Origin of the sequence: Streptomyces sp. NBC_00158 (assembly GCF_045160885.1) — a bacterium.
Taxonomy (GTDB): Bacteria; Actinomycetota; Actinomycetes; order Streptomycetales; family Streptomycetaceae; genus Streptomyces.
The window spans coordinates 3,913,785-4,026,668 of sequence record NZ_CP108161.1; the positions used below are offsets into that span (position 1 = coordinate 3,913,785).

Annotated in this window: 102 protein-coding genes and 2 tRNA genes (2 of these 104 running past the window's edge); 56 read left to right on the top strand and 48 right to left on the bottom strand. The window is 72.7% G+C overall.

Going from position 1 to position 112,884, the window contains the following annotated elements:
* The 3 genes in view from OG553_RS18080 to OG553_RS18090 are tightly spaced (at most 10 nt apart) and all read right to left on the bottom strand, a layout consistent with a single transcriptional unit that may run on beyond the window.
* A protein-coding gene (locus OG553_RS18080; protein ID WP_405979970.1) for a sensor histidine kinase crosses the window boundary here: on the bottom strand, positions 1–1,028 show its 5' portion. 289 nt of this gene lie to the left of the window's left edge; only the first 1,028 of its 1,317 coding nucleotides appear in the window; it begins with the start codon at positions 1,026–1,028; its stop codon lies beyond the left edge, outside the window.
* 10 nt (positions 1,029–1,038) lie between these two features.
* The gene (locus OG553_RS18085; protein WP_405979971.1) at positions 1,039–2,226 is read right to left on the bottom strand and encodes an acyltransferase; all 1,188 of its coding nucleotides are present in this window, start codon (positions 2,224–2,226) and stop codon (positions 1,039–1,041) included.
* Positions 2,219–3,148, bottom strand: coding sequence for an alpha/beta hydrolase (locus OG553_RS18090; protein WP_405979972.1), 930 nt, complete (start codon positions 3,146–3,148; stop codon positions 2,219–2,221). Before OG553_RS18090 ends, OG553_RS18085 begins: the two co-directional genes overlap by 8 nt.
* A gap of 226 nt (positions 3,149–3,374) precedes the next feature.
* Here OG553_RS18090 and OG553_RS18095 point away from each other — a divergent pair, with 226 nt between their 5' ends.
* Positions 3,375–3,854, top strand: coding sequence for an HIT family protein (locus OG553_RS18095; protein WP_405979973.1), 480 nt, complete (start codon positions 3,375–3,377; stop codon positions 3,852–3,854).
* A gap of 25 nt (positions 3,855–3,879) precedes the next feature.
* Here OG553_RS18095 and OG553_RS18100 read toward each other — a convergent pair whose 3' ends face one another.
* From OG553_RS18100 to OG553_RS18120, 5 genes are all read right to left on the bottom strand, one after another.
* Positions 3,880–4,539: a LysE family translocator gene (locus OG553_RS18100; protein WP_405979974.1), complete on the bottom strand. Its 660-nt coding sequence runs from the start codon at positions 4,537–4,539 to the stop codon at positions 3,880–3,882.
* A 5-nt stretch (positions 4,540–4,544) separates the two neighbouring features.
* Positions 4,545–4,946, bottom strand: coding sequence for a nuclear transport factor 2 family protein (locus tag OG553_RS18105; protein WP_405979975.1), 402 nt, complete (start codon positions 4,944–4,946; stop codon positions 4,545–4,547).
* Positions 4,947–5,027: 81 nt separating this feature from the next.
* Positions 5,028–6,665 (bottom strand): serine/threonine-protein kinase, encoded by a 1,638-nt coding sequence (locus tag OG553_RS18110; protein ID WP_405979976.1) that lies wholly within the window; start codon positions 6,663–6,665, stop codon positions 5,028–5,030.
* Between the two features lie 315 nt (positions 6,666–6,980).
* The gene (locus OG553_RS18115; protein WP_405979977.1) at positions 6,981–7,469 is read right to left on the bottom strand and encodes a MarR family winged helix-turn-helix transcriptional regulator; all 489 of its coding nucleotides are present in this window, start codon (positions 7,467–7,469) and stop codon (positions 6,981–6,983) included.
* Positions 7,462–8,091, bottom strand: a complete 630-nt coding sequence (locus OG553_RS18120; protein ID WP_405979978.1) for a DJ-1/PfpI family protein — start codon at positions 8,089–8,091, stop codon at positions 7,462–7,464. Before OG553_RS18120 ends, OG553_RS18115 begins: the two co-directional genes overlap by 8 nt.
* Positions 8,092–8,257: 166 nt before the next feature.
* Here OG553_RS18120 and OG553_RS18125 point away from each other — a divergent pair, with 166 nt between their 5' ends.
* The 3 genes from OG553_RS18125 (at position 8,258) to OG553_RS18135 (ending at position 11,141) form a co-directional block, all read left to right on the top strand.
* Positions 8,258–9,610, top strand: a complete 1,353-nt coding sequence (locus tag OG553_RS18125) for an aspartate aminotransferase family protein (protein ID WP_405979979.1) — start codon at positions 8,258–8,260, stop codon at positions 9,608–9,610.
* Between the two features lie 108 nt (positions 9,611–9,718).
* Positions 9,719–10,390: a GntR family transcriptional regulator gene (locus OG553_RS18130; RefSeq protein WP_405979980.1), complete on the top strand. Its 672-nt coding sequence runs from the start codon at positions 9,719–9,721 to the stop codon at positions 10,388–10,390.
* Between the two features lie 100 nt (positions 10,391–10,490).
* The gene (locus tag OG553_RS18135; protein WP_405979981.1) at positions 10,491–11,141 is read left to right on the top strand and encodes a hypothetical protein; all 651 of its coding nucleotides are present in this window, start codon (positions 10,491–10,493) and stop codon (positions 11,139–11,141) included.
* 137 nt (positions 11,142–11,278) lie between these two features.
* On the opposite strand, the gene OG553_RS18140 is transcribed toward OG553_RS18135, so the two are convergent.
* Positions 11,279–12,004 carry an SLATT domain-containing protein gene (locus OG553_RS18140; RefSeq protein WP_405979982.1) on the bottom strand — a complete coding sequence of 242 codons (726 nt, stop codon included), beginning with the start codon at positions 12,002–12,004 and terminating at the stop codon, positions 11,279–11,281.
* Between the two features lie 274 nt (positions 12,005–12,278).
* Between OG553_RS18140 and OG553_RS18145 the strand changes: the two genes are divergently transcribed.
* The 7 genes from OG553_RS18145 (at position 12,279) to OG553_RS18175 (ending at position 18,647) form a co-directional block, all read left to right on the top strand.
* On the top strand, positions 12,279–12,623 hold the full coding sequence (locus OG553_RS18145; RefSeq protein ID WP_405979983.1) for a YbaB/EbfC family nucleoid-associated protein: 345 nt from the start codon (positions 12,279–12,281) through the stop codon (positions 12,621–12,623).
* A gap of 64 nt (positions 12,624–12,687) precedes the next feature.
* Positions 12,688–13,287: a recombination mediator RecR gene (recR, locus tag OG553_RS18150; RefSeq protein WP_405979984.1), complete on the top strand. Its 600-nt coding sequence runs from the start codon at positions 12,688–12,690 to the stop codon at positions 13,285–13,287.
* Complete coding sequence (locus OG553_RS18155; protein ID WP_405979985.1) at positions 13,280–13,927, top strand: DUF5063 domain-containing protein; 648 nt, start codon at positions 13,280–13,282, stop codon at positions 13,925–13,927. The genes recR and OG553_RS18155 overlap by 8 nt, the downstream gene beginning before the upstream one ends.
* A 176-nt stretch (positions 13,928–14,103) precedes the next feature.
* Positions 14,104–15,384, top strand: coding sequence for an aspartate kinase (locus OG553_RS18160; protein WP_007264986.1), 1,281 nt, complete (start codon positions 14,104–14,106; stop codon positions 15,382–15,384).
* Positions 15,381–16,457 (top strand): aspartate-semialdehyde dehydrogenase, encoded by a 1,077-nt coding sequence (locus tag OG553_RS18165; RefSeq protein WP_405979986.1) that lies wholly within the window; start codon positions 15,381–15,383, stop codon positions 16,455–16,457. The genes OG553_RS18160 and OG553_RS18165 overlap by 4 nt, the downstream gene beginning before the upstream one ends.
* A 403-nt stretch (positions 16,458–16,860) precedes the next feature.
* Positions 16,861–17,469 carry a SigE family RNA polymerase sigma factor gene (locus OG553_RS18170; protein ID WP_405983067.1) on the top strand — a complete coding sequence of 203 codons (609 nt, stop codon included), beginning with the start codon at positions 16,861–16,863 and terminating at the stop codon, positions 17,467–17,469.
* A complete protein-coding gene (locus OG553_RS18175; protein WP_405979987.1) occupies positions 17,466–18,647 on the top strand; it encodes a hypothetical protein in 1,182 nt (393 codons plus the stop codon). The genes OG553_RS18170 and OG553_RS18175 overlap by 4 nt, the downstream gene beginning before the upstream one ends.
* Here OG553_RS18175 and OG553_RS18180 read toward each other — a convergent pair.
* Together OG553_RS18180 and OG553_RS18185 are read right to left on the bottom strand one after the other, a co-directional pair.
* Entirely contained in the window at positions 18,625–19,446 is an 822-nt protein-coding gene (locus tag OG553_RS18180) for an SURF1 family protein (RefSeq protein ID WP_405979988.1), read from the bottom strand. The genes OG553_RS18175 and OG553_RS18180 overlap by 23 nt on opposite strands.
* A 43-nt stretch (positions 19,447–19,489) precedes the next feature.
* A complete protein-coding gene (locus OG553_RS18185; protein ID WP_405979989.1) occupies positions 19,490–21,334 on the bottom strand; it encodes a prolyl oligopeptidase family serine peptidase in 1,845 nt (614 codons plus the stop codon).
* 100 nt (positions 21,335–21,434) lie between these two features.
* Between OG553_RS18185 and OG553_RS18190 the strand changes: the two genes are divergently transcribed.
* The 3 genes from OG553_RS18190 to OG553_RS18200 all read left to right on the top strand — a co-directional run bounded on the left by OG553_RS18190 (position 21,435) and on the right by OG553_RS18200 (position 23,661).
* Positions 21,435–21,602, top strand: coding sequence for a hypothetical protein (locus OG553_RS18190; RefSeq protein ID WP_164720908.1), 168 nt, complete (start codon positions 21,435–21,437; stop codon positions 21,600–21,602).
* 153 nt (positions 21,603–21,755) lie between these two features.
* The gene (codA, locus tag OG553_RS18195; protein WP_405979990.1) at positions 21,756–23,057 is read left to right on the top strand and encodes a cytosine deaminase; all 1,302 of its coding nucleotides are present in this window, start codon (positions 21,756–21,758) and stop codon (positions 23,055–23,057) included.
* A 10-nt stretch (positions 23,058–23,067) separates the two neighbouring features.
* Positions 23,068–23,661, top strand: coding sequence for an HD domain-containing protein (locus OG553_RS18200; RefSeq protein ID WP_405979991.1), 594 nt, complete (start codon positions 23,068–23,070; stop codon positions 23,659–23,661).
* A 77-nt stretch (positions 23,662–23,738) separates the two neighbouring features.
* Here OG553_RS18200 and OG553_RS18205 read toward each other — a convergent pair whose 3' ends face one another.
* A complete protein-coding gene (locus tag OG553_RS18205) occupies positions 23,739–24,389 on the bottom strand; it encodes a WHG domain-containing protein (protein ID WP_405979992.1) in 651 nt (216 codons plus the stop codon).
* A gap of 101 nt (positions 24,390–24,490) precedes the next feature.
* On the opposite strand from OG553_RS18205, the gene OG553_RS18210 reads away from it, so the two are divergent.
* Positions 24,491–25,327 carry an alpha/beta fold hydrolase gene (locus OG553_RS18210; protein WP_405979993.1) on the top strand — a complete coding sequence of 279 codons (837 nt, stop codon included), beginning with the start codon at positions 24,491–24,493 and terminating at the stop codon, positions 25,325–25,327.
* Here the strand turns inward: OG553_RS18210 and OG553_RS18215 are convergent.
* The 15 genes from OG553_RS18215 to OG553_RS18285 all read right to left on the bottom strand — a co-directional run bounded on the left by OG553_RS18215 (position 25,319) and on the right by OG553_RS18285 (position 41,382).
* The gene (locus OG553_RS18215) at positions 25,319–26,638 is read right to left on the bottom strand and encodes a chloride channel protein (RefSeq protein ID WP_405979994.1); all 1,320 of its coding nucleotides are present in this window, start codon (positions 26,636–26,638) and stop codon (positions 25,319–25,321) included. The genes OG553_RS18210 and OG553_RS18215 overlap by 9 nt on opposite strands.
* Entirely contained in the window at positions 26,635–27,159 is a 525-nt protein-coding gene (locus tag OG553_RS18220) for a potassium channel family protein (RefSeq protein WP_405979995.1), read from the bottom strand. Before OG553_RS18220 ends, OG553_RS18215 begins: the two co-directional genes overlap by 4 nt.
* Positions 27,160–27,321: 162 nt before the next feature.
* On the bottom strand, positions 27,322–27,765 hold the full coding sequence (locus OG553_RS18225; protein WP_405979996.1) for a luciferase family protein: 444 nt from the start codon (positions 27,763–27,765) through the stop codon (positions 27,322–27,324).
* A 221-nt stretch (positions 27,766–27,986) separates the two neighbouring features.
* Positions 27,987–28,238 carry a hypothetical protein gene (locus OG553_RS18230; protein ID WP_405979997.1) on the bottom strand — a complete coding sequence of 84 codons (252 nt, stop codon included), beginning with the start codon at positions 28,236–28,238 and terminating at the stop codon, positions 27,987–27,989.
* A gap of 12 nt (positions 28,239–28,250) precedes the next feature.
* On the bottom strand, positions 28,251–29,417 hold the full coding sequence (locus OG553_RS18235; protein ID WP_405979998.1) for a hypothetical protein: 1,167 nt from the start codon (positions 29,415–29,417) through the stop codon (positions 28,251–28,253).
* A 337-nt stretch (positions 29,418–29,754) separates the two neighbouring features.
* Positions 29,755–30,372: a hypothetical protein gene (locus tag OG553_RS18240; RefSeq protein ID WP_405979999.1), complete on the bottom strand. Its 618-nt coding sequence runs from the start codon at positions 30,370–30,372 to the stop codon at positions 29,755–29,757.
* On the bottom strand, positions 30,369–31,424 hold the full coding sequence (locus tag OG553_RS18245) for a hypothetical protein (protein WP_405980000.1): 1,056 nt from the start codon (positions 31,422–31,424) through the stop codon (positions 30,369–30,371). Before OG553_RS18245 ends, OG553_RS18240 begins: the two co-directional genes overlap by 4 nt.
* Positions 31,421–32,047, bottom strand: a complete 627-nt coding sequence (locus OG553_RS18250) for a hypothetical protein (RefSeq protein ID WP_405980001.1) — start codon at positions 32,045–32,047, stop codon at positions 31,421–31,423. Before OG553_RS18250 ends, OG553_RS18245 begins: the two co-directional genes overlap by 4 nt.
* A 29-nt stretch (positions 32,048–32,076) precedes the next feature.
* Positions 32,077–32,700 carry a hypothetical protein gene (locus OG553_RS18255; RefSeq protein WP_405980002.1) on the bottom strand — a complete coding sequence of 208 codons (624 nt, stop codon included), beginning with the start codon at positions 32,698–32,700 and terminating at the stop codon, positions 32,077–32,079.
* 12 nt (positions 32,701–32,712) lie between these two features.
* Positions 32,713–35,049: a hypothetical protein gene (locus OG553_RS18260; protein ID WP_405980003.1), complete on the bottom strand. Its 2,337-nt coding sequence runs from the start codon at positions 35,047–35,049 to the stop codon at positions 32,713–32,715.
* Positions 35,050–35,106: 57 nt separating this feature from the next.
* Positions 35,107–35,649, bottom strand: a complete 543-nt coding sequence (locus OG553_RS18265) for a hypothetical protein (protein WP_405980004.1) — start codon at positions 35,647–35,649, stop codon at positions 35,107–35,109.
* 48 nt (positions 35,650–35,697) lie between these two features.
* Positions 35,698–38,694 (bottom strand): ATP-binding protein, encoded by a 2,997-nt coding sequence (locus OG553_RS18270; RefSeq protein WP_405980005.1) that lies wholly within the window; start codon positions 38,692–38,694, stop codon positions 35,698–35,700.
* Between the two features lie 7 nt (positions 38,695–38,701).
* Positions 38,702–39,256: a hypothetical protein gene (locus OG553_RS18275; protein WP_405980006.1), complete on the bottom strand. Its 555-nt coding sequence runs from the start codon at positions 39,254–39,256 to the stop codon at positions 38,702–38,704.
* A gap of 106 nt (positions 39,257–39,362) precedes the next feature.
* Positions 39,363–39,623, bottom strand: coding sequence for a hypothetical protein (locus OG553_RS18280; protein ID WP_405980007.1), 261 nt, complete (start codon positions 39,621–39,623; stop codon positions 39,363–39,365).
* An 82-nt stretch (positions 39,624–39,705) separates the two neighbouring features.
* A complete protein-coding gene (locus OG553_RS18285) occupies positions 39,706–41,382 on the bottom strand; it encodes a conjugal transfer protein (RefSeq protein WP_405980008.1) in 1,677 nt (558 codons plus the stop codon).
* A 272-nt stretch (positions 41,383–41,654) separates the two neighbouring features.
* Here OG553_RS18285 and OG553_RS18290 point away from each other — a divergent pair, with 272 nt between their 5' ends.
* The 7 genes from OG553_RS18290 (at position 41,655) to OG553_RS18320 (ending at position 49,327) form a co-directional block, all read left to right on the top strand.
* Positions 41,655–42,110, top strand: coding sequence for a hypothetical protein (locus OG553_RS18290; protein ID WP_405980009.1), 456 nt, complete (start codon positions 41,655–41,657; stop codon positions 42,108–42,110).
* A gap of 40 nt (positions 42,111–42,150) precedes the next feature.
* The gene (locus OG553_RS18295; protein WP_405980010.1) at positions 42,151–42,786 is read left to right on the top strand and encodes a hypothetical protein; all 636 of its coding nucleotides are present in this window, start codon (positions 42,151–42,153) and stop codon (positions 42,784–42,786) included.
* A complete protein-coding gene (locus OG553_RS18300) occupies positions 42,783–44,126 on the top strand; it encodes a hypothetical protein (RefSeq protein ID WP_405980011.1) in 1,344 nt (447 codons plus the stop codon). The genes OG553_RS18295 and OG553_RS18300 overlap by 4 nt, the downstream gene beginning before the upstream one ends.
* Positions 44,123–44,512 (top strand): DUF4913 domain-containing protein, encoded by a 390-nt coding sequence (locus tag OG553_RS18305; RefSeq protein WP_405980012.1) that lies wholly within the window; start codon positions 44,123–44,125, stop codon positions 44,510–44,512. The genes OG553_RS18300 and OG553_RS18305 overlap by 4 nt, the downstream gene beginning before the upstream one ends.
* Before the next feature lie 192 nt (positions 44,513–44,704).
* Positions 44,705–45,445, top strand: coding sequence for a hypothetical protein (locus OG553_RS18310; RefSeq protein ID WP_405980013.1), 741 nt, complete (start codon positions 44,705–44,707; stop codon positions 45,443–45,445).
* A gap of 7 nt (positions 45,446–45,452) precedes the next feature.
* A complete protein-coding gene (locus OG553_RS18315) occupies positions 45,453–47,507 on the top strand; it encodes a peptidoglycan DD-metalloendopeptidase family protein (protein ID WP_405980014.1) in 2,055 nt (684 codons plus the stop codon).
* 86 nt (positions 47,508–47,593) lie between these two features.
* Positions 47,594–49,327 (top strand): type IV secretory system conjugative DNA transfer family protein, encoded by a 1,734-nt coding sequence (locus OG553_RS18320; protein WP_405980015.1) that lies wholly within the window; start codon positions 47,594–47,596, stop codon positions 49,325–49,327.
* A 283-nt stretch (positions 49,328–49,610) separates the two neighbouring features.
* Here OG553_RS18320 and OG553_RS18325 read toward each other — a convergent pair.
* Together OG553_RS18325 and OG553_RS18330 are read right to left on the bottom strand one after the other, a co-directional pair.
* Positions 49,611–49,684: transfer RNA gene (locus OG553_RS18325), tRNA-Pro, on the bottom strand.
* A gap of 102 nt (positions 49,685–49,786) precedes the next feature.
* Positions 49,787–50,725: a metallophosphoesterase gene (locus OG553_RS18330; RefSeq protein ID WP_405980016.1), complete on the bottom strand. Its 939-nt coding sequence runs from the start codon at positions 50,723–50,725 to the stop codon at positions 49,787–49,789.
* A 68-nt stretch (positions 50,726–50,793) separates the two neighbouring features.
* Here OG553_RS18330 and OG553_RS18335 point away from each other — a divergent pair, with 68 nt between their 5' ends.
* The gene (locus OG553_RS18335; RefSeq protein WP_405980017.1) at positions 50,794–51,255 is read left to right on the top strand and encodes a GatB/YqeY domain-containing protein; all 462 of its coding nucleotides are present in this window, start codon (positions 50,794–50,796) and stop codon (positions 51,253–51,255) included.
* A 96-nt stretch (positions 51,256–51,351) separates the two neighbouring features.
* Here OG553_RS18335 and OG553_RS18340 read toward each other — a convergent pair whose 3' ends face one another.
* Entirely contained in the window at positions 51,352–53,721 is a 2,370-nt protein-coding gene (locus OG553_RS18340) for a transglycosylase domain-containing protein (RefSeq protein ID WP_405980018.1), read from the bottom strand.
* 397 nt (positions 53,722–54,118) lie between these two features.
* Between OG553_RS18340 and OG553_RS18345 the strand changes: the two genes are divergently transcribed.
* Entirely contained in the window at positions 54,119–54,469 is a 351-nt protein-coding gene (locus OG553_RS18345) for a WhiB family transcriptional regulator (RefSeq protein ID WP_030228569.1), read from the top strand.
* 38 nt (positions 54,470–54,507) lie between these two features.
* Here the strand turns inward: OG553_RS18345 and OG553_RS18350 are convergent, their stop codons facing one another.
* Both OG553_RS18350 and OG553_RS18355 read right to left on the bottom strand, forming a co-directional pair.
* Positions 54,508–55,833: an ArsA family ATPase gene (locus OG553_RS18350; protein ID WP_405983068.1), complete on the bottom strand. Its 1,326-nt coding sequence runs from the start codon at positions 55,831–55,833 to the stop codon at positions 54,508–54,510.
* Positions 55,834–55,850: 17 nt separating this feature from the next.
* Positions 55,851–56,837: an ArsA family ATPase gene (locus tag OG553_RS18355; RefSeq protein ID WP_405980019.1), complete on the bottom strand. Its 987-nt coding sequence runs from the start codon at positions 56,835–56,837 to the stop codon at positions 55,851–55,853.
* A gap of 46 nt (positions 56,838–56,883) precedes the next feature.
* Between OG553_RS18355 and OG553_RS18360 the strand changes: the two genes are divergently transcribed.
* From OG553_RS18360 to OG553_RS18380, 5 genes are all read left to right on the top strand, one after another.
* Positions 56,884–57,045, top strand: a complete 162-nt coding sequence (locus OG553_RS18360; protein WP_007264966.1) for a DUF4177 domain-containing protein — start codon at positions 56,884–56,886, stop codon at positions 57,043–57,045.
* Positions 57,042–57,512, top strand: coding sequence for a RidA family protein (locus OG553_RS18365; RefSeq protein ID WP_405980020.1), 471 nt, complete (start codon positions 57,042–57,044; stop codon positions 57,510–57,512). The genes OG553_RS18360 and OG553_RS18365 overlap by 4 nt, the downstream gene beginning before the upstream one ends.
* A 464-nt stretch (positions 57,513–57,976) precedes the next feature.
* Positions 57,977–58,885 carry an NUDIX hydrolase gene (locus OG553_RS18370; protein WP_405980021.1) on the top strand — a complete coding sequence of 303 codons (909 nt, stop codon included), beginning with the start codon at positions 57,977–57,979 and terminating at the stop codon, positions 58,883–58,885.
* A complete protein-coding gene (locus OG553_RS18375; RefSeq protein WP_405980022.1) occupies positions 58,882–59,727 on the top strand; it encodes an MBL fold metallo-hydrolase in 846 nt (281 codons plus the stop codon). Before OG553_RS18370 ends, OG553_RS18375 begins: the two co-directional genes overlap by 4 nt.
* Positions 59,724–60,038 (top strand): hypothetical protein, encoded by a 315-nt coding sequence (locus tag OG553_RS18380; protein ID WP_405980023.1) that lies wholly within the window; start codon positions 59,724–59,726, stop codon positions 60,036–60,038. Before OG553_RS18375 ends, OG553_RS18380 begins: the two co-directional genes overlap by 4 nt.
* On the opposite strand, the gene OG553_RS18385 is transcribed toward OG553_RS18380, so the two are convergent.
* Positions 60,035–60,838, bottom strand: a complete 804-nt coding sequence (locus OG553_RS18385; protein ID WP_405980024.1) for a nucleotidyltransferase domain-containing protein — start codon at positions 60,836–60,838, stop codon at positions 60,035–60,037. The genes OG553_RS18380 and OG553_RS18385 overlap by 4 nt on opposite strands.
* A gap of 154 nt (positions 60,839–60,992) precedes the next feature.
* The gene (locus OG553_RS18390; protein WP_007264960.1) at positions 60,993–61,667 is read right to left on the bottom strand and encodes a Crp/Fnr family transcriptional regulator; all 675 of its coding nucleotides are present in this window, start codon (positions 61,665–61,667) and stop codon (positions 60,993–60,995) included.
* Between the two features lie 358 nt (positions 61,668–62,025).
* Between OG553_RS18390 and nth the strand changes: the two genes are divergently transcribed.
* From nth to OG553_RS18405, 3 genes are all read left to right on the top strand, one after another.
* Positions 62,026–62,781 (top strand): endonuclease III, encoded by a 756-nt coding sequence (gene nth / locus OG553_RS18395; protein WP_405983069.1) that lies wholly within the window; start codon positions 62,026–62,028, stop codon positions 62,779–62,781.
* Positions 62,782–62,966: 185 nt separating this feature from the next.
* Positions 62,967–63,683 carry an NUDIX hydrolase gene (locus tag OG553_RS18400; RefSeq protein ID WP_405980025.1) on the top strand — a complete coding sequence of 239 codons (717 nt, stop codon included), beginning with the start codon at positions 62,967–62,969 and terminating at the stop codon, positions 63,681–63,683.
* A gap of 13 nt (positions 63,684–63,696) precedes the next feature.
* Entirely contained in the window at positions 63,697–64,899 is a 1,203-nt protein-coding gene (locus OG553_RS18405; protein ID WP_405983070.1) for a MarP family serine protease, read from the top strand.
* Between the two features lie 399 nt (positions 64,900–65,298).
* Here OG553_RS18405 and OG553_RS18410 read toward each other — a convergent pair whose 3' ends face one another.
* From OG553_RS18410 to OG553_RS18430, 5 genes are all read right to left on the bottom strand, one after another.
* A complete protein-coding gene (locus tag OG553_RS18410; protein ID WP_405980026.1) occupies positions 65,299–66,258 on the bottom strand; it encodes an alpha/beta fold hydrolase in 960 nt (319 codons plus the stop codon).
* On the bottom strand, positions 66,255–66,713 hold the full coding sequence (locus OG553_RS18415) for a phage holin family protein (RefSeq protein WP_007264954.1): 459 nt from the start codon (positions 66,711–66,713) through the stop codon (positions 66,255–66,257). The genes OG553_RS18410 and OG553_RS18415 overlap by 4 nt, the downstream gene beginning before the upstream one ends.
* Positions 66,714–66,767: 54 nt before the next feature.
* Entirely contained in the window at positions 66,768–68,213 is a 1,446-nt protein-coding gene (gene nhaA, locus OG553_RS18420; protein WP_405980027.1) for a Na+/H+ antiporter NhaA, read from the bottom strand.
* 228 nt (positions 68,214–68,441) lie between these two features.
* Positions 68,442–70,397 (bottom strand): acetate--CoA ligase, encoded by a 1,956-nt coding sequence (gene acs / locus OG553_RS18425; protein ID WP_405980028.1) that lies wholly within the window; start codon positions 70,395–70,397, stop codon positions 68,442–68,444.
* A gap of 289 nt (positions 70,398–70,686) precedes the next feature.
* Positions 70,687–73,287 (bottom strand): SulP family inorganic anion transporter, encoded by a 2,601-nt coding sequence (locus tag OG553_RS18430; protein WP_405980029.1) that lies wholly within the window; start codon positions 73,285–73,287, stop codon positions 70,687–70,689.
* Between the two features lie 235 nt (positions 73,288–73,522).
* On the opposite strand from OG553_RS18430, the gene OG553_RS18435 reads away from it, so the two are divergent.
* On the top strand, positions 73,523–74,833 hold the full coding sequence (locus OG553_RS18435; protein WP_405980030.1) for a hypothetical protein: 1,311 nt from the start codon (positions 73,523–73,525) through the stop codon (positions 74,831–74,833).
* Here the strand turns inward: OG553_RS18435 and OG553_RS18440 are convergent.
* Positions 74,790–75,803: an ATP-binding protein gene (locus tag OG553_RS18440; RefSeq protein ID WP_405980031.1), complete on the bottom strand. Its 1,014-nt coding sequence runs from the start codon at positions 75,801–75,803 to the stop codon at positions 74,790–74,792. The genes OG553_RS18435 and OG553_RS18440 overlap by 44 nt on opposite strands.
* Positions 75,804–75,912: 109 nt before the next feature.
* Here OG553_RS18440 and OG553_RS18445 point away from each other — a divergent pair, with 109 nt between their 5' ends.
* A complete protein-coding gene (locus tag OG553_RS18445; protein ID WP_405980032.1) occupies positions 75,913–76,749 on the top strand; it encodes an oxidoreductase in 837 nt (278 codons plus the stop codon).
* A 400-nt stretch (positions 76,750–77,149) separates the two neighbouring features.
* Here the strand turns inward: OG553_RS18445 and OG553_RS18450 are convergent, their stop codons facing one another.
* The gene (locus OG553_RS18450; RefSeq protein WP_405980033.1) at positions 77,150–78,019 is read right to left on the bottom strand and encodes an HAD family hydrolase; all 870 of its coding nucleotides are present in this window, start codon (positions 78,017–78,019) and stop codon (positions 77,150–77,152) included.
* 488 nt (positions 78,020–78,507) lie between these two features.
* Here OG553_RS18450 and ssd point away from each other — a divergent pair, with 488 nt between their 5' ends.
* The 7 genes from ssd to OG553_RS18485 all read left to right on the top strand — a co-directional run bounded on the left by ssd (position 78,508) and on the right by OG553_RS18485 (position 83,646).
* Positions 78,508–79,635, top strand: a complete 1,128-nt coding sequence (ssd, locus tag OG553_RS18455; protein ID WP_405983071.1) for a septum site-determining protein Ssd — start codon at positions 78,508–78,510, stop codon at positions 79,633–79,635.
* Positions 79,632–80,780, top strand: coding sequence for a TadA family conjugal transfer-associated ATPase (locus tag OG553_RS18460; protein ID WP_405980034.1), 1,149 nt, complete (start codon positions 79,632–79,634; stop codon positions 80,778–80,780). The genes ssd and OG553_RS18460 overlap by 4 nt, the downstream gene beginning before the upstream one ends.
* Entirely contained in the window at positions 80,777–81,661 is an 885-nt protein-coding gene (locus OG553_RS18465) for a type II secretion system F family protein (RefSeq protein ID WP_405980035.1), read from the top strand. Before OG553_RS18460 ends, OG553_RS18465 begins: the two co-directional genes overlap by 4 nt.
* Positions 81,661–82,437, top strand: coding sequence for a type II secretion system F family protein (locus OG553_RS18470; RefSeq protein ID WP_405980036.1), 777 nt, complete (start codon positions 81,661–81,663; stop codon positions 82,435–82,437). The genes OG553_RS18465 and OG553_RS18470 overlap by 1 nt, the downstream gene beginning before the upstream one ends.
* 72 nt (positions 82,438–82,509) lie before the next feature.
* A complete protein-coding gene (locus OG553_RS18475; protein WP_405980037.1) occupies positions 82,510–82,707 on the top strand; it encodes a DUF4244 domain-containing protein in 198 nt (65 codons plus the stop codon).
* A complete protein-coding gene (locus tag OG553_RS18480) occupies positions 82,694–83,086 on the top strand; it encodes a TadE family type IV pilus minor pilin (protein WP_405980038.1) in 393 nt (130 codons plus the stop codon). The genes OG553_RS18475 and OG553_RS18480 overlap by 14 nt, the downstream gene beginning before the upstream one ends.
* Positions 83,083–83,646 (top strand): Rv3654c family TadE-like protein, encoded by a 564-nt coding sequence (locus OG553_RS18485; protein ID WP_405980039.1) that lies wholly within the window; start codon positions 83,083–83,085, stop codon positions 83,644–83,646. The genes OG553_RS18480 and OG553_RS18485 overlap by 4 nt, the downstream gene beginning before the upstream one ends.
* On the opposite strand, the gene OG553_RS18490 is transcribed toward OG553_RS18485, so the two are convergent.
* Positions 83,618–86,065: a DEAD/DEAH box helicase gene (locus OG553_RS18490; RefSeq protein ID WP_405980040.1), complete on the bottom strand. Its 2,448-nt coding sequence runs from the start codon at positions 86,063–86,065 to the stop codon at positions 83,618–83,620. The two genes, OG553_RS18485 and OG553_RS18490, sit on opposite strands and share 29 nt — an antisense overlap.
* Positions 86,066–86,147: 82 nt before the next feature.
* Here OG553_RS18490 and bldG point away from each other — a divergent pair, with 82 nt between their 5' ends.
* From bldG to OG553_RS18545, 11 genes are all read left to right on the top strand, one after another.
* On the top strand, positions 86,148–86,489 hold the full coding sequence (gene bldG / locus OG553_RS18495) for an anti-sigma factor antagonist BldG (protein WP_007264942.1): 342 nt from the start codon (positions 86,148–86,150) through the stop codon (positions 86,487–86,489).
* 104 nt (positions 86,490–86,593) lie between these two features.
* Positions 86,594–87,034 (top strand): ATP-binding protein, encoded by a 441-nt coding sequence (locus tag OG553_RS18500; protein WP_405980041.1) that lies wholly within the window; start codon positions 86,594–86,596, stop codon positions 87,032–87,034.
* A gap of 287 nt (positions 87,035–87,321) precedes the next feature.
* Positions 87,322–89,724: a sodium-translocating pyrophosphatase gene (locus OG553_RS18505; protein ID WP_405980042.1), complete on the top strand. Its 2,403-nt coding sequence runs from the start codon at positions 87,322–87,324 to the stop codon at positions 89,722–89,724.
* 173 nt (positions 89,725–89,897) lie between these two features.
* Complete coding sequence (locus OG553_RS18510) at positions 89,898–90,458, top strand: small secreted protein (RefSeq protein ID WP_405980043.1); 561 nt, start codon at positions 89,898–89,900, stop codon at positions 90,456–90,458.
* A 134-nt stretch (positions 90,459–90,592) separates the two neighbouring features.
* Positions 90,593–92,107 (top strand): methyltransferase, encoded by a 1,515-nt coding sequence (locus tag OG553_RS18515; protein ID WP_405980044.1) that lies wholly within the window; start codon positions 90,593–90,595, stop codon positions 92,105–92,107.
* A gap of 125 nt (positions 92,108–92,232) precedes the next feature.
* Positions 92,233–92,430, top strand: coding sequence for a hypothetical protein (locus OG553_RS18520; RefSeq protein ID WP_405980045.1), 198 nt, complete (start codon positions 92,233–92,235; stop codon positions 92,428–92,430).
* A 276-nt stretch (positions 92,431–92,706) separates the two neighbouring features.
* Entirely contained in the window at positions 92,707–95,535 is a 2,829-nt protein-coding gene (gene topA / locus OG553_RS18525; RefSeq protein WP_405980046.1) for a type I DNA topoisomerase, read from the top strand.
* A 226-nt stretch (positions 95,536–95,761) separates the two neighbouring features.
* Positions 95,762–99,046, top strand: a complete 3,285-nt coding sequence (gene tmk / locus OG553_RS18530) for a dTMP kinase (RefSeq protein ID WP_405980047.1) — start codon at positions 95,762–95,764, stop codon at positions 99,044–99,046.
* 104 nt (positions 99,047–99,150) lie between these two features.
* Positions 99,151–100,362 (top strand): DNA polymerase III subunit delta', encoded by a 1,212-nt coding sequence (locus OG553_RS18535; RefSeq protein WP_405980048.1) that lies wholly within the window; start codon positions 99,151–99,153, stop codon positions 100,360–100,362.
* A 226-nt stretch (positions 100,363–100,588) separates the two neighbouring features.
* On the top strand, positions 100,589–102,121 hold the full coding sequence (locus OG553_RS18540) for an alpha/beta hydrolase (protein ID WP_405980049.1): 1,533 nt from the start codon (positions 100,589–100,591) through the stop codon (positions 102,119–102,121).
* 104 nt (positions 102,122–102,225) lie between these two features.
* Positions 102,226–102,299 (top strand) — tRNA-Thr (locus tag OG553_RS18545).
* A 178-nt stretch (positions 102,300–102,477) separates the two neighbouring features.
* Here the strand turns inward: OG553_RS18545 and OG553_RS18550 are convergent.
* The 6 genes from OG553_RS18550 to OG553_RS18575 all read right to left on the bottom strand — a co-directional run bounded on the left by OG553_RS18550 (position 102,478) and on the right by OG553_RS18575 (position 109,856).
* Entirely contained in the window at positions 102,478–103,200 is a 723-nt protein-coding gene (locus OG553_RS18550) for a hypothetical protein (RefSeq protein ID WP_405980050.1), read from the bottom strand.
* Between the two features lie 282 nt (positions 103,201–103,482).
* A complete protein-coding gene (locus tag OG553_RS18555; RefSeq protein WP_405980051.1) occupies positions 103,483–104,142 on the bottom strand; it encodes a hypothetical protein in 660 nt (219 codons plus the stop codon).
* A gap of 35 nt (positions 104,143–104,177) precedes the next feature.
* Positions 104,178–105,830 (bottom strand): MFS transporter, encoded by a 1,653-nt coding sequence (locus OG553_RS18560; RefSeq protein ID WP_405980052.1) that lies wholly within the window; start codon positions 105,828–105,830, stop codon positions 104,178–104,180.
* A 270-nt stretch (positions 105,831–106,100) separates the two neighbouring features.
* Positions 106,101–107,393, bottom strand: a complete 1,293-nt coding sequence (gene serS / locus OG553_RS18565; protein ID WP_405980053.1) for a serine--tRNA ligase — start codon at positions 107,391–107,393, stop codon at positions 106,101–106,103.
* Entirely contained in the window at positions 107,386–109,179 is a 1,794-nt protein-coding gene (locus tag OG553_RS18570; protein ID WP_405980054.1) for a hypothetical protein, read from the bottom strand. Before OG553_RS18570 ends, serS begins: the two co-directional genes overlap by 8 nt.
* The gene (locus tag OG553_RS18575; protein WP_405980055.1) at positions 109,176–109,856 is read right to left on the bottom strand and encodes an ATP-binding cassette domain-containing protein; all 681 of its coding nucleotides are present in this window, start codon (positions 109,854–109,856) and stop codon (positions 109,176–109,178) included. The genes OG553_RS18570 and OG553_RS18575 overlap by 4 nt, the downstream gene beginning before the upstream one ends.
* Positions 109,857–110,050: 194 nt before the next feature.
* On the opposite strand from OG553_RS18575, the gene OG553_RS18580 reads away from it, so the two are divergent.
* The 4 genes from OG553_RS18580 to OG553_RS18595 form a co-directional block, all read left to right on the top strand.
* A complete protein-coding gene (locus OG553_RS18580; RefSeq protein WP_405980056.1) occupies positions 110,051–111,262 on the top strand; it encodes a serine hydrolase domain-containing protein in 1,212 nt (403 codons plus the stop codon).
* Between the two features lie 76 nt (positions 111,263–111,338).
* Complete coding sequence (locus tag OG553_RS18585) at positions 111,339–111,857, top strand: GNAT family N-acetyltransferase (protein ID WP_405980057.1); 519 nt, start codon at positions 111,339–111,341, stop codon at positions 111,855–111,857.
* Between the two features lie 56 nt (positions 111,858–111,913).
* Positions 111,914–112,435: a SigE family RNA polymerase sigma factor gene (locus OG553_RS18590; protein ID WP_405980058.1), complete on the top strand. Its 522-nt coding sequence runs from the start codon at positions 111,914–111,916 to the stop codon at positions 112,433–112,435.
* Positions 112,436–112,528: 93 nt separating this feature from the next.
* On the top strand, positions 112,529–112,884 hold the beginning of the coding sequence (locus OG553_RS18595) for a hypothetical protein (RefSeq protein ID WP_405980059.1). Its footprint extends 889 nt past the window's final position; only the first 356 of its 1,245 coding nucleotides appear in the window; it begins with the start codon at positions 112,529–112,531; its stop codon lies off the right edge, out of view.

Below are 112,884 nucleotides of genomic sequence, written 5' to 3' on the forward strand. Positions count from 1 at the left end.
TGCACGATCCGGTAGGCGGTGAGCTCCACGCCCGGAGTCAGCGCCCGCCGCACGCCCGCGGTCTCGGTGGTGACGTCCAGCCCGGCCCCGCGCACGTTGTCCACGAGGGCGTCCAGCTCGGCGAGGGTGGGCTGCGGGTGGTGCGGGTTGGCCGGGTCGTCGGCGTGCTCGGACCGCAGCACGCCCAGGACGCGCCGCAGTTCGGTGAGGGCCTCCAGGGCGTTCTGCCGGATGCCCGCGAGGTTCTCCTTCAGCTCCGGGGACGGGTTCTCCACCAGGTGCGGGGCCACCTGCGCCTGGATGGAGATCACCGACATGTGGTGGGCGACGACGTCGTGCAGCTCGCGCGCGATCCGGCTGCGCTCCTCCAGCAGCGTCCGCCGCGCCCGCTCCTCCTCCGTCAGGGTCTCCTGCGCGACGAGCTGGCCGCGGGCCAGCCGCGTCGCCCGCAGCGCGTAACCGAGGAGGCCGGCGAAGCCGAAGACGAGGAGCGCGCCGACCGCGCTGCTCTGGCTGTGCTCCGGTTTGAAGAGCATCTCGGCGGCCCCGGTGCAGGCGACGGAGACGGCGACGACCGCGGCCGTCACCTTCGGCGGCACGCGCAGGGCCACCAGGAGCACCAGCGGGGCGAACGCGAACGGCCCGATGGGCGTCCACGGCCAGGTCTGGCCCTGCCCGACGTGGCCGTGGATCGCGGCGGCGATGAAGCCGTACGTCACCAGGCCGAGCCACCAGGCGGCGACCGGCCGGAACATCGCGGCCACGATGGAGAAGCCGGTGAAGAGGCACAGCACGATGACGCTCGGATCACGCACGTGGTAGTGGTCCTGGATCTGCGTGGACGTCAGGAACCCGAAGAGGACCGCCACGTACACGACCAGGGCGTGCGGCAGCCGGTTCAGCCAGCGCGGCCGCTTCATCGGGGGGAGGGGATCCCGCCCGAAGGCGAACAGCTGCCGGGCCACACCGCGCGCTGCGGGGCCGTTCTGGACGGGGCCCTCGGCCCGGGTTTCTCTCTGCTCGCTCACGTCGGCCACCCTAGGCATGGGACAACTCCCGTACGGATCCCCGACGCCGCTCGCGGAGGGCGCCGGAGGCATCCCGGGGCCGGGGAGCCCGCTCATAGGTGTGGAAGGCGGCCCAGCAGACGGCCAGCGCGGCCGCGAACACCGGCAGCCACAGCAGACGGGCGGCTATCCAGCCCGCACCGCCGGGCTCGGTGTGCAGACCGGGCAGGTCGGAGGAGACCAGCAGCCCCAGAGCGGTCACGGACATCATCGCGGTCTGGTGCCACAGGAAGACCGTCATCGCGGACAGGTTCATCAGGGCGACCTTCGCCCAGGTGCGGGGCCGGCGCATGGCCCGCGCCAGCGGCCCGCGCGCCAGCAGCGCCAGCCCGCACTGGGCCAGCCCGAAGGCGACGGCGGCCAGCGTCGGCGGGTTCAGGTTGGAGACGGCCGCCCCCGGCACCCCCACCATCGACGCCGGGTACCCGCCCCACAGGACCAGCGCGGCCGCACCGGCCGCGCCCCCGCCCAGCAGGAGCAGGGCCGGCCGCCGCCGGGCGAACGCACCCCGCGCCCAGGCCGCGCCCAGCGTGTAGGGGACGAGCCAGCCCGCCGCGACGTTGACCCAGCCGATCCACTCGGGACCGCCGAAGCCGAACCGCCACACGTCGACCCCCGCCACCACCAGCGCGGGCCACAGCGGGCTCAGCCGCACCACCAGCGGGGTGGCGGCCGTCAGCGCGGCGAACACCAGCAGGAACCACAGCGGCGACCACACCAGCCGGAGCAGGGTCCGGACGGTGTCCAGCCCGGCGCCGCCCAGCAGCAGTCCGCCCGCCACGACCGCCCACAGCGCGAGCACCGCCGCCACCGGGCGGAACAGCCGCCCCAGCCGCAGCCGGACCCAGCTCCCGTACGAGACCCCGCGCGCCCGCGCCGACACGTACCCCTGGGCCGCGACGTGCCCGCCGACCAGGAAGAACACGGCCAGCGTCTGGAGCACCCAGGACACCGGGGCCAGCCAGGGCATGTGGGCCAGCGGACTCACCCCGCGCAGCCCTCCGTCCGTACTGGTCAGCGAGGTCACCAGCCAGTGGCCGAGCACCACTCCGAGGATCGCGAGGGCCCGCAGGGCGTCCACCGAGCGGTCCCGGTCCACCGGGGTCGCCCCGTCGACGCGGTCGGCCAGTGCCGACCAGCGGGAGTACGGGCTACGCATGCGGGGCCTCCGCTCCGATGACGATGCGGGCCAGGCTGCCGAGGGACTCGGTGCCGGGCTTGAGGTAGTCGCTGTGCCCGGCGGAGCCGGCCGCGAAGGGGCGGGCCCCGAAGGCGGGATCCACGGGATCGGTACCGAACCCGACCCCGCCGAGGCGGACATGGGGAACGTTGCCGATCCAGTCGCCGGAGCCTCGGCCGGCCCACACCCGGGCGCCGGTCGGCAGCTTCCCCGCGGTGGCCGCTCCGGTACCCGGGCTGCCGTAGAGGGCCATGTCGGTCACCTCCGGGCCGGTCCTGGTCCGCCCGCAGACCACCGAGCCGTACGAGTGGCAGAGCAGGGAGATCCGGGCGTCCGCCGGAGCGAGCCCGCGCAACCCGGAGAGGAACGGGCCGAGTTCGGCTGCCGCCCGGTCGGCTCGGTCGGCGGTCAGGACGGTGGTGCTGACCGTGCCGGGGGTGTCGTATCCGAGCCAGGCGACCACCGCGGACCGCGGGTGTTCGGCCTGGAGCCTCTGCCGGAGGGAGAGGGCCCCCTCCCGGAAGCGCTGGTAGGTGTCCAGGTTCGTGTCCGAGCCCGGCACCAGGACCGCGATCCGGTCCGCGCTGCCCAGGTCGCCGAAGACCTCCACGGCACGGCCCTGCCCGCGGCCGTCGAAGCCGAGGAACCGGGCCCCGGCCCCGGCCATCGCCCGCAGCTTCGCCGCCCGGCCGGGGTGGCCCGAGTCCTCGGCGGTCCGCGCCGCCCCGGCGATGCCGGCGAGGGCGGCGGCGTACCGGCCCGCCAGATCCGCGGACTCGGATACGGACTCCGGCGCCGGCGCCGGGATCCGCGGGGACGCGGCGGCGGACACGGGGAGCACGACGGCCGCGGCGACGAGGCCGGCCAGCAGAGTGCGGCGGAGGCGGCTGCCAGTGCTCATGTCGGATTCCTCTTCCTGTCCTTCGGTCCGGCGGGCAGGCGCCCGCTCTGGTAACGAAGTTAGGAATCGGGCCCCCTCGTCGGCGTCACGCTGCGGAGCGGCCTTCCGGGGTAGCTCTCAGGTATGACGACCGCTACCTGAGAGCCAGCCGGCAGCGGTTCTCGACCGGACCGCGAGCACCGGCACCGCCAAATCGGTCTCCGGCGGCCTCCGTTAGGGTCCGGGGATGAACGAGACCGACTGGCGACACGACCGCATCGGCAGCGCGCACCGGGGGCTGAACCCCACCGTCCTGCGCCGCCTCGACTCCGGATTCGCGGCCATCGGGGACCGGCAGTTCCTGCCCGGGTACTCGGTGCTGCTGACCGACGACCCCGCCGTGACCCGGCTCTCCGACCTGCCCCCGGCGCGCAGGACCGCGTACCTCACCGACCTGGAGCGGCTCGCCGAGGCCGTCGAGCGGGCCTGCGCGCGGCTCGACCCGGCCTTCCGCCGCGTGAACATCGAGATCCTCGGCAACACCGACCCGTACCTGCACGCCCACATCTGGCCCCGCTACGACTGGGAGCCCGAGGACCTCGTCCGGATGCCGGTCTGGCTCTACGAGGACGAGGAGTGCTGGCGCGGCGAACGCCACGCGCTCGCGCCCCGCCACGACGGGATACGGGCCGCCGTCACCGAGGAGCTCGACCGCCTCCTCGCGTAGGCCGGCCCCGCCCCCTACCCGGGAGCTACGTCGCGGACGTGGCCACGCGCACCCCGAAGCCGATCAGCACGACGCCCGTCACCCGGTCCATCGCCCGGCGGACGCGCGGCCGCGTGAAGAACCGCCGGGCGCGCGACAGGACGTAGACGTACGTGCTCAGCCAGGCCAGCGTCAGCAGCACGTGGACCAGGACGAGCAGCGCCATCCCCGCCGCCGGGCTCAGCCCCGGCGGCGCGAGGGTGGGCAGCAGGCCGGTGTAGAACACCGCGATCTTGGGGTTGAGGGCGTTGGCGACCAGCCCGGTGCGCCAGGCGCCGCCCCCGCGGCCGCCCCCGCCGCGGCCGGACGCGGGTGCCGGACGGTCCCCGGCGTCACCGGCGGCGCCGTCCAGGGCGGTCCCGGCACCCGGGTGGCGCAGGGCCTGCGCGCCGAGGAAGCACAGGTACGCCGCCCCCGCCAGCTTGACCACCAGGAACACCTCGGCCGAGGCGGCGAGCAGCGCCGCGAGCCCGGCCACCGTCAGGGCTCCCCACAGCAGCAGCCCCACGGCGATCCCGCCGACGGTGCGCAGCCCGTCGGCCCGGCCCCGGGAGACGGCCCGCCGGGTCACGATGGCCATGTCGGGGCCGGGTACGAGGGTCAGCAGGGCCAGGACGCCGGTCGCCGCGGCGAGTTGCGTGAGCACACGGCTCAGTCTGCCACCAGGGGTTCGACGTAAACGGCCCTCCAGCGGGGCGCAGGGTCCTGTCCAGGGCTTGTCCAGTACTCCCGGGCGCCGACCACCACGCCGTCGCGCACCGTCCACAGTGATACGGCCCGGTAGAGGACGTGGTCCTCGGGTATCTCCACCTCGGTGACGACGAGGTCCCCGTCGGCGAGGATGCGCAGGACCTCGACGGAGCCGACGGACCGCCCGCCGGTGTCGTCCTCCTCGTCACGGAGCACGGCGATGAAGTTGGCTCTGCCGACGATCCGCTCGCCGCTGACCGGCCATTCGATGACGGCGTCCTCGGCGACGAGCCCGGCCACGCCGTCCCAGTCGCCTGCCTCGATCCGCTCCCACAGTCGTGCCACTACCTTCAAGGGCTCCATGTGCCGCAGTGTGCGGTGGGCCCGTCGTACGCAACAAGCTCTGTTTGCAGGCTTATTGACTTCGACACAAACGGTCCGTGACTACTCCCTGTAATACGTGAGAGGGGCACTCGATCCCCCGCTCAGCTCGCGCAGCAGGCTTCCGTCGGGCAGCATCCGCAGCCGGCTCCAGCCGCCGGGCGTGCAGGTGGGAGGGGTCCCGGAGGTGACGGCGGAGGCGTCGAGCTCCACCGGTTCGGGGGCGCTGCGCAGGGCGGCCCGCCAGGAGCAGGAGTAGCCCGGGTGCTCGACGCGCAGGGTCATGACGGAGTCGCCGACGGCCCCGGGGGTGAGGGTCAGGTACCAGTCGGCGGGGCCGGAGGAGGCCCGCCAGGTGCCGGCGTAGGACTGGGGGAGCCGGCCCGCCCGGGTCCCGCTGCCGGGGCTCCCGGAGGCGGGGGCGGATCCGGAGCCGGAGCCGGATCCGGAGCCCGGAGGGGAGGGGACCGCGGCGGTGCCGGAGGGGGCCGTGACCGGGGGCCGGGACGCGGAGTCCCCGCGCATCACCGCGTACACCGTGCCGCCCGCCGCCACCGCGACGACGACCGCCACCGCGACGAGGAACGCCGTCGACCCGGAGCCCGGGCGGGCCGGGGGCGGCGGGGGTGCCGGGGGTGCCGCGGGCGGCGGCCCGTACGGGTGGACGGGCGCCGCGAGGGTGGCGGGGACGGCGCGCGGCGCGAGCGGCTCCGGCAGTACGGGCGGCACGGGTACGGGGGGCGGCGGGGGCGTGCGCGGCGGGGGTGCGTGCGCCGGGCCGGCGTCCTCGCGGTCGAGGAGCTGCGCGGCCTGTCGGCCCAGCTGGGCCACGAGCGGTGCCGGGAGCCAGGGTTCAAGCGCCCGGCCGCCGGCCACGGTGTCGCCCGCCCCCACCCGGGCCAGGACGGTACCCGGGTCGGGCCGGGCGGCGGGGTCCTTGCGCAGGCAGTCCGCGACGAGCTCGCGCAGCCCGTCCGGTACGCCGTCCAGGTCCGGTTCGGCTTCGACGATGCGCAGCAGCAGCCCGGCGGTCCCGCCGGGGTGCTCCGCGTCGCCGAACGGCAGCCGGCCGGTGGACGCGTAGGCCAGGACGGCGCCGAGGCAGAAGACGTCGCAGGCCGGGGTGACCGGGCCGCCGCGCACCTGCTCGGGAGCCATGAAGCCGGGGGAGCCCACCAGTTGGCCGGTCCGGGTCAGGCCGCCGTCGGCCTCGTCCAGGGGGCGGGCGATGCCGAAGTCGATGACGCGGGGGCCGTCGATGGTGAGCAGCACGTTGGACGGCTTCAGGTCGCGGTGGATCAGGCCCGCGCGGTGGACGTCCTGGAGGGCGTACGCGAGTCCGGCCGCGAGGATCCGTACCGTACGGGCGGGCAGCGGGCCGAAGTCGCGGGCCACGACCTGGCGCAGGCTCGGCCCGGCGACGTAGCCGGTGGCGAACCACGGGGCCGCCGCCTCGGTGTCGGCGTCGAGGACCGGCGCGGTCCAGGCGCCGCCGACGCGCCGGGCGGCGGAGACCTCCTGGCGGAACCTGGAGCGGAACTCCTCGCGCAGGGCCAGGCCGGGGTGGATGAGCTTGACGGCGACGGCGCGGCCCCGGTCGGAGCGGGCGAGGTAGACCTGGCCCATGCCGCCGGCCCCGAGTCGGGACAGGAGGCGGTACGGGCCGACGTGCTGCGGGTCGTCGGGGCGGAGCTGCTCCATCGCCGGGTCGGTCCCTTCCCCCTGGCTGGCCGGACGGGGCGAGCGTAGTGCGGTGCGGTTCGCGGGGGGAGGGGGAACGGGGGTTTGCCCTTGCCCTGGCCGGGCCGTTACCTGGCCTGGTCGTTGCCCTGGCCGGGTGGTTTCGGGGTGGGGCGTGGGGGTGGGCCGGGGCCGGGGACGGGGTGGGGTGCCGTCCGGGACGGGCTTCGATGTTCGGCGCCTGTTCCGAGTGTGGATGTGCTCGGAGCCTCGCGCCGAAATCGTTTTAGTCCCGGACGGCACCCCACCCCGTCCCCGTCCCCTCCGTTGGCGTCCTCAGACGCCGTTCTCCGAGGTGATCGCCTCCAGCGCCGCCGAGAGGCGGTCCAGGACGGCGACCGTCTCCGCGAAGCCGGCTTCGCCCAGCGCCTCCGTCAGGCGGGTCGCCAGCTCCGCGTGGCCCGGGTCGATGCGGGCGATCGCGGCCCGGCCCGCCTCCGTCGGGCGGAGCAGCTTCGCGCGGCGGTGGGCCGGGTTGGGGACGTACTCGGCGAGGCCCTGGGCGGCCAGCAGGTCCGCCACGCGCTGCACGCTCTGGCGGGTGATGCCCATGGCCCTGGCGATGCCCGCCACCGGCAGGGGCTCCGTCAGCACCGCCCCCAGCACCTGCCACCACGCGGCCGTCAGCCCTGCCGGGCGGGCCAGTTCCTCGGAGACGGAGAGGAACTGGCCGTTGAGGTGGAAGACGCCCAGCGCGGTACGGCTCAGCAGGTCCTGACGGGCCCGCAGGGACGTCTCGCCGTCCCGCGGCAGCGGTTCAGGCATCGCCGGCCTCCGCCGCCGCCATCAGGACCGGGAACGCGCTCGCGTCGGAGTCGTGGAAGAGCCGGTACCAGGCGTCGAGGACGTCCGGCTTGTAGACGCCGAGCCGGGCGAAGACCTCCCGCGCGAAGGCCACCGGTTCGGTCGGGCCCGCCGTGATCAGGTCGCCCGCCGTCACCGCGTCGGCTTCCACGTACTGCGCGGCGCCCGCGTACCCGGGCTGCTCGGCGAGGTAGAACGAGACGGCGCTGGTGTGCGGCCGGTCGTCCAGCAGCCCCGCCCTGGCCAGGCCGGCCGTGGCTCCGCAGATGGCCGCGACCGGCACTCCGGCGGCCAGGAACTCGCGGGCCTTGGCCGCGAACGGGGCGAGCTCGTCGCCGGAGTCCCAGAGCTCGGCACCGGTCAGGATCAGCAGCGAGGAGTCCTCGGGCCGCAGGTCGGCGAGGGACAGGTCGGGCAGGATCCGGACCCCGCCCATCGTGGTCACCGGGGTGTCGGCGGCGAAGCCGACCGTACGGACCCGGTGGCCGCGCTGGGTGAGGTGCGCGGTGGTGTGTCCGGTCTCCCAGTCCGCCCACGTGTCGTAGACCGCGAGGTGGACGGGCTTGGCGGTGGTCTCGGTCATGGTGCTCGCCTCCAGGTGGCAGGAGAAAGCTGTGATGACAGAAGACTGTCATCTTGGGAGTGTGCTGTCAATGGTGGTGTCGGCAGACAGACTGCCGAGAGCGGCCCCCCACCCCCATACAGTCCGCCGATATCCCTTCCCACCTGCGCACTTCTAGCGTGACCGCATGACCCCTCATGTCACCGGCGCGACCGTCAAGGCCGCCGACCGCGCTCACGTCTTCCACTCGTGGTCCGCCCAGGCCCTGATCGACCCGCTGGCCGTTGCCGGCGCCGAGGGCTCGTACTTCTGGGACTACGACGGGAACCGCTTCCTCGACTTCTCCTCCCAGCTGGTCAACACCAACATCGGCCACCAGCACCCCAAGGTGGTCGCGGCCGTGCAGGAGCAGGCCGCGAAGCTCTGCACCCTCGCGCCCGGTTTCGCCGTCGACGTCCGCTCCGAGGCCGCACGCCTCATCGCCGAGCGGACCCCCGGCGACCTCGACAAGATCTTCTTCACCAACGGCGGCGCCGAAGCCGTGGAGAACGCCGTACGCATGGCCCGGCTGCACACCGGCCGCCAGAAGGTGCTCTCCACCTACCGCTCGTACCACGGGGCCACCGCCGCCGCGATCAACCTGACCGGCGACCCGCGCCGCTGGCCCTCGGACACCGCCTCCGCCGGCGTCGTCCACTTCTGGGGCCCGTTCCTCTACCGCTCGCCCTTCCACGCGACGACCGAGGCGGAGGAGTGCGAGCGCGCCCTCGCCCACCTCGCCGACACGATCGCCTTCGAGGGCCCGCAGTCCATCGCCGCGATCATCCTGGAGTCGGTGCCCGGCACCGCCGGGATCATGACCCCGCCGCCCGGCTACCTGGCCGGCGTGCGCGAGCTGTGCGACCGCCACGGCATCGTCTTCATCCTCGACGAGGTCATGTCGGGCTTCGGGCGCACCGGCAAGTGGTTCGCCGCCGAGCACTGGGGCGTCACCCCCGACCTGATCACCTTCGCCAAGGGCGTCAACAGCGGTTACGTGCCGCTCGGCGGCGTCGCGATCTCCGCCGCCATCGCCGAGACCTTCGCCACCCGCCCCTACCCGGGCGGACTGACGTACTCCGGCCACCCCCTGGCCTGCGCCGCCGCCGTCGCGACGATCAACACGATGGAGGAGGAGGGCGTCGTCGAGAACGCCGCCCGCATCGGGGCCGAGGTCATCGCACCCGGGCTGGCCGACCTCGCCGAGCGCCACCCGTCCGTCGGAGAGGTCCGCGGCCTCGGCGTCTTCTGGGCGCTGGAGCTCGTGCGCGACAAGGAGACGCGCGAGCCGCTCGTCCCGTACAACGCCTCGGGTGCCGCCAACGCCCCCATGGCCGAGTTCGCGGCGGCCTGCAAGGCGTCCGGGCTGTGGCCGTTCGTCAACATGAACCGGACGCACGTCGTCCCGCCGTGCACGGTCACGGAGGCCGAGGCCAAGGAGGGCCTGGCCCTGCTCGACGAGGCGCTCACGGTGGCCGACCGGCACACGGCCGGCGCCTGAGGGTCCGGATAGCGGGCGGTATATCCGCATTCCGGCCGTAGACCGCTCGGTTTCAGCCGCGCTGCCTGGCCTAAGGTGTCCGAAGTTCTACGGAGGAGACGGACCCCTATGCCAGGCAGCCGGAGCGGAGGTGTCACCCGCAACACCCTTCGGCAGCAGATCGCGGACGCGCTGCGTGACGAGGTGCTGGCGGGGCGTCTCCCGCCCGGGACCGAGTTCACGGTCAAACAGATCGCCGAGCAGTACGAGGTCTCCGCGACCCCGGTGCGCGAGGCGCTGGTCGACCTCTCGGCGCAGGGACTGCTGGAGTCGGTGCAGCACCGGGGCTTCCGGGTGCGGGTCTTCACCGTCGACGACTTCCGCGCAATGATCGAGGCCCGGACGCTGATACTCGACGGCGTCTTCCGGCGCCTCGCCGAACGCGGCACCCCGCCCGGTACGGGCGAACTGCTGGTGTCCGTGCGCCGCCGCGCGGAGGAGGCGCGGCGGGCCGCGCACAGCGGTTCGCTCGAAGTGCTGATCGGCTACGACCTGCGTTTCTGGCGGGAGCTGAGCGAGCTGGTCGGCAACCCCTACATCTCGGACTTCCTGCACCGCATCCGCGTGCAGTGCTGGGTCTTCTCGGTGCCGCACCTCCAGGGGGCCGCCGAGCTGCGGGCCGCGCTCTGGGACGGCCACAACGAGCTGGTGGACGCGGTGACGCTGGCCGACGCCGACGAGGTGCGGCGCCTCGTGCGCGCCTACAACCAGCACGGGCTGGACTGGGCCGCGGGCCTCTGACGCCGCCGGCCCGCCCGCCCGGGTTCTGCGCACCCCTTCGCGGAGCGTGTCCGGAGCATTACTCTGGCCCGATCGGCGGCAACGACTGATCGGAGCCCGCGTGGCCTGTGACCTGTGGCTGGTCCCCCTTGTCGACGTGCTGTGCCACAGCCCCGACAACCCCTTCGCGGAAGAGATCGCCTCGTACGACAAGGCGCTGGGCGAGGCGGGTCTGCCGTCGGTGCCCGTGTTCGCGTACATGCCCGGCCTGAGCGGGGACGTGGCCCCGGTGGCCGGCTTCGACTACGACGCCCTGCACTTCCTGCGGCGGGCGTACCTGCTGCAGATCTGCGGGCTGCCGGTGACGCCGGTGGACGAGCTGGGCGGGGACTACGAGCAGCTGCTGGAGATGTTCGAGGCCACGGCGCAGCAGTCGCACCTGGTGTGGCACTACGACCACGCGGGAGCGTACGTGCCGGTGGACTTCGCGGCTCCGCTGGCGAACGAGGAGCTGCTGGCCGGCGGCGGCCCGCTGGGCTCGGCGCAGGGGCTGCTGCGGGAGCTGGCCTTCGTGGCCCCCGCGATCGGGATAGACCCGGCGAACCCGCCCGCCGCGCCCGCGCCGCCCGGCGGGCCGACGGCGCTGGAGGAGCCCGCGGGGCCCATTCCGTACGACGAGAGCCCCTTCGCGCGGGAGCGCCACGTGTGGCTGGGCCTGCACGCGGCGGCGACGCGCAGCCTGGGCCAGGGCTCGATGATCATCTTCAGCTGACCTGCCCGGTCGGCCCGACCGGCGCCGTACGGGTACGGGTACGGACCCGGTTCCGGACCGGTACGGAACCGGCGCCGGCCCCGTACCGGCGGGGATCCCGGTGGCGCGCCGCCCCCGTGAGCGGCGCGCCACCGGGATCAGCGCGGCTGCTCCGGCGGCCGCTGGCGCGGCATGTTCGGGCGGGTGCCCGGCGGCATCGGGAACCGGGCCGGCGGGATACCCGGGTCCGGGCGGGCGGGGGCCCCGGCCAGGGACTGCATCAGCAGCGGCGCCGGACCGGCGCGGAACTCCACCATCCAGTCGGCCGTCTCCGAGCGCACGAGTTCCGTGACGTCCTCCGAGAAGCGCCGCAGCACCGTCAGGCACCGCTCGGCGGCCTCACTGGCCGTCCCCTCGGTCGGGCCCAGCACCTCGCGCACGTTCTCCGAGGCCCAGTCGAACTGGAGCGTCTGCAGCCGCCGCTGCACCGCCTGCGCCGTCGCCACGTCCCGCATCCACCCGGACGTCAGCCCGAAGAACCGGTCGCAGGCCATGCAGGCGGCGGCGAGCAGCAGCGACAGGTAGCCGTACGGGGCGGCCCCCGGCGCCGAGCCCGTCAGCTCCAGCAGCGGCATCGCGGCGCCCGTGACGGCGCCCACGGCCGCGCCGGCCCGCAGCGCCCGCGCTCCCCGGCGCTTCCACGCCCGGTCGGACAGGTACCACTCCGCCGTGCGCAGCGCATCGGCCTCCACCCGCCGGTAGAGCTCGTCGAGCCGCTCGGCGGGCTCTCCCCAGTCCCCGAGAGGGAACGGCCGGCCGGTAAGGTCGCCGTCCTCTGCGGGATCCCGGGGTGGCCCCTCGGGCTGCATCTCCGGCTGACTCACCCGGCACTCCCTCTGCCTGCGCTGACGTGTGGTGCGCGTGTGCGCAATGGTGCGCATGCTCTTCCTACCTTCGAATGACGCGCGATGGGCAACGAATCCCGGGTTTTCCGCCCACAAGGAGGGCTCCATCAGGTACGCGCACGCCCCGTCTCTCACCCGAAAGAGTTGGTCCTCCCGGCGTAGGGCGCGGCGCCCGGGGAGCACGTAGGCTCGGATTGACCAAGCCTTCCCCGAAGGCGATCCGCAGCCGTTTCGACGTACGGAGTGAGTACCTGTGATTCCCGGTGGTGGCCAGCCCAACATGCAGCAGCTGCTCCAGCAGGCCCAGAAGATGCAGCAGGACCTCGCCGCGGCCCAGGCGGAGCTGGCCGTGGCCGAGGTCGAGGGCCAGGCGGGCGGCGGCCTCGTGACGGCGACCGTCACCGGTTCCGGTGAACTGCGCGCCCTCGTCATCGACCCGAAGGCCGTGGACCCGGAGGACACCGAGACCCTCGCCGACCTGGTGGTCGCGGCGGTCCAGGCGGCCAACGAGAACGCGCAGGCGCTCCAGCAGCAGAAGCTGGGACCGCTGACCCAGGCCCTGGGCGGCGGCAGCGGCATCCCCGGCCTTCCGTTCTGACCGCTCGCAGAGCCCCGATCCGACCCCCTACCCTCCACTCGCAGAAACGAAAGAAGGCAGTCCGTTGTACGAAGGCGTGGTCCAGGACCTGATCGACGAACTGGGCAGGCTGCCCGGCGTCGGGCCCAAGAGCGCGCAGCGGATCGCCTTCCACATCCTGCAGGCCGAGCCCACGGACGTCCGGCGCCTCGCGCACGCGCTGCTGGAGGTCAAGGAGAGGGTCCGCTTCTGCGCGGTGTGCGGGAACGTGGCGCAGGAGGAGCTGTGCGGGATCTGCCGTGACCCGCGCCGCGACACCACGGTCATCTGCGTGGTCGAGGAGCCGAAGGACGTCGTCGCGATCGAGCGGACCCGCGAGTTCCGGGGCAAGTACCACGTCCTGGGCGGGGCGATCAGCCCGATCGAGGGCGTCGGCCCCGACGACCTGCGCATCCGTGAGCTCCTGGCACGGCTGGCGGACGGGGCGGTCACCGAGCTGATCCTCGCGACCGACCCGAACCTGGAGGGCGAGGCCACCGCCACCTACCTCGCCCGCATGATCAAGCCCATGGGCCTGAAGGTCACCCGCCTGGCCAGCGGGCTCCCCGTCGGGGGAGACCTGGAGTACGCGGACGAGGTCACGCTCGGGCGGGCCTTTGAAGGAAGGCGACTTCTTGATGTCTGACGCAACGCTGCACGCCCTGGGACAGGATCCGGACGACTTCGCCGCCTCGATCGCGGACCAGATCGAGTCCTTCATCGTCGCGGTCACCGAGGTGGCCAAGGGCGAGGACCCGGACAGCGCCGTCCCCTTCCTCCTCCTGGAGGTGTCCCAGCTGCTGCTGGCGGGCGGCCGGCTGGGCGCGTACCAGGACGTCCTGCCGGAGGAGCGCTACGAGCCCGACCTGGGCCCGGAGCCGGACGTGGACGACCTGCGCGAGCGGTTCGCGCTGATGCTGGAGCCGGTCGACGTCTACTCCGAGGTCTTCGACCCGTACGAGCCGCGCAAGGCCCCGGTCGCGCACCGGATCTCCGACGACCTGGCCGACGTGGTCGCCGACCTGCGGCACGGGCTGATCCACCTCCAGGCGGGCCGGGTCACCGAGGCCCTGTGGTGGTGGCAGTTCTCGTACTTCACCAACTGGGGTCCGACGGCCTCGGCCATGCTGCGCGCCCTCCAGTCGCTGATCGCCCACGTCCGCCTGGACCAGCCGCTCGCGGCCCTGGACGGCCTGGACACGGACGAGGACATGGCGGAGGACGAGCTCGCGGAGCAGGCCGGCGCGGTCATGGCCGAGGAACTCGGCCGCCTGGGCCGCCGGTAACCGGTCCGGGGGGTGTGGCGTTTCCGGCCGGTTCCCGATGGTTCCGGCCGATTCGTCGTGTCCGAAGGGCAACCGTTCCGCTGATCTTTTCATCTCATGATGTGGTACGAGGCGGTCGGATCGCGGCCGCTCGTTAGACTGCACCAGCAATGAGACGGACCGAGCGAGGAGCGCACGTGGGCCTTGTCGTGCAGAAGTACGGAGGCTCCTCCGTAGCCGATGCCGAGGGCATCAAGCGCGTCGCCAAGCGGATCGTGGACGCCAAGAAGAACGGCCACCAGGTGGTCGTCGTGGTTTCCGCGATGGGCGACACGACGGACGAGCTGATCGATCTCGCCGAGCAGGTATCTCCGATGCCTGCGGGGCGTGAGTTCGACATGCTCCTGACCGCCGGAGAGCGGATCTCCATGGCCCTGCTGGCCATGGCGATCAAAAACCTGGGCCACGAGGCCCAGTCGTTCACCGGCAGCCAGGCAGGCGTGATCACCGACTCGGTCCACAACAAAGCGCGCATCATCGATGTGACGCCGGGCCGTATCCGCACCGCGCTGGACGAGGGCAACATCGCCATCGTCGCCGGCTTCCAGGGCGTGTCCGCGGACTCCAAGGACATCACCACCCTCGGCCGGGGCGGCTCGGACACCACCGCCGTGGCGCTCGCCGCGGCGCTGGACGCCGAGGTCTGCGAGATCTACACCGATGTCGACGGCGTCTTCACCGCGGACCCCCGCGTCGTGAAGAAGGCCCGGAAGATCGACTGGATCTCCTCCGAGGACATGCTGGAGCTCGCGGCCTCCGGTTCCAAGGTGCTCCTGCACCGCTGCGTCGAGTACGCGCGCCGCTACAACATTCCGATCCACGTCCGTTCGTCCTTCTCGGGACTGCCGGGCACCTGGGTCAGCAACGAGAAGCCCGAGTCGCAAGGGGACGAGCAGGTGGAGCACGCCATCATCTCCGGAGTCGCCCACGACGTCTCCGAAGCCAAGATCACCGTCGTCGGCGTTCCGGACAAGCCGGGCGAGGCCGCGGCGATCTTCCGCGCCATCGCGGACGCCGAGATCAACATCGACATGATCGTCCAGAACGTGTCGGCGGCCTCCACGGGCCTGACGGACATCTCCTTCACCCTCCCCAAGACCGAGGGCCACAAGGCCATCGACGCCCTGGAGAAGGCGAAGGCGCAGATCGGCTTCGACTCCCTGCGCTACGACGACCAGATCGGCAAGATCTCCCTGGTCGGCGCGGGCATGAAGACCAACCCGGGCGTCACCGCCTCCTTCTTCCAGGCGCTGTCCGACGCGGGCGTCAACATCGAGCTGATCTCCACCTCGGAGATCCGCATCTCGGTCGTGACCCGCCAGGACGACGTCAACGCGGCCGTCATCGCCGTCCACACGGCGTTCGGCCTCGACTCCGACAGCGACGAGGCCGTCGTCTACGGAGGCACCGGACGATGAGTCCGCACCGGTCGGCCCCGGCCCCGGCGCTCGCCGTGGTCGGGGCGACCGGGGCGGTCGGATCGATCCTGCTCCAGATCCTGTCCCAGCGGGCGGACGTCTGGGGCGACATCCGCCTGATCGCCTCCCCGCGCTCGGCCGGCCGCGTGCTGGCCGTCCGCGGTGAGGAGACCGAGGTGCTCGCCCTCACCGAGGACGCCTTCGAGGGCCTCGGCGCGGGCGACGTCGTGCTCTTCCTGACCCCGGCCGAGGTGTCGGCGCGCTGGGCCCCCGTGGCCACCGCGCGCGGTGCCGTCGTGGTGGACCAGTCCGCCGCCTTCCGGGAAGACCCCGAGGTGCCCCTGGTGGTGCCCGAGGTGAACGGCCACGCCGTACGCAGCCGCCCGCGCGGGATCGTCGCGGGCCCCGACTGCGTGACCGCCGCGATGATCGCCGCCGTGGGCGCGCTGCACGCCGAGTACGGGCTGGCCGAGCTGGCCGTCTCCTCGTACCAGGCCGCGAGCCGCTCGGGCCGGGCGGGCGCGGAGGCACTGCGCAGGCAGCTGACACAGGTCGCCGGAAGCCCCCTCGGGGAGCTGCCCGGGGACGTGCGCCGTGCCGTGGGCGAGGACACCGGGCCCTTCGCGGCCCCGCTCGCGCTGAACGTGGTGCCCTGGTCCGGGGAGCTGCGGGCGGACGGCTGGTCCTCGCACGAGCTGGCGGTGCGGGCGGAGACCCGGCGGATCCTGGGCCTGGAATCGCTGCCGGTCGCCGTGACCTGCGTACAGGTTCCGGTGGTGACGGGGCATTCCCTGACGGTGCGGGCCCGGTTCGAGCGTGAGGTGGCCGCGGCGCACGCCCGGGAGGTCCTGGAGGCGGCGCCCGGGGTGGTCCTCGTCGACGACCCGGCAGCGGGGGAGTTCCCGACTCCGGCGGACGCGGCCGGTACGGATCCCGCCTGGGTGGGGCGGCTGAGGGGCTCGCTCGACGATCCGAGGGCCCTGGAATTCTTCGTATGTGCGGACAATCTACGCAAAGGTGCCGCACTGAATGCCGCCCAGATCTCGGAACTGATCGCGGGTGAATTCGCGTAATCCGCTTTGTAGGATCGGCTTCGATCCCTTGATCAAGGTGATGGCCCGACTGCCGCCTGGATGAATGGGGCAATCGGGAAGAGCGGGTACGCATGAAGGCAATGGGGAAATTGCTGAATACTCTGCCTCGCGCGTACAACCCTGACGGGGGGACGCGTGTCCAACGGGCGTGGCAGAGGCACTGTTGGACGTGGCCGTCCTACCGGCGCGCAGCGGGATCGTTCCCTCGCGCCGGCGCCCAGGCGCGCCCGGCGGCGGCTTCCCTGTGATCGTTCCCGTCCCGCCGGCCAGCGTGCCGCACATCGCACCGCCGACCCGGGGCGGCCGCGTGCCCTCGCCCCGCGATAGCGCGGACACCGCCACGAACCCGCTGCCGCCCGAGACGCTTCCCGCGCCCGGAGCCCTGATACCCGGGGACCCGGCGGCCGGGGGCCCGACAACCGGGGCCCCGACAACCGGGGACGCGGCGCCGGCCGGTGCCGAGGCCGGTGCCGACGCCGAGCGGCCGGTCGTGGCCGGTACCACCGTCGACCACCTCACCGAGACCTACCGGGCCCACTACCGCTCCCTGCTGGGCCTGGCCGCGCTCCTCCTCGACGACACCGCCTCCTGCGAGGACGTGGTCCAGGAGGCCTTCATCCGCGTCCACTCGGCCCGCAACAGGGTGCGGGACCGGGACAAGACCCTGGCCTACCTCCGTCAGACCGTCGTGAACCTCTCGCGTTCCGCGCTGCGCCGCCGCATCCTCGGCCTGAAGCTGCTGTCGAAGCCGATGCCGGACATGGCCAGCGCGGAGGAGGGGGCGTACGACCAGCTGGAGCGCGACGACCTGATACGGGCGATGCGCGGACTCCAGCGCCGTCAGCGCGAGGTGCTCGTCCTGCGCTACTTCGCGGACATGACGGAGGTCCAGGTCGCCGAGACGCTCGGGATCTCGCTCGGCTCGGTCAAGGCGTACGGATCGCGGGGCATTGCCGCGCTGAGGGTGGCGATGGAGGCTGCGCAGTCATGAGGGACCACCACGAGAACCTGCCCGGCCCCGCCGGGACGGCCACGTCCGACGAACAGCTGCTGCGCGGCCTGCTGGCCGGAGCCGTGCAGGGGCTGGAGCCGTCCGAGGGGGCCCTGGAGCGGCTGCGGCACGCGGTGCCCGCACGCCGGGCCCGCAAGCGGCAGGCCCTCCTGGCGACGGCCGCCGTGGCGCTGCTGGCGGGCACCGCGATCCCGGCCGCGCTGCACCTGAACGCCGACGAGGACACTGTGGCCGGGCACTCGGCCATGGCAGGACACGGCGAGGCGCAGGGCGCCAAGCCGGGCGGCAGCTCCGCCCCGCGCCAGAACGGCTCCGACGCCGTGGCCGGGCCCAGGCCGGTGGGTTCCCCGGTCCGGGGCCAGGACACGGGCGGCGGCACGCAGCCGTCCCCGCAGGCGAGCGGCTCCCCGTCGGGCGGCACGACCGCGGGTCCCTCCGGCACCGGTGCGGGCGCCCCCACGGGCGGCGCCGGCCACGGGCCGCTGCCCCCGGTGGGCGCGGCGCCCGGGGTGCCGGGGTGCACGGCCGAGCAGCTGGGCGTGTCGGGCACTGCCCGCGCCCCCGAGACCGACGGCAAGGTCTACGGCAGCTTCAAGGTCACCAACGTCTCGGCGCGGGGCTGCACGGTCTCCGGCCCGGACACCGTGACCGCCGCCTCGGTGGCGCCCCTCGCCCCGCCGCCCGTGCAGGCGGCCGCGCCGCCGGTGACGGTGACGGGCCACAAGGCGGGCGACCCGGCGAGCGCGCTGCTGCCCGACCCGTCCGCCGAGGCGCCGGTCGTGCTGCTCCAGCCCAACACCGCCTACGAGGTGCGGTTCGCCTGGGTGCCGTCCGACCGGTCCTGCCCGGCGGCGACGCCGGGGCCGTCGCTCAAGCCCCAGCAGGAGGGTGGCGCGGCGCAGCCCCCGGCCGGGCAGCAGAGCGGTGCGGCGGGCGGTGCGGCGGGCGGCACGGCCGGCGGTACCGAGCCGGCGGGCGCCGGAGGGGCGGCCCCGGCCAAGGATCCGCAGACCGGCTCCAGGAGCCCGGAGGCGGCGGCCGGGGTGGAGGTCTCCCACACCCCGGGTCCTGGCGCCCCCGTCACCCAGACCACCATCCCGTCGGCCTGCGGCGGGACGGTCTACCGCACGGGCCTCATTCCACCGGGCGCGCCGTAGCCGGTTCCGGCTCCCCCGCGGCATCCGCGGACGCCGCGGGGGCCTCGGCGGGGAGCAGCCCCGCCTCGGCGTCGCGCAGGGTCTCCACCTCGCGCCGGTAGAGCCGGAACCACATGAAGAGCACGAAGGCGACGAAGACGAACCACTCGCCGGTGTAGCCGAGGTTCTGGAAGGCCTTCAGGTCCAGCCCGGTGTTGTTGGGGGCCTTGGCCGGCACCGGGGTCATCCCGTCCGCGGGCGTCTGCACCGTCAGCCAGGCGTCGTACAGCGGCTCGTGCACCAGGTTGACCAGCGTGGCCGCCCCGATCACCCCGAGCTGGCCCGGCGGCAGGCCGCCCTGGGCGTGCACGCCCTTGGTGCCGGAGTTCTCCGAGGACTGCAGGGCCCCCGTCACCTCGACCCGTCCGGCCGGCGGGGCCGGTGCCTTCGCCGGGTCGGCCGTCCCCGGCAGCCAGCCCCGGACCACCGGGACGGTCTTGCCGGAGTCGGTCCGCAGCAGGGTCAGGACGTAGAAGCCGGGCTTCCCGCCGAGGTCCCGCTCGGGAACGAGCAGCTGCTGCCCGTACTCGCCGGCCGTGGAAGCCAGCCGTCCCGAGGTCTTGGTGTCCACCGGGAGCAGCGAGTCGAGCGGTTCGGCCGCCTGGTCGGCCGGGCGCTCGGCCCGCGCCTCCTTGTGGCTGCCGACGCGGTCCTCGAACCGGCCGAGCTGCCAGCTGCCCATGAACAGGCAGAACGGGATGGCGAGCGCGACGAAGACGTTGATCCCCCACCAGCGCGGGGTCAGGAGAAACCGGTGCACCCCACCAACGGTACGGGGGGTGCACCGGAAGCCCGGTGCCGGGTCAGCGCGGCAGGCCCTGGGGCAGGTGCTTCAGCGCGAACTCGATGTCCATCCGGACCTGCTTGATGCGCTCCTCCACCACCAGCGAGCCGTGCCCGGCGTCGTAGCGGTACACCTCGTGCACCGCGCCGCGAGCCGCGAGCCGGTCGACGTAGTTGTCGATCTGCCGGATCGGGCAGCGCGGGTCGTTCACGCCCGCCGCGATGTGCACCGGCGCCTTCACCGCGTCCACGTACGTCAGCGGCGAGGAGGTCTCGAAGCGCTCCGGGACCTCCTCCGGGGTACCGCCGAAGAGGGTGCGGTCCAAGGACTTCAGCGCCTCCATCTCGTCGTGGTACGCCGTCACGTAGTCCGCCACCGGTACGGCGGCCAGCCCGACCGCCCAGTCGTCGGGCCGCATGCCGATGCCCAGCAGCGTCAGGTAGCCGCCCCAGGACCCGCCGGACAGCACCAGCCGCGCCGGGTCGGCGAGCCCGGAGGCCACGGCCCACTCCCGGACCGCGGTGATGTCCTCCAGCTCGATCAGGCCGACCCGGTGCTTGAGTGCGTCGGTCCACTCGCGGCCGTAGCCCGTCGAGCCCCGGTAGTTGACCCGGACCACCGCGAAACCGTGGTCCAGCCAGGCCGCCGGGGTGGCCGCGAAGGCGTCGGAGTCGTGCCAGGTGGGTCCGCCGTGGATCTCGAAGACCGTCGGGAAGGGGCCGTCACCGTGGCCCACGGGCCGCTGCGCGAGCGCGTGGATCCGCCCGCCGGGCCCCTCCACCCAGATGTCCTCCACCGGTACGGAGCCCGGCGGCCGCATGCCCGGCGGGTCCAGCACGATCCCGCCCGCGGTGGACCGTACGGCGGCGGGCTCGGCGGCGGAGGACCACTGGTACTCCACCGTCCCGTCCGGGCGGGCCGTCGCACCCGACACGGTCCCCGGCGGAGTGTCCACGCGTACGAGTTCCCGCGCGGCCAGGTCGTAGCGCCACAGCTCGCTGCGCGCCTCGAAGCTGTGCGCGATGAGCAGCGCGCTCCCGTCCGGGTACCACTCGGCGCTCACGTCGCCCGGCAGGTCGACGGCCAGGTCCTCCTCGGAGCCCGTGGCCACGTCCCACACCATCGGCTCCCAGCGGCCGCGCCGCTGGTGCCCGACGAGCAGCCGGGTGTCGCCGGCGACGGGTGCGAAGCCGAGCACCTCCAGGCCCAGTTCCTTGGTGCCGCCCCGGGAGTCGTCCAGCTCCGCGACGGTGGCGCCGTCGAGGGTGACCACGCGCAGCGCCGAGTGCATGGCGTCGCCGTGCTCGGTGTGCTCGATCGCGAGGAGGGCCCCGTCGTACGAGAGGTCGCCGACGCCGGCCGACTCGCGGTGGCGGTAGACGACCTCCGGGTCGGCGCCGGGGCGTACGACGTGGATGGTGGAGCCGTCCTCGTCGGTGGACCGGCCCACGACCGCCGTGCCGTCGCGGCCGATGGCGAGCCCGGCGGGGTAGGAGGGCTCCAGGCCGGGGGTGGCGGGCTCGTCGGGTCCGCCCGAGAAGGGCTGGCGGACCCAGGTGCCGAACTCGTCGCCGTCGGTGTCGGAGAACCACCAGATCCACTCCCCGTCGGGGGAGAGGGCGCCGTCGGTGGTGCCGTTGGGGCGGTCGGTGGCCTGCCGCTGCGTGCCGGTGGCCCGGTCCCAGGCGTAGAGCTCGTAGGTCCCGGTGGCGTTCGAGACGAAGAGCGAGCGGTCCGGGGCGTCCTCGGCCCAGTCGGGCAGGCCCACGCGCGGTGCCCGGAAGCGCTTCTCCCAGTCGGGCATCTCGGAAGCGGGGGCGGCGGCGGGGGTCGGGTCGCTTTCGCTGCTGGTCATGCGCTCCATTCTTACGGGTCCGGCCGCTGCGGGCGGCCGGGATGCCGACTGCGCCGAACGGGCGCATGGTGGTGTGCGTACGCCGAACGCTTGCGAGAGGGTGTTGATCATGGCCAAGAAGGCCCGCACCGGCCACCACAGCCACCAGGATTCCGAACGCGCGATGGCGAAGAACACGGCGGCCGAGGCACGTGCCAAGGCCGCGGGCAGAGAGGCCCAGTCGCTCTCCGCGAAGACGCGAGGCATGCAGCAGAAGGCACAGGCCAAGCGCGGCTGAGCCTCGGCACCGGTCACCGGCCCGACGTTCATGTTTCACGTGAAACGTCGGGCCGCGTGCTTCACGTGAAACGTCGGGCCGCGTGCTTCACGTGAATCGTCGGGCCGCGTGCTTTCACGTGAATCGTCGGGCGGTGTGCCTACGCTGGACGGCATGCGGATGATCGTCCGGGGCGCCCGGCTGCTGCACGAAGACGGCCTGTCCGACGTGGAGGTCGCCGAGGACGGCCGGATCGCGCGGGTGATCCCGTACGACGACCAGAAGGAGCCGCCCGCGACCGGCGTGCTCATCGAAGCCCACGGCGGGCTGCTCACCGCCCCCTTCGTCGAGCCGCACATCCACCTGGACACCGCCCTGACCGCCGGGCAGCCCCGCCCGAACGCCTCCGGCACCCTCTGGGAGGGCATCGCCTGCTGGAGCGAGCGCAAGCGGACCCTGACCCGCGAGGACGTGATCGCGCGGGCCACGGAGGTGCTGCGCTGGCAGGCGGCCAACGGCGTGCTGCACGTCCGTACGCACTGCGACGTGACCGATCCGTCCCTCACCGCGCTGGACGCGCTGCTGGAGGTCCGCGACCGGGTGCGGGACGTCATGACCCTGCAGATCGTCGCCTTCCCGCAGGAGGGCATCGTCTCCTTCCCCGACGGCGGGGTGCTGCTGCGCGAGGCCGTCCGGCGCGGGGCGGACGTCGTGGGCGCGATCCCGCACTTCGAGGACACCCGCGAGGACGGTGTCGCCTCGCTGCACACCGCGTTCGAGGTGGCCGAGGAGCACGGGCTCCGCGTCGACGCCCACTGCGACGAGATCGACGACGAACAGTCCCGCTTCGTGGAGGTGCTGGCCGCGCTCGCCCTGCGCTCGGGCCTGCGCGAGCGCGCGACCGCCTCCCACACCACCGCCATGGGCTCCTACAACGGGGCCTACAGCTTCAAGCTCCAGCGGCTGCTCGGCCGTTCCGGCGTCAACCTGGTCGCGAACCCCTTCGCGAACCTCAACCTCCAGGGCCGCTTCGACGCCTACCCCAAGCGGCGCGGCCTGACCCAGGTGAAGGAGATGCTGGCCGCCGGGGTCAACGTGGCCTTCGGCCACGACGACGTGATGGACCCCTGGAACGCGCTCGGCACCGCCAACCCGCTCCAGACCGCCCTCGTCGGCCTGTACGCCGCCCAGCTCACCGGCGCCGACGACATCCCGCTCGCGTTCTCGATGGTCACGGAGCGCGCGGCGCGCGTCCTCGGGCTGTCCGCCTCCGAGTACGGGATCACGCCCGGCTCCCCGGCCTCCTTCGTCCTCCTCCCGGCGCCGGGCCCCGAGGAGGCGATCCGCCGTCAGGTCCGGCCGCGGTACGTCGTATCGCGCGGCAGCGTCCTCGCCGAAACCCCGCCCGCACCGGCCCGGTTGTGGTGGCCGGGGGAGCGGGGCCCGTCGGAGGTGGACTTCACCCCGCCCCTCTAAGGTGCGGTCCATGACGTGGACCCTTCACAACCTCGACTCCGACACGGCCCGTTCGGCCTTCGAGATCGCCTCCGAGTACGCCGACGCCGCCCTCCTCAACCACTCCGTCCGCTCCTACGCCTTCGGCGCCGAGTACGCGCGCGTGCACGGCCTCTCGTACGACGCGGAGCTGTTCTACGTCAGCGCCCTCCTCCACGACCTGGGCCTGACCGCGCCGTTCGACAGCCACACCCTGCCCTTCGAGGAGGCCGGCGGACACACGGCCCGGCTCTTCACGGCCGGCCTGGGCTGGCCCCCGGCCCGCCGGGCCCGCGCGGAGGAGGTCATCGTGCTGCACATGCGGGACGACGTCACCGCCGCCGAGGACGTCGAGAGCCACCTCCTCCAGGTGGGCACCAGCGCGGACGTGTCGGGTCTGCGCGTGCCCGACTTCGACCCCGCCTTCGTGTCCGGCCTGCTGGAGCACTACCCCCGCCTCGGCTTCGGCCCGTCCTTCCTCGCCCTGGTCGAGGACCAGGCGACCCGCAAGCCCACCTGCGCGGCGGCGTCGTACGTCGCGCGCGGCGCGGCCGAGCGCATCGCCGCCAACCCCCTGGACGCGTGACGCGCCGGGCCGGGCCGGGCGGGGCCCCTGCTCCGGGCCCGGTCCCGGCCCTGCCCCAGGCCCGGTCCCGTCGGGCGTCAGAGCCCCCGCTCGATCATGGCGATCACGTCCTGGCCCGCGTCGTGGGCCTGTTCCGGGGTGATGCCCCGCAGGGGGCCGTCGATGATCAGGGAGGCCAGGCCGTGCACCGCCGACCAGGCGAGGAACTCCGCTCCAGGGCGGCGTTCCTCGGGGAGGACGCCGGTCTCCACGAGCGCGTCCAGTGAGGCGCCGAGCAGCTCGAACGGGGTGAGCCCGCCCGCGCCGGCGGCCGTGGCGTCGGCCGCGTAGGTCATGTCCGCCGGGACGTGGAAGGCGGTCCGGAACCAGCCCGGCTCGGTCACGGCGAAGCGGATGTAGCCCGTGCCCACCGCCCGGAAGCGGGCCCGGGCGGACTCGGCGGGGTCCTGGGCGGCGGGCAGGCCCTCGATCTCGGCCTCCATCGCCAGGGCCACCCGGGCCATCGCGGCCTGCGAGACCCCGTGCACCAGCGCACCCCGGTCGGCGAAGTGCCGATAGGCGGCGTTGGGCGACACCCCGGCGCGCCGGGTGGCCTCGCGCAGCGAGACGGTGTCCGGTCCGCCCTCGCGCGCCAGCTCCAGGGCGGCTTCGAGCAGGGCGCTGCGCAGGTTGCCGTGGCGGTACGTACTGCGCTTGGGCGGGGGCGGCGGTTCGGTTTCCGAAGGCATGGGGCCTCAATTCCTCGCTACATGTGGACGGTGTGAACTTCCAGGTATAGCCTATGGGGGAGATGTGGACGCCGTCCACATGACTTCAGGGGGAGCAGACCGTGCAGAAGGCCATTTCCCGCGACGGCACCGCCATCGCCTACGACCGCACCGGCGAGGGCCCCGCCCTCGTCCTCGTCGGAGGCGCCTACCAGGTCCGCGACGACCCGCGGTGGGCCGTACTCGCCGAGGCCCTCGGCGGGGGCTTCACCGTCGTCACGTACGACCGTCGCGGCCGCGGCGACAGCGGCGACACCGCCCCCTACGCGGTGGAGCGCGAGATCGAGGACCTGGCCGCCGTCATCGCCGAACTCGACGGCCCCGTCCGCGTGATGGGCATGTCCTCCGGCGCGGTCCTGGCCCTTGAGGCCGCCGCCCACGGCGTCCCGATGAAGGAACTCGCCCTGTACGAGCCCCCGTTCGTCATCGACGACAGCCGCCCCCCGGTCCCCGCCGACTACGTGGACCGGCTCGACGCCGCCATCGCCGAGGACCGGCGCGACGACGCCGTCACGCTCATGCTGACCGCCGCCGTCCTCGTACCGGCCGAGTTCGTCGGCCAGATGCGCGAGAGCGGCATCTGGGGCCACTTCGCCGCGCTGGCCCACACCCTCCCGTACGACGGCCGCGTCATGGGCGACACCATGTCCGGCCGGCCCCTGCCCGCCGACCGCTGGCAGACCGTACGCATCCCCGTGCTCGCCATCGGCGGCGGCGCGAGCGACCCCTGGCTCCAGTCCGGCGCCCGCGCCCTCGCCGACCTGCTGCCGACGGGCCTGCACCGCACCCTGGACGGCCAGACCCACGACGTGGACCCGGCGGCCCTGGCGCCCGCCCTGGCGGAGTTCTTCGGCGGCGACCGGCCCTCGGACCGGCCGCAGGACCGGCCCTCAGCCTGACAGCTGACGCCGGGGCCCGGGCAGCAGCTCGGTGGTGATCATCGCTGCGACGGCGGCCAGGATCACCACCGGCGTCATCCCCGGGATGCCGACCAGCAGGATCGCCATCACCGCGCTGCTGACCGGCAGCCGCAGCACGCTGGCCCCCGCCGCGGCCAGCCCCGCCGCCACCGCGGGCACCACCCCCAGCCCCGGCAGCGGCGACGCCAGCACCCCGGCCGCCGCGCCCAGGAACAGCGCGGGGAAGATCGGGCCGCCGCGCATGCTGCCGAGGCAGAGCGCGTACGCGACGGTCTTGCAGAGCAGCACGGCCACCAGCGCACCCACCCCCCAGGCGTGCGGATCACCGGCCAGCGAGGCCATCAAGGCCTGCCCGGACGAGGCCACGTCCGCCGGGGAACGTTCCGTGACCAGCGCGTACGCGGCCGCGCAGACGCCCGCGCCGAGCGCGCACAGGGCCGTACGGGCCACCGGGCCCTTCGCCACGAACGCGGCCACCACCTGACCCGCCCCCACCGCCTCGCGCAGCACGGCCGCCACCACCACCGCCAGCAGCAGCGCCCAGCCCACGTCGGCCGCGTCCAGCCGGGGCACCGGCCCGGGGAGCTTGACGGTCAGCCCGCCGGTCTGCAGCCCGGTCCAGCGCCCGAACCCGGTGAACACCAGCGCCCCCACCCCGCTGGACAGCAGGGCGGGCAGCATCACGGCGACCAGCTGCGGCCCGCCCACACCCACCACCTCGATCAGCAGCACCGCCGCGATCAGCGGGCTCCCGAAGATGGCGGCGATGGCCGCGGCCGCCCCCGCCACCCCCAGCAGCGCCGTGGCCTGCGGGGTGGCCGGCCCGCGCGCGAGGTCCCTGAGCAGCAGGGCGAACCCGCCGCCCAGGGCGATCAGCGGCGCCTCCGGGCCCAGCACCGCGCCGAACGGCAGGCTCGCCGCCGCCGCGAGCACCACGCCCGGCAGCACCTTGGACGAGGCCCCGCCCATCGCCAGCCCGGCGGCGGGAACGTGCCCCCCGGCCCCGGGCATCCGGGCCACCACCAGGCCGACGCCGATGCCGCCGACCAGAAGCAGCGGCAGCGGCCACCACCACGGCGGCCCGTCCCAGCCGAGCGAGTGCGGCAGGCTCTCCCACAGCAGCCGCTGCAACTCGTGCAGCCCGGCGAGGAACCAGAAGCAGACCAGGGACACAGGGATCCCGACCAGGGCGCAGAGCAGCAGGGTCCGGCGGTACGCGGGGGTCTTCAGCAGCCCCCGCAGCACGACGGGCTCGGGCTGCCGGGCCGGTTGTTGCGCCGCTGTCGTCATGGACCGCTCCTCTCGGGCCGTCGGGACAGCCCGGTCTCCACCGCTCCGAAGAGGACCTTCGCGACGAGCCCGACCACGATCAGATCGGCCACCATCTGCACGGTGGCCAGTGCCCGCCCCGTCCCGTCGGCCGGCGCGATGTCGCCGAAGCCGACGGTCGCGAACACCGTCACCGCGAAGTACAGGGCGTCGGTCCTGCTCAGCGGCTCGGAGAACGACGCCGGCCGGTCACGCGAGAGCAGGAAGTACGTCGCCGAGAACAGCACCAGGAACAGCGGCACGGCGGTGCCCATGGCCTCCAGGGCCCGCAGCCGCGGATGGGCCGAACGGGCGATGGCCCCGACCTGCCAGACGACGAGACCCCCGAACAGCAGCAACCCCCCGGCCAGCGCGGCGACGGCCGCGGCCCCGAAGCCGTAGTCGAGCGGAGCCGTGTAGTACAGGCAGGTCAGCAGCACCCCCGACCCGACCGCCCGCAGCAGGTGCCCCAGCACCACCACGCGCCCGGACCCGCCGCCCATGACCGCTCCTCACCGCAGCCCGACCCTCCCCGCATTCCAACACCCCCACCCCCACCCCGCACCCCACGCACACCCACCCGGGCGCGGCCGGAGCGGTGAACGCGGCAGGGGCCTGATCCGGTTCCTCGGATCAGGCCCCTGCCCTGGGGACGGCCGCGGGTGCTACTTCGCGCCGATCGCGTACCAGTACGACTCCTGGACGAGCCGCCAGGCGATCTCCAGCTCCCCCCTGTTGCGGGGGCCGTAGACCAGCGTCACGTTCTGCACCGGGTGGTGGACGCCCCAGCCGGCCTCGATGACCTCGGCCTCGATCTCCTTCGGGAGCGTGATGTGGAGCGAGCCGTCGTGGTGGGGGTGGATGTGGGCGAACTCCCGGCCCCCCTGGAAGGCTTCGGCCGGGCCCGTGCCGATGCCCTCGGGCAGGAAGAGCGAGCGGGCGTGCGAGACCGAGACGAGCGTGGGGGCCATGTAGACGTACGGCAGCGCACGCATCCGCTCCCACAGCTCCTCCTGCATCATGATCGGGGAGATCTGGGAGCCCTGGCCGTGCGGAGCGGGGCCGAAGACACGCGGGGCCGCGCCGGGGCGCGGGGGCAGGGAAAGCACGATGGTGTTCCTTTCCGGCGGCCGACGGTGAGCCGGCCGCGGCGTGAGCGCTCCGAGGAGCTGTGAAGCTGCGGCTTCCACGGTCCACGAACCCGCTCAGGCCCCGCTGGCGAGCCGGTCGAGAACGCATGCCGACAGCCCGCAGAAACGCAGGAAGGGCCCGATCCGACTTCTCGGATCAGGCCCTCCACCGGGTGAACCCGGCGGCCCGGGCGCCCAGGTCAGCAGTCGGCGTCGGGCAGGGGTTCGGTACTGCCGTCGGGGTGGATGAGGAGGCGGACCGCACCGCCGTAGCGGTCGTCGGTGATCACAGCAGCGGTCGGGGAGCCGAGCTGCTGGGCGCGCTGCTGGAGGATGCCGATGACGACGTCCTGGATGTTGCCGAAGGGCGGGGCCGTCACGGGGACCTCGTCTATCAGGCCCGCATGGTGGGAGAAGACGCGGACTTCCGCGGCCGGAGAGGTGGGCTGCACGGCGACTGCCTTTCAGGAGTTCGGGACGGCTTCGCCGGTGGACGACGGGTTCGCGGTGTACGTGCCGCGCGAGACACGCAGCAGTCGGCCCGACTTGACCATGGCTGACAGGGCGTTGCTGACCGACTTCCCCGCGTCCCGGTACGCACCCGGGGGCAGTGCCCCGACCACGTCGCGGCCGGTGAAATGGCCGGGGAAGGAGGACACCGCCGCCTCCACGGCCCTGCGCAGGCTGGGGACGCTCCAGGAACCGGGCCCGCCCGCACGCGTGGCGGAGTGGTGAGGGTGCGCATCGCGCTGGGCTCCCGCGTGGCCCCCGCCGTGGTCCTGGTGCGGGGCGACGGGCTGGTACCGCTCCAGGTGGGAGCACAGCTCGCGCACCGCTTCCCGTACGGCCAGCAGCTCCCGGCCGTGCGGGACCCCGGCCGGGTCCGCGGCGTCGGCGTCGGCGGGGACGAGCACCGCCGTGATGGCCTCGACACGCTGCAGCGATTCCGCCAGGCGGCGCAGCAGGGGCTCGAGGATGTCCTGCCGCAGCGCGGCGACGGGGTCGCTGGTCGCGAGCTCGATGCTCACGGAACCGGTCAGGCCGCTGTCCGGGACCTCGTACGCGCTCTCGTCACCGGCTGCCGTACGCCAGGACTCCAGGCTCAGGCGGGTCCGTCCCACGGCAGCGAAGAACTCGGGCTCCACAGCGGCGGACGGTGTGAGCGCGAGCATCCCGGCGAGCTGCTCGGCGACCTTGAGGACGAGGAGCGTGGCGCGCGCCAGCGGACCGAGCACGGTCTTCTGTATGGCCAGGGAAGGATCATCGAGGGGGAAGGTGATCCGTTCTCCCGACAGGGCCGGAGCGGCCATCTTCTTCGATACCTCGTCTGTGTTGGCGCGCTGTCGGCGGTCTGCTGGGAAGTGCTGTTCCGGATCCTGCCGCTGGGCGGGCACCGGCCCCCGGCCGGGTCCGAACGCCCCGCGCGTGCGGTGCTCCTGGAGGGCGCTGAACGCGTCGAGCACGGCGGCGGCTTCGACCGCTTCGCCGCGCCCACCGGTGGCGGACGCGCCGGGGGTCAGGCGCCCCTGGCTGTCACCGATGTCCAGCCACCTACGGATCCAGCGCCGGTCCTGCTCGGTGGTGGCGGCGGCGTAACCGCCCGGATCCGACCGGGCGACGGAGCCCTGCAAGCATTCCGCCCACCGGGGGCAGGAGAAGCAGAGCTGACGAGCCGCATGGGTGAGGGCCTGGTTCCTGCGCGTCCGGAACGGCAGCTCCGACACACCCGCGGGCGGATGCTCCAGGAGCGGCTCTCCGAATATGTCGGGCCGCCGCTGACAGGGCAGAAGTGTGGTGGTGGCCGGCAGCATTGCCAGCCGGGTTCTCAGCGCTGTCCTCGTCATGGAAGAAGTCCCCCGATGTCCTCTATAGCCAACGGGGACTCTAAGACAGGGCAATTGCGGACGGCAAAGCCGAACCATGTGTTGTGGTTCGTTTATTACACACCTGAACCGATGATCCATCACATCACCGCACGTCTCGGGCAGTAGTTGTTACGAACCGGAGAATGCCGCGACGCCTCGCGTTCCGTTCGCTCCCGCTCGCACCGGCAATGCCTCGGCTACGGGCCACCAGAACCCCGACGACACAGAGGAATCCGATGGGAACACCGAAGAGCGGTGCGAGCATTCCGACCCCGGACGCGCCGATCAGCAGGACGTCGGCCAGTACGACGGTGATGCCGCGGCGTCCCCGGGGCTGCTTGAGCATCCAGGCACCCAGCAGTGCCATACCGCCGAGCGCCCAGTAGCCGAAGACCGCCTGGCCGCTGAGGAGTCCGCCGGCGGAACCCCGTGCCATGTCGCCCGCGGCCGCGAGGTAGCCGGTCATCGCGGCGGTGACGACGGTCGAGGCGAGCGCGAGCAGCAGCTGGCCGCGACGGCGCAGCAGCCAGACCCCGACGGCGAGGGCCAGCAGCACGCTCATCGTGATGAACGAGGCCATGCTGGAGGAGGCGAGGAGGAAGAGCGTGTAGGCGCCGGCGGTGCCGAAGACGATCCGGCGGAGCAGCCGCACGGCCCAGGCGTCGTCGCGCTCCTGACGGAGCAGGCGGCGGAGGGGGTCGAGGGAGGGGCGAGGGGTCATGCCGGACCGTCCATACCTGTGGCGGGGGTGCGGAGAGCGAGGGCCGGAGCGCCCGTGTTCTCAGCTCCGGAGGCCGGTCCAGCGGTCTCGCGCCGGGTGATGGTGGTCGGCTGCTGGAAGCCCATCTGCCAGAGCGGGCTCGGCAGGCGCTTCGACGTGGCCTGCTGCTCGGGCGCCTCGACGGCGGGGGCCTCTGCCTGGGCCGGGGCCACGGCCTCCATCACACTGTCGATCTTCGCCTTGCGGGCCTCTGGGGTGTCGGCCGCGAAGCCCTGAGGGTCGATGTACTGCGGCAGGTCCTTGTTGTCGAACTGCGCGACGGCCCGCACCGCGTTCGTACCGGCCTCGGCCCGGGTCACCTCGGGCCAGGACTGGGGAGGCTCGTACGCGAAATGGATGTTGTGCAGCCCGACGTTCTCGTTCCCGCAGAGCGCGCCGAGTTCCTTCTGCTGCAGGATCGCCCGGGTGTTGGCGACGTCAGCGAAGACGACCACCCGGCCTTCGGCCAGCCCGCCGTACGTCGCGGAGATATCGTCCCATTTGGCCTTGGCATAGCCCTCGGGAAAGCCTGACTTCTCACCACCGAGAGCCCGGATGACCGCCGGTTCCCACAGGAACATGCCATCTAGCTCCCGGCCGCCCTGGGTCGTCTCCAGGGTTTGGGCTGAGCCGGCACTGATCGTGTTCTGCTCGGCGGCCCACTGCTCCGCGATGAAGCGCTGGGCCAGGACGTGCAAGCCCTTGTCGTTCTTTGGCGCGTCCGGGTGCTCGAGGCCGTGCGACCAGAAGGCGCTGATCGGCTTTGTCCCTTCAGGCGGAGTGAGCTTGGCCTTGTCCCGCGCGAGGGCGTCGATGTACTGCCTCTCCTTGGACAGCAGCGACTTGCCGTCGTCCAGCACGATGTCCTTCAGCCCTGCCGCCACGGCGGAGGCCGAGATCCTCTCCGCCACGGCGTCCGGGTCGAGCCGGGCGTCCTTGGCTGCCAGCTCACGGGCGTGAGCCCGCGCCAAGGCGCCTTTCGCTATGTGTTCCGGTATCGGTTCCGGGCTCACCGTCGCCCGGCCTTCAACGGACGGGGATACACGTCGAGGCTCATGTTGACCGCTCCGGGACGGGACCCGTCGGCGGTACCCGTCGCGGGGGTGATGGTCAGGCTGGCGAGTGCGCCGTCCGGAGCGTCGAGCTCCCAGTAGGCGATGCGGTAGGGGCGCTTGTACTTCAGGCGGCTCTCCAGCTTGGGCACGGCGTACTCTCCGAGCTCGTCGGGGAAGTCCTTCGAGTCCCAGGCGCCGTCCCAGGCCGGTGCGCCGAGCACCGAGGACACGGTGTCGCGGTAGAGGGGCCACGCCTCGTCGGCCTCGGTCAGCACCCGGGCGTTGCCCTCGGGGGTGACTGACGACGCGCCCCATACCCAGTACGAGAGGCTGTGCACCGGTGCCCAGCTGCCCCCCAGCGCGTTCAGCGTCATCGTGCCCCCGGTCCGCGTGACCACGTTGAGCACGTACTCGAACTGGGTCGGCGTCCAGCCGAACTGGGCGCACCACTCGTCCAGGCCCTGGCTGGGCAGCGGCGGGCCGTTCCAGACGGTCTCCCAGTGGACGTCGGTCAGCCCCCGCAGCTCGGTGACGAGTTCCTCCGGGGTGCGGTCCACCGGCGGTTCGAAGGGCGTTCCCATGTCGTGCTCTCTTTCTCGCGTCTCGTACGTCACAACAGCCAACCGGGGCCGTCGAGGGCCTTCGGGTCGGCCGGCCCGTGGAAGGTGAGAGAGATCGTCCCACCCCCCGAGTACCCGCCCTCCTGGAGGTCCAGCGCGAGCACGATCACCGGGGCCAGCGGATTGGGGTACCTCCACTGGGCCAGCCGGTACGGGGCCCGGAGCTCCCGCCGCTCCTCGGCGTCGCCCCACCGGCCCGGAGCGGGCGGTTCCGGGAAGTCCGGGCTGTCCCAGGCGCCTTCCCAGCCGGGTGCGCCCAAGACGGCGGTCATCCGGGCGAGGTGGACCGCGTACCGGTCGAGGGCGACCGCCAGTACGGCCTCGCCGTCGGAGTCCCCGGCCGCCGTGGCCTTCCAGGCGGTGTACGCCGCCCGGGTCACGGGCCGGCCGAGGCCGGCCCGTGAGGCCAGGTGCAGGCGGCCGCCCCGCGGCGTACGCACCCACAGGCCCGACTGGGACCACAGCGGCTGCCAGCCGAAGCCCGCACACCACTGGGCGCGCTCGGCCTCACCGTCCGGTACCCCGGGCCACACGGCACGCCAGTCCACGTGCAGGAGCGCGCCCAGCTCGACGGCGAGCTCCTGCGGCGGGTGGTCGGTGATGACGCTTGCCATGCTCGGGCCTTTCTAGCGGTCCGTCACCCGGCCGTTGTTTTCGCGCGGTGTCGGGGATGCGGGCTGTATCGGCGGTGTCGGGGGTGCCTGCGTGCTCGGGGGTGCGAGCTCCGTCGGCCGCTGCTGCTGCCGCGCGGGCGGGGGACCCGGCGCGGCGACCCGCGTCGCGGTGGAGGGCGGGGGGCCCTGCTGAGGGGGAAGGGCGGGTGCGGGCGCCGGGGCCGGTGTCGGCAGGGGCGGTGCGGGCCGCGGCCGATGTACGGCGGCCGACACCAGACCACCGCCAACGAGACCACCGGTGAGCTGGGCCGTCTCAGCTTCCGCGGCTTGCCGCGCCCGCTTGGTCTCAAGTTTCGCGTACTGCTCCTCGAACTGGTCCTTCTGGACCTCTGCGGTCCGGTACGCGGTCTTGCGCTGTTCCTGCTTGGAGGGCTGGGCGGTGGAAAGCTTGCCTTCCTTCTGCCACCGGCCTTCGTTCCACCTGTTGTCGTAGCCCCGGACGGCGTCCATTACGCCCCTTCCAGCGGCCTTCCCCGTGCCGGCCGCGGCCTTTCCGGCGACACGGCCCGTCACCTTCGCCGTGCCGGTCGCTGCGCCGGACCCGTACTGGGCCAACTTGCCGCCCACCGTGTTCGCCATGTCCCCGACGCCCAGGGAGTCCACCGCCCCGGCGATCTGCGGGCTGTAGGCCCCCCCGAGCAGCTTCTTCAGCATCATCACCACGGAGACCGTGACCAGCAGCAGCATCAGCAACTGCATACCGAGCGAGATCTTGGCGGGCAGGATCATCTGGTAGAGCACAAGGAGCACCGTGAGGATGACGCCGAAGCCGGCCCGGAGCACGAAGCTGTGGATGAACGTCTGCAGCCAGCCCTTGAGCAGCTTCTGCTGGGAGGGGTGGATGCCGATCGTGGCGATCAGCGGCAGCATGATGATCATGATGAGGGTGACGGCGTGCCACAGCAGTGTGAGCGCGCTGAGCACGATCACCATGATGCCGATGATGAGCGCGGCGACCAGGGAGTAGAAGGCCAGCCCGATCCGGTTTCCGGCGTCGCGGCCGGCCCATTCGTCGAACGCGACGGGGTAGACGCGCTTCTTCGGGTCCTCGCTGTCCTGGTTGGCGCCCTTGCCGCCGGCCATGTCCTGCCGGACGCTGTACCAGTCCTTCTTGTACTTGTCCTCCGTGCTCACCCCGTTCGCGACGTCGATATTGGTCATGGACTGCGAGACCATCTGACGAACGCGCAGATCCTCACAACGAGCGCCCTTGCCGTAGTCGCACTCGGTGGAGGTGCTGGCCGGTCGGCAGGTGCCGTTGACGACCTTGCCGCCGTCCTTCGTCTTGAAGATGCAGTTCGTGCCGCCCGGGCCGAACTGACCCAGTGCCCAGGGCCGGAACGCCATCGTGTCGTACATGGCGCAACTCGAAATGCGCAGACCACGGTTCTGGGCGTTGGAGGGGAGATCGCAGGGCGGCTGCATCTCGTCCGCCGTGCCGGTGAGCACCGCATCGGTGAGATAGCTGTTGGCCGCGGCGATTCCGGTGTCCGCCTCGTCGATCACCTTGCGGAAGTTGCCGCCGGTCAGGAGGGCCACGACTGCGATCGTGGTCAGCGCGGCCCAGCCGACGCCGGACCAGGCCTCACGCATCTGACCCTTACGCCACTTCCCGAAGACCCAGATGCCGGTGAGCATGATCATGAGGGGGACGGCCGGGATGAAGACCTTCACCTTCAGCGTGTCCACGACGTTGTCGCGTCCGGTGTAAAGCCCGCTGAGAGGGCTCGGATTGGAAGCGAATTCCTTGATCGATATGGCTACTCGTGTCAGGATCTTCGTTCCGTCGAAGACGAGGTTCGCGATGCCGTTGTTGACGAAATCCATGATCTCGCAGTCGTCGGCGCCGCTGGCGTCCGTTCTGGCATCGGTCTGAGAGGCGTCGCCGATGTCTCGCTGAGTGCCTGACCAGTTCATGCCGCGCATGGCGTTGAGCTCGTACATGGTGTATCGGTCGGCAGCTTCGGGCATGTTCACCGCGTCGGTGATCATGCCCGTGGTGTCGTTGAGGTTCTTGGCACGCTGGGCCTCGTTCTCCCACTGGTTGACGGCGGGGAACCACCCCTCGCCGTTGGCTCCCGGTGAGTCCAATGAGTAGGCGTCGTCCCCCGTGAAGCTGCACGAGAAGTCCGCAGACGCCGTTCCCGGAGCCGCCAGCGTGAGCGCGATCAGCGCGAGGATCACGAACATCCCGGCCCTGGCGGCCCGGCCGGCTCCCTTCACCCGGTCGCGGAACGCCGGGCCTTTGATCGCAGTTCCGCGTGACTTGGCGCTACGGCGCAAGAACATCGGCTTCCTTCTGGGGTTTCCGCAAGGGACGAGGCGGGTGCTGGCACGGCCTGTGGACTAGGAGGGGGTGTAGTCGGTCACGAAGCACCCCTTGACCAGTTCCTCGTTCACCTTGTAACCGCTCGGTATCTCGGCCTTGAACTTGGCCTTGCAGGACATCAGGAAGAGCCCGGCCTGCCTCATGTCCTTGGCCCCGTCGTCACTACCGGGGAGGACAGCGAAGTTCTGCCCGACGAAATATCCCGTGTCGAAGTCAGGGTCACCGGCCAGGGCCTTCTGATTCGCCTCCTGGAACTTTTTCATGTCGGACAGGAGCAGCAGGGTTGCGCGCTTTCCCCGCTCGTCCTTGCAGGTCGCCGTCTCCTTGACGGCGAAGGACGGCTCTTTGAGGCGCTCGTCGGCGTCCGCGCCGAAGTGGCCCGCCTCGAGCTCGCGGCAGGTCCCACTCTTGTTGATCAGTTTCTCGATGCCGGCGATGTCATCCGCCTTCGGCAGGCCGAGGGCGGCCAGCGGACTGTCCCCCCCTTCCCCGCCGCAGCCGGTCAGTGCCGTAAGCGCGACGGCCACGGTCACTGCGGTGAAGGTCTTGGAATAACGCATGGTGTCTCCTTGGGTGAGGCGGTCGGATCGTCTCGGTGCGGGGCGCCGCTACTGCGCGGCAGCCGGCTCCGCCTCGGCCGGCCTCTCCTCGCGGGCGGCCTCCTGCATGAAGGTCCAGTCCCGCACGCTGAGCGGCGGGTCGACGGACTGGCGGCCCGGGCGGGTGGTGCCGTTGGTGTCGGTGGCGGCGAGGATCTCCTGGAAGACGAGGTCCACCGCGACCGTGCCGACCCGCTTGTCGACGTCCCGCTGGAGGCAGACACCCGTCCGCAGCTCCTGGAGGGAGTTGGACACCTTGGTGTCGCTCTCCGGCCGGCCGAGCAGCGGCGCGACCAGCGAGGCCTCCTGGGCGGACTTCTGCTTGAAGGCGAAGACGGTGTGGATCTGGTTGGCGCCACCGCTGCGGGCCTCGGAGTCCTCGATCTGCACGAGGTCGATGGCCTGCTGCGTGATCAGGACGATGACCGCCAGGTAGGAGCGGCCCTGCTTGAGCGCGCGCCGCATCAGGTCGCGGCCGCTCTCGGTCGCGGTGACGACGTACGCCTCGTCGACGAACAGCGCCTTGGGCCGCAGGCCCACCTCGCCCGTCACCGGGTTCTTCTCGTACCCGACGTCGAGCATCTGGCTGCCCAGCTCCACGACGGCCATGAGCGCGGTCGCCGCCAGCCGCTCGGCCGGGTTCCAGCTGCGCGGGTCGGAGGAGGCCGGCGTCTGGAAACCGCGCAGGGTGATCACCGTGCGGCGCTTGCGCATCGCGGACAGCGTCTGCGGCTCCTCCGCGAAGGCGAGTCGCGCGTACGGCAGCGTGCGCAGCTCGGTGAGCAGCATCTGGGCGAGCTTGAGGTCCTTGACGGCCTCGCGGTCCCCGCTCGCCACCGCTTCGTCATAGGCGCGTACGACCTCGTCGACGACCTGCCACAGCGTCGGCCGGGGCACCTGCCGCTCGGCGTCGCGGGCGCTCAGGCCCTGCTCGGTGGCCTGCCGGATCGCGGAGTTGTACCAGCCGACCACCGTGGCCATGGCCTCGATGACGGGCAGGCGCACCCGCTGGTAGTCCTCGTCCCCGAGGAAGCCGCGCAGCATCGTTTCTGCGAGCAGTCGGCCCGAGGGGACGTCGCGGGCGACGACCCACGGGTCGAGCACGCCGGCCTGGCCCTTGAGGAGGTCGACGACCTCGGTCTCGCTCCAGAACTCCGGGTTGACCGGCTGGAAGCGGCTCTCCGGGGTCCCGAGGAGGCCCGCTTCGGCGTCGAGGGGGAACTCGGGGTCGTTGACCTGGGACCCGAAGGCCAGGTAGTAGCAGAGCTGGGCGAAGTCGGTCTTGGGGTCGATGACCAGGCAGCGGACGCCCGACTCCGACTCCTCGTAGAACTTCTGCAGGGCCAGGGACGACTTGCCACCGCCGGAGGCGCCGACGATGGCCACGCCACCGCCGTCGTTGCGGGCGGGGCCGACGTGCAGCGAGTAGTGGACCGGGGTCTTGCCGGCCCAGCCGACCAGGTTGCCGACCCAGCCGAGCTGCTTGCCCGACCGGCGCTCCGGGTTGTCGCCCAGCTCGGTGCCGGCGGTGGGCAGCCCGGCGCCGAGCTGCTCGACCTCCTGGAGGCGCAGGTACGGCGCGATGGGCAGCTTGGGCGCGTCGCCCGGCAGCTGGGACTGGAGCAGCCGCCACTGCTGGCGGCTCGGGCGCAGCAGGGTGACCTTCAGGTCCTGCTTGAACTGCATCTCCAGGACGCGGCGGCGGCGCTCCAGCTCGGCGAGGTCGGGGGCGGAGATGGTGAAGCGGATCTGCGCCTCCATGCCCGGCATCTTGTGCTCCTCCACGTCGTCGACGAGGTTCTGGGCACGGGTGACCTGGGCGGCGAGCTGGGTGCCGGGGGCACGGCCGGAGTTGGCCATGTCGTTCATCTCGTCGACGAGGTTGCCGCTGATCTTCTTCGCCCGGTCCTGGAACTTCAGGTACGGGATGAGGGTGAACCGCATGTCGATCTCGACGGGGAAGTCGACGTGCTGCGCCGCGTAGCGCGCCCACGCGGTGGACTGCCGGAAACGGGTCTCGGTGGGCCAGCTGGCCGCGACGAGAGTGGTCGTGTAGCCGGTGCGCCGCTCGCCGGTCATCTCGTCGTACTGGTGCAGCACGATGTGCGTCTTGCGGTTCTCGCCGGAGAAGTCGACGACCAGGTCGAACTGGTCGGGACCCCAGGCGCGGCTGCCGAGCACCGGCTCGGCGGGGATCGGCAGGTCGCCGTGGAGCGGCTTGCGGATCAGCCAGACCAGTTCCTCGCGGCTCAGCGGGGTGCCGCCGAGTCCCTCCAGGCTCTCGTGGACCTCGCGCGCGACCTGGGTCCACTGGGCCAGCAGCTCCGGCGACAGGTACTCGTCGTGCACGCCCGTGGCACCGGCCGCCGCCACGTCGGCGGCGTTCCGCACGGAGCGGGTGACGCCCGACTCCTCGACCGGGTCGTCGCCGCCCGGGAGCACCCCGCTGTCGCTGCCGGACTTCCGCTTCATCGAACCCAGCTTGACCAGCAGGATGTTGCGCTCGCGCAGCGCGCCGATGCGCTCCTGGTACTCGGCCTTGCGGAAGTTGTACGCCTTGTAGTTCTCCGTCGGGTCCCAGGCCACGGCGTTGAGCTGCTCGGCCCAGTCCTGCGCGGTGATCGGCCGGTACACCTTGCGGTAGTGGCACTCGACGTTGCGGTCACCGCGCGCGAGGTTGAGCAGGGCGCGGGCCGGGGCCTCGGCCATGGCCTGGAGCTCGACGGCGTTGAGGTACTCGTCGATGGCCGTGGGCAGGGCGATGCCCGTCCAGACGGAGTCACCGTGGACGAAGATCATGTCGTCGGCGTACCGGTAGGGCAGCCGCATCTCCTCGCGCCGCTTGGCCTGCTTGGTCCGGTCACGGGAGGAGGAGCCGCCCGATTTGGCCCGGTCGGCCGAACCGCCCTTCTTCGCCCCGGCGTTCTTCTTCGAGGAAGTCAACGCGAGGAGCATGGCGATCAGGAAGAAGGCGACCGCCCCGCCAAAAAAGATCAGCACGAACATGGAGGAGTCATCCTGCGGTCTCGGAGTCTGCGGTCTCGTCGAATGCGCTCGGCGAGGACACGCTCGGGTACGGGGCGGAGGCGGCGTACGAGGAGCCGTGCCGGGCCGCCGTCGCGAGCGCCGCGTCGTACCGCTTGTGCCAGCGGCCCGCCTGCGGCTGCCAGAGGATGACCTGCCAGCGCAGCTCCTCCGGCTCGCGGTCTGCGGCCAGGCCCTGCAGGCGCTTGGGCTGGACCCAGTAGTCGGCCCACACCACCACCTGCTGGCTGAGGGTGAGTGCCGAGGGCAGCGGCCGGCCCCAGACGAAGTAGACGCCGACCGGCGGCCCCAGGTACAGGACCGACGTGATGAGCGACAGGCCCAGGAAGGGCAGGAGGGCCGACAGCGTCAGCAGCACCACGATCCACAGCACGCCGAACCCGAAGGCCGCGCCCAGGGCGGGCAGGAGCAGACCGGGAAGCGGGATGTTGCCCCAGTTCCAGATGCGCTTGGGCCGGTTCAGCAGGTCCGTGTGGTCGTAGGCGACCATGGGCGCCGGTGCGTCCGGCGTGTCCTGCGTCATCAGTCGGTCCCCCTCTCTGGTGTGGCTGCGTGCTCCGCGCCGCGATCGCGGGCGGCACGTCTACGGTCGCGGGCCGGGTGCCGTTCGTCGCGGCCCGTTCCCGGGATCAGCCCTTACCGCCGATCTGCTCGCCGAGGCTGATGAGCATGCCGGCGAGACCGGCGGCGCCACCGATGATGAACGCGGCCAGCGCGATCATGCCGAAGCCCTGGAAGGCCTCGCGCATGCCGTCGCCGCGCTTCATCGACAGCAGCATCCGGATGCCGAGGATCAGGAGGGCGCAGGCCGCGACCGTGCCGCCCAGGGTGCCGAGGATGCCCTGGATCGTCTTGAACATGCCGTCGAGGGTCGTCGCTGCCAGGATCATGATGTGTCCTTCGTTCTGAGGGGCGTACGGATGGTGATGCGTTATGCGAGGCGGTCGGTACGAGGCCTTGCCGAATGGCGCGTCAGTGGGACTTGGAAGCCGCTGGCTTGGGCGACGCGGACGGGCTGGGCGAACCCGAACCGGACGGGGAGGCCGAGCCGGACGGGGAGGGCGAGCCGCTCGCTCCGGAGGCCGGGGTGGCGCTCGGGGAGGCCGTGCCCGGCGTGTCCGCCCGGCCGCCCGTCGGGTCCATGACGCCGCCGCGGATGTCCTTGATGAACCAGCCCTGAGCCGTGTTCACCACGGTCACCCGGTACGAGCGCTTCAGCGTCACCTCCGACTTGGCGTCGTCGGCCCCTCCGCCGCCCCAGACGACCGTCACGCGTGCCGGGACCGCCTGGCCCTGGCCGTACGTGATCTTCTTGCCCGTCTCGGTGCCCTCGGGGGCCAGCGCCTGGACGTCCTGGACGACCGGTGCGGTCAGCGCTCCGGCCAGCCCGGAGACCGCCGCCGGCGTGGCGTCGGGGGTGGTGAAGCGGGTCAGCGCGGTGGTGTCGGACGCGGCCCACGCCTTGAAGTACCCGGCCAGGACCTGGTCCCTGAGCTGGTTGGAGAGCTCCTGGTCGACGACCTCCCCGCCCTTCTCCAGCGTGGGCGCGGTGTCGCGGATGGGCAGGGGCATCTCGCCGACGTTGCCGACGACGCGCAGCCCGGAGGCCCCGGCGAGGTCCTTGACGTACACCGGCACGGAGAGCGTGGTGGTGCGGCCGCCCGTGTAGGTGACCTGGACGTTGAGGTACCGGCCGTTCTTCCCGTACTCGGGGAGCTCTTCGACGGTCCCGTCCCAGCTCGCCTGCTTGACCTGCTGCTTGCCCCTGCCGTTCCAGCCGCACTCGCGGTCGACGCCGGACGAGACGTAGCGGGAGAGGGATTCGCGGCGCTTGTCGGCGTTCTCCGGCGAGTACGTCATGCAGAGGGAGGCGTACTCCTCGGCGAACACCGCCGCCGACTGGACGGGGAAGTCGGTGAGCCGGTAGCGGGTCAGGTCCTGGCCGTCCAGGGCGGCGGGCTTCACGGTGACGGACGACCTGCCGATGACCAGGCCCGTGACACCGCAGGATCCCAGCGCGAAGACACAGGCGGTGATCAGGAGCGTGGCGCGCAGGGCCACGTGCGTGCCCTTGCCGTTGGAGGGCAGACGGCCTCCGGGGCGCGGCACGTCGAACCGGGCGTCCGGCCCCTTGGTACCGCTCCGGGCGGAGGCGGCGGGGGCGGTCACGGCCGGGACGGACGGGTCCTCACCGGCAGCGGCCGCGACGGACGGGTCCGCGGCGGCAGCGGGTGCGGTGACGGCGGCCGGCATGGGGGCCGGGGACGCCTTCCCGCCGCCCTTGCGGGCCTCGCGCGCGGCCTTCTTGCTCTCGTACTCGGCTTTGCGCGCCGCCTTCTTGCGTTCGTACTCGGCCTTGCGTTCGGCCTTCGCCTGCTCCCGCTTGTCCTTCTTCGACTCCGCGGCGGGGCGGTCCTCGCGCGGCGGAAGGCTCGGTACCTGGCCCGGCGGGACGTTGGACTGCGGGGCCACGCGCACCCACGCGGCGGCCACCTGGCTGCGTGCCGCCTCGGCTGAGAGCTGGGGCGCGGCCGGGGAACCGTGCGGACCCGGCGCCTGCCGTCCGGGGAGCGCGGCCCCGGGCTGTGCGGGGTGCCCGGCATTCAGGCCTTCGCCGACCCCGTCCGCGGAACTGCTGTGGTCCGTCATCGGCTCGGTTCTCTCCCCGCGTGTGATCCCCGTCCGCCGGTCGGGCGTGCGGCGGGCCCTGGTGGGACCAGGTGCGTCGGCAGTGTGGCAAATCGAGCTGACATTCCCCTCCCGCTTTTCCTCGCGAGGAGAGGTGAGGAAAAAATAAGGAATCCCTGTGAGGAAAACCGAGGGGCCGGCGGGGCGGGCACCTGCCCGCGGCTCCGTCACAATGCCGGGTTGTGACCGGGCTTCGGGTACGGAGCCGTCCCCGACCTCCCGAAGGACCAGAGTTGAGCGAGCAGAAGGTTCACCCGTGGCAGGACCCGGGCACCGCCGCCGAGAGCCCTGAAGCGCCGGTCGTGGAGGCCGAGCACGCCTGGATCTCCGGCTACGAGCCGGGCAACCCCTGGCAGGCGAAGCTCTGCCTGCACACCCCGCACGGCACGGTCGCGTACCCCCTCACCCCGCACACCATGCCCGACCTGCTGGAGGGCCTGGTGGTGGTCGCCCAGGAGCAGCAGGGGGTGACGGGGGGCGTCCTGGACGAATCCGAAGACGACGAGTCCGGGGAAGACGCGGAGCCTGACGAGCCGACAGGGGCCAGGAACATCCACAACGGCCGCGCGGCGCGTCTGACCGGCTGGGCCGTGGTCCACGAACTGTGGGAGCGGGAGGACCCGAAGATCCGCCTCATCATGGGCGCCGTCGCCGTCGCCGTTTTCGTGTTGGGGATCTTGCTGTCCTGACGAGATACGGTCAAACCCACCACGGACTAAGGAGCCCGACATGCTGACGGAGACGACCGGCCGGACGCCGCAGGACCTCACGGCCGAGCTGACGGACCTGGCGGCCGTCGACGACTGGCCGTCGGTGTGGGCGGGCCCGCCACAGGGCGGGACCCGGGAGTTCGACGAGTGGTGCCGGCGCTACGGCTGGGAGCCGCAGACCACCGAGCGCAGCCTCTGGCTCCGCACGCGCAGCGGCGGGGACTGGACGTCGTACGCGGTGTGGGGCAGCGACTGGAGCCCCCTCGCGAGCCTCAGCCACCAGGGGTGGAACGTCGCAGCGGGCTCCGGGAAGGAGAACCCTGACGTGCACGCGGCCGCGGCGGAGGCGTGGCCCGCCCACCTCAAGGCCGCCGAGAGCGCCTTGGGCGCCCCGACCTGGTCCGGGCAGTGGGACTCCCCGGACTTCCCGGAGCCTCCCCACCCCACGTACTGGCGGGACCGCGAGGAACGGGAGCTGAGCCGCAACCCGTTCCGGCTCGCGTACTGGGCGCCGAACGCGGGTGTCCCCGGGCAGCCGTACATCGTCCTGACCCAGTCGGTCTCGTTCCAGAGCTGGACCACCGACCACCCCGGTGGCTCGGCCATCACCCTGAGCGCGTACGCGCCGGTCGAGTTCCTCGCGGGTGATCAGTGAGCCAAGTCGCACCGCTCACCCCGGAAGAGATCGAGCTCGCGCAGAGGCTTGAGGCCAGGCACAAGGCCGGAGAGCCGCGCTCGCACGCGGACGCGCGCAAGATCGTCGCCCGGATGTTCGCGGACCGGAAGGCGGACCACGACCGACAGGCGGAGCTCGACCGGCAGGCAGGCCGTGAGCCGGCGGGTGAGAACGAGCTCCCCGACCTGATGTCCTACGTCCTGAGGGTCGCCGAGAAGGGGGAGGTCACCAACCCGGCCCGGGGTACTGACCGTGCGCTCTGGTCCTGGCAGTCTCAGCCGAAGGGCATGGACCGGGAGATAAAGCACCGGTTCCTGGCCCAGGCGTGCGGCGAAACACGTGGGTACCAGGTTCTGGAGGAATCCCCGGCAGCGGGCCAGGTGGACGGGTACTACCTGGGGAGCCGCTTCATGGCCGATGTGCTCACGGAGGACTACGGCGTGCCCGCCGCCGACTTGCAGAAGACCATCGCGCAGTTCTGGCCCCGCGTCTCGGAGCGTTATGCCGAGGCGGCCAAGGGCCAGGTACTGGTCTTCGCGGCCGAGATAGGTGAACGCTCCGTCCTCGGTGCGGCCGAGCTGAAGCAGATCCTCGGACCGGAGGGGGTCGGCAGGGAGAACGTCGACTTCCTGGTGGACTTCCCCCACCCGCCGCATCTGCCGGCCGAGATGCGAGACCTGCTGGCGGACCCGGCCGTTCGATGCCAGATACGGCGGGAGGACTACGCGATGGGAGACGACAGGACGCCCGCCGATTTCGCCGCCAAGCTCGACGCCATCGACGTTCCCGAACACCTGAAGGAAGCGCACGCAGCGGCGGTCGCGACGCTGAGCGGGGCCAAGAGCTACGACGAGTTCGAGGTGCCGCCGGCCGAGCTCACCGAGCCCGGGCTCACCGAGCCCGGGCTGACCGAGCCCGGGCTGACCGAGCCCGGGCTGACCGAGCCCGGGCTGACCGAGCCCGGGCTGACCGAGCCCGGGCTGACCGAGCCCGGGCTGACCGAGCCCGAGCCGGCCCGAACCGGAATGACCGAGCCGACGCCCCGACAGCCCGGTGCCGAACAGCCCGAGGTGCAGGAGCCCGCGCCCGCCCAGCCCGAGCCGAAGGTGCCCGGGGCCGAGCAGCCGGCGCCCGAGGCGCCGGCGCCCCCGCAGCCCGAGCCCAGGGTGGTCGTGCACGGCCAGTCCTTCGTCCTGGGTGCGGACCTTCCCAGGACCCTCACGAGGCCGACCCGCTCCGGCCCCGCCGTCACCGGAATGCACGGCTGGGGCCCGCCTGCGGCCGAGGCCGCCCCCAAGTCCCCAGGGATCGAACAGTGAACCGCTCCGAAGAGGCCCCCGCCCCCGGCGAGGAGGTCGAGCTCTTCTTCTCCGACGTCTTCGCCTTCGTCACGGAGTTCCTCGCCCCGACCGTACGCCGCCGGCTCAACGGTTCCTCCGCCACCTGGTGCCCCCGCTGGTGGGAGCATCCAGAGGCCGGCGCGCGCCTCTCCGCGCTCTGGCTCGCCTGGGAACAGCTGCGCCTGGAGCCCACGCTCGGCCTGTCGACCTGGTGGCTGCACCACGCCGATCCGCACCTGCGCGTGCTGATGGACACGGACCTCGGCCCGTTCGCGGCCTGTTCGCCCAAGGTCGGCGGACACACCGCGTACCCCTTCGACCCCCTGCCGCTGGAGGAGTACGACCCCGAAGCACAGCCCTTGTGAGGGAACGGTGAGGTAGCGCGAGGCGGTTCCTCACCGTTTCCCCACATCGGCCAACCACAGGCCACCCAGGCCGTTTTCCTCATCCCTCCCCCCGCGCTTTCCTCGTCTTTCCCCACGAGGAAAGCGCAGGTACGTCCGGCCATCCCGCCACCTACGGTGGCTCGGCGACCTGACTGAGGGAGGGCCGGGACGGTGGACTCACCTGTCGAGAACAAGCGAAGTGCGGTACTGGCGCTGGCACTACTGGGTGTCCTGCTGGTCGGCAGCCTCGTCGTGCTCACCGTCTTCGACGGCGAGGACGACTCCGAGGCCGACGCCAAGCCCAAGGCGTCGGCCACACGGGGCACGGGCACCGGAACGGGCACGGGCACCGGAACGGGCACGGGCACCGGAACGGGCCCGGGCACCGGAACGGGCCCGGGCGGTGGTTCCGCCGGCGGGGCCGCCGCGCCGCAGTCCGGACCGGCCCCCGGGGTGCCCCCCATCGTCCAGCCCGCCGACCTGAACGAGGCCCACCGCGCGATGGCCGACTACATGTCGGGCCTGAACACCTTCAAGTACACCGACGCCAACGCCGCCTGGGCGCCCCGTCTGCTGGCCCTCACCGACGGCGGCGAGACGATGAAGAAGCGGACCGCGCTGCCGACCGACAAGGCCTGGGCCGCATGCCAGCAGAGCAAGTGCTCTTCCGCCGGGCAGGCCTTCGTACGCCGTGACGCGCTGATCGCCGACGGACTGACGAGCGGCAGCGGTCAGACGATCTCGAGCGTGGTGGAACTGACCGCGACCCGCTCGAGCGACGGCCGCAAGACCGAGACCGAGACCAACACCTGGCTGGTGAGCGCGCGCAAGAGCGGCGGCAAGTGGCAGGTGAACGGCTTCGACATATACGGCCTGGGCAACGTGGGTGCGCCCGAGGCCAAGGAGGGGTGAAGCGCCCGTGGTGGCTCCTGCCGTACTGGCGGCCGCGTCGAAGGCCGCCAAGGTGGCGAAGGCCGCCAAGAGCGCGGCCCAAGTCGCCTCGGGACAAGGCGGCAAGGGCGGCGGCGGAAAGAAGAAGAACAACAACCTCAAGTGGGCGCTGATCATCGCCGGCGTCGGTGCGATGCCGACCCTCGGCGTACTCCTCGTCGCCATACTCCTGATCATGGCCCTCATAGGCGGCATCGGCGGCGGCGCCGCCCAGGCCGCTTGCGGCGGCTACGGCGAGAACGCGGGCGCCGGCAACACCAGTGACAAGGCGGCCACGAACCCGATCATGCCCGCGGGCAAGATGTACATGCCGAGCGACACCGCCCGCGACGAGATACCGCCGAAGATGATCCTCGCCTCGATGCGCGCGGCCGCCCGCTACGACGGCCTCGACTGGACGATCATCGCAGGGCAGATGTACCAGGAGACGAGGTACGGCCAGGACAAGTCGGCGGCCCCCGGCGGCGACAACGGCTACGGCTTCAAGGGCCTGCTGCAGTTCGGGGACTGGGCCTGGGGCCAATTCGGCGAGGACGGCAACGGCGACGGCCAGAAGGACCGCTACGGCGTCGACGACCTGGCCTTCGCCGCGGCCAACTACATGCACGCTCTGAAGGCCGAGAGCAACCCCTGGAAGGCGCTGCTCGGCTACTCCGGCTCGCTGGAGACCAACACCGTCTACCCCCGGGTGGTCCTCACCCAGGCAGCCCGCTACCGCGGCACCCTCACCGACGACAAGGACCTGATCAACCGCTGGTACGCGCACCTGAAGACCACCGTTGAGAAGAATCCTTCCTTCCCGGTCCTGGGCCAGACCTCGGACATCCCCGAGCCCGTCGGCAACAACGCCCAGCCGAACGAGGCGCTGAGCATCCGCTCCAAGGGCCCCCGCAGCTGGTCCACCCCTCCCCTCGAGGGCGGCGGACAGGGCGGCACCACGACGGCCATGGCGCCGATGGGCTTCTCCCGTCCGCTCGCGGCCCCGCTCCGCCCGGACGACCCGCCCGCGACGACCAGCGGCAAGGACTGGCAGTGGCCCATGAAGGAGGGCACGTACAAGCTCGGCACCAAGTACCACCAGGAAGGACCGCACTGGAGCCTCGGCTACCACACCGGGGTCGACCTGGAAGCGCCCACCGGCACCCCGATCTACGCCCCGGCCGACGGCAAGGTCGTCAAGGTCAGCAGCGGCGGCGCGTACGGCAACCAGACGCGCCTCGAGCACGCCAACGGCGTCATCACCCTGTACGCCCACCAGAGCAGCGTCTCCGTGAAGTTGGGCGACACCGTCAAGCGCGGCGACCAGATCGGCAAGGTCGGCGAAACGGGCAACGTGACCGGCGCGCACCTCCACTGGGAGGTGCTGATGCCGGGCGTCGACGACCCCTTCCGCAGCGGCCAGGACAACGGCCCGGGCGAGATCGACCCGGCGGCATGGCTGGAAGGCAAGATCACGGCCAGCCCCGACTACGGCGGCGTTCCCGGAGGCAACGGAACCGGCAAGGACGCCGAATACCGCGACTGCGCCGAGGGGGGCAAGGGCACGGCCGTCCCGCCGGACGGCGCCGGCTCGACCGGACCCCTGCCCGACGTCGACGACACCGTCGTCCGCGCGGCGCTCGGCTGGGCACAGCGCGGCATCGGCAAGCCCTACGAGTGGGGCGCCCCCCGCCTCCAGGGCGACCACCCGACGTCCTTCGACTGCTCCAGCTTCACGCAGTGGATGTACTACCAAGCCAGCGGCGGCAAGATCAACCTGGGCTACACCACCTACGACCAGCAGCCCAACCTCGAGAAGTACAAGGTCGAACTGAGCCAGGCCAAGCCGGGCGACGTGATCTTCTTCCGGCCCAGCGCCCCGGGAAGCCGCACCTCGGAGCACGTCGGCGTCGTCTGGGACCCTGCCAAGCACACGATCCTGCACGCCCCGAGGGTGGGCAAGAACGTCGAGTTCAGCCCCTGGGAGTGGCAGGGGGAGATCACGGGCGTCTACCGGGTGCCCACGGCCGGAAGCTTCCCCTAGACCAGCGGCGCGCACGGCGCCCCGGACCACCGACAGAACGAGTTGCCGACGTCCACCCCGGGCCCGGCGGAAGGAACGCCCTGACCATGGCCCAAGAACCACAGAAGAAGCCGCGCGCCGAGGACGACTGGACGATCGAGATCGTCCTCCTCGTCGTCGGCGTCCTGGCCCTCCTGTCCGCCGCCTGGCTCGCGGCCCGCCTCGGCGCGGCGTTCACCGACCAGCCGGAGCCCCCGGGCAACCCCTTCTCCTTCGCCATCGCCCTGGCCAAGGGCGACTACTCCTGGCCCGGCGGCGCCGCCAGCGCGATCGCCGCCGCCGAGGCGCTGCTGCTCGCCGGCCTGATCACCGCCGGCTACCGCATACGCCGGTGGCTGCGCGACAAGCCGGACGTGGACCGCGCGGCCAAGCACATGGTCGACGGGACGGACCTCGGCAAGCTCACCATGAAGGGAGCGGCCGCGACCGCGGCGCGCCTCGGGGTGAAGGCCGAGGTGCCCGGCGTGTTCATCGGCCGCTCGGTGAAGGGCCGTCAGCCCCTGTTCGGCTCCTTCGAGGACATGCACGTCGACATCTGGGGCCCCCGTACCGGCAAGACGACCCGGCGTGCCATCCCGGCGATCCTGGCCGCCCCGGGGGCGGTGCTCGTCACCTCCAACAAGCGGGACATCGTCGACGGCACGCGGGGACCGCGCCAGGCCCGCGGGCAGGTGTGGGTCTTCGACCCGCAGCAGGTGGCCCAGGAGCCGCCGACCTGGTGGTGGAACCCCCTCTCGTACGTCACCGACGTGGCCAAGGCCCGTAAGCTGGCCGACCACTTCGCTTCGGGCTCGCGCGACGCCGACGCCTCCACCGACGCGTACTTCGACCCGGCGGGCCAGGACCTCCTCGCCAACCTGCTGCTCGCGGCGGCGACGGCCAAGTCCCCCGTCACCCAGATCTACACCTGGCTGTCCAACCCGAAGGACGACACCCCGGAGCGCATCCTGCGCGGCGCCGGGCACGTCATGCCCGCCGACTCCCTGAACGGGGTCATCACGGCTCCCGACAAGCAGCGCAGCGGCATCTACGGCGTCGCCCAGCAGATGGCGTCCTGCCTGATCAACCCCGAGGTCAACCGTTGGGTGACGCCACTCGGTCCGACCGACGACCGCCCGGAGTTCGACCCCCACGAGTTCGTCCGTTCCGCCTCGACCCTCTACTCGCTCTCCCGCGAGGGCAGCGACTCGGCGGGCCCGCTGGTGACGGCCCTGACCGTGGCCGTCGTCGAGGCGGCCGAGGAGTTCGCCACCACCCAGCGGGGCGGCCGGCTGTCGCTCCCGATGGTCGGCGTCCTGGACGAGGCGGCGAACGTCTGCCGCTGGCGCGCCCTGCCCGACCTCTACTCGCACTACGGATCGCGCGGCATCGTCCTGATGACGATCCTCCAGTCCTGGGCGCAGGGCGTCGAGGTGTGGGGCGACCGGGGCATGGAGAAGCTCTGGTCCGCCGCGAACATCAGGGTCTACGGCGGCGGTGTCTCCGACACCCGTTTCCTCGGCGACCTCTCGGAGCTGGCGGGCGAGTACGAGCTCCGCGAGTACTCCGCGACCCAGGAGTCGGAGTACGGCGGCTGGTCCGGCAACCGGACGGTGAACGAGTCGGTCCGCCGCGAGCGCGTCCTCCAGGTATCCGACTTGGGCTCGATGCCCCCCGGCCGCGCCCTCGTCCTGGCCTCGGGCACGAAGCCGGTCCTGGTGGAGACGATCCCCTGGTGGGAAGGCCCGCACGCCCGCGAGGTCAAGGCCTCCCTGTCCAAGTACGACCCCGGCGCCGCCTGAGCACCCGCCGGAGACCTTGAACCCGGCCGGGCGCCGCAGCCCGGCCGCACGCGACGACCACGGCTTCGACACGTGCTCGGAGGCGTTCCGGCGGCGGCCCTGAGGGAGCACGCGATGCCCTCAGGGCCGCCGCCGCGGCTCCGTTTCCGGGCCGCACCGCATCCCAGACCTTGGGAGCCACCCCACCAAGATCTTCTCCCCGATCCCTCCCGAACGATCACCGAAAACGCAGGAAGGGCCTGATCCGCGATGCGGATCAGGCCCTTGACCTGGTCTTACGAAGTCGGGGTGGCGGGATTTGAACCCACGACCTCTTCGTCCCGAACGAAGCGCGCTGCCAAGCTGCGCTACACCCCGATCGTCGCCCTGAAGTGTTGCTGTCCTGGCGACATCGATTACTTTAGCGGACCCTCGCGCTGAGACGAAATCCGGTTTTCACGAGGGGCCGGCGCCGGTGGTTCAGGCCTTCGGGGCCAGGGTCAGGAGGGTGGCCTCCGGGGGGCAGGCGAAGCGGACCGGGGTGAAGCGGTTGGTGCCGCAGCCGGCCGAGACGTGGAGGTACGAGCGCCGGCCCTGGGTCTCGTACGTGGACAGGCCCTTCACCCGCTTCGTGTCGAGGTCGCAGTTGGTGACCAGCGCCCCGTAGAAGGGGATGCACAGCTGTCCGCCGTGGGTGTGCCCGGCGAGGATCAGCGGGTAGCGGTCGGCCGTGAAGGATTCCAGTACCCGCAGGTACGGGGCGTGCACCACGGCCAGCGAGAAGTCCGCGTCGGCCTCGGGGCCGCCCGCCACGCGCTCGTAGCGGTCCCGCTTGATGTGCGGGTCGTCCAGGCCGGTGAAGGCCAGCTCCGCCCCGTTCACCTTCAGCCGGGCCCGGGTGTTCGTGAGGTTCAGCCAGCCGGCCGCGTCGAAGGCGTCCCGGATGTCCTCCCACGGGTTGTGGACGGCGCCGACGACCGGCTTGTTGCCGTTCAGCCCGTGCCGGCCCTGCACCTTCTCGATCAGGTAGCGCCCGGGGTTGCGCAGGCGCGGCCCGTAGTAGTCGTTGGAGCCGAAGACGTACACCCCGGGGAAGTCCATCAGGGGGCCCAGAGCGTCGAGCAGCTCGGGCACCCCCTCCGTGTCGGAGAGGTTGTCGCCGGTGTTCACGACGAAGTCGGGCCGCAGGCCCGCCAGGGACTGCAGCCAGGCGCGCTTCTTGCGCTGGCCGCCGACCATGTGGATGTCCGAGACCTGCAGTACGCGCAGCGGGCGCATCCCGGCGGGCAGTACCGGAACGGTGATCCGGCGCAGTCGGAAGGAGCGGGCTTCGAAACCAGCGGCATAGGCCACACCGGCGGCCCCCACCGCCGCGATCGAGGCGGTCACCTTCAGGGGGACTCCGTAACGCGCGTGCATGGCCCCATCGTCGCAGACCGGGAAAACCGATGGGCGCCACAGGCCCCTCACCTGGCAGACTCAGGGGCATGACCACGCTCAAGGCCAAGCTCCAGGAAGACCTCACCACCGCCATCAAGGCGCGCGACGAACTCGCTTCGTCCACCCTGCGCCTGACCCTCGCCGCCATCACCAAGGAGGAGGTCGCGGGCAAGGAGGCGCGCGTGCTCTCCGACGACGAAGTCCTCAAGGTGATCGCCAAGGAGGCGAAGAAGCGCCGCGAGGCCGCGGAGGCCTTCGCGCAGGGCGGCCGTGACGAGCAGGCCGCGCGGGAGACCGCGGAGGGCGAGTTCCTGGACGCCTACCTGCCCAAGCAGCTCGGTGACGACGAGCTGGCCGCGATCGTGGCGCAGGCCGTCGAGGAGGCCAAGGCGGCGGGTGCCGAGGGGCCGCGGGCCATGGGCGCCGTCATGAAGATCGTGAACCCGAAGGTTGCGGGCCTGGCGGAGGGCGGCCGGGTCGCCGCGGCCGTCAAGAAGCAGCTTTCGTAAGGACCAGCACGTAGGTAGGGAGATACGTGGAGAAAGGGGAGGGCCCCGGCCGGTGATCCGGCCGGGGCCCTCCCTTCTTCTTCCGTCCCCGCTCCGTTACGGGGTCGCGCCGCCACCGGCGCCGCCCGCCGGGCCCGGGACCACCGGGACCTCGGGCTTCGGGACCACCGGGACCTCCGGGACCGTGCCGCCCGCGCCCGCGCCGCCGGCCGCGGCGCCTCCGGCGGCCGCACCGCCGCCGGGCTTGTTGTCGCCGCCGGGCTTGCCGGGCTTGTTCGGCTTGCGCGGGGTGGTGGGCGGCGGGGTGGTGGTGCCCCGGCCGCCGGTGCCGCCGCCGGTGCTGTTCCCGTTACCGGTTCCGGCGCCCGCACCGCCGCCCCCGACCGAGGGCTCCGGGACGCTGGCCCCGACGAAGTTCGGGGCCTCGCGGCCGGCGAGCGCGCCCGTGACCGCGTCCTTCCAGATCGGGCCGGGCAGGCCGCCGCCGAAGACCTTCGGGTAGTACTGCCCGCCGATGGTGATGTCCTCCATCGAGATCTTCTTCGAACCGCCGGAGCCGACCCAGACCGCGCCGGACATGTTCGGGGTGTAGCCCACGAACCAGGCGTTGTAGCGGTTGTCGGTGGTACCGGTCTTGCCCGCGTTGTCGCGGTCGGTGAGGCCGGCCCGCTCACCCGTACCGGAGTCGACGACCCCGCGGAGCAGCTGGTTGATGGTGTCGGCGGTGTCCTGCGCCATCGCCCGGTCGCACTTGGTCTTCGGCACCGCGAGCGCCTTGCCGTGCGAGTCGGTGATCGACTCCAGGGCGACCGGGGTGCAGTAGACGCCCCGGTTGGCGAAGGCGGCGTACGCGTTGGCCATCGTCAGCGGGGACATCTCGGCGGAGCCGAGCGCGATGGACGGCTCCTCGGGCAGCTTGACGCCGCTGGCCGGGACCACGCCGAGCTTCTGCGTCATCTCGGTCACCGGGCAGATGCCGATGTCCGAGATCATCTGCACGAAGTAGGTGTTGATGGACTTCTCCATCGCCGTCCGCAGCGCGTACGGGCCGACCTCGTCCCGCGTCTCGTTCTGCGCGGTCTGCAGCTTGCCGTTGCCGAGCGGCAGGTTCTGCCAGGCCGGGCCCGAGCAGCGCGACACCGGGCTCGGGTACTCCATCTTGTTCGGGGCCGAGTAGACCTTCGTCGGCTCCATGCCCTGCTCTATGGCGGCGGCCGCGATGAACGGCTTGAACGTGGAGCCCACCTGGAAGCCGAAGTTGGAGCCGCCCATCCGCTTGTCCACGGAGTAGTTGATCTGCGTCTCGTTCTTCCCGAAGCCGTACGGCTTCGACTGGCCCATCGCCAGGACCTTCCCGGTGCCCGGCTGGACCATGGTCACGGCCGTGGCGATCGAGTCGTCCTCGTTGACGTGGTCCTTGATCGAGGCGTTGGCGGCCTCCTGCGACTGCGGGTCCAGCGTGGTGCGGATGGTCAGGCCGCCCTGGTTCCAGACCTTGGCCCGCTCCTCGCGGGTCTTGCCGAAGACCGTGTCGTTGAGGAAGGTGGCGCGCACGTAGTCGCAGAAGAAGCCCGCGCCCTTGACGGCGGTGATGCAGCCGTTCTTGGGCCGGGTCACCTTCAGCGTGACCGGCTTCGCCTTCGCCTCGTCCGCCTCGGCCTGCGAGATGTCCTTGACGTCGGCCATGCGCTGGAGGACGACGTTGCGGCGCTTCATCGCCTCCTGGCTGTCGTTCACCGGGTCGTACCGGCTCGGCGACTGCACGAGGCCGGCGAGCAGCGCCGACTCCTCCAGCGTCAGGTCCTTCGCGGGCTTGCTGAAGTAGCGCTGGGAGGCGGACTCGATGCCGTACGCCCCCTGCCCGAAGTAGGTGATGTTGAGGTAGTTCTCGAGGATCTTCTTCTTCCCGAGCTCCTCCTCGACCTGGATCGAGTACTTCAGCTCGCGGATCTTGCGGCCGAGGCTCTTCTCCTGTGCCTCGCGCACCTTCGTCTCGTCGTCGCCTGCCTCCTCGACGAAGACGTTCTTCACGTACTGCTGCGTGAGCGTGGAGGCGCCCTGTGCCGCGCCGCCCTCCTGCGCGTTGCGGTTCACCGCGCGGAGGATGCCCTTGAGGTCGACCGCGCCGTGCTCGTAGAAACGCGAGTCCTCGATGGCGACGATCGCCTTCTGCATGTACGGCGACATGGCCGTGAGCGGCACTACCTGCCGGTCCCGTGAGTAGACGGTGGCGATCAAGCCACCCTCCGCATCCAGGATCGTGGTGCGCTGGCTCAGCGGAGGCGTTTTCAGATTGGCCGGGATCTCGTCGAAACCCTCGACCGTGCCCTTGGCCGCGAGGCCCAGAGCGCCGGCGCCCGGGATCGCGATGCCGGCAAGTACGACTCCGGAGAGAACCGACACCCCGAGGAACTTGGCGGCCTGCTGCGGCCCCGTCAGCCCTGCGCCCGAGCGCTTCTTTCCCATAGAGGGCAGCCTACGTTCTCATTCGCCGGACACGCGCGAATGCCTTGGCCTAAGCTGTCCCCAACTGTCACAGCAGTGCGGTGCGACATCAACCCCCCGGCTTGATTTTCACCCTTCCCGAATGGGGTGGACTCATGTCCGAATCCCGCCCTTCGCTCTGACGGCCGCTCACCGGCGCTTCCCCGATTTCACCCGAATCGCCGGAATGGCCGGGCATGTCGCCGGATCACTCCGTCGGGTGATCTGCCGCTTACCCATAGTCCGTTCGGACCATTCAAGATTGGGCCCGACGGGGGTGTTGCGCCGTCCCCGCCTTCCGTAACGTCCTCAACTGGCAGCGGTGAATATGCCGCTACCGCCGTGGGGGAGCCTCGATTCGGGAGAGGACGGCACCGGGATGGGCTGGGTTACCGACTGGAGTGCGCAGGCAGCCTGCCGCACTACCGATCCGGATGAACTGTTCGTTCAAGGAGCGGCACAGAACAGGGCCAAGGCGGTGTGCACCGGGTGTCCGGTGCGGACCGAGTGCCTGGCCGACGCACTCGACAACCGTGTCGAGTTCGGAGTGTGGGGCGGCATGACCGAGCGGGAACGACGCGCCTTGTTGCGCCGGCGTCCCACCGTCACCTCGTGGCGACGGCTGCTCGAGACCGCCCGCACGGAGTACGAGCGCAGTACGGGCATCCTCACCGTGGATGTCGACGCGGAGATCGACGTGTCGTACGAGACCTACGCGGCAGCCGGGTAACCACCCGGGCGCCGCGCCGGCACCCTACGTACGTACGCCTACGCTCCTCCGGCCGGAACCCCGGCCGAGAGTCGCTCTCCGATGGCCCGCAGCCCGGCGAGGTCGTGCACATCGCCGGGCAGGGCGGCCACTTCGGCCACCGCCACCTCCGGGTGGAGAGACGTGAAGCGATCACGTGTGCGCTGCTCACGCGCGATCACCTGCATCCGCTCGGCGTGCAGGCGCAGCAGTCCTGCGGTGATCCGGTCCACGTCGTCCGCGTCGTACGCGGCGTTCACATCGTGCGAGTCCTTCACGTCGTGCGAGTCGTTCACGTCGTTCATGTCGCTCGTGTCATGGACGTCGCCCACACCGGGGGAGCCGTCGTCGGCGGCGTCACGAAGTCCAGCTTTCCCGGACTCCTGATCGACAATGCCGCCTTCTTCAAGATTCTCTGCGGCGGCCAGCGCCCGCTCCGCCGACAGCTGTCCCGCGTCACTTCCGTGCACCCGGTTCAGCACCAGGCCGGCCAGCGGCATCTTCTCCGCGGCCAGCCGCTCCACGAAGTACGCCGCCTCGCGCAGCGCGTCCGGCTCGGGAGCCGCGACCACGAGGAACGCCGTACCGGGAGCCTGGAGCAGCCGGAACGTCGCGTCCGCGCGCGTCCGGAACCCTCCGAACATCGTGTCCATCGCCGCCACGAACGTCTGTACGTCCTTCAGCAGCGAGGCACCCATCAGCTTGCTCAGCGTGCCGGTCATCATCGACATGCCGACGTTGAGGAACTTCATCCCGGCCCGGCCGCCGACCTTCGCCGGAGCCATCAGCACCCGGATGAACTTGCCGTCCAGGAACGACCCCAGCCGCTTCGGCGCGTCCAGGAAGTCCAGCGCGGACCGGCTCGGCGGGGTGTCCACCACGATCAGGTCCCAGTCGTCCCTGGCCCGCAGCTGCCCCAGCTTCTCCATCGCCATGTACTCCTGCGTGCCCGCGAAGCCGGCCGACAGGGACTGGTAGAAGGGGTTCGCCAGGATCGCCCGCGCCCGCTCGGCGTCCGCGTGCGACTCGACGATCTCGTCGAACGTCCGCTTCATGTCCAGCATCATGGCGTGCAGTTCGCCGTCACCGGCCGCGCCGCGCTCTATGCCGGGCACCCGGCGCGGGGTGTTGTCCAGCGAGTCGATCCCCATCGACTGCGCCAGCCTGCGCGCCGGGTCGATGGTCAGCACGACCACCTTCCGCCCGCGCTCGGCCGCCCGTACGCCCAGCGCGGCCGCGGTCGTCGTCTTGCCGACCCCGCCCGAACCGCAGCACACGATGATCCGGGTCCCCGGATCGTCCAGCAGCGCGTCGACCGCCAGCCGCTGCGGCGTGTCCAGCCCCATGCCCTCCCCGCTCCCGCTCATTCGGTGCCCACCTGCTTGCGCAGCTCCGCCGCCAGCTCGTACAGCCCGGCCAGCTCCATCCCCGAGCCGAGCAGGGGGAGTTCGTACGTCGGCACGTCGAGCCCCGCCAGCACCGCGCGCTGCTCCCGCTCCAGCTCGACCCGGCTCGCGTGCTCGGCCGCCTGCGTCAGGAGCGGCTCCACCAGCCGCTCGGCCAGCCCGCCCCGCCGCGCCCCGCCCAGCCCGGCGCGGGACAGGGCCTTGGCGATCTCGGTGCGGCGGCCCTCCGCGGCCGCGCGCAGGGTGTCCTCGTCGAGGTGGTGCGGGCGCACCATGTTGACGATCACCCGGCCGACGGGAAGCCCCGCCTCCACCAGCTCGTCGATCCCGTCCGCGGTCTCCTGGACGGGCATCTCCTCCAGCAGGGTCACCAGGTGCACTGCGGTGTCCGGGGACTTGAGCACCTTCATGACCGCCTGCGCCTGGTTGTGGATCGGCCCGAACCGGGCCAGTCCCGCCACCTCGTCGTTGACGTTCAGGAAGCGGGTGATCCGCCCGGTCGGCGGCGCGTCCATGATCACGTGGTCGTAGACGAACCGCCCCGCCTTGTCCTTGCGCCGCACCGCCTCGCACGCCTTGCCGGTCAGCAGGACGTCCCGCAGACCCGGCGCGATCGTCGTCGCGAAGTCGATCGCGCCGAGTTTCTTCAGGGCGCGGCCGGCCGAGCCGAGCTTGTAGAACATCTGGAGGTAGTCCAGAAGTGCCCGTTCCGCGTCGATGGCGAGCGCGTACACCTCACCCCCGCCCGTGCCGGGCGCCACGGCGATCTTCCGCTCCTCGTAGGGGAGCGCTTCCGTGCCGAAAAGCTGTGCGATGCCCTGCCTGCCCTCGACCTCCACGAGAAGAGTCCGCCTGCCCTCGCGCGCGAGGGCCAGCGCGAGTGCCGCGGCGACCGTGGTCTTGCCGGTGCCGCCCTTGCCGCTGACCACCTGGAGCCTGCTCACAGCGTCCGAGCCTAACCACTCCCGCTCAGGCATTACGCTCGCCCCCATGACCAAGAAGTTCGAATACGCGACGGTCCCCCTGCTGGTTCACGCCACCAAGCAGATCCTGGACACCTGGGGCGAGGACGGCTGGGAGCTCGTCCAGGTCGTGCCCGGCCCGAACAACCCCGAGCAGCTCGTGGCGTACCTCAAGCGGGAGAAGGCATGAGCGGCGTCGTCGAGGCCCGGATCGCCGAGCTCGGCCTGACCCTGCCCGAGGTCGTCCCGCCGCTGGCCACGTACCAGCCGGCGGTCCGGTCGGGAGCGTACGTGTACACCGCGGGCCAGCTGCCGATGGTGCAGGGCAAGCTGCCCGTCACCGGCAAGGTCGGCGCCGAGGTCTCCGCGGAGCAGGCGAAGGAGCTCGCGGCTACGTGCGCGCTGAACGCGCTGGCCGCCGTCAAGTCCGTGGTCGGTGACCTGGACAAGATCGCGCGTGTGGTGAAGGTCGTCGGCTTCGTCGCCTCGGCCCCCGACTTCACGGCGCAGCCGGGCGTGCTGAACGGTGCGAGCGAGCTGCTGGGCGAGGTGCTCGGCGACAAGGGCGTGCACGCGCGCTCCGCGGTCGGCGTGGCGGTGCTCCCGCTGGACGCGCCGGTCGAGATCGAGGTCCAGGTCGAGCTGCTTCCTTCCTGACGCGCCGCTGCCTTTTTGACGCGCCGCTCGCGCGGCTTGGCGCCGGGGCGCCTCCCCGGCTTCGCGCCGCTGCGCCGGACTCCGTCCGGCGGGTGCGGGGCGGAGCCACGGGCTCGGCTGGGGCCGGTGGGTTGCCCGCGGGTGCGTGGCCGCTGCGCGGGGCCGGTCCCCCACCCGCCCTTCACCCGTTCCCCGGGCTCTGCCCGGACCCGCGCCTCAAACTCCCCCAGCTACCGCTGGGAGGTGCCCCCAGGCGGGGCTGGATACTCCAGCCCGCGCGGCGTTTGAGCGCAGCGGGGTCAGGGGCGGAGCCCCTGGGAACGGTGGAAGGGCGGGTAGGGGACCGGCCCCGCGCAGCGGCCCACCCACCCGGACCCGGCCCAGCGGCCACGGCCGAACCGCGCCGGTGTCGCGTGGCGGAGGTGGCCCTCGAACATCGGGCCGGATCCCCGTAGCATCCGGCCATGCCGAATGGTCAGCACGGTCAGCCCTCGCCCAGCCCGCAGCCCACCGGAGGGCAGTGGTACCCGCCGGAGTGGCCCGACCGCATCCGCGCGCTCGCGGACGGGTCCCTCACCCCGGTGGAGCCCAGACGCGCCGCCACCGTGATGCTGCTGCGCGACACCCCCGCCGGCCCCGCCGTGCACATGCTGCGCCGCCGCTCCTCCATGGCCTTCGCCGGCGGTGCGTACGCCTATCCCGGCGGCGGCGTCGACCCCCGTGACGAGGACCACCGCATCGGCTGGGCCGGACCCGGCCTGGACCTCTGGGCGGAGCGGCTCGGTACGGACGCCGCCACCGCGCAGGCGATCGTCTGCGGGGCGGTGCGCGAGACCTTCGAGGAGGCCGGGGTGCTGCTCGCGGGGGAGACCCCCGACACGGTCGTCGGGGACACCACCGGCGACGACTGGGAGGCCGACCGCGAGGCCCTCGTGGCGCGCGAGCTGTCCTTCGCCGAGTTCCTCGACCGGCGCAAGCTGCTGCTGCGCTCCGACCTGCTCGGGGCGTGGGCCCGCTGGATCACCCCGGAGTTCGAGCCGCGCCGCTACGACACGTGGTTCTTCGTGGCAGCCCTCCCGGAGGGCCAGCGGACCCGCAACGCCTCCACCGAGGCCGACCGGACCGTCTGGATCCGCCCCGCGGACGCCGCCGACGGGTACGACAGGGGCGAGCTGCTGATGATGCCGCCGACCATCTCCACCCTGCGCTCGCTGGAGCCGTACGGGAGCGCCGCCGACGCGCTGGCCGCGGCGGGCGGGCAGGACCTGGCCCCCGTGCTGGCGCGGGCCGAGCTGGAGGACGGCGTACTCGTGCTCAGCTGGCCGGGGCACGACGAGTTCACGAAGCGAGTGCGTCCGGGAGGCCCCGCATGACCGATGCCGCAGCCCTTCCCGGCCAGCCCCGGGGGACGGTGTCCTCCGGGCCGGCGACCGCCCGCGCGGTCAACGTCCTGGCCCCGAACGCCTCCGCGATGACCCTGGACGGCACCAACACCTGGCTGGTGTCCGAGCCGGACTCCGAGCTGGCCGTCGTCATCGACCCCGGCCCCCTGGACGAGGGGCACCTGCGGGCGGTCATCGGCGCCGCCGAGCAGGCCGGCAAGCGGGTCGCGCTGACGCTCCTCACCCACGGCCACCCCGACCACGCCGAGGGCGCCGGCCGCTTCGCCGAGCTCACCGGTACGAAGGTCCGCGCCCTCGACCCCGCGCAGCGCCTCGGGGACGAGGGCCTGGCCGCCGGGAACGTCATCCGCACCGGCGGCCTGGAGCTGCGCGTGGTGGCCACCCCCGGGCACACCGCCGACTCGCTCTGCTTCCACCTGCCGGCCGACCGGGCCGTGCTGACCGGCGACACGATCCTCGGCCGCGGCACCACCGTCGTCGCGCACCCCGACGGCCGGCTCGGCGACTACCTGGACTCCCTGCGCCGGCTGCGCTCCCTGACCGTCGACGACGGGGTCCACACGGTGCTCCCGGGCCACGGGCCGGTACTGGACGACGCGCAGGGGGCCGTCGAGTTCTACCTCGCGCACCGCGCCCACCGGCTCGCCCAGGTGGAGACGGCCGTGGAGGACGGGCTCAGCACGGCGGAGGCCGTCGTCGCCCGGGTCTACGCGGACGTGGACCGTTCGCTGTGGCCGGCCGCGACGTGGTCGGTGCAGGCGCAGCTGGAGTACCTTCGTGATCACGGACTGATTCCGGGGGGACCTGAATGAACACGTTGTTCCTGGCGCTCGCACTGCTCGCGACCGCGGGGTGGATCACCTCGACCCTGAACCTGAAGGTCCGGGCCCTGGAGGACAAGGCGGACCGGCTGGAGCGCCGGCTGGGCCTGGTCCTGGACCACTTCGGCATCGAGGAGCCCGAGCCGGCGGGGATGGACGAGGTGCGCGCCCTGGTGCGCGACGGCCGCACCATCTCGGCGATCAAGGCGTACCGGGGGATCACGGGCGCGGGCCTGGCGGAGGCCAAGCGGGCCGTGGAGGCCCTGGAGGCCGTGGAAGCGCCCGCCCCCGCCGAGCGCTAGTCGCGCGGCGTCTTCGTGCCGTGCAGGGCCGTGTACTCGTCCGCGAGCCACGGCCCGAGGTCGTCGAGGTAGGCCCGTGCCACGGCCGGGTCGTCGACCGGCTCCAGCGCCACGACGGCCGCGCGCCGCAGCTGCGCGGCCCGCTCGGGGTAGTACCCGCCGAAGACCTCCGCGGACTCGGCGAGGTCGCTGGTCCACCCGCCCCACCGGGGCATGACCAGGGTGAAGGCGGTCCGCACCAGGTGGCGTGAGAAGAAGCGGTTCATCCTGCGGAACTCGCCGGGCTCGGAGGCGGCCTCGAACCGGGCCCGCCAGCGCGGGAGCAGGGCGGCCAGGTCCCCGTTGGCCTCCCGGGCGAGCAGGCTGTCGGGCCGGTACCGGGGCAGGTGCTCGGCCAGGTCGTCGCCGAGCAGCGGGGTGGACAGGCAGGCGAGGAACCAGCCCAGGTCGTAACGTTCCTGCTCGCTCAGCAGCCGCTCCTTGCCGTACAGCAGGATGCCGACGCCGTCGATCTGCGGGAAGTCCTGGTCGAGCCCCCGTCCGAGCACCTCGGCCGTGTCGCGGTCCTCGTCGCCGGGTTCGCGGTGCAGGGCGATCAGCAGGTCGAGGTCGCTGTGCCCCGGCCGGGCCGTCCCGCGCGGTACGGAGCCGTAGAGATAGGCGCTGTGCAGCCGGCGTCCGTACGCCTCCGCGACCCGGGTCCGGGTGGCCGCGACCAGGGCCGCGAACTCGGGCTGGACCCGGCCGAGGGATCCCTCCCGCTCCAGGTATCCGTACGCGTCCAGTCCTCTGTGCTCCATGGCCCCACTCTGCACGTCCAGGGCCCTGACCGGCGGGTATTTAACCGTCGGCGCCGATCGGCGCCGGGCCGTCCATCGCAGGTGCCGCCGGAACGCGCGGAGGGGCCCCGTCCGCACCCGGACGGGGCCCCTCCGCGAAAACCGCCTCGGCCGGTCAGCGCGAGCGCTTGGCGAGCCGCTCCACGTCCAGCAGGATCACGGCACGCGCCTCCAGGCGCAGCCAGCCGCGGCCCGCGAAGTCGGCCAGGGCCTTGTTCACGGTCTCGCGGGAGGCGCCGACGAGCTGCGCCAGCTCCTCCTGGGTGAGGTCGTGGACGACGTGGATGCCCTCCTCCGACTGCACGCCGAAGCGGCGCGACAGGTCGAGGAGCGCCCGGGCGACACGGCCGGGAACGTCGGAGAAGACCAGGTCGGACATCTGGTCGTTGGTCTTGCGCAGGCGCCGGGCGACGGCGCGCAGCAGCGCGGTCGCGACCTCGGGCCGGGCGTTCAGCCACGGCTGGAGGTCACCGTGGCCGAGGCCGAGGAGCTTGACCTCGGTCAGCGCGGTGGCGGTGGCGGTGCGGGGGCCCGGGTCGAACAGCGACAGCTCGCCGATCAGCTCTCCGGGGCCGAGGACGGCCAGCATGTTCTCGCGGCCGTCGGGGGAGGTGCGGTGGAGCTTCACCTTGCCCTCGGTCACGACGTAGAGCCGGTCGCCGGGGTCGCCCTCGTGGAACAGGGCGTCGCCGCGTGCGAGGGTCACCTCGGCCATGGAGGCGCGGAGCTCCGCGGCCTGCTCGTCATCGAGCGCCGCGAAGAGCGGGGCGCGCCGCAGAACGTCGTCCACGAGTCTCTCTCCTATGTCGACCAGCCAGTGGGGACCGCTCCCCATTTTGCCGGACGGCTCAAACAGTGCGATCAATCACAAGGATGCCGGACGGATGGGCGTGCTGTGCGGCGAGAGGCCGATCCGGGTGGTGTTACCTGAGGTCCGGGCGGGTGTCAGCGCCCGCCCTTAGGCTGGCCGGGTGTCCAATAAGCCGGTGAGAGCACAGGCCATGGGGTCCGCGGGAGTGACGGCGACCCAGAATTCAGCCGTGGGCGAACAAGCCCATGATGAGGCGTCCGAAAAGGTGCGACCTGTCCCCTTGGGCAAAGGTTCGGCCAAGAAACCGGTGGCGGCGAAGCCGGAATCGCGCCTCGCGATGGTCCGCCGGGCCCGCCGCATCAACCGCGAGCTCGCGGAGGTGTACCCGTACGCCCATCCGGAGCTGGACTTCCGCAATCCCTTCGAGCTGCTGGTCGCGACGGTCCTGTCCGCGCAGACGACCGACCTGCGCGTGAACCAGACGACCCCGGCCCTCTTCGCCGCCTATCCGACCCCCGAGGACATGGCCGAGGCCGTGCCCGAGGAGCTGGAGGAGATCATCCGGCCGACCGGGTTCTTCCGGGCGAAGGCGAAGTCCCTGATGGGCCTCTCGCAGGCGCTCCGCGACGACTTCGGCGGCGAGGTGCCGGGCCGGATCGAGGACCTCGTCACCCTGCCCGGAGTCGGCCGCAAGACGGCCAACGTGGTGCTCGGCAACGCCTTCGGGGTTCCCGGGATCACGGTCGACACCCACTTCGGCCGGCTGGTGCGCCGCTTCAAGTGGACCGAGCAGGAGGACCCGGAGAAGGTCGAGGCGGAGATCTGCGCGATCTTCCCCAAGAGCGAGTGGACGATGCTGTCCCACCGCGTCGTCTTCCACGGCCGCCGCATCTGCCACGCCCGCAAGCCCGCCTGCGGCGCCTGCCCCATCGCTCCGCTCTGCCCGGCCTACGGAGAGGGCGAAACGGACCCCGAGAAGGCGCGGAAGCTGCTGAAGTACGAGAAGGGCGGCCAGCCGGGCCAGCGCCTGTCCCCGCCCCCGGACTACCCGGGCCTCCCCGCGGCGCCGCTGGGAGCCCGTACGCAGCCCTGAGCGCGGGCGGCAGCGGACCCGGCGGGCGGAGACGGGCACGGCAGCGGGCACGGCGGCCGGGCGGCGCGGGGGCGCGCGACGCCGGGCCCCCGCGCCCCCGCCGGAACGAAACGGGAACCGGACCGCGTTCAGCGGTGTGGGAGACGGTGTTGACAGAGGCCACAGGAACGCGGACAGGGGTGCCCATGACGCGCGGTACGCAGGACGAGACCACGGCAGCCGCCCGCGAGGGGGACGGCCTGGTCCTCACGACGGACGGGCTTCCCTCCTGGCTCGACCCCGTCGTGGCGGCCGCCCGCAGCGTCCGGCCGCGCCAGCTCAGCCGCTTCCTGCCCCCGGAAGACGGCAGGGGCCGCCAGTCCGCGGTGCTGGTCCTCTTCGGCGAGGGCCCGCGCGGCCCGGAGCTGCTGCTCCAGGAGCGCGCCGGCAGCCTGCGCTCGCACGCCGGGCAGCCCTCCTTCCCCGGCGGCGCCCTCGACCCGGAGGACGGCGACCCGCACACCACCGGCCCGCTGCGCGCCGCCCTGCGCGAGGCGGAGGAGGAGACCGGGCTGGACCCGGCCGGGGTCCAGCTCTTCGGGGTGCTGCCGCGCCTGTACATCCCGGTCAGCGAGTTCGTGGTGACCCCGGTCCTCGGCTGGTGGCGCGAGCCCTCGCCGGTCGGCGCGGTGGACCCGGCGGAGACGGCCCGGGTCTTCACGGTGCCCGTGGCGGATCTCACGGACCCCGCCCACCGGGTCACCGTGGTCCACCCGCGCGGGCACGAGGGGCCCGGATTCACCGTGGAATCGGCCCTGGTCTGGGGCTTCACCGCCGGGGTCATCGACCGGATCCTGCACTTCTCGGGCTGGGAGCGACCGTGGGACCGCTCACGTCACGTCCCGCTCGACTGGCACGCATGAGACGGTGACCCTCGTGAACGTGCTGGACATCCTGTTGCTGGTCGCCGCCGTGTGGTTCGCGATCGTCGGCTACCGCCAGGGGTTCGTCGTCGGCATCCTGTCGGTGATCGGCTTCCTGGGCGCTGGCCTCATCGCCGTGTCCCTGCTCCCCCTGATCTGGGACCGGGTGACAGACAACGGAACCCAGGTGTCCACCACCGTGGTGGTGATCGCCGTCGTGGTCATCATCATCTGCGCCTCGATCGGCCAGGCGCTCACCACCCATCTGGGCAACCGGCTCAGACGCCACATCACCTGGTCGCCCGCCCGCGCGCTCGACGCGACCGGCGGCGCCCTGGTCAACGTCGTCGCCATGCTCCTCGTGGCCTGGCTGATCGGCTCGGCGCTCGCCGGGACCTCGCTGCCCACCCTGGGCAAGGAGGTCCGCAACTCCAAGGTGCTCCTGGGCGTGTCGCGGGTGCTGCCCGCCCAGGCGAACACCTGGTTCTCGGACTTCAGCTCCACGCTCGCCCGCAACGGCTTCCCGCAGGTCTTCAGCCCGTTCTCGAACGAGCCGATCACCGAGGTGAAGGCCCCCGACCCGGCCCTCGCCCGCAGCGGCGTCGCCCAGCAGGCCAAGCTCTCGATCGTGAAGGTCGTCGGCACCGCGCCCAGCTGCAGCAAGGTCCTGGAGGGCACCGGCTTCGTCTTCGCGCCGGGCAAGGTCATGACCAACGCACACGTCGTCGGCGGGGTCGTCGAGCCGACCGTGCAGATCGGCGGCGAGGGCAAGCTCTACGACGGCAAGGTCGTCCTCTACGACTGGGAGCGCGACATCGCCGTCCTGGACGTGCCCAAGCTGAAGGCCCCTGCGCTGGAGTTCACCGACAAGGACGCGACGAGCAGCAGCGACGCCATCGTCGCCGGCTTCCCGGAGAACGGCGCCTACGACGTCCGCGCGGCCCGTGTCCGCGGCCGGATCAACGCCAACGGCCCGGACATCTACCACCGGGGCACCGTCCGCCGCGACGTGTACTCGCTGTACGCGACCGTCCGCCAGGGCAACTCCGGCGGCCCGCTGCTGACGCCCGAGGGCAAGGTGTACGGGGTCGTCTTCGCGAAGTCCCTCGACGACCCGAACACCGGCTACGCCCTGACGGCGGACGAGATCCGCGACGACATCCGCGTCGGCAGGACCGCCGAGCGCCGGGTGGAGACCCAGGGCTGCGCCCTCTGACCCGTACGCGAGCGCGTACGGGCCGGCGGGGCGCCGCTCCCGGGCGCGTCACCGGCTGCTCCTACATGCGTGGATGGCGCAGCCGCGCCGAGACCCAGCGGGCGCGGCGGCGGAGGATGCGAGGGATCCCGAGCCGGGGGTCGTGGCCGTCCCGGCCGGTCCTGTCGTGCGTGCCCGGCACCCTGGCCGAGCGGCGTTCGCGTGTGGTGTCACCGTGGTCGTGCGTCCAGCCCATACAACGAGCTGTGCCCGGGGTCCAAGGTCCGTAACCCCGTCCGGGGCGGCCAATTGGCCTATGCGCCGGGCAATTGAAAGACCGTAGGACGACCGTACGGGCGACCGGACGGGCGATCGGACGGCCAGTCAGGCGGCGTGACCCCGCCGACCGCAGACGGCCCGTCAACGGTCGGGCTCGGGGTCCTTGAGCCAGTTCAGCAGCTCGGTGGTGAAGCCGTCCGGGTCCTCCTCGTGCGGGAAGTGCCCCAGGCCGTCGAAGAGCCGCCAGCGGTAGGGCGCTTCGACGTACTCGCCGGAGCCGGCCGCGCTGCGCGTGCGCATCACGGGGTCCAGCGAGCCGTGCAGGTGCAGCGTGGGCACCCGTACGGGCCGCTTCATCCGCCGGTAGAACTGGAGTCCGTCCGGGCGGGCCATCGACCGCATCATCCAGCGGTAGGGCTCGATCGAGCAGTGCGCGGTGGACGGGATGCACATCGCCCGCCGGTACACGTCCAGATCCGCGTCCTCCGGGAGCAGCGGCCCGGACCAGTCCCGGATCAGCTCCGCGACGAGGGCGCCGTCGTCGGCGACGAGCTGCCGCTCGGGGATGAACGGCCGCTGGAACCCCCAGATGTGGGAACTCGCGCGGGTCTGGCCGAAGTCGGCCATCATCGCCGAGCGCCAGCGGCGCGGGTGCGGCATCGAGGAGACGACCAGCCGGCGCACCAGCTTGGGCCGCATCACGGCCGCCGTCCAGGCGAGGTAGCCGCCCAGGTCGTGTCCGACGAGGGCGGCGTCCGGCTCGCCGAGGGAGCGGATGACTCCGGTGATGTCGAGCGCCAGGTTCGCCGGGTCGTAGCCGCGCGGGGTGCGGTCGCTGCCGCCCACCCCGCGCAGGTCCATGGCCACGGCGCGGTATCCGGCGTCCGCGAGGGCGGTGAGCTGGTGCCGCCAGGTCCACCAGAACTGCGGGAACCCGTGCAGCAGCAGTACCAGCGGCCCGTCACCGACCTCCGCGACGTGGAAGCGGGCGCCGTTGGCGGCGACGTCCCGGTGCGTCACCGCCCGCCCGCCGGGCAGGTCGAGCCGTACCGCCGTGGCGGCGGTGGGCGGTGGGCCGGAGTCGGCCGAGGGCGCTGTCATGAGGACGAGCGTGCCACACCCACAGCCTGGTCACTCACCGGCCGCGGGTGCGGCTTGACGGTTCCCACCAGCGCGGCGGTCTGCTTGACGGAGTCCATGGTCTTCACCGGCGGCTTGATCTTCTTGAACTTCGCCACCGCCAGGAGCCCGATCAGGCCCGCGAGCAGCCAGAACGCGCCGCCGACGATGAGGAAGGACCAGGCCAGCCCGAGACCGAGATTGTGGATGCCGTAGGCCGCGGCGAAACTCAGTACGGGGAGGGAGAAGAGCACGAGCACGCCGGCCGCGATCGCGGCACCGCTGCCGATGCCCGCGCGCTTGACGTCCTGCTTGATCTCGACCTTGGCGAGGGCGATCTCGTCGTGCACCAGGGCGGACATCTCGGCGGTGGCCGCGGCGACCAGCTGGCCGAGTGTGCGCTCGGCTCCCGGAGCCCCTTGGTCCACTGCGCTCATCTCTGTCTCCCTCTGTCGTCGTCTGCCGGCGGCTGTCCTCCGTCGTCCCTCAGATCATGCCGGACGGTCGGCGCGGGCGCTGGACCCGCCCGCCGCTTCCCCGGCGGCCGGGTCCGTCTCCCCGGCCCGCGCGAGGGCCACGGCGTCGGCCCTGCGGCGGTGTTCGGCGGCCTTCTCCTCGTGGATCCGCGCCATCCGCAGGTGGTAGTCGGGGTTGTCCTGCTCGTAGATGTCGGGGATCCCGTCGAGGTCCTCGTCGCGCTCCTCGGCCTCCGTCAGGGCGCGGTACTTGCGGTTGCGGAGCTTGAGCATGACGCTCGCGACGATCGCCGCGATGAGGGAGCCGATCAGTACGGCGGCCTTGACCTCGTCGGTGAGGACCTCGTCGCCGGCGAAGGCGAGTTCGCCGATCAGCAGGGAGACGGTGAAGCCGATGCCGGCGAGCGAGGCCACGGCGAGCACGTCGGGCCAGGCGAGGTCCTCGTTCAGCTCGGCGCGGGTGAAGCGGGCGGCCAGCCAGGTGCCGCCGAAGATGCCGACGGTCTTGCCGACGACGAGGCCGAGCACCACGCCGAGGGTCTCGGGGCGGGTGAAGACCTGTGCGATGGATTCGTCCGAAAGGGAGACCCCGGCCGAGAAGAGGGCGAAGAGCGGAACGGCCAGTCCGGCGGAGAGGGGGCGCACCAGGTGCTCGATGTGCTCGCCGGGGGAGTGCTCCTCGCCCTCCTCGCGGGTGCAGCGGAGCATCAGGCCCATGGCCACGCCGGCGATGGTGGCGTGGACGCCGCTGTTGTACATCAGGCCCCAGATGACCAGGGCGAGCGGGACGTAGACGTACCAGCCGCGGACGCCGGCGCGCAGCAGGAACCAGAAGAGGACCAGGCCCGCGACGGCGCCGCCGAGCGCCGCGAAGTTCAGGTCGCTGGTGAAGAACACCGCGATGATCAGGATGGCGAACAGGTCGTCGACGACGGCCAGGGTGAGCAGGAAGGCGCGCAGCGCGGAGGGCAGGGAGGTGCCGATGACCGCGAGGACGGCGAGCGCGAAGGCGATGTCGGTGGCGGTCGGGACGGCCCAGCCGGCGGTCGAGCCGTCGCCCAGGGTGTTGACCAGGAAGTAGACGAGTGCGGGAACCGCCATGCCGCATATCGCGGCGATGACCGGGAGGGCGGCCGCCTTGGGGTCGCGCAGGTCGCCCGCGACCAGCTCGCGCTTGAGCTCGATTCCGGCGACGAAGAAGAAGACCGCGAGCAGTCCGTCGGCGGCCCAGTGCTGGAGGGAGAGGTCCAGGCCGAGGGAGGCGGGGCCGATGTGGAAGGAGCGGACGCTGTCGAAGCTCGCCGACAGGGCGGGGATGTTCGCCCACAGGAGGGCCGCGATCGCGGCCACCAGCAGCAGGACGCCGCCGACGGTCTCCGTGCGCAGGGCGTTCGCGACGAAGCGGCGCTCGGGCAGGGAGAGGCGGCCGAGCAGTTTGCGGCGGGGTGTGGGCGTGGCCACGGAGAAACCTCCGGTCGGTCGACGGCATGACACATGCAGTTGCCGACCAGACTTCCCGGCGCACCCTGAGATTTCGGGCGTCACATTTTGACGCTTCTCATATTTTACAGGGTCCGTCTTTTACGGGGCCCGTTCGGTCGTATCGGGTGATCTTCACCTTAAACGGGCGGGGGGCGTCCGGCGCGCTGTGCGCCGGACGCCCCCGGGGGCTCGGTTGCCCGCTGCCGGTCAGTCCTCGTCGGAGGAGGCGGGCAGCTTCGTCTGGATCAGGTCCATCACGGAGGAGTCGGCCAGCGTGGTGACGTCGCCGACCGCGCGGTTCTCCGCCACGTCGCGCAGCAGACGGCGCATGATCTTGCCCGAACGGGTCTTGGGGAGCTCCGCCACCGGCAGGATCCGCTTCGGCTTCGCGATCGGGCCGAGGGTGGCGCCGACGTGGTTGCGCAGCTCGGCGACGAGGCCCTCGGTCTCCGAGGCGGTGCCGCGCAGGATCACGAAGGCCACGATCGCCTGGCCGGTCGTCTCGTCGGCCGCGCCGACCACGGCCGCCTCGGCGACCGAGGGGTGCGAGACGAGGGCCGACTCGACCTCGGTCGTGGAGATGTTGTGGCCGGAGACGAGCATGACGTCGTCGACCCGGCCGAGCAGCCAGATGTCGCCGTCGTCGTCCTTCTTGGCACCGTCGCCGGCGAAGTACTTGCCCTCGAAGCGCGCCCAGTAGGTGTCGATGAACCGCTGGTCGTCACCCCAGATGGTGCGCAGCATCGACGGCCACGGCTCGGTGAGGACCAGGTAGCCGCCACCGCCGTTCGGGACCTCGTTGGCCTCGTCGTCCACGACGGTGGCCGAGATGCCGGGCAGGGCGCGCTGCGCCGAACCGGGCTTGGTCGCGGTGACGCCCGGCAGCGGGGAGATCATCATGGCGCCGGTCTCGGTCTGCCACCAGGTGTCCACGATCGGGCAGCGGTCGCCGCCGATGTGCTTGCGGTACCAGATCCAGGCCTCGGGGTTGATCGGCTCGCCGACCGAGCCCAGTACGCGCAGGCTCGACAGGTCGAACTTCGCGGGGATGTCGTCGCCCCACTTCATGAACGTACGGATCGCCGTGGGCGCGGTGTAGAGGATGGTGACGCCGTACTTCTGCACGACCTCCCAGAACCGGCCCTGGTGCGGGGTGTCCGGCGTGCCCTCGTACATCACCTGGGTGGCGCCGTTCGCGAGCGGGCCGTAGACGATGTACGAGTGCCCGGTCACCCAGCCGATGTCGGCGGTGCACCAGTAGACGTCGGTCTCCGGCTTGAGGTCGAAGACGGCGTGGTGGGTGTACGAGGCCTGCGTGAGGTAGCCGCCCGAGGTGTGCAGGATGCCCTTCGGCTTACCCGTGGTGCCCGAGGTGTACAGGATGAACAGCGGGTGCTCGGCGTCGAAGGCCTGCGGGGTGTGCTCCGTGGACTGGCGGCCGACCAGGTCGTGCCACCAGACGTCCCGGCCCTCGGTGAAGGCGGTGTCCTGGCCGGTGCGGCGCACCACGAGGACGTGCTCGACCTGCGGGCACTTGGTGACGGCCTCGTCGATGGCGGGCTTGAGGGCGCTGGGCTTGCCGCGGCGGTAGCCGCCGTCGGCGGTGATGACGAGCTTGGCGTCGGCGTCCTGGATGCGGGAGGCGACGGCGTCGGCGGAGAAGCCGCCGAAGACCACCGAGTGCGCGGCGCCGACGCGGGCGCACGCGAGCATCGCGACGACCGCCTCGGGGATCATCGGCAGGTAGACGGCGACCCGGTCGCCGGCCTGGACGCCGAGCTCGGTGAGGGCGTTGGCGGCCTGGGAGACCTCGTCCTTGAGCTGGGCGTAGGTGATCGAGCGGCTGTCGCCGGGCTCGCCCTCGAAGTGGATGGCGACGCGGCCGCCGTTGCCGGCCTCCACGTGCCGGTCCACGCAGTTGTACGCGACGTTGAGCTTGCCGTCGGCGAACCACTTGGCGAAGGGCGGGTTGCTCCAGTCGAGCGTCTGGGTGGGCTCGGTGTCCCAGCTCAGCCGGCGTGCCTGCTCGGCCCAGAAGCCCAGCCGGTCCTCGGCGGCCTGTGCGTACGCCGCCTCGGTCACGTTGGCGGCGGCGGCCAGATCGGCAGGCGGTGCGAACCGCCGCTCTTCCTTGAGCAGGTTGGCCAGGCTGTCAGTGCTCACGACATCTCCCTTTCCCAGAGTTTCCGTTGTCCCCGGGCATAGCTGTGTCTCCGGGCATAGCTCATCAGTCGGATGCCCAGGTGACAAGGGGTAGCCGAAAATTGGTTTAGACCTATATCACGACCGGGAGGGTCGCGGCGCAGGTCCACGAGCAGGTCCCCGGGCGGGCCACGAGCGGTTCCACGAGCAGTTCCACGGCGTACGAATGGCCCCTTCCCGCTGCAGGGTGCGGGAAGGGGCCAACAGCTTGCACGGATCAGGGAGGCTATCGGTTCAGGACGGCCGTCGATCACACGCTCTGGCCGACGCTGTCGAAAACCCGACAGTCGAAGAAGTCCTCTCCCTCGGAGAGCAGATAGGCCTGAGCCTCGCCCACGTGGAAGTACATCCCGTGCAGCTCCAGCGTGCCCTCGGCGAGCCGGCGGGCCACCGATTCGTGGGCCCGCAGGTGCTCCAGCTGCTGCACCACGTTGGTCAGGCAGAGCTGTTCCACGGCGTCGGCCGGGAGCCGTCCGGAGATCCGGGCCCAGGCGTGGTGCCGGCTGCCCATCCGCTCCAGGCTGGGCAGACCGTGCCGCAGCCAGCGCGTCAGCGGGGTGATCGGGGCTTCGGGGTGGGAGTTCAGCAGGGCCTGCATGGCCCCGCACCCCGAGTGCCCGCACACCGTGATGCTGGCGACCTTGAGCACGTCCACGGCGTACTCGATGGCCGCGGCGACCGAGTCGTCGGTGGCTTCCACCCCGGGCAGCGGGACGAGGTTGCCCACGTTGCGGACGGTGAAGAGGTCGCCCGGACCGCTCGCCGTGATCATGCTGGTGACCAGGCGGGAGTCCGCGCAGGTCAGGAAGAGCTGCGAAGGGCGCTGCCCCTCACGGGCCAGCCGGGCCAGCTCGTCGCGGACGTGCGGGGCGGTGTCCCGCTGGAAGGCGCTGATCCCGCTGGCCAGTTGGCCGGCCCCGCGCCGGCGGGGTGCCGTCTCGGCGGCCGGGGCCCCGGACGCGCTGGGGATCGTACGCGCGGCCGCGCCGCCGGAGGCCGCCGCGAGGGCGGGGGCGTGCGCCGGGCGGTGGTCGCAGTGGTTCTGCCAGGGTGTCCAGGGGCGGCAGCAGTGGTGCGCCCCGCGCCCGGACTCGGTCCGCTGGTGGCCGCCGGCCGCACCGGACTTGGAACCGGCCCGGCCGTGTTCGGCGGGGGAGGCGGCGGGGACGGGGAACGGGCCGGGCACCGGACCGGAGGGCGGGTTCGCGTCCGCGGCCGCCTCCGCGCTCTTGCCCGCGCCCCTGCCCTCGTCCGTGTACCCGTGTGTGTACCTGTCCGTGTTTTCGTCCCTGTCCCTGTCCGTGTCCCCGTCCGGGCCGGTGCCCGTGAGGGCCCGCCCCCCGCGGCCGGTGAGTTCCAGCGATCCGCCGTGCGCCAGATGCGAGTTCTGCCAGTCCTGCAGGGCCTCGTAGGCCGCGTGGTCCATGAACGAGCCGTCCAGCTCGACCACCACGTGCCCGCCGTGCGGGACCTGGCTCAGCACCCGGCTCAGCCGGGGGACGGCCAGGAAGGTCAACTGGCCGCGGGCGCGGACCCGGTGTGCGCCGTCCAGCTCGGCCAGCGTGATCCGGGTCCGGGTGAGCCGGCGCAGGGCCAGGGCCACGGCGACCGCGATCCCGACGGCCACGCCCTCCAGCACCCCGCCCAGCACCACGGCGACGATGGTCGTCGCGTAGACCAGCACCTCGCCGTGCCGGGTGACCGTGCGCAGGTGCGTGATGCTGACCATCTGCACGCCGACGGCCATGACCAGGGCGGCCAGCGCCGCGAGCGGGATGAGGTCGAGGACGGGGACGAGCAGTCCCGCCGCGAGCACCACCCACAGTCCGTGGAACATGGCTGATTTTCGGCTGACGGCACCCGACTTCACATTGGCCACGCTGCGCACGGCCACGCCCGTGATGGGCAGGCCGCCCAGCATGCCGGAGACGATGTTCGCCGCGCCCTGGCCGCGGAGTTCGCGGTCGAGGTCGGCGCGGGGCGGGCGGTTGTCCGTACCGCGCTCGGAGGCGATCAGCTTGTCGGTGGCGACCGAGGACAGCAGCGACTCCACGCTGCCGACCAGCGTGATGGTCAGGACGGCGGCGATCAGTCCGAGCACCGGCCCCTCGGGCAGCTCGGGCAGGGCGTGGCTGCGCCAGGACGGCAGGTCCACCCGGGGGAGGGTGAGCCCGGCCAGCGCCGCGAAGGCGGTGGCGGTGGCGACGGCCGCGAGCGCGGCGGGCACCTTCCGCAGGGCGCGGCCCACCCGTCCGGGCAGTCTGCTCCACCCCAGCAGTACGCACACGGTCAGCGCGCTCACCCCGAGCGCCGCCGGATGCAGGTCGGCCAACTGGGCGGGCAGCCCGAGGACGTTGGCCACGGCGGAGCTCTGCGGACTGCCGCCGAGCACGATGTGCAGCTGGGCCAGGGCGATGGTCACGCCGATGCCCGCGAGCATTCCGTGCACGATCGCCGGGCTCACCATGAGCGCCGACCGGGCGGTGCGCAGGAGCGCGAGCCCGAGCTGGCAGACGCCGGCGAGGACGGTGATGGCGCAGGTGGTGCGCCAGCCGTAGCGCTGGATCAACTCGGCGGTGACCACGGTGAGTCCGGCGGCCGGGCCGCTCACCTGGAGGGGTGCTCCGCCGAACCGGCCGGCCACGATCCCGCCCACGGCGGCGGCCACCAGCCCCGCCTGGAGCGGGGCGCCGGTGGCGAGCGCGATGCCGAGGGAGAGCGGCAGGGCGATCAGGAAGACGGCGGCGGACGCGGACAGGTCCGCGGGGAGGTCCTGGAGCGGACCTCGCTTCTGCCGGCCGGTCGGTGCTGGGGTCGGGGCCTGGGCGGTGGCTGGGGAGGTGGCTGTCATGGGGTCCCGTCTCCTCTGAGGAGGGATGAAGCGGCGGGAGTCTCAACACTCGGTAAATGAATGGTAATGGAGAGTAAAGAACCGTGGTGGGTAATACGGGCAAATGGCCTAGGAATTGGCACTCAAGGGTGAATAGGTATTTTTTCTGGCTTGTCACACCTTCCTAAAACCGGACCGCATGGGACGTTCCATCGCGAAACGTGCCGCGATGGAACTGCGAGGGAGAGGTGTGCGGATGATCGCCGCCACGAAGAAGATCGCCGGCGGCCTGGTCGCCACGGCCCTGGTCCTGTGCGCCGCCGGGTGCAGCGGCTCCGGGCCGGCCAAGCCCGGGACCCCCGGCGGCCAGAACGCGAGGAAGGGCCCCGCCGCCCCGGACGCTCCCGGCAGCCTCAACCGCCTCATCGGTGACGGCTCGACGGCCTACACGGGCTCGCAGCCGAACGTACGGGCGCCGCAGAAGCTGAAGCCGGGTGAGAAGCCCCCGCAGTTCGTCGTGTTCTCGTGGGACGGCGCGGGCGAGGACAGCCAGAAGCTCTTCTCGCACTTCCGCGAGGTGGGCAAGCAGTACAACGCCCGGATGACGTACTTCCTCAGCGGGGTCTACCTGCTGCCGGAGGAGAAGCGTTCCCTCTACACCGCGCCTCAGCACTCCTCCGGCCTCTCCGACATCGGCTTCGGCGACCTCCAGGGCATCAAGGACACCGCCACCCAGGTCCGCGCGGCCTGGCTGGAGGGCAACGAGATCGGCACCCACTTCAACGGCCATTTCTGCGGCCCCGAGGGAGGCGTCGGCACCTGGTCGGTGGCGGAGTGGAAGAGCGAGATCAACCAGGCCAAGTCGTTCGTCAAGAACTGGAAGACGAACGCGGGCCTGAAGAACATGGCCCCGCTCCCCTTCGACTACGACAAGGAGCTGATCGGGGCCCGCACCCCCTGCCTCGAAGGCCAGAAGAACTTCATGCTCGCGGCCAAGGACATGGGTTTCCGCTACGACTCCAGCGGCATCAGCAAGCAGATCTGGCCCAAGAAGACGGACGGGCTCTGGGACCTGCCGCTCCAGCTGGTGCCCATGCCGGGGCGCGCCTTCGACACGCTGAGCATGGACTACAACTACATGGTCAACCAGTCCGGCACGACCACCCAGGGCGACCCCTCGCAGCACCAGTACTGGGGCGACCAGATGCGCGACGGCCTGCGGCAGGCGTTCGACCGGGCCTACCAGGGCAACCGCGCACCGCTGATCATCGGCAACCACTTCGAGTCGTGGAACGGCGGCACCTACATGCGGGCCGTCGAGGAGTCCATCAAGGGCATGTGCACCAAGCCGGAGGTGCGGTGCGTGCCCTTCCGGGAGCTCGCCGACTGGCTGGACGTCCAGAACCCGAAGGCACTGGAGTGGATGCGCACCCTCGACGTCGGCGAGGCGCCGAAGGAGGGCTGGACGAAGTTCCTCACCGCGGGGCCGCCGGCGCCTCCGGCCGCCCCGTCGGGCGCGGCGGTCAAGCCGGCTGAGGAGCGGGCCGCGGAGCAGGACGAGGGCTGACCAGGGCCTCGTGCAGGACGAAGGCGGGGTCGACCTGGTCTGCCAGGTCGACCCCGGTCTTTGCGTTCCCCCAGCTCTCGGCGTTGCGCAGGTGGAAGTGCACCATCTGCTCGGTGTACCTGTCCCAGTCGCGGTGCGCGTAGGAGTCCTCCGCCGCGTCCTGGAGCGCCTGGAGCGCGAGCCGGTTGCTCGCCTCCAGCAGCTCGAACGCGGCCGGGCGGCCCCGCTCCATCGCCCGCACCCAGTCGGAGTGGCCGAAGGTGACCAGCAGGTCCTCGCCCACCTCGTCCTGGAGGAACTCGATGTCCTCCGGGCCCTGCACCTTGTTGCCGACCACCTTGAGCACCACCCCGAAGTCCCGGGCGTACTCCTTGTACTGGCGGTAGACCGAGACGCCCTTGCGGGTGGGCTCGGCGACGAGGAAGGTCACGTCGAAGCGGGTGAACATGCCCGACGCGAAGGAGTCGGACCCGGCCGTCATGTCGACGACGACGTACTCGTCCGGGCCGTCGACCAGGTGGTTGAGGCAGAGCTCGACCGCGCCGACCTTCGAGTGGTAGCAGGCGACGCCCAGGTCGGACTCGGTGAAGGGGCCCGTCGCCATCAGCCGTACGGAATCCCCGTCGTCGAGCGGGAGCGTGCGCGCGCAGGCCGCGTAGACCGGGTTGTCCTCGGTGATGCGCAGCAGGCGCGACCCGGCGCCGGGCGGGGTGGTCTTGATCATGCTGTCGGCCGAGGCGATGCGCGGGTTGGAGCCGCGCAGGTACTCCTTGATCAGGGGCAGGTGCGCGCCCAGGGCGGGCAGCGCGGCGGCCTGCTCGTCGGTGAGCCCGAGGGCGGCCCCGAGGTGCTGGTTGATGTCGGCGTCCACCGCGACGACGGGGGCTTCATTGGCTGCGAGGTGGCGGATGAAGAGGGAGGACAGCGTGGTCTTGCCGCTGCCGCCCTTTCCCACGAAAGCGATCTTCATGTTCACCAAGAGTAGTGGGTCGATCGCGTGGAGTGGTCAAGGTGAGTGAAGAAGACCACTCCAAGGAGGGGTCGGTGCTATGGGTGCGCAGTGCGTAGGCTCCCTACTTATGAGTAGCGCTTCTGACCCGCTGGCGGCCCTCGGTTCCCTGCCGGGAGTCGCGGAGTCCGTGGATTCCGTACGCAAGGCCGTGGACCGCGTCTACGGGCACCGGGTGATGCGCCGGCGCAGCGGCGAGATCACCTCGGAGGCCGCCCTGCGCGGCGCCCGGGGCAGCGCGGCGCTGTCCGGTGCGGACTGGGCGCTGGAGGAGGTGCGTCGGCGGACCGACTTCGGGTCGGAGGACGAGGCGCGCACGGTGGGCGCGGCGCTGCGCCTGACGGCGGAGGCCGGGCAGCTGCTGAGCATCTGGCGCCAGTCGCCGATGCGGGTGCTGGCGCGCCTGCACCTGGTGGCGTGCGGGGCGACGGGCCCGGCGGTGGACGGGGCGGGTGACGTGGTCGGCCGGCCGCGACTGGCCGACGAGCCGGTGGACGAGCCCCTGGTGGGCCTCCCGCTCCCGGGCGCCGAGGAGGTCGCGGGCCGGCTGGACGGGCTGTCCCGGCTGGTCATCGCGGGCGGGTCCGCTCCGGCGCTGGTCACCGCCGCGGTGGTGCACGGGGAGCTGCTGGCCCTGCGGCCCTTCGCCTCGTACAACGGCCTGGTGGCGCGCGCGGCCGAGCGGATCGTGCTGATCAACAGCGGGCTGGACCCGAAGGCGATCTGCCCGGCGGAGGTCGGCCACGCGGAGCAGGGCGCCGAGGCCTACCTGAAGGCCTTCGAGGGGTACGTCTCGGGGACCGCGGAGGGAATGGCGGAGTGGATCGGGCACTGCGGCCGCTCGATCGAGCTCGGCGTCCGTGAGTCGACGGCGGTCTGCGAGGCGCTCCAGCGCGGCGCGGCCTGAGACGGTTCCGGCCGGGCGTGCCCGCCGGGCCGGGTGCGGCGTTCCGGCCGGGCACAGGGTTGCGGCGACACCGTACTGCTCTGGTGTCGCCGCTGGCATTCGCGCCCAGTTACCAAGCGTCCTCGATGGTTGCCCATCAGGCCGGGAACTTTGCCCGTGGCCTGGTGCGGCTGGCCCGTAATCGACGGGTCGACGTCGCGTGGGTGCTCGGCGTTCATGCTTCGGTCCGTGGGCCTTACTGCGTTTTAAAGATGATCCTCTCGGATGTTCTTTGGTCTCGCGGGCCGTGACTCCTTTGTACTCCGCTTCGGTGCTGAGCGAAACCCCTGACCGGATTCCTTTACTTTCCGGGGCGACCCGGGGCGAACCGGACAGTCCGTATCGCCCCAGGTCGGGAGGGTCAGGCCGAGGTGGCGGAGATCCCCGCGCGCCGTCGGCTCGCGTACCAGACGAGCCCGGCGGTGGCCGCCGCCGCGCCGACCGCCGCGGCCGCGACGAGGGCGGGCCGGGCGGGCATCGACAGTCCGGGCAGGCGCTGCTTCAGCCGCACCGGGCGGTTGAACACCAGGACCGGCCACTCCCGCGCGACGGCCTCGCGCCGCAGCGCGCGGTCGGGGTTGACGGCGTGCGGGTGCCCCACCGCCTCCAGCATCGGCACGTCGGTGATCGAGTCGCTGTACGCGTAGCACCGCGCGAGGTCGTACCCCTCGGACTCGGCGAGCTCGCGGACGGCCTCCGCCTTCGTGGGGCCGTAGGCGTAGTACTCGATCTCCCCGGTGAAGCAGCCGTCCTCGCCGACCACCATGCGGGTGGCGACGATCCGGTCCGCGCCGAGCATCTCGCCGATCGGCTCGACGACTTCGGCGCCGGAGCTCGACACGATCACCACGTCGCGGCCGGCCGTGTGGTGGGCCTCGATGAGGGAGGCGGCCTCGTCGTAGATGATCGGGTCGATCAGGTCGTGCAGGGCTTCGGCGACGATCTCCCGGACCTGCTGGACGTTCCACCCCTTGCAGAGGGCGGACAGGTACTCCCGCATCCGCTCCATCTGGTCGTGGTCGGCGCCGCCGGCCAGGAAGATGAACTGGGTGTAGGCGGTCCGCAGCACGGCGCGGCGGTTGATCAGGCCACCCCGGTAGAAGGACTTGCTGAACGTCAGAGCGCTCGACTTCGCAATGACCGTCTTGTCCAGGTCGAAGAAGGCGGCGGTCCGAGGCAACGAGTGCGGCAAGGGCTGATTTTCCACGACCCGAGCATATGCGCCCACCATTCGGCGTAAGGTGTGGCGCGTGGGTTTGCCTGAGAAGGCTCTCGGGTACACCATGGAAGTCACGGATCGTTCGCGACCGTGCTAACCCGGTCTGGCTCCTCCCCCCCCGAGTCGGACCGTGGGGACGACCCCCGCTCTCCCCCCCGGCGGGGGTCGTCGCATGTCCGGACGCGGTTCGCGCCCCTTCATCCGGTCTTCGGCGGCCATCATCTCGGCCCTCCCTCCTCCATGGGCCCGCCTGGCACAGGCCTTCACCCCTCCAGACTCGTGACGCTGCGTAGTGGTTCCGCAGCGCTGTGGAACTCACCTGATGGTGTGGCGAAGTTATTCACAGGCGCCTTCTTGTCCACAGTTTTCGAGCAAGATCCACTTCTTTTTCCGGATCCCTCCACCGTGATTCCAGCCGCGAAGTCCGCGGCTCGTGGATTTGTGGTGAGAAGGGGGCGGAGATCGTGGCTGGATCGAAGTCGTGTGAAGCGCAGGAACCCGTGGTGGCCGGCGGGGGAGGACCCCGCGGCCGCGCCGGTGGCGGCGGGCCCGGTGGCGGACGGCCGCTGATCATCACGGAGGACCCGCTGCTCCTCGACGACCTGCTGCGGCTGTGCGCCGCCGCGGGCGCCGAACCGCACGTGCGGCACGCGGTGCCGGAGCGGGGCGGAGCCGGGACGGAGGGGACGGGATGGGATTGCGCACCCCTGGTCCTGGTCGGGGACGACGCCGCCCGCCGGGTGCGCGGGGCGCCGCGCCGGGACGGGGTGTTCCTCGTCGGCCGGGACCTCGACGACCCCTTCGTATGGCAGCGGGCCGTGGAGATCGGCGCCCAGGAGGTGCTGCGCCTGCCCGACGCCGAGGGCGTGCTCGTCGACCGCATCGCCGACGTGGCGGAAGGCGCCGGGCGGCCCGCGCTGGCCGTCGGGGTGATCGGCGGCAGCGGCGGCGCCGGGGCGTCCACCCTCGCCTGCGCGCTCGCCCTCCGGGCGGCCAAGGGCGGCGAGCGCACCATCCTCATCGACGCCGACCCGCTCGGCGGGGGCATGGACGTCCTGCTCGGCGGCGAGGGCGCCGAAGGGCTGCGGTGGCCCGACTTCGCCGCCTCCCGCGGCCGCGTCGGGGCCGGGGCGCTGGAGGAGTCCCTGCCCGAGCTGCACGCGCTGCGGGTGCTGAGCTGGGACCGCGGGGAGCGGGTGGTGGTGCCGCCCGCCGCGATGCGGTCGGTCGTGGCCGCCGCCCGCAGGCGGGGCGGGGTCGTCGTGGTCGACCTGCCCCGACGTGTGGACGAGGCCGTCGCCGAGGCGCTGGCCCAGCTGGACCTCGTCCTGCTGGTGGTGCCGGGCGAGCTGCGGTCGGTGGCCGCGGCGGGGCGGGTCGCCGCCGGGGTGCGCATGGTCGCCCGGGACGTCCGCGTGGTCGTGCGGGGCCGCTGTCCCGACGGGCTCGACGCCGAAGCCGTGGCGGGGCTGCTGGGGGCGCCGCTGGCCGGGGAGGTACCGGGCGAGGTGGGGCTCCCGGGGAGGGTGGCCGAGGGGGAACCGCCGGGTGCGCGGGGCACTCTGGCCCGCTTCTGCGACGGCTTCTGGCGGCGGGCGCTCGGCTCCGCCCAGGGGGTGCCGGCATGAGCGCGGTGCTGCTGGACGCGGTGCGCCGGCACCTCGCCGAGAGCGGGGCCGAGCCCACGCCCGCCCGGGTCGCGGCGGCCCTGCGGGCCCGGGGGCGGCTCCTCGGGGACGCGGAAGTGCTCGGCGTCGCCGCCGAGTTGCGGTCCGAGCTGGTGGGCGCGGGGCCGCTGGAGCCGTTGCTCGCCGACCCCGCCGTCACCGACGTGCTCGTGGCCGCCCCGGACCGGGTGTGGGTGGACCGGGGCGGCGGGCTGGAGCTGACCCCGGTGACCTTCGCCGACGCCGAGGCCGTGCGCAGGCTGGCCCAGCGGCTGGCCGCCGTCGCGGGGCGGCGGCTGGACGACGCCCGCCCCTGGGTCGACGCCCGGCTGCCCGACGGCACCCGGCTGCACGCCGTGCTGCCCCCCGTGGCCGTCGGATCGGCGTGCCTGTCGCTGCGCGTGGTGCGGCCGAAGGCGTTCACCCTGGACGAGCTGGTCGCCGCCGGGACACTGCCGCCGGGCGGACAGCGGCTGCTGCGGGCGATGGTCGAGGCCCGGCTGTCGTTCCTGGTCTCCGGCGGCACCGGGACCGGGAAGACCACCCTGCTCAGCGCCCTGCTGGGACTGGTCGGCCCCGGCGAGCGGATCGTGCTGGCCGAGGACTCCGCCGAACTGCGCCCAGACCACCCCCATGTGGTGCGGCTGGAGACCCGGCCCGCGAACCAGGAGGGGGCCGGGCTCGTCACCCTCGCCGATCTGGTCCGCCAGGCCCTGCGGATGCGGCCCGACCGGCTGGTGGTCGGCGAGGTGCGGGGCGCGGAGGTGGCCGACCTGCTCGCCGCCCTCAACACCGGGCACGAAGGGGGCTGCGGCACGGTGCACGCCAACGCCGCCGGGCACGTGCCCGCCCGGCTGGAGGCCCTCGGGACGGCCGCCGGGCTCGACCGGGCCGCCCTGCACAGCCAGTTGGCGGCCGCGCTGACCCTGGTGGTCCACCTGGTCCGGGACCGGTCCGGGCGGCGGCGGGTGGCCGAGGTGCACGTACTGGAGCGGGACCCGGCCGGGCTGGTCGTGACCGTGCCCGCGCTGCGCTGGGGGCCGCGCGGCTTCGCGCGGGAGGCCGGCTGGACGCGGCTCGCCCCGCTGCTGGGCGGTGCCCGGTGAACGCCGGGGCGCTCGGGTCGGTGCCGGTGTTCGCCGGGGTGCTCTGCGCCGGGGCGGCGGCCTGGGGGCTGGCCGGCGGCGACCCGTTGCCCCGGCGGGCCCGGCTGGTCCTGGCCGGCGGTGGGCCACTGGTTCCGGACGGGCCGGCGCCCGGGCGGCGGCTGGCGGCCGCGCTGCGGGTACGGGCCGCGCGGTGGCGGGAGTGGGCCGGTCTGGCGGCCGGGCTGCTGGTCGCGGTGGCGGGCGGGTCGGTGATCCCGCTGCTGCTCGGCGCGGCCTCGGTGCCGCTGCTGAGGCGCTGGCTGCGGGCCCGGGAGCGGGAGCGGGCGCGCGCCGCCCGTGCGGCGGGGGTCGTGGAGCTGTGCGGGGCCGTCGTGGGGGAGCTGCGGGCCGGTGCCCAGCCGGGCAGGGCGCTGAGCGTGGCGTTGCGGCGTACGGCGGCCGGCCCCGGCGGTCCGGGGGCGGCGGAGGCCGGGGTACTGGCCGCCGCCGCGTTCGGCGGGGACGTCGCCGGGGCCCTGCACCAGGCGGCGCGGGAGCCCGGTGCGCGGGGACTGGCCGGGATGGCGGCCTGCTGGCGGGTCTCGGTGGACGGCGGAGCGGGCCTGGCGGCCGGACTCGACCGGCTGGAAGGGGCGTTGCGGGCCGAGCGGGACCGGGAGGAGTCACTGCGGGCCCAGCTCGCGGGGGCCAGGTCCACGACGGTGGTGCTGGCGCTGCTCCCGTTGGTGGGCCTGCTGATGGGCACCGCGCTGGGAGCGGACCCGCTGCGGGTGCTGCTGCACTCCCCGGTCGGGTGGGGCTGCCTGCTGGCCGGCGGGCTGCTGGAGGCCCTGGGGCTGCTGTGGTGCCGGCGGATCGTACGGACGGGGGAGCGGTGATGGACGGCTCCGCGGTCCACAGGCTGGGGACGGCGCTGTGCGCGGCGGCACTGGTGTGGTGGCCGGCCTCGGCGGTGGTGTCGCGGCTGGGGCGGCGGGTGGTGCGGCGCAGGACCGCGGTGCTCTTCCGGACCGGGCCGGTGCGGCGGACCCCGCGGTGGGGCCCGGCGGTCCGGGCCGCGGCGGTGTCCTGGGCGGGGCCGGCCGGAGCGCTGACGGCGGGCTGGGTGCTGGTCGGCGGGGTCACCGGGGTCCTCGTCGGGTGCGCGGCGGCGTTCGCGGTGCGGCGGGCGCTCGTACGGGTCAGGCCGTCCGGCGGGCCCGATCGGCGGGAGGCGGAGGGGCAGTTGCCGTTCGCGGCGGATCTGCTGGCGGCCTGTCTCGCGGCGGGGGCCGGGCCGGTGGAGGCGGCCGAGGTGGTCGGCGAGTCGCTGGGCGGCCCGGTGGGCGAGCGGCTGGCCCTCGCGGGTGCGGAGCTGCGGCTGGGCGGCGAACCGGGGGCCGCGTGGGGGAGGTTGGCGGAGATGCCCGGGGCGCGGGGGCTGGCGGAGTGCCTGGAGCGCGCCGCGCGGACCGGGGCGCCGGCCGCGGAGCCGGTGTCCCGCCTGGCGGCGGCCCTGCGGGCGGACCGCTCCCGGCGGGCGGGTGCCCGGGCGCAGCGGGCGGCGGTGCTCGTCACCGCTCCGGTGGGGCTGTGTTTCCTCCCCGCGTTCCTCGCGGTCGGGGTGGCGCCGGTGGTGATCGGAATGGCCTCGGGACTGCTGTCGCAGCGGTGACGCGCACCGGCCGGGCCGGCGGAAAACAAAAACTGAAATCAGATCAAGAACGTAATCCCACAGGAGGTTGTCATGAGGATCATCCGGATTCGGTTGCGGGCGGTGCTGAAGGGGCGTGGGGGTGATGCGGGAATGTCGACTTCGGAATACGCCATGGGCACGATCGCGGCGTGTGCGTTCGCGGCGGTCCTGTACAAGGTGGTGACGAGCGACGTGGTGTCGGCGGCACTCCAGTCGACCATCGGGAAGGCGCTCGATGTGCCCTTCTGAGCGGTGCCCTTCTGAGCGAAAGCGGCCGGGAATCGGTGATCGCGGATATGTGACGGCCGAGGCCGCCGTGGTCATTCCGGCCCTGGTGCTGTTCGCGGCGCTGCTGGTGTGGGCGCTGATGGCGGCGGCCGCGCAGATCCGGTGTGTGGACGCCGCCCGGGCCGGTGCCCGGATGGCGGCCCGGTCCGAGCCCGTGGCGGCGGCGGTGGCGGCGGCCCGGGAGGCCGCCCCGGAAGGGGCCGAGGTGCGGGTGGAGCGGTCCGGCGACCTGTGGCGGGTCCGGGTGGCCGCTCCGGCGCCGGGGCCGGGCGGGCTGCCGGTACGGCTCGGGGCGGGTGCGGTGGCCCTGGCGGAGGACAGCGTGGGGCCGCCGCCATGAGCCGGGGCATGGGCCGGGTCCCGGGCCGGGGGCGGGGGCGAAGGCCGGCCGCCGGGCGGGACCGGGGGGTCGCGACGGTGTGGGCCACCGTGGTGGCGGCGGTGCTGGTGGCGGTGTTCGGGGGCGTGCTGCTCCTCGGGCAGGCGGTGGTGGCCCGCCACCGGGCCGGCGCGGCCGCGGACCTGGCGGCCCTGGCGGCGGCCGCGAGCTGGGCGCACGGCCCCGAGCGGGCGTGTGCGGCCGCCCGGCGGGTGGCCGGGGCCCAGGGGGCGGTGCTGGCCGCCTGCGAGGTCGGCGGCGAGGTGGTGTGGGTCCGGGCCGCCGTCCGGGCCGGCCCCTTCACCCCGGGGGCCGCCGCCCGGGCGGGACCGCCGGTGGCGGAGACGGCCGGGCCCGCCGCTCCCGGGCCTGTCGACTCCGGGCCCGCCGCTCCCGGGCCTGTCGACTCCGGGCCCGCCGCGAGCGCCGGGCCGGCCGACCCGGGGCCCGCGGCCACCGCCGGGGAGGCGGCCGGGGCGGGCCGGGCGGCGGTCAGGGGGCCGTGGAGAGGAGGCGGGTGAGGAGGCGTACGGCGCCGCGCTTGTGGAGGGGGTCGTTGCCGTTGCCGCACTTGGGGGACTGGATGCAGGAGGGGCAGCCCGCCTCGCACTCACAGGCGGCGATGGCGTCCCGGGTGGCCGTCAGCCAGGCCCTCGCCGTCCGGAAGCCCCGCTCCGCGAAGCCGGCGCCGCCCGGGTGGCCGTCGTACACGAAGACCGTGGGCAGCAGGGTGTCCGGATGCAGCGGGACGGAGACCCCGCCGATGTCCCAGCGGTCGCAGGTGGCGAACAGCGGGAGCAGGCCGATGGAGGCGTGCTCGGCGGCGTGCAGGGCGCCGCCGAGGATCTCCGGACCGATCCGGGCCTCGTCCAGCTGGTCCTCGGTCACCGTCCACCACACGGCCCGGGTGCGCAGGGTGCGCGGCGGCAGGTCGAGCTTGGCCTCGCCGAGCACCTCGCCGGTGACCAGCTTGCGGCGCAGGTAGGAGACGACCTGGTTGGTGACCTCGACGGAGCCGAAGCAGAGCCGGGCCGGGCCCCAGGGGATCTCGGTCTCGGTCTCCAGGATGGAAATGGAGGTGGTGTCGCGGGCCGTGGTGGAGAAGGGCGGGTTCGCCTCCTCGACCAGGGCGGCCGAGTCCTCCAGGTCCAGGTGTTTCACCAGGTAGGTGCGGCCCTGGTGGAGGTGGACGGCGCCGTCGTGGACGGCGGTGTGCGAGGCGGCCTCGTCGACGGTGCCCAGCAGCCGGCCGGTGGACGCCTCCACGATCTGCACCGGGCGGCCCCCGCCCCCGCGGATGTCGGTCAGGTCCGAGGCCCGCTCCCGGCGGGTCCAGTGCCAGCCCGTGGCCCGGCGCCGCAGCAGCTTCGCCGCCTCCAGCTGGGGCATGAGGCCGCGCGCGGCGGGGCCGAAGAGGTCCAGGTCGGCTTCGGTCAGGGGCAGCTCGGCGGCGGCCGCGCACAGGTGCGGGGCGAGTACGTACGGGTTGTCGGGGTCCAGCACGGTGGCCTCCACCGGCTGCTGGAACAGGGCCTCGGGGTGGTGGACCAGGTAGGTGTCCAGCGGGTCGTCCCGGGCGACCAGGACGGCCAGGGCGCCCTGCCCCGAGCGCCCGGCGCGCCCGGCCTGCTGCCACAGCGAGGCCCGGGTGCCCGGGTAGCCGGTGATCAGCACGGCGTCCAGGCCGGACACGTCCACGCCCAGCTCCAGGGCGGTGGTCGCGGCCAGGCCCAGCAGTTCCCCGGAGTGCAGGGCCCGCTCCAGGGCCCGGCGCTCCTCGGGCAGGTAGCCGCCCCGGTAGGCGGCGACCCGCCCGGGCAGGGACCGGTCCACCGCCGCGAGCCGCTCCTGGGCGATGACGGAGATCAGCTCGGCCCCGCGCCGGGACCGGACGAAGGCCACGGTCCGTACGCCCTGGACGACCAGGTCGGTCAGCAGATCGGCGGTCTCGGCGGTGGCGGTCCGGCGCACGGGGGCGCCCTTCTCGCCCCGGAGCTCGGTCAGCGGCGGCTCCCACAGGGCGAAGACGACTTCGCCGCGCGGGGAGGCGTCGTCGGTGATCTCGGTGACCGGCACGCCGGTCAGCCGGGACGCGGCGGCCGCGGGGTCGCTGGCGGTGGCGGAGGCCAGCAGGAAGACGGGTTCGGAGCCGTAGCGGGCGCACAGCCGGCGCAGCCGCCGCAGGACCTGGGCGACGTGCGAGCCGAACACGCCGCGGTAGGTGTGGCACTCGTCGACGACCACGTAGCGCAGGGCCTTCAGGAAGGAGGACCAGCGGGGGTGGGAGGGCAGGATCCCCCGGTGCAGCATGTCGGGGTTGGTCAGTACGTAGTTGGCGTACTGGCGGACCCACTCGCGTTCCTCGACGGGGGTGTCCCCGTCGTACACGGCCGGGCGCACGGCGTTGCCCAGGGGTGCGGCCAGTTCCCGGACGGCCCGCCGCTGGTCGGCGGCCAGAGCCTTGGTCGGAGCCAGGTAGAGGGCGGTCGCACCCCGCCCGTTCGGCGCCTCGGCGCCGTCGGCGAGGGCGGACAGCACGGGGGCCAGGTAGGCCAGGGACTTCCCGGAGGCGGTTCCGGTGGCGACGACCACGGACGCGCCGTCCAGGGCGTGCTCGGCGGCCGCGGCCTGGTGTTCCCACGGATGGTCGATCCCCGCGTCCCGGATCGCGGCTACGACATCCGTTCGGATGCGATGGGGCCAGACCGCATGACGGCCCTCCCGAGGGGGCAAGTGCTCCGTATGGGTGATGCGCGCAGCCCGGGAAGGCCCCCGTGACAGCCGGTCCAGGACCGTGCCGGGAGCGGGTCGTGGATCGGCGGGTGCCGTGGGCGGACCGGGGCGGTGAGTGTTGGCCATTGGAACCGAGTGTGTCACTGGCGTGCGGGACAATGGTCCCAAGGCGTCGTGCGCGCCTGCCGGTAAGTGATTGAATGCCATCGCGGCAGCCGATCCCCTCCCCTACCTTCGGGTGGGGAGGCCCCTGGGGGGCGCCGCTCGATAGCAAGGTGCTGGAGGATCCGTGGACCTGTCCCTGTCGACTCGCACTGTCGGCGACCGCACGGTCGTAGAGGTCGGTGGCGAGATTGATGTGTATACCGCGCCCAAGCTGCGCGAGCAGTTGGTGGAGTTGGTGAACGACGGCAGCTACCACCTGGTCGTCGACATGGAGCGAGTGGACTTCCTCGACTCCACCGGCCTCGGTGTGCTCGTGGGAGGCCTCAAGCGCGTCCGCGCGCACGAGGGCTCGCTGCGTCTGGTCTGCAACCAGGAGCGCATCCTGAAGATCTTCCGGATCACCGGTCTCACCAAGGTGTTCCCGATCCACACCTCGGTGGAGGACGCCGTCCAGGCCACCGACTGACGTACGGCTCCCGATACCTGGGGAGCCGTCGAGGAGCGGGGGTACCGGGCCATGGGTGGTCCGGGCCCCTGTCAAGGCACGCCCGTAGTCCGAGGGGGACGCACATGGCCACCGTTGAACTGCGCTTCAGCGCCCAGCCCGAACACGTCCGCACGGCCCGCCTCGTCGCGGCCGCCGTGGCGCGCCGGGCGGGGGTGGAGGAGGCCGTCCTCGACGAGGTCCGCCTCGCCGTGGGCGAGGCCTGTTCGCGTGCCGTCGGACTGCACCGCAGCAACGGCCTGACCGCGCCCGTGCGCGTCGTGCTGACCGAGGAGGAGAAGTCGTTCTCCATCGAGGTCGGTGACGAGGTGCCCGGGCCGGCCGGCGGTTCTGCCGAGTCGGTGCCGGGCATCGCCGCCGTCCTCGACCCGGACGCGGACGGGGAGGACGAGATGGGCCTCGCGGTGATCAGCGGGCTCGTCGACGACGTCTCGGTGACCAGTGGGGAATCGGGCGGAACGATCCGGATGAGCTGGCCCGTCACCGCGGCCCCCGGTCTTCCGTAGCGCCCTCCGCGCCCTATTTTCCGATCTTCCTCAATTATTCGGATCCTCTCGGATCTTTACCAAGGCCCTGCTGAGCAGGGCCTTTTTCGTTTCCCCGGGAAATCTTCTAGATCGCTGATCAACCGTCAATGGCTTTGCCCCATTACCTCTTTCGAGGGTAATGGAGTGACGTGATCTATTGCTGAGGAGCGAGAGCGCGCCAATTCCGTTTCACGCGTACTGTTTTGATCAGGTCGCGCTCCCTACAATCCGTCCACATCTTGAGCTCATCACGTCAAGGAGGACGAATGACGGGGCTCTTCACCCCTATCGCTCCGGATCGCGCCCATGATCTGGCAGCCGCAGTACTCACCGATGACAACCGCGTCATCGTGTTCGTCATCGCGGGAGTCGCGCTGGCCGCTCTCGTCGTCGCGCAGATCCTGGTCCGCCAGGTCCTCGCCGCCGATGAGGGCACCGACAGCATGAAGAAGATCGCGGCAGCCGTCCAGGAAGGCGCCAACGCCTATCTCGGACGCCAGTTGCGCACCCTCGGCGTCTTCGCCGTGGTGGTCTTCTTCCTGCTCTTCCTGCTCCCCGCCGACGACTGGACGCAGCGGGCGGGACGTTCCGCCTTCTTCCTCGTCGGCGCCATCTTCTCGGCCGTCACCGGCTACATCGGCATGCGCCTGGCGGTCCGCGCCAACGTCCGCGTCGCCGCGGCCGCCCGCGAGGCCACCCCCGCCGAGGGCGAACCCGCCAAGGACCTGACCGACGTGGCCCACAAGGCCATGAAGATCGCCTTCCGCACCGGTGGCGTGGTCGGCATGTTCACGGTCGGCCTCGGCCTGCTCGGCGCCTCCTGCGTCGTCCTGGTCTACGCCGCCGACGCCCCCAAGGTCCTGGAGGGCTTCGGCCTGGGCGCCGCCCTGATCGCGATGTTCATGCGCGTGGGCGGCGGCATCTTCACCAAGGCCGCCGACGTCGGCGCCGACCTGGTCGGCAAGGTCGAGCAGGGCATTCCGGAGGACGATCCGCGCAATGCCGCGACCATCGCCGACAATGTGGGCGACAACGTCGGCGACTGCGCGGGGATGGCGGCCGACCTCTTCGAGTCCTACGCCGTCACCCTCGTGGCCGCGCTCATCCTCGGCAAGGCCGCCTTCGGCGACCTGGGCCTCGCCTTCCCGCTGATCGTGCCCGCCATCGGTGTGATCACCGCCATGATCGGCATCTTCGCTGTGGCCCCGCGCCGCTCCGACCGCAGCGGGATGACCGCGATCAACCGCGGTTTCTTCATCTCCGCCGTGATCTCCCTCGCGCTCGTCGCGATCGCCGTCTACAGCTACCTGCCGGCCACCTACAAGGAGCTCGTCGGCGTCGAGGACGCCGCCATCTCCAACCACACCGGCGACCCCCGGATCCTGGCCCTCGTCGCCGTCGCCATCGGCATCGTGCTCGCGGCCCTGATCCAGCAGCTGACGGGCTACTTCACCGAGACCAACCGCCGTCCCGTCCGGGACATCGGCAAGTCCTCGCTGACCGGCCCGGCCACCGTGATCCTCGCCGGCATCTCCGTCGGCCTGGAGTCCGCCGTCTACACGGCGCTCCTCATCGGCCTCGGCGTCTACGGGGCCTTCCTGCTCGGCGGCACGTCGATCATGCTGGCGCTCTTCGCGGTGGCCCTGGCCGGCACCGGCCTGCTGACCACCGTCGGCGTCATCGTCGCGATGGACACCTTCGGCCCCGTCTCCGACAACGCCCAGGGCATCGCCGAGATGTCCGGCGACGTCGAGGGCGCCGGCGCCCAGGTCCTCACCGACCTGGACGCGGTCGGCAACACCACCAAGGCCATCACCAAGGGCATCGCCATCGCCACCGCCGTCCTGGCCGCGGCCGCGCTCTTCGGCTCGTACAGCGACGCCATCGCCAACGCGGTCAAGGAGGTCGGAGCCAAGGCCGGGGAGATGAACCTCAGCCTCTCCATCGTCCAGCCCAACAACCTGGTCGGCCTCATCCTCGGCGCGGCCGTCGTCTTCCTGTTCTCGGGCCTGGCCATCAACGCCGTCTCCCGCTCCGCGGGCGCCGTCGTCTACGAGGTGCGCCGCCAGTTCCGCGAGCACCCCGGGATCATGGACTACTCGGAGAAGCCCGAGTACGGCCGCGTCGTCGACATCTGCACCAAGGACGCGCTGCGGGAGCTCGCCACGCCCGGTCTGCTCGCCGTGCTCACCCCGATCGCGGTCGGCTTCACCCTCGGCGTCGGCGCGCTCGGCTCCTTCCTGGCGGGCGCCATCGGCACCGGCACCCTGATGGCGGTCTTCCTCGCCAACTCCGGCGGCGCGTGGGACAACGCCAAGAAGCTCGTCGAGGACGGCCACCACGGCGGCAAGGGCAGCGAGGCCCACGCCGCCGTCGTCATCGGCGACACCGTCGGCGACCCGTTCAAGGACACCGCGGGCCCGGCCATCAACCCGCTGCTGAAGGTCATGAACCTGGTGGCCCTGCTGATCGCCCCCGCGGTCGTGCAGTTCAGCTACGGCCCGGACACCAGCGCCACCGTGCGGGCCGTCGTCGCGGTGCTCGCGATCACGGTGATCGTCGTCGCGGTGTACGTCTCCAAGCGCCGCGGCATCGCCGTCGGCGAGGACGGCGGCAGCGCCGGCGCGGAGCGGGTGGCGCAGCAGGCCGATCCGGCGGTGGTCTCCTGACGCTCCGGAGCACCTGAGCCCGGCTCCCGCGGCCCCAGCGGGCCCACCGGCTCGAAGATGCGCCCGAACGGCGGACGGGCGGCGCGGACTGACGCGCCGTCTGTCCGCCTTTGTGCGTGCCCTGATGGCGGGCGTGTATCTTCCGGCCGAGAGCCTTCGAAGGGACCAATCCGGTGAACAAGAAGCTTGCGGCCGCGGTGTCCGGCGGTGCGGTACTGATGCTCGTCCTGTCCGGCTGCGGCGGTGGGGACGACGGCGACAAGAAGGCCGACGCCTGGGCCAAGAACGTCTGCGACAAGTGGGAGCCCGAGCTCACCAAGATCAAGACGACCAACGACGAGCTGAAGCGGGTCGCCTCCACGAGCAGCAAGCCCGAGGAGGTCCAGAAGACCGACTCGGCGGCCTTCCAGACCCTCTCCGAGGCCTACAAGACCATGGGCGGCGCCCTGACGTCGGCCGGTGAACCGCCCGTCAAGGACGGCAAGGCCGCGGCGGACTCCGTGGTCAAGAGCTACGACGAGATCTCCAAGCGGTACACCGATCTCAAGACGAAGATCGATGGCCTCGACCCCAAGGACCAGAGCAAGTTCGCGGACGGCCTCCAGGGGGTCGCCTCCGGGCTCACCGAGGTCGCCGCGAACGAGACGGCGGCCAAGGAGAAGCTCAACTCCAGCGGTCTGAAGGCCATCTACAGCCAGAAGGGCTGCCAGGTCTCGACGACCGACAAGGGCTGACCCCCGCCCTCCACGCGCCGCGCGGCCCCGCGCGGACACGGTCGCCACGGGCGGCCGGATCCCGATCGGATCCGGCCGCCCGTCGCGCGCCGGGGCTCGTACGCATTGCCCGCCCCAGCGGCCACAATGGTCGGGTGAGTACCACCAGTCTTCCCACGCCCGACCACGCCGCCGAGCTCCGCGAGGCGTTCCTCGCCGCGGGGTTCACCGCCGACGGACTGCTCGACCTGCTCGGCGCCCCCGCCTACGCCGCGCTGGCCCGCAGCGAGACGGTCCCCGCCCTGCGCGCCACCCGCGGGGCGGACGACGGCGGGCTCGCGAGCCTGATCCGGCTCTTCCTGCTCCAGCAGCCGGAGCCGTACGTGCACGCCGCCGCCGTGCTGCCCGTCGAGGGAGCCCTCGCCGACGGCTGGCTGCGGCGGGAGGGCGACGAGGTGCACGCCACCGTCGACGTACGCCCGTACGGCGGCCCGGACGGCGAGGACTGGTTCATCGTCTCGGACCTCGGCTGCGCCGTCGGCGGCGCCGGGGGCATCGGCAGCCGCGAGGAGGGCGTCGTGCTCGGCGTCGGGGGCGCCTCCACCACCCTGGCCGGAATCACCGTGCCCATCGCCGTCGGCTCGGCCCTCGACCTCGGCACCGGCTCCGGGATCCAGGCGCTGCACGCCGCCCAGCACGCCACCCGGGTGACGGCGACCGACGTCAACCCGCGCGCCCTGGAATTCACCCGTCTGACGCTGGCCCTCTCCGGGGCGCCGGAGGCCGAACTGCTCTCGGGCTCGCTGTTCGAGCCGGTGGGCGACGCCGCGTACGACCTGATCGTGTCGAACCCGCCCTTCGTGATCTCGCCCGGCGCGCGGCTCACGTACCGGGACGGCGGCATGGGCGGCGACGACCTGTGCCGGACCCTGGTCCAGCAGGCGGGGGACCACCTCAACCCGGGCGGTTACGCGCAGTTCCTCGGCAACTGGCAGCACGTGGAGGGGGAGGACTGGCGCGACCGGGTCCGCTCCTGGGTGCCGCGCGGCTGCGACGCCTGGATCGTGCAGCGTGACGTGCAGGACGTGACGCAGTACGCGGAGCTGTGGCTGCGCGACGCGGGCGACCACCGCACGGATCCGGCCGAGTACGCGGCCAGGTACGAGGACTGGCTCGACGAGTTCGAGGCCCGCAAGACCAAGGCCGTCGGCTTCGGCTGGGTCACCCTGCGCCGTACGGACGCGGCCGAGCCCTCGATCGTGGTCGAGGAGTGGCCGCACTCGGTGGAGCAGCCGCTCGGCGAAGCGGTCCTCGCGCACTTCGCCCGCCAGGACTACCTCCGCGACCACGACGACGCGGCCCTGCTGGCGGGGTACTTCCGGCTGACCGCGGAGGTCGTGCAGGAGCAGGTCGGCGCGCCGGGCGCGGAGGACCCCGAGCACGTCGTGCTCCGGCAGAACCGGGGGATGCGCCGCGCCACCAAGGTGGACACGGTCGGCGCGGGCTTCGCCGGGGTGTGCGACGGCTCACTCAGCGCCGGCCGGATCCTGGACGCGATCGCACAGCTGGTCGAGGAGGACCCGGTCGTCCTGCGGGACCGGACCCCGGAGGCGATCCGGATGCTGGTCGAGCAGGGGTTCCTGGAGCCCGTCCAGGACCCCGCCCCGTAGCCGGCGGGGTTCGGCGCCGTGATGTAACCCGGGGTTCGCCTGCCGTACCCCCTCGGGTGGCAGGCTCCCGGACAGCGGGGGATCCGGGGGGATCCCCGAGCGGCCCGGGGGAAAAGGGGAACGGCATGGAACGCGGTCCGGCGATCTTCGCGGCAGCCGTGTTCCTGCTGTTCGGGGCCGCTCTGCTGGTCTGGACGGGGGCGCGCGCCTGGCACCGCGCGCCGGTGGCTGAAGGCGTGCGCCCCGTCGTGGCCGTACCGCTGGCCGTACTGGCCGGTTCGGGCTCGCTGGCTCTCGGCGTCTGGTGCCTCCAGCACTTCTGAAGCGCCCGCCGGCGACGGCCTCCACCCGGGTGTGAAACCCGACGTCGCGACCGGTCCGGACGCGGGGCCAGACGGCCCCCGGGCCACCCTGGCCGGTGACCGCGAGGGTCCCGGCGCGGCATCCGGGCGGCAGAAATGGCACTTGTCGGGTTACCGTTCGAGTGGCCGTTGCGGGCTTGTGCCGTTTGACACGGGGGCGGGTTGTACCGTCACACTCCGCAGCGTCGTCGTACCGCGACCGAGTGCCGACCGTGCCGACCGGAGAGAAGAGCCAAGTTGTCCCCGACTAGCGAGACCGCAAAGGGCGGCCGCCGACTCGTCATCGTCGAGTCCCCTGCCAAGGCGAAGACGATCAAGGGCTACCTCGGCCCCGGATACGTCGTCGAGGCGAGCGTCGGGCACATCCGCGACCTCCCGAACGGCGCGGCCGAGGTCCCCGACAAGTACACCGGCGAGGTCCGCCGCCTCGGCGTGGACGTCGAGCACGACTTCGCGCCGATCTACGTGGTCAACGCGGACAAGAAGGCGCAGGTCAGGAAGCTCAAGGACCTGCTCGCCGAGTCCGACGAACTCTTCCTCGCCACCGATGAGGACCGCGAGGGCGAAGCCATCGCGTGGCACCTCCAGGAAGTCCTCAAGCCCAAGGTCCCCGTCCACCGGATGGTCTTCCACGAGATCACCAAGGACGCGATCCGCGACGCCGTCGCCAACCCGCGCGAGCTGAACCAGCGCATGGTCGACGCCCAGGAGACCCGCCGCATCCTCGACCGCCTCTACGGCTACGAGGTCTCGCCGGTCCTGTGGAAGAAGGTCATGCCGCGGCTGTCGGCCGGCCGCGTCCAGTCCGTCGCCACCCGCCTCGTCGTCGAGCGCGAGCGCGAGCGCATCGCCTTCCGCTCCGCCGAGTACTGGGACCTGACCGGCACGTTCGGCACCGGCCGGGCCGGTGATGCCTCCGACCCGTCGACCCTGGTCGCCCGCCTGAACACGGTGGACGGCAAGCGCGTCGCCCAGGGCCGAGACTTCGGCGCGAACGGGCAGCTCAAGAGCGAGGTGCTGCACCTCGACGAGGCGAACGCCCGGGCGCTGGCCGCCGCGCTCGCCGAGACCTCGTTCGCCGTCCGCTCGGTCGAGTCCAAGCCGTACCGCCGCTCCCCGTACGCCCCCTTCCGCACGACGACGCTCCAGCAGGAGGCCTCGCGCAAGCTGGGCTTCGGTGCGAAGGCGACGATGCAGGTCGCGCAGAAGCTGTACGAGAACGGCTTCATCACCTACATGCGTACGGACTCCACCACGCTCTCCGACACCGCGGTGTCGGCGGCGCGGGCGCAGGTCACCCAGCTGTACGGGGCCGACTACCTGCCGGAGAAGCCGCGCGTCTACGCGGGCAAGGTCAAGAACGCGCAGGAGGCGCACGAGGCGATCCGGCCTTCGGGTGATCGTTTCCGCACCCCCGCCGAGACGGGCCTCACCGGCGACCAGTTCCGCCTGTACGAGCTCATCTGGAAGCGGACCGTCGCCTCCCAGATGAAGGACGCGACCGGCAACTCGGTGACCGTGAAGATCGGCGGCCGGGCCTCGGACGGCCGGGACGCCGAGTTCAGCGCGTCCGGCAAGACCATCACCTTCCACGGCTTCATGAAGGCGTACGTCGAGGGCGCGGACGACCCGAACGCCGAGCTCGACGACCGCGAGCGGCGGCTGCCGCAGGTCGCCGAGGGCGACGCGCTGACGGCCGAGGAGATCACCGCCGACGGCCACTCCACCAAGCCGCCGGCCCGCTACACCGAGGCCTCGCTGGTCAAGGAGCTGGAAGAGCGGGAGATCGGCCGCCCGTCGACGTACGCGTCGATCATCGGCACGATCCTGGACCGCGGCTACGTCTTCAAGAAGGGCACGGCCCTCGTGCCGTCCTTCCTGTCGTTCGCCGTCGTGAACCTGCTGGAGACGCACTTCGGCCGGCTCGTCGACTACGACTTCACCGCCAAGATGGAGGACGACCTCGACCGCATCGCGCGGGGCGAGGCCCAGTCCGTGCCGTGGCTCAAGCGGTTCTACTTCGGCTCGGAGGACGCCTCGGAGGTCGTACCGGCCGACGGCGACCACCTCGGCGGCCTGAAGGAGCTGGTCACGGACCTCGGCGCGATCGACGCCCGGGAGATCTCCTCCTTCCCGGTCGGCGACGGCATCGTGCTGCGCGTCGGCCGCTACGGGCCGTACGTGGAGCGCGGCGAGAAGGACGCGGAGGGCCACCAGCGGGCCGACGTGCCGGACGACCTGGCTCCGGACGAGCTGACCGTCGAGTACGCGCAGGAGCTGTTCGCGAAGCCGAGCGGCGAGTTCGAGCTGGGCGCCGACCCGGTGAGCGGCAACCAGATCGTCGCCAAGGACGGCCGCTACGGGCCGTACGTGACGGAGATCCTGCCCGAGGGCACGCCGAAGACGGGCAAGAACGCGGTCAAGCCGCGGACGGCCTCGCTCTTCAAGTCGATGTCCCTGGACACGGTCACCCTCGACGACGCCCTGAAGCTGATGTCGCTGCCGCGCGTGGTCGGCGCCGACGCGGAGGGCGTGGAGATCACCGCCCAGAACGGCCGCTACGGCCCGTACCTGAAGAAGGGCACGGACTCGCGGTCCCTGGAGACCGAGGACCAGCTGTTCTCGATCACCCTGGACGAGGCCCTGGCGATCTACGCACAGCCGAAGCAGCGGGGCCGGGCCGCGGCCAAGCCGCCGCTGAAGGAGCTGGGCACGGACCCGGTGAGCGAGAAGCCCGTGGTGGTCAAGGACGGCCGCTTCGGTCCGTACGTGACGGACGGCGAGACCAACGCGACGCTGCGGCGGGACGACGACGTCGAGACCATCACGCCGGAGCGGGGCTACGAACTGCTGGCGGAGAAGCGGGCCAAGGGGCCGGCGAAGAAGACGGCGAAGAAGGCCCCCGCGAAGAAGGCCCCGGCCAAGAAGGCCCCGGCGAAGAAGGCGGCCGCCACGAAGACGGCCGCGGCCAAGAAGACGACGGCTGCCGCCAAGAAGACGACCGCGGCGAAGAAGACGACGGCGGCGGCGAAGAAGGCCGCCGCGTCCGCCCCGGCGGACGAGTAGCCGTCCGCCCCTGGGGGCTCCGCCCCCAGACCCTCCCCCAGCGCCTCAAACGCCGGCGGGGCTGGGATGTGCTGCGCACATCCAGCCCGCGCGGCGTTTGAGCGCACCGGGCGCGGAGCGTCCGGTATCGGGGTCCGGGGCGGAGCCCCGGGAGTGGGTGCCGGGTCACACCCGGCGTCGTCCACAGGCCCCCGCAACGGCCAAGCGCAGCGGATAGGCTGGGCGGATGACGCGAGCCGAGCAGCCGACGGTCGTGACCGACTCCGAGAACCCCACCTACGACGAAGCCCTGGCCGCGGACTCCCGCGAGCGAGCGGTGCGCGCCCTGCTGCGCACACCCGGGCTGCGCCGGCTGTGGAGCGCCCAGCTGGTGAGCGGCATCGGCGATGCCCTCGCCCTGCTGGTGCTGGTGCTGCTGACCCTCCAGGCGGCCGTCACCGCCGGCCCGGAGGGGCTGTTCGGCGGCGGCTACCGGGGCGCGGCCTTCGCCGTCGCCGCCGTCTTCGCGGTGCGCGTCCTCGCCACCGTCCTGTTCGGCGCGGTCCTGCTCGGCCCGCTGGCCCAGCTCACGGCCCCCGGAGGCAAGCTCGACCGCCGCTGGACGATGGTCGGTGCCGACGGGCTGCGGATCGCCCTGTTCGTCGTCGCCCCGCTGTGGCTCGACTGGATCCCGGCGCACGCCACGACCGCGCTGCTGGCCACCGTGTTCGTCTCCGGCGGCGCCGAGCGGGTGTGGACGCTGGCCAAGGAGAGCGCCGCGCCCGCGCTGCTGCCGGCGCCGCCGCCGGAGGGGGCGACCGTACGCCCCCTCCCGGACCACCTCGACGCCCTTCGGCGGCTCTCGCTGCGCACGGCCTTCGCGGCGATGCCCGTGGCGGCGGCCGCGCTGCTCGCGGCGACGCTTATAGGGCGGGCGCTGGGCCTGGGCGTGGACTGGTTCGCCGCGAACCAGGCGGCGCTGGGCTCGTACGTGGCAGCCGGCCTGTTCGCCGCGTCCCTCTCGCTGCTGGTGCCGTTGACGCTGCCCGCCGTGAAGACCCCGAGGCCGCGGTCCCCGCTGGAGGGCCTGCGCGCCCCCAGGGCGGGCGAGCGGCCCGAGAAGGGCCGTACGGGGGCGATCCGGCTGCTCGTGGTGGCCTGCGCCGCCGTCGCCGGGGCGATCGCCTTCGCCGCGTCCGTCTCCGTGCTGCACGCCTTCGACCTGGGCGGCGGCCCGTCCGCGTACGCCCTGCTGGTGCTCGCCCTCGTCGGCGGCACCGCCCTGGGCATTCGCGCCACGCAGGCCGGCAAGGTGCTGCCCGCGCTGTCCCGGCGCCGCCTGCTCGCCCTGGCCGTCGCCGTGGCCGGGCTGGCGCTGCTGCTGACCGGTCTGGTCTCCGACACGGCGACCGTGCTCTTCCTGGCGCTGCTCGCGGGCACCGCCGCGGGCGTGGCGGCCAACACCGGGCACACCCTGCTGGACCAGGAGACCGAGGAGTTCCGCCGGGCCCGGATCACCGAGCACCTGCAGGCCGTGGTCCGGGTGGCGGTCGCCATCGGCGCGGTCGCCGCCCCGCTGGTCGCCGCGGCGATCGGCCCGCACCGCATCGGCGGCGGGCAGATCGGCCTCTGGCACGGCGGCGCCGGCTACGCGCTGATGCTGGCCGGCGTGCTGCTGCTGCCCGTCGCGGTGGTGGTCCTGACCAAGGCCGACGACCGGGGCGGCGTGCCGCTCCGCCGCGACCTGCGCGAGGCGCTGCGCGGCGGTGAGCCCGTACAGGCCCCGCCCACGACCGGGTTCTTCATCGCCCTGGAGGGCGGCGACGGGGCCGGCAAGTCCACCCAGGTGCAGGCGCTGGCCGAATGGATACGGGGCAAGGGCCACGAGGTCGTCGTGACCCGAGAGCCGGGGGCCACCCCGGTCGGCAAGCGGCTCCGCTCGATCCTGCTGGACATCTCCTCCGCCGGGCTGTCGAACCGGGCCGAGGCCCTGCTGTACGCCGCCGACCGCGCGGAGCACGTGGACTCGCTGGTCCGGCCCGCCCTGGAGCGCGGCGCGGTGGTCATCACCGACCGCTACATCGACTCGTCGGTGGCCTACCAGGGTGCCGGGCGCGACCTGTCCCCGACCGAGATCGCCCGTATTTCCCGCTGGGCCACCGGCGGTCTCGTGCCGAACCTGACCGTGCTGCTCGACGTGTCCCCGGAGACCGCGCGGGAGCGGTTCACGGAGGCGCCGGACCGGCTGGAGTCCGAGCCGACCGAGTTCCACCAGCGGGTGCGGGCCGGCTTCCTGACGCTCGCCGCCGCCGACCCCGGGCGCTACCTCGTGGTCGACGCCGGTCAGGACCCCGGCTCGGTGACCACCGTCGTCCTGCACCGCCTGGACCGGATGCTCCCGCTCTCCGAGGCCGAGGTGGCCGCGCAGATCGAGGCCCGCCGGCTCGCGGAGGAGGAGGCCCGGCGCAAGGCCGAGGAAGAGGCCGCGCGCAAGGCGGAGGAAGCCCGGCTGAAGGCCGAGGAGGAGGCCCGACTGGCGCGGGAGGCCGAGGAGGCCCGGCTGCGCGCCGAGGCCGAGGCGGCCCGCCGTGCCGAGGAGGAGCGGCTGAGGGCCGAGGAGGAGGCCCGGGCCCGGGCCGAGGCCGAGCGGCTGCGCGCCGAGGCGGAGGAGAAGGCCCGCGCCGCCGAGCTGGAGCGGATCCGGCTCCAGGAGGCGGAGGAGGCCCGGCTGCGCGCCGAGGCCGAGGAGCGGCGCCTGGAGAAGCAGCGACGCGCCGAGGAGGCCCTGCTGCGGGCGGAGGAGGCGCGCCGGCTCGCGGAGGCCTCGGCCGCCGCGGCGGCCGCCGAGCAGGCGAACCGGGCCGCGCAGGCCCGTGCCGAGGCCGAGGCCCGGGCGGCCGCCGAGGCCCGTGCCGAGGCCGAAGCCCGAGCGGAGGCCCAGTCGCGGGCCCGGACCGAGGCGCAGGCCCGTACCCGGGCGCAGGCCCGTGCCGAGGCCGCGCAGGCCCCGGCGGAGTCCGCCGGGCAGCCCGCGCCCAAGGTCGTGATGCGCAAGGAGCCGCTGCCGGACGAGGCCGTCACCATCGAGACCCCCGTGGTGCGGCGGTTCGTACAGCCCGACGACGTCACCCAGACCGTCCCGGTGCCCAAGATCGACCCGCGTGCCCCGCGCCCGCTGGACGAGACGGCCGTACTGCCGCCCGTACGCCCCGACGGCGACGTCCGGGACACGCGGTCCGGGCGGACCCGCCCGGCGGAGCGGCCGACGGAACCCCACTCGCAGGAGGACCCGGCCGACCGGGTGCCGCCGGGCATCTTCCGGGACTCGGGGAACGACGTGACCCGCGAGCTCCCGGTGTTCGGCGACGACGGCCGGCAGCGCCGGGCCCCGTCCGACTGGGCCGAGGCGACGCCGATGGACGACCTGCCGACCCTGGCGGACGAGCTGCTGGGCCCGCGCCGGGACGACGAGGACGGCCGGGACGGCCGGGACGACGCCGACGGGCGGGGCGGGCCGCGCCGACGCCGCTGACCGGCGCGCGGTTCACGGAAAGTGACCGCGGTCGGGGATTGTCAGTGGCGGGCGCCACAATATGAGCAGGCAGTGTCGACGGAGAGTGAAAGGCGGTGGGCGGCATGCCCGTGTGGGAAGACCTGGTCGGTCAGGATCGCGTGCAGGCGCAGCTGGCCGCCGCCGCCCGTGACGCCGACGCCCTGGTCACGGCCGCCGCGCAGGGGGCCCCGCCGCCGCCCGCTTCCAAGATGACGCACGCCTGGCTGTTCACCGGCCCGCCGGGCTCCGGCCGGGCCACCGCCGCCCGTGCCTTCGCGGCGGCCCTCCAGTGCGTCAGCCCGGACCGCGCCCTCGGCGGCGAACCGGGCTGCGGGTTCTGCGACGGCTGCCACACCACCATGGCCGGGACCCACGCCGACGTGGAGATCGTGCGCACGGACCTGCTGTCCATCGGCGTGAAGGAGACCCGCGACCTGGTCCGCCGGGCCCAGCTCTCGCCCGCCGTGGGCCGCTGGCAGGTCATCGTCCTGGAGGACGCCGACCGGCTCACCGAGGGCGCGGGCAACGTGCTCCTCAAGGCCGTGGAGGAGCCCGCTCCGCGGACGGTGTGGCTGCTGTGCGCGCCCTCCCTGGAGGACGTGCTGCCCACGATCCGCTCCCGCTGCCGGCACCTGACCCTGACCACCCCGTCCGTGGCGGCGGTGGCCGACGTCCTGGTCCGCCGGGACGGCGTGGAGCCGGCCGCCGCCGCGGCCGCCGCCCGCGCGACGCAGGGCCACATCGACCGGGCCCGCCGGCTCGCCACCGACGAGTCCGCCAGGGCCCGCCGCGCCGCCGTCCTCAAGCTCCCGCTGCGGGTGGACGACGTGGGCGGCTGCCTCAAGGCCGCGCAGGAGCTCGTCGACGCCGCCGCCGAGGACGCGAAGCAGGTCGCCGAGGAGATCGACACCAAGGAGACCGAGGAGCTGAGGGCCGCGCTCGGCGCCGGAGCGGGCGCCGGCGGCCGGCTGCCGCGCGGCACCGCCGGGGTGATGAAGGAGCTGGAGGACCGCCAGAAGCGCCGCCGCACCAGGACCCAGCGCGACAGCCTCGACCTCGCCCTGACCGACATCACCGGCTTCTACCGGGACGTGCTGGCCCTCCAGCTCGGCTCGGCGGTGGCCATCGCCAACGAGGACATACGCCCGGACCTCGACCGGATCGCCCGCGCCTCGGGCCCCGAGCGCACCCTGCGGCGCATCGAGGCGATCATCGCCTGCCGGCAGGCCCTCGACCGGAACGTGGCGCCGCTGCTCGCGGTGGAGGCGATGACGATGGCGCTCCGCGCGGGCTGACCCCGGCGCGGGCTCGTCCCTCCGCGCTCGACGCTCCGCGCGGCCGGTACGCGCCCGCGCCCCGGTTCACCCGTACGAGCGGTCCCGGGCGGAGCGCCGCGGGGGCCCGGCCCCCGGCGGGTGCCCGGTGGGCGCCCGGAAGGCACCGTTTCGGGGGCCGCCGCCCGGACCCGGCCCGGACCCCGCGCGCCCGACGGGGGCCGTCGGCAGCACGTAGGCTCGCCGCATGGACACCAGGCGTCTGCTGCGTACCGCCGGAACCGTCATCGCAGCCGCCGGGCTGCTGGTCTCCGGGTGCACCACCGGGGGGCCCGAGGTGGCGGCCTCGGCCGAGCCCACCGCCGTCCCGGACGCCCTGCGCCCGTACTACGACCAGAAGCTGAGCTGGCGCGACTGCGGTGTCCCCGGCTTCCAGTGCTCCACCATGAAGGCGCCGCTGGACTACGCGGATCCCGGTGCCGGGCAGGACGTCGAGCTCGCCGTGGCCCGCCGGGCGGCCACCGGTCCGGGCAAGCGGCTGGGTTCCCTGGTGGTCAATCCGGGCGGCCCCGGCGGTTCCGGCATCGGCTACCTCCAGGCGTACGCGGGCATCGGCTACCCGGCCGCGGTGCGCGCCCAGTACGACATGGTTTCCTTCGACCCGCGCGGCGTGGCCCGCAGCAGCCCGGTGGAGTGCCTGACCGGGCCGGCGATGGACCGGTTCACCCAGGTGGACCAGACCCCGGACGATCCGGCGGAGCGGGCCGAGCTGGTGGCCGCGTTCAAGGAGTTCGCGGCGGGCTGCGAGACGCGCTCGAAGCGGGTGCTGCCGCACGTCTCGACGGTGGACGCCGCCCGGGACATGGACATGCTCCGCGCGGTCCTGGGCGACGAGAGGCTGAACTACGTCGGGGCCTCGTACGGCACCTTCCTCGGCGCCACGTACGCGGACCTCTTCCCGGCCCGTGTGGGCCGGCTGGTCCTGGACGGCGCGCTGGACCCCTCCCGGCCGGCCCTCGACCTGAACCGCGACCAGACGGCGGGCTTCGAGACAGCCTTCCGCTCCTTCGCCAAGGACTGCGCCAAGCAGCCCGACTGCCCGCTCGGCCAGGGCGGCCCGGACGCGGTCGCGCAGCGCCTGAAGGAGTTCTTCCGCAAGGTCGACGCCCAGCCGGTCCCGTCGGGGGACCCGGCCCGCCCGCTGGGCGAGTCCCTCGCGACGACGGGCGTGATCGCGGCCCTGTACGACGAGAGCGCCTGGCCGCAGCTGCGCGAGGCCCTCGCCTCCGCGATGGACGGCGACGGCGCCGGCCTGCTGGCCCTCGCCGACAGCTACTACGAGCGCGAGGCGGACGGCTCGTACGCGAACCTCATGTACGCCAACGCCGCCGTGAACTGCCTGGACCAGCCGCCGGCCTTCAGCGGCCCCGACGCGGTGGACGCCGCGCTGCCGTCCTTCGAGAAGGCCTCCCCGGTCTTCGGCGCGGGGCTGGCCTGGGCCTCCCTGAACTGCGCGTACTGGCCGGTGAAGGCCACGGGCGCGGCGAAGCCCCTGAAGGCGGCGGGCGCGGCCCCGATCGTGGTGGTCGGCACGACCCGGGACCCGGCGACCCCGTACAAGTGGGCGCAGGCCCTGGCCGGCCAGCTGGAGTCGGGCACCCTCCTCACGTACGACGGCGACGGCCACACGGCGTACGGGCGCGGCAGCGAATGCATCGACACGGCGATCAACCGCTACCTCCTCGAGGGCCGGCCCCCGGCGGACGGCAAGCGCTGCTGACCCGTCCGCCCCACCCGGTTCGGGGCACCCGGTTTAACCCTGTAGACTTGGCGCCGCTGCTGATGAGAGCCTCCCTCCAAGGGAATTCTTGTCTCCCCAGCGGTGCCGCCTTAGCTCAGTTGGCCAGAGCAACGCACTCGTAATGCGTAGGTCTCGGGTTCGAATCCCGAAGGCGGCTCTGTGGAAGCCCCAGGACTCACTCGCCGTGACCTGGGGCTTTTGCTTTTTCCGGGAAGTCCGGGGCGTCTCAGGAGCCGGCCCACGCGGGCGCGGGCCCGTACCGGGGCCCGGTCCGCCCACGGAGGCCTTCCAGATCGGCACGGGCCCGCGCGAACGCATCGTGGCGGACCCGGCGGTCAGTGCTCGATCCCGGAGGGCTTCGGGGTGATCTGGGGCGGTGCGGGCTCGCTCACTCCGTGGCCGGTGAGGACGCTGCGGGGCGCTCGGACGACGCCGTGGGGCAGGTTCACACCGGGTAGGAAGGCACTCATGTGCCCCCTCCGCTTCGCCTCGGCGGTCGTCGGGTGCAGTTCCTCGTAGGAGTTGGCCGTCGACAGCCGGTCGATGATCGCCGCATGCGCCTCCTTCTGGTCCTCGGGGACATCGATGGCGTGCAGCTTCATGGCGAATCCCTCGGGGGACCTCCCGGGGTCGTCGTCCCCCATCCGCAGTTGGCAGCGGATGGAGGGATCGGCCATGAACGTGTTGATGTCGGGCGGAAGGTGCGCGTGCTGGGGCAACGGCGTCGCGAACTTGATGCCGTCCTTGCCGACGGCGGCGTTCTTGAGGAGCGCCGGTGTCTCGGTCTTGCCGAGGACCGAGTCCGCGGTGATGTCGGCGGCGAACCCGACCACGAGTCCCTCGGTTGCGATGGCGTACCGGTCCGAGAGGGTGTCCCAGGCGGCACCGTGGGCGGCGTCCAGTTCCTCCGGATCGAAGTCGAAGTGCCGGGCGAGCGCATCCATCACGAATTCGTTGCCGAGGAAGTAGCCGTTGAGCCGGTGCCCGGCGGGTGTGTCCTCCAGCACCTGCAGACCGCGCGACTGGCCACACGCCTTGGCCAGGAAGCGATTGGGCACGGGTGTGTCCACGCCCTCGAGCACGGACTCGTAGGACCAAAATGCGCGATGGGGGCCGCGGTCCGCGTTGGTGACGGACTCCTTCGCCGCAAGCTTCTCTATGAAGTCCACAACACCGGGCTCGGGACCTTCCGCCTCCGGATCGAGCGTCGATAGGTAGTCGCCGTACAGCCTGCGGGCTATCGCGGCTCCGGACTGCCTGTCACGTGGTTCCGCCGCGGCATGTTCCTGCTGGAGGGCAAGCCCGGGCTATCTCCTCCGGGGTCGGAGGAGCGTCGGGGTTCACGGGTTCCTCCGTGAACCTTCAGGGGCGTTTACGGTCAGCTGGATCCGCGAACCGCCCGGCGTGTCAGTGGCCCACGCCGTGAACGACACCGACTGCGCCAGCACGATGAAGGCCTGCCCGGGGTGGTCCCCCACCGGCTTCCAGTACGCCATCCGGTAGGGGGTGCGGGTCTCGAGGCGGTATTCACGGCTCTCCCAGAACGCCGGTTCCATCGGCTCCGGGAAGTCTGGTGCGTCCCAGGGGCCGGCCCATACCGCGGGTCCCAGCACACTTTCGGCCGCCTTGACGAAGTCGGGCCATTCGTCGGCCGCGCGGGTCAAGAGACCGGGGTTCTCGGACGCCTCGTCTGCCTTGAGGTGCCACGCCCAGTGGGTCAGGCGGCGTACGGGATGCCAGTTGCCACCTGCTTCGAAGGTCCACCTGCCGCCGGCCCCGCTGCGCACCGCCAGATTGCGGTCGGCCGTCTGCGGCTCCCAGCCGTAGCGCTCGCACCACGTACGGCATTCCGGAGAGCCGCCCTGCGGCGGACCCGCCCAAACGGATGCCCAGTCCACCCCCCGCAGGCCCTCCAGCTCGGCGGCCAGGTCCTGGGCCGTGCGGCCTGATGTCTCCGTCAGCTTCGTCTCAAGCTCCTCGCCCCGTGTACGTGTCGGCATCATGACCTGCCGTCAGTACGGGGCGGTCATCAGTATCAGCAGGCAGACGACCCCCGCGCCCATGATGAAGCGGACTTCCGGGTCGTCAGGGTTTCGGCCCCTTCCCCGGTGGAGTTCGACCCCGTGACCTGGGGCTTTGACTCTTGCAGGACGGGCTCTGGTGCGGGCGTGGATGCCGGGGGCTTGCGGGGCGGGCGGAGGGCGAGCAGGAGTACGGCTGCTCCGGCGAGGGCGATGACCATGATCCATACGGCGCCTACGTGCATGGCGTGGACGAACGCCTCGTCGGCGGCTCGGGCGAGCGCGGGGCGGGCGGTGGCCCCGGCGGCGTGCCTGGCCTGTTCGGCGGAGACGCGCGCCTGTTCCCGTACCGGGCCGGGGAGGCCGTCCAGGGAGGGCTCGATCGCGCGCCGGTAGACGATCGACATGAGCGTGCCGCCGACGGCGATGCCCATCACCCCGCCGGTCTGCCGCACGGTGTTGGTGACGGCCGATCCCGCGCCGGCCCGTTCGAGCGGCAGCGTGCTGATGAGCGCCGCGGTGACCGGGCCGAGCACCATGCCGATCGAGAGGCCCTGGACCAGCAGCAGGAGCGCGATCGGGGCGAGGGGGGTCTCCAGGCCGAAGAGCCCGTAGGCGCCCATGGTCAGTGCCGCCGCGGTGAGGGCCGGGACGGTGACGGCCCGCAGGGACCAGCGGCGGACCAGGCGCGCGCCGACGGGTGCCCCGAGTATCGCGCCGACGGCGGTCGGGAGGCCGGCCAGGCCCGCTTCGATCGGGGAGTAGCCGCGTGCGCCCTGTAGGTAGAACGCGTTGTAGAAGGTGATGGCGGAGACGGCGAAGAGGAGCAGTCCGAGCGCCGCGTTGCCGCCGCCGAAGGCGCGTTCCGCGAGCAGCCGGGGGTCGAAGCCCGGTGCCTTGACGCGCAGTTCGACGAGCGTGAACGCGGTCAGCAGGACCAGTCCGGCGGCGACCGGCCCCCAGACGTCCGCCCGGTCCCAGGCCGCCACCTGCCCCGCGCGGATCAGACCGTACGCGAGCGCCGCGAGCCCGCTGATCGACAGCAGCATCCCGGCCGGGTCCAGCGGCCGCACCACCGGGCTGCGGAAGTCCGGGACCAGCAGGGCGATCCCGGCCAGCGCCAGCACCACGACCGGGACGTTGACCAGGAAGACCGAGCCCCACCAGAAGTGGTCGAGGAGCACCCCGGCCAGCACCGGGCCCACGGCCATGCCGACGCCGGCGGAGGTCGAGGAGACGGCGACCGCGGTCGACCGCGCGGGGCCGGTGAAGGTCCACATGAGGATGGCCATGTTCGCCGGCATGATCAGCGCGCTGCCGACGCCCATCGCGGCGCGGGCGGCGATCAGTTGACCCGCGTCCGGTGCGTACGCCGCCCACACCGAGGCGGCGGCGAACACCACCAGGCCCGTCGCCAGCACCGTGCGGTGGCCGAAGCGGTCGCCCAGCGCGCCCGCGGTGAACATCAGGGTGGCGAAGGCGAGCGTGTACGAGCCGGTGGCCCATTGCAGCGCGGACGGTCCGGCGTTCAGGCCGCGGACCGGGTCCGCGAGGGTTTCCAGGGTGGTGCTCAGGACGGTGTTGTCCAGCCAGATGAGCAGTGAGCACACCATGAGGACGGCCAGGATCAGCTGTTGCCTGAATTTCGGAACGGCAGGGGTGGTCATGAATTCCTTCGGGTGATCGGGAAAGTCCGACCAGCGGACCGTAGGAAATTGGAGGGGCGTTGTCAACCCCCCTTTTGATGAGGTGAGTTGTTGATTTCCGGGGCACGGAGGAGGGGTGGATGTCAATTCCTGGGCGGGCGGGGAGAGGGCGACTGACCTGTGTGTTCGTCGAGGGCACGGGGTCAGGTGTTCTGTCAATTTCCGATTTTGGAGAGGGCATAAAAGAAACCCCAGGGCGCGATGCGCCCTGGGGTTGTGTCCTGCCCGGAATTATGCCTCGGGGGTCCCGTCCGCCTTGATCCGGCGGAATCCGAGGTACGGGACGAGGGATTCCGGCAGGACGAGCGAGCCGTCCTCCTGCTGGCACTGCTCCAGCAGCGCGGCCAGGGTGCGGCCGATCGGCAGGCCGGAGCCGTTGAGGGTGGCGACGGGCTTGGGCTTGCCGTCCTCGCCGCGGGTGCGGATGCCCGCGCGGCGGGCCTGGAAGCTGCCGAAGTTCGAGACCGAGGAGATCTCCCGGTAGGTGTTCTGGCTCGGGATCCAGACCTCGATGTCGTACGTGAGCTGCGCCGAGAAGCCCGTGTCGCCGGCGGCCAGCTTCACGACGCGGTAGGCGAGGCCGAGTTCCCGCAGGCAGGCCTCGGCGTGGCCGACCATCGTCTCCAGCTCGGCGTCCGCGGTCTCCGGGTCGACGATCTTGACGATCTCGACCTTGGCGAACTGGTGCTGGCGGATCAGGCCGCGGGTGTCGCGCCCGTAGGAGCCGGCCTCGGAGCGGAAGCAGGGGGTGTGCGCGGTCATGGCCAGCGGCAGATCGGCCGGCGGGATGATCTCGTCGGCGTAGAGGTTGGTCAGCGGGACCTCGGCCGTGGGGATGAGGAACAGCTCGCGGTCGGCGACCCCGGTCTTGAACAGGTCCTCCTCGAACTTCGGCAGCTGGCCGGTGCCGGTCATCGTCTTGCGCGTGACCAGGTACGGGACGGAGTGCTCCACGTAGCCGTGGCGACGGGTGTGGATGTCGAGGAAGAGGGTGGCCAGGGCCCGCTCCAGGGCGGCGCCTGCGCCGCGGGAGACCGCGAAGCGCGGGCCCGAGAGCTTGGTGGCGCGGGCGAAGTCGAGGATGCCGGTGGCCTCGCCGAGGTCGACGTGGTCCTTCGGCTCGAAGGAGAAGGCCGGCGGGGTGCCGACGCGGCGGATCTCCACCGCGTCCTCGTCGGAGTTGCCGTCGGGAGCCGCGTCGTCCGGCAGGTTCGGGATGGTCAGCAGCAGCTCGCGCAGCTCCTCCTGGACCTGCTCCTGCTCCGCCTCGACCTCGCGGATCCGGTCCTTCAGCTCGCGGGCGTGCTCCTTGAGCCCCGAGATGTCCCCGCCCTGCCTGGCCGTCTGCTGGACCTCGCTCGCCACCCGCTTGGACTCCGCCCGCAGGTCGTCGGCGGAGCGGACGCTCTGGTTGCGCCGGGACTGGAGGTCTTCCAGCCGGGACAGGTCCAGGGCGTAGCCGCGACGGGCGAGCCGACGAACGGCTTCGGCACCCATGTCGATCAGGGCGCGGGCATCATGCATGAGGAAGGTCCTTCTTCTCCGGCGGGCGGGACGGGGGAAACCGGATCGACGTTAGCAACCCCCGGATCCCGGCCGGTCCGCGCTGCCGCCGGGGTGCGCCGTGCAGCCGGTGGGCGGTGCGGCGGGCCCACCACAGGGTGGCCGCGCCCGCCGGGAGCAGCCAGGCGAGGTGGCCGGGGCCGAGTCCGCCGGCGCGTTCGGCGGCGACCAGTACGGGGGCGGACAGGGCGAGGGCGGCCAGCGGGCCGCGTGCGTACCAGAGGCCGGTCTGGAGGGCGGCGGTGTTGCCCATGGGGGTCTCCGTGCCGACCAGCAGGTGGGTGGGGACCGGCCCGCGGTACGAGCTGACGAGCGCGGCACCCACCATGGCCGGTACCGCCGCCAGGAGCACGGCACCGCCCGGTGCCCACCCGCCGGCGGCCCGGGCCGCGGCGGTGCCGGCGCCGAGCCAGCCGAGCAGCAGGGCGCCCGGGACCCAGGCGTGGCGCAGCGCGAGGGTGCCGAAGGCGTGGGGGAGGCCCGCAGAGCGGCGGGCGTCGTCGCTGTCCAGGCGGGCCGGCTCCGTCAGCTGCGCGGCCGCCAGGTACTCGGCGACGAGGGCGGCCGCGCACAGGGCGGCCTGTCCGTCCGGGCGGGCGCGGTGGGCGGCGGTGGCGAGGGCGAGGGCCGCGGTGCCCCACAGGGCCGCCCACAGCAGGCGTCCGGGGGCGCGCAGCAGCCCGGTGGCGTCGCGCCAGGGCACGATCAGCCACCTGCTGCGGGGTACGGGCAGCCGCAGCAGGGGCCTGGCCCGCTGCCCCCGCACGGCGCGGGCCGCCGAGCGGGCCTGGCGCAGGTCGAGGGAGTACACCGACGCGGTGACCCGGGACGCGACGACGGCGCGGCCGCGCAGGGCTTCCTCGGGGACGTACGGGGTCTCGCGCCGGGCGTACAGCAGCGCGGCGAGCGTGAACGCCGCCGACAGGGCCGTCCCGAGGACCCAGCCCGGGGTGTGGTGCCCGGCCGCGGTGACGAGCGGCTGGGCGGCCCAACCCCAGGGGCCGGACCACAGCACCAGCGTGCCGGGGGTCCCGCCCCCGGCCCCGCCGCGCAGTACCCCGTACGCGCAGAGCGCCGTCGCGCCCGCCGCCAGCGTCCAGGTGACGGCCTGGAAGCGGACGGCTCCGCGGCTGACCGCGCGGTCGTGGCGTTCGACGAGCAGCCCGGCGGCCACCGCGGTCAGCGCCGTCGCCGCGCCCGCCCACGCGCCCGCCGCGGTCAGCGGCAGCCGGGCCGCGGCCCCCGCGACCGAGAGCAGGTAGCCCAGCACCCCGCCGCCGGCCAGGCCCAGCGCGGCCGCGCGGAGTGCGGAAGCGTGGAACCGGGGCAGCAGGAGCGGCCCGCGCAGGACGGGCAGGGGCAGCAGCCACGTGACCGTCGGCAGGTCCACCAGCACCGGGCCCCGCCAGACGGCGCCGCGGACGGCGTGGACCAGCACCAGCGCCAGCAGCGCCGGCACGGCCACGGGGAGGCCGGCCAGCAGGTGTTCCGAGGTGCCGCCGTGCCAGTCCCCGCGTCGGCCGGCCCTGGCTGCGGCGAGGAGGAGCGGTACCGCCCAGAAGACCGTTCCCAGGGCGACGCAGTACAGCACGAAGGCGTTGCTCCCGCGCTTGCTCCGGCGGGCCGGGGCGCGGGCCGCGTGCAGGAACGCCAGCGTCTCGTCCGTACGGCGTCGCAGGCCGGCGTCGCCGTCGGGGCTGGTGCGGGTGCGGGTGCCGGGGTCGGGGCCGGTTCGGTCGGGTATCACCGGGCGGCCCCGGCCGGAGCCGTCGTGGCGCGTCCGTCCTCCAGGGTGAGCACCCGGTCGGCCACGGCCGCGGCCAGCTCCGCGTCGTGGGTGGCGAGCAGGATCGCCGCCCCCCGCTCCTTGTGGGCCGAGAGCCGCCGCGCCAGCTCCCCGCGCGCCCGGGAGTCCAGCCGCTGTTCGGGTTCGTCCAGCACCAGCAGGTCGTGCGGCCGTACGAAGGCCGAGGCCAGCAGCAGGGACTGGGTCTGCCCCGAGGAGAGGGCCGAGGGCCGGGAATCCGCGTGGCCGGCCAGCCGGTGGTCGGCGAGCACCCGGTCCACCGCCGCGTCGGCGCGGCGGCCGAGTCCGTGCCCGACGGCGACCAGCATCAGGTGCTCGCGCACCGTCAGGTCCGGGTAGGCCGAGCCGGCTTCCATCACGGTGGCCACCCGGGCGCGGGTGCGGGGCGAGTCCTCGTGCAGGGGCTCGCCGTCGAAGAGGACCTCGCCCGACGTGGGCTGCTCGCGGCCGCACGCCAGCCGCAGGAGGGTCGACTTCCCCGAGCCGTTGTCCCCCACCAGTACGGTGCACTCCGTCGGCGCCAGGGTCATGGTGACCGCGCGCAGGACGCTCCGGTCCCCGTAGCTGCGGCTGACGTCGGTCAGCCGCAGCAGGCCGCCGTTCGCGGTCGCGTTCATGTGCGGTGCCCACTCCGGTCGTCGGGGCGGTCGGTCCGGGTCCGCCCCGCCGGGATCGAACAAGAACGATAACCTCGCCGGCCGGCCCCGCCCGGGGTCCGCGGCCGGGACCCCGCCCGCCCCGCCCGCCCCCGGTCGCCCGGGGTCCCGGGGCGGGGCTAGCGTGGAAGGACGTACGGCAGCGGGAGGCCGGCATGGCGAGGCGGTGGCGCAGCGCGGCGGTGGGGGCGGCCGCGATCGGGCTGGTGGTGGTCCCCGTCGGAGTCGGCGCCGGGTACGCCTGGGAGGCCGCGGCACCCCCGCCCGGGGTCGTGCGCACGCCCGCGGCCGACGAGTTCCCGCAGCTCACGCCCGCCGCGGCGGCCCGGCTGGACGAGGCCGTCCGGAAGGTGCTGAAGGAGGCCGGGGTGCCGGGCGTGGTCGTCTCGCTCTCCGCCCCCGGCAAGGGCGAGTACGTACGGGCCTTCGGCACCGCCGACAGGGCGACCGGGGCGCCGATGCGCACCGACGTGAACCAGCGGATCGGCAGCGTGACGAAGACCTTCACCGTCACCGCCCTGCTCCAGCTGGTCGACGCGGGCAGGGCCGGGCTGGACGATCCCGTCGGGAAGTACGTACCGGGCGTCCCGAACGGCGACCGGATCACCCTGCGCGAACTGGCCGGGATGCGCAGCGGGCTCTACAACTACTCGGAGGACGAAGGGTTCTTCAAGGCGCTCACGGCCGATCCCTGGCGCCCCTTCACCCCGCAGGAGCTGTTGTCGTACTCCTTCCGGCATCCGGTGCTGTTCGAGCCGGGCGCGAAGTTCGAGTACTGCAACACCAACACGATCCTGCTGGGTCTGGTGGTGGAGAAGCTGAGCGGGACGCCCCTGAACCGGTACGTCGAGGAACGGGTGGCCAAGCCCGCCGGGCTGCACCACACCCTCTTCCCGACCGGCGCGCAGTTCCCGGAGCCGCACGCGCAGGGCTACACCGACCAGACGGCCTCCGGGAGGTCCGAGGACGCCGCCGACTGGAACCCCTCCTGGGGCTGGGCGGCCGGTGCGATGGTCTCGGACCTCCCCGACCTGCGGAGCTGGGCGAAGACCCTGGCCACCGGCACCCTGCTGACCCCCGCCACCCAGGCGCAGCGGCTGAAGGTGGTCGAGGCCGTGCCGGGCGCCGGCTACGGCCTGGGCGTCTTCGACGTACAGGGGTGGATCGGGCACAACGGGTCGCTGCCGGGCTACCAGGACCTGGTGGTCTACCTTCCCGGGTCGCGGGCGACGCTGGTGGTCATGCTGAACACGGACATCGCGCACGAGGGCAACGAGCCCAGCACCATGTTCGGCGAGGCGATCACGAGGATCGTCACCCCGCAGCACGTCTTCTCGCTGCCCGCCCAGCCCGTCACCGGGCACTGACGCGCCCTCCCGGCGCCGTTCCCCCGCGTCCGCGCACAATGGACGCCGGCGCGAGAGTGGATCAAGGGAGATGCGCATGTTCGGTCAGGTCGCAACGCAGGGCGGCGACGGCGCGGGAGGCACGGTCACGGACGGGGGTTCCGGAGTCGTGCTCCGCGTCGCGGGGGAGGCGGACCTGGACACGGCCGCGGAACTCTTCCGCGGCTACCTGGAGTTCTACGAGGTGGACGTCCAGGCCGCCGGTTCACCCCGGGAGTTCCTCGCGGAGCGCATCGCCAAGGGGGAGTCGCTGGTGCTGCTCGCCGACGCGCCCTCGGTCCCCGGCACGGTCGGTTTCGCGCAGGTCTACCAGGCCTTCTCCTCGCTCACCCTGAGCACCGCGTGGATCCTCAACGACCTGTACGTGGCCCCGGCCGGCCGCCGTACCGGCGCGGGCCGGGCGCTGCTGCGCGAGGTGCTGCGCCGGGCGCGGGAGGCCGGGGTGGCGGGGGTGCAGCTGGAGACCGCGTACGGCAACAACGTCGCGCAGGGGCTGTACGAGTCCGAGGGATTCGTGCGCGAGGAGTTCCACGTCTACTTCCACGACCTCGGCTGAAACATTTCGCGGGGGCCGTCGCGTCGATGGGGTGAGACGGACGCGAGGGGGAGTGCATGCGGCAGGGTCGCAGAGACGGGTTCCGCGAGTTCGCGGCGGGCCGGTCGGGTCATCTGTACCGGTCGGCCTGTCTGCTGGCCAGCGGGGACACCCACCTCGCCGAGGATCTCGTACAGGAGACCCTGGGGCGGATGTACCTGATGTGGGGCCGGATCTCGCGCATCGAGAATCCGGCGGCGTACGCGCAGACGGTGCTGGTCCGCGTCTTCCTGACGCACCAGCGCCGCCGCTCGGCGGGGGAGCGCCCGTTCGGGGAGCTCCCCGGGGCCGACGGCGCGCAGCCGGCGGCCGGCGGCACCGATCCGGCGCTGCGGCTGACGCTGCTGGAGGCGCTGGGGCGGCTGGCGCCCAAGGACCGGGCGGTGCTGGTGCTGCGGTACTGGGAGGACCGCAGCGTCGAGGAGACCGCCGAGGCGATGAAGGTCACCTCGGCGGCCGTACGGACCCGGACCTCCCGGGCGCTGTCCCGGCTGCGGGGGCAGCTGGGCGGCAGTCTCGCCGAGTTCGCGGGCCACTGAGGCCCCGGTGCCGTCCTCCCCGGTGCCGTCCTCCCCTCCGCCCCGTCCCTCTCCCCGCCAACCAAGTGGAAGGTCTGGTTCCGCATGCCCCCCATGCCCCTTGAAGACGAGCTCGGCGAAGCCCTCCGGAGCGCGGGTGCCGCCTTCACGCCGGACCCGCAGGCCCTGGCGGCGGCGGGCGAACGGCGCGGACGCCGGCTGGTGGCCCGTCGCCGGGCCGCCGTCGCCGGGGGCTCCGTACTGGCCCTCGCCCTCGTCGGCACGGCCGGAGCCTGGACCGGCGGCCTGATCGGGAGCGGCGGCGGGGGAGAGGCCGCCTCGGCGCCCGCCCTGCCCAGCCGGGGGGCGGTCAGGCCGCCGGCGGACGGACCGCAGGAACGCGCGGGCACCGGGGCGGTCACCGCTCAGCAGATGACCGAGATCCTGAAGTCGTTCGTGCCCACCGGGCA

What these genes read in the sequence shown, in the direction of transcription:
- OG553_RS18085 (WP_405979971.1), bottom strand. Translation starts at nt 2,226, where the DNA reads ATGCGTAGCCCGTACTCCCGCTGGTCGGCACTGGCCGACCGCGTCGAC.
- OG553_RS18090 (WP_405979972.1), bottom strand. Translation starts at nt 3,148, where the DNA reads ATGAGCACTGGCAGCCGCCTCCGCCGCACTCTGCTGGCCGGCCTCGTC.
- OG553_RS18095 (WP_405979973.1), top strand. Translation starts at nt 3,375, where the DNA reads ATGAACGAGACCGACTGGCGACACGACCGCATCGGCAGCGCGCACCGG.
- OG553_RS18105 (WP_405979975.1), bottom strand. Translation starts at nt 4,946, where the DNA reads ATGGAGCCCTTGAAGGTAGTGGCACGACTGTGGGAGCGGATCGAGGCA.
- OG553_RS18110 (WP_405979976.1), bottom strand. Translation starts at nt 6,665, where the DNA reads ATGGAGCAGCTCCGCCCCGACGACCCGCAGCACGTCGGCCCGTACCGC.
- OG553_RS18115 (WP_405979977.1), bottom strand. Translation starts at nt 7,469, where the DNA reads ATGCCTGAACCGCTGCCGCGGGACGGCGAGACGTCCCTGCGGGCCCGT.
- OG553_RS18120 (WP_405979978.1), bottom strand. Translation starts at nt 8,091, where the DNA reads ATGACCGAGACCACCGCCAAGCCCGTCCACCTCGCGGTCTACGACACG.
- OG553_RS18125 (WP_405979979.1), top strand. Translation starts at nt 8,258, where the DNA reads ATGACCCCTCATGTCACCGGCGCGACCGTCAAGGCCGCCGACCGCGCT.
- OG553_RS18130 (WP_405979980.1), top strand. Translation starts at nt 9,719, where the DNA reads ATGCCAGGCAGCCGGAGCGGAGGTGTCACCCGCAACACCCTTCGGCAG.
- OG553_RS18155 (WP_405979985.1), top strand. Translation starts at nt 13,280, where the DNA reads ATGTCTGACGCAACGCTGCACGCCCTGGGACAGGATCCGGACGACTTC.
- OG553_RS18165 (WP_405979986.1), top strand. Translation starts at nt 15,381, where the DNA reads ATGAGTCCGCACCGGTCGGCCCCGGCCCCGGCGCTCGCCGTGGTCGGG.
- OG553_RS18175 (WP_405979987.1), top strand. Translation starts at nt 17,466, where the DNA reads ATGAGGGACCACCACGAGAACCTGCCCGGCCCCGCCGGGACGGCCACG.
- OG553_RS18185 (WP_405979989.1), bottom strand. Translation starts at nt 21,334, where the DNA reads ATGGAGCGCATGACCAGCAGCGAAAGCGACCCGACCCCCGCCGCCGCC.
- OG553_RS18190 (WP_164720908.1), top strand. Translation starts at nt 21,435, where the DNA reads ATGGCCAAGAAGGCCCGCACCGGCCACCACAGCCACCAGGATTCCGAA.
- codA (WP_405979990.1), top strand. Translation starts at nt 21,756, where the DNA reads ATGCGGATGATCGTCCGGGGCGCCCGGCTGCTGCACGAAGACGGCCTG.
- OG553_RS18200 (WP_405979991.1), top strand. Translation starts at nt 23,068, where the DNA reads ATGACGTGGACCCTTCACAACCTCGACTCCGACACGGCCCGTTCGGCC.
- OG553_RS18205 (WP_405979992.1), bottom strand. Translation starts at nt 24,389, where the DNA reads ATGCCTTCGGAAACCGAACCGCCGCCCCCGCCCAAGCGCAGTACGTAC.
- OG553_RS18215 (WP_405979994.1), bottom strand. Translation starts at nt 26,638, where the DNA reads ATGACGACAGCGGCGCAACAACCGGCCCGGCAGCCCGAGCCCGTCGTG.
- OG553_RS18220 (WP_405979995.1), bottom strand. Translation starts at nt 27,159, where the DNA reads ATGGGCGGCGGGTCCGGGCGCGTGGTGGTGCTGGGGCACCTGCTGCGG.
- OG553_RS18240 (WP_405979999.1), bottom strand. Translation starts at nt 30,372, where the DNA reads ATGACCCCTCGCCCCTCCCTCGACCCCCTCCGCCGCCTGCTCCGTCAG.
- OG553_RS18250 (WP_405980001.1), bottom strand. Translation starts at nt 32,047, where the DNA reads ATGGGAACGCCCTTCGAACCGCCGGTGGACCGCACCCCGGAGGAACTC.
- OG553_RS18255 (WP_405980002.1), bottom strand. Translation starts at nt 32,700, where the DNA reads ATGGCAAGCGTCATCACCGACCACCCGCCGCAGGAGCTCGCCGTCGAG.
- OG553_RS18260 (WP_405980003.1), bottom strand. Translation starts at nt 35,049, where the DNA reads ATGTTCTTGCGCCGTAGCGCCAAGTCACGCGGAACTGCGATCAAAGGC.
- OG553_RS18265 (WP_405980004.1), bottom strand. Translation starts at nt 35,649, where the DNA reads ATGCGTTATTCCAAGACCTTCACCGCAGTGACCGTGGCCGTCGCGCTT.
- OG553_RS18270 (WP_405980005.1), bottom strand. Translation starts at nt 38,694, where the DNA reads ATGTTCGTGCTGATCTTTTTTGGCGGGGCGGTCGCCTTCTTCCTGATC.
- OG553_RS18275 (WP_405980006.1), bottom strand. Translation starts at nt 39,256, where the DNA reads ATGACGCAGGACACGCCGGACGCACCGGCGCCCATGGTCGCCTACGAC.
- OG553_RS18280 (WP_405980007.1), bottom strand. Translation starts at nt 39,623, where the DNA reads ATGATCCTGGCAGCGACGACCCTCGACGGCATGTTCAAGACGATCCAG.
- OG553_RS18285 (WP_405980008.1), bottom strand. Translation starts at nt 41,382, where the DNA reads ATGACGGACCACAGCAGTTCCGCGGACGGGGTCGGCGAAGGCCTGAAT.
- OG553_RS18295 (WP_405980010.1), top strand. Translation starts at nt 42,151, where the DNA reads ATGCTGACGGAGACGACCGGCCGGACGCCGCAGGACCTCACGGCCGAG.
- OG553_RS18320 (WP_405980015.1), top strand. Translation starts at nt 47,594, where the DNA reads ATGGCCCAAGAACCACAGAAGAAGCCGCGCGCCGAGGACGACTGGACG.
- OG553_RS18330 (WP_405980016.1), bottom strand. Translation starts at nt 50,725, where the DNA reads ATGCACGCGCGTTACGGAGTCCCCCTGAAGGTGACCGCCTCGATCGCG.
- OG553_RS18335 (WP_405980017.1), top strand. Translation starts at nt 50,794, where the DNA reads ATGACCACGCTCAAGGCCAAGCTCCAGGAAGACCTCACCACCGCCATC.
- OG553_RS18340 (WP_405980018.1), bottom strand. Translation starts at nt 53,721, where the DNA reads ATGGGAAAGAAGCGCTCGGGCGCAGGGCTGACGGGGCCGCAGCAGGCC.
- OG553_RS18345 (WP_030228569.1), top strand. Translation starts at nt 54,119, where the DNA reads ATGGGCTGGGTTACCGACTGGAGTGCGCAGGCAGCCTGCCGCACTACC.
- OG553_RS18350 (WP_405983068.1), bottom strand. Translation starts at nt 55,833, where the DNA reads ATGGGGCTGGACACGCCGCAGCGGCTGGCGGTCGACGCGCTGCTGGAC.
- OG553_RS18360 (WP_007264966.1), top strand. Translation starts at nt 56,884, where the DNA reads ATGACCAAGAAGTTCGAATACGCGACGGTCCCCCTGCTGGTTCACGCC.
- OG553_RS18365 (WP_405980020.1), top strand. Translation starts at nt 57,042, where the DNA reads ATGAGCGGCGTCGTCGAGGCCCGGATCGCCGAGCTCGGCCTGACCCTG.
- OG553_RS18370 (WP_405980021.1), top strand. Translation starts at nt 57,977, where the DNA reads ATGCCGAATGGTCAGCACGGTCAGCCCTCGCCCAGCCCGCAGCCCACC.
- OG553_RS18375 (WP_405980022.1), top strand. Translation starts at nt 58,882, where the DNA reads ATGACCGATGCCGCAGCCCTTCCCGGCCAGCCCCGGGGGACGGTGTCC.
- OG553_RS18380 (WP_405980023.1), top strand. Translation starts at nt 59,724, where the DNA reads ATGAACACGTTGTTCCTGGCGCTCGCACTGCTCGCGACCGCGGGGTGG.
- OG553_RS18385 (WP_405980024.1), bottom strand. Translation starts at nt 60,838, where the DNA reads ATGGAGCACAGAGGACTGGACGCGTACGGATACCTGGAGCGGGAGGGA.
- nth (WP_405983069.1), top strand. Translation starts at nt 62,026, where the DNA reads ATGGTCCGCCGGGCCCGCCGCATCAACCGCGAGCTCGCGGAGGTGTAC.
- OG553_RS18400 (WP_405980025.1), top strand. Translation starts at nt 62,967, where the DNA reads ATGACGCGCGGTACGCAGGACGAGACCACGGCAGCCGCCCGCGAGGGG.
- OG553_RS18410 (WP_405980026.1), bottom strand. Translation starts at nt 66,258, where the DNA reads ATGACAGCGCCCTCGGCCGACTCCGGCCCACCGCCCACCGCCGCCACG.
- OG553_RS18415 (WP_007264954.1), bottom strand. Translation starts at nt 66,713, where the DNA reads ATGAGCGCAGTGGACCAAGGGGCTCCGGGAGCCGAGCGCACACTCGGC.
- OG553_RS18430 (WP_405980029.1), bottom strand. Translation starts at nt 73,287, where the DNA reads ATGACAGCCACCTCCCCAGCCACCGCCCAGGCCCCGACCCCAGCACCG.
- OG553_RS18435 (WP_405980030.1), top strand. Translation starts at nt 73,523, where the DNA reads ATGATCGCCGCCACGAAGAAGATCGCCGGCGGCCTGGTCGCCACGGCC.
- OG553_RS18440 (WP_405980031.1), bottom strand. Translation starts at nt 75,803, where the DNA reads ATGAAGATCGCTTTCGTGGGAAAGGGCGGCAGCGGCAAGACCACGCTG.
- OG553_RS18445 (WP_405980032.1), top strand. Translation starts at nt 75,913, where the DNA reads ATGAGTAGCGCTTCTGACCCGCTGGCGGCCCTCGGTTCCCTGCCGGGA.
- OG553_RS18450 (WP_405980033.1), bottom strand. Translation starts at nt 78,019, where the DNA reads ATGGTGGGCGCATATGCTCGGGTCGTGGAAAATCAGCCCTTGCCGCAC.
- OG553_RS18460 (WP_405980034.1), top strand. Translation starts at nt 79,632, where the DNA reads ATGAGCGCGGTGCTGCTGGACGCGGTGCGCCGGCACCTCGCCGAGAGC.
- OG553_RS18470 (WP_405980036.1), top strand. Translation starts at nt 81,661, where the DNA reads ATGGACGGCTCCGCGGTCCACAGGCTGGGGACGGCGCTGTGCGCGGCG.
- OG553_RS18475 (WP_405980037.1), top strand. Translation starts at nt 82,510, where the DNA reads ATGAGGATCATCCGGATTCGGTTGCGGGCGGTGCTGAAGGGGCGTGGG.
- OG553_RS18480 (WP_405980038.1), top strand. Translation starts at nt 82,694, where the DNA reads ATGTGCCCTTCTGAGCGGTGCCCTTCTGAGCGAAAGCGGCCGGGAATC.
- OG553_RS18485 (WP_405980039.1), top strand. Translation starts at nt 83,083, where the DNA reads ATGAGCCGGGGCATGGGCCGGGTCCCGGGCCGGGGGCGGGGGCGAAGG.
- OG553_RS18490 (WP_405980040.1), bottom strand. Translation starts at nt 86,065, where the DNA reads ATGGCATTCAATCACTTACCGGCAGGCGCGCACGACGCCTTGGGACCA.
- OG553_RS18500 (WP_405980041.1), top strand. Translation starts at nt 86,594, where the DNA reads ATGGCCACCGTTGAACTGCGCTTCAGCGCCCAGCCCGAACACGTCCGC.
- OG553_RS18505 (WP_405980042.1), top strand. Translation starts at nt 87,322, where the DNA reads ATGACGGGGCTCTTCACCCCTATCGCTCCGGATCGCGCCCATGATCTG.
- OG553_RS18520 (WP_405980045.1), top strand. Translation starts at nt 92,233, where the DNA reads ATGGAACGCGGTCCGGCGATCTTCGCGGCAGCCGTGTTCCTGCTGTTC.
- tmk (WP_405980047.1), top strand. Translation starts at nt 95,762, where the DNA reads ATGACGCGAGCCGAGCAGCCGACGGTCGTGACCGACTCCGAGAACCCC.
- OG553_RS18535 (WP_405980048.1), top strand. Translation starts at nt 99,151, where the DNA reads ATGCCCGTGTGGGAAGACCTGGTCGGTCAGGATCGCGTGCAGGCGCAG.
- OG553_RS18540 (WP_405980049.1), top strand. Translation starts at nt 100,589, where the DNA reads ATGGACACCAGGCGTCTGCTGCGTACCGCCGGAACCGTCATCGCAGCC.
- OG553_RS18555 (WP_405980051.1), bottom strand. Translation starts at nt 104,142, where the DNA reads ATGCCGACACGTACACGGGGCGAGGAGCTTGAGACGAAGCTGACGGAG.
- OG553_RS18560 (WP_405980052.1), bottom strand. Translation starts at nt 105,830, where the DNA reads ATGACCACCCCTGCCGTTCCGAAATTCAGGCAACAGCTGATCCTGGCC.
- serS (WP_405980053.1), bottom strand. Translation starts at nt 107,393, where the DNA reads ATGCATGATGCCCGCGCCCTGATCGACATGGGTGCCGAAGCCGTTCGT.
- OG553_RS18575 (WP_405980055.1), bottom strand. Translation starts at nt 109,856, where the DNA reads ATGAACGCGACCGCGAACGGCGGCCTGCTGCGGCTGACCGACGTCAGC.
- OG553_RS18580 (WP_405980056.1), top strand. Translation starts at nt 110,051, where the DNA reads ATGGCGAGGCGGTGGCGCAGCGCGGCGGTGGGGGCGGCCGCGATCGGG.
- OG553_RS18585 (WP_405980057.1), top strand. Translation starts at nt 111,339, where the DNA reads ATGTTCGGTCAGGTCGCAACGCAGGGCGGCGACGGCGCGGGAGGCACG.
- OG553_RS18590 (WP_405980058.1), top strand. Translation starts at nt 111,914, where the DNA reads ATGCGGCAGGGTCGCAGAGACGGGTTCCGCGAGTTCGCGGCGGGCCGG.